Source organism: Treponema denticola, from assembly GCF_024181645.1.
In the GTDB taxonomy this organism is placed as follows: Bacteria; Spirochaetota; Spirochaetia; order Treponematales; family Treponemataceae; genus Treponema_B; species Treponema_B denticola_A.
Genome location: NZ_CP058624.1, coordinates 287,242 through 402,584, shown reverse-complemented (window position 1 = coordinate 402,584; position 115,343 = coordinate 287,242). Strand labels below are relative to the sequence as shown.

At 38.7% G+C, this 115,343-nt stretch carries 106 protein-coding genes, 2 tRNA genes and 2 pseudogenes (2 of these 110 only partly in view); 37 read left to right on the top strand and 73 right to left on the bottom strand.

From position 1 onward, the window contains the following. The 4 genes and pseudogenes from HO345_RS13255 to HO345_RS01865 all read right to left on the bottom strand — a co-directional run. A pseudogene (locus tag HO345_RS13255) lies at nucleotides 1–58 on the bottom strand (Rpn/YhgA-type helix-turn-helix domain-containing protein); its annotated part reaches 38 nt to the left of the window's first position; the annotation flags it as partial. Between the two features lie 15 nt (nucleotides 59–73). Continuing rightward, entirely contained in the window at nucleotides 74–631 is a 558-nt protein-coding gene (locus HO345_RS01875) for a cyclic nucleotide-binding domain-containing protein (RefSeq protein ID WP_253683575.1), read from the bottom strand. After that, nucleotides 621–1,913 (bottom strand): potassium channel family protein, encoded by a 1,293-nt coding sequence (locus HO345_RS01870; RefSeq protein WP_253683574.1) that lies wholly within the window; start codon nucleotides 1,911–1,913, stop codon nucleotides 621–623. Before HO345_RS01870 ends, HO345_RS01875 begins: the two co-directional genes overlap by 11 nt. A gap of 12 nt (nucleotides 1,914–1,925) precedes the next feature. Then, complete coding sequence (locus HO345_RS01865) at nucleotides 1,926–3,017, bottom strand: M42 family metallopeptidase (RefSeq protein WP_253683573.1); 1,092 nt, start codon at nucleotides 3,015–3,017, stop codon at nucleotides 1,926–1,928. Nucleotides 3,018–3,206: 189 nt separating this feature from the next. Here HO345_RS01865 and HO345_RS01860 point away from each other — a divergent pair, with 189 nt between their 5' ends. Continuing rightward, complete coding sequence (locus tag HO345_RS01860; protein WP_253683572.1) at nucleotides 3,207–4,385, top strand: ATP-binding protein; 1,179 nt, start codon at nucleotides 3,207–3,209, stop codon at nucleotides 4,383–4,385. Nucleotides 4,386–4,473: 88 nt separating this feature from the next. Here HO345_RS01860 and HO345_RS01855 read toward each other — a convergent pair whose 3' ends face one another. The 4 genes from HO345_RS01855 to amrA are packed head-to-tail and all read right to left on the bottom strand — an operon-like array spanning nucleotide 4,474 to nucleotide 8,579. Then, nucleotides 4,474–5,970, bottom strand: coding sequence for an NAD(P)-dependent malic enzyme (locus HO345_RS01855; protein ID WP_253683571.1), 1,497 nt, complete (start codon nucleotides 5,968–5,970; stop codon nucleotides 4,474–4,476). A gap of 49 nt (nucleotides 5,971–6,019) precedes the next feature. After that, nucleotides 6,020–6,628 (bottom strand): shikimate kinase, encoded by a 609-nt coding sequence (locus HO345_RS01850; protein ID WP_253684576.1) that lies wholly within the window; start codon nucleotides 6,626–6,628, stop codon nucleotides 6,020–6,022. Nucleotides 6,629–6,676: 48 nt separating this feature from the next. After that, complete coding sequence (locus HO345_RS01845) at nucleotides 6,677–7,183, bottom strand: hypothetical protein (RefSeq protein ID WP_253683570.1); 507 nt, start codon at nucleotides 7,181–7,183, stop codon at nucleotides 6,677–6,679. Next, nucleotides 7,176–8,579, bottom strand: a complete 1,404-nt coding sequence (amrA, locus tag HO345_RS01840; RefSeq protein WP_253683569.1) for an AmmeMemoRadiSam system protein A — start codon at nucleotides 8,577–8,579, stop codon at nucleotides 7,176–7,178. The genes HO345_RS01845 and amrA overlap by 8 nt, the downstream gene beginning before the upstream one ends. Nucleotides 8,580–8,667: 88 nt before the next feature. Here amrA and HO345_RS01835 point away from each other — a divergent pair, with 88 nt between their 5' ends. The 3 genes from HO345_RS01835 to HO345_RS01825 all read left to right on the top strand — a co-directional run bounded on the left by HO345_RS01835 (nucleotide 8,668) and on the right by HO345_RS01825 (nucleotide 11,068). Next, nucleotides 8,668–9,570: an ankyrin repeat domain-containing protein gene (locus HO345_RS01835; protein WP_253683568.1), complete on the top strand. Its 903-nt coding sequence runs from the start codon at nucleotides 8,668–8,670 to the stop codon at nucleotides 9,568–9,570. Nucleotides 9,571–9,594: 24 nt separating this feature from the next. Then, nucleotides 9,595–10,638 (top strand): tRNA preQ1(34) S-adenosylmethionine ribosyltransferase-isomerase QueA, encoded by a 1,044-nt coding sequence (queA, locus tag HO345_RS01830; protein ID WP_253683567.1) that lies wholly within the window; start codon nucleotides 9,595–9,597, stop codon nucleotides 10,636–10,638. Nucleotides 10,639–10,771: 133 nt separating this feature from the next. After that, a complete protein-coding gene (locus HO345_RS01825) occupies nucleotides 10,772–11,068 on the top strand; it encodes a hypothetical protein (RefSeq protein WP_002691286.1) in 297 nt (98 codons plus the stop codon). A gap of 288 nt (nucleotides 11,069–11,356) precedes the next feature. On the opposite strand, the gene HO345_RS01820 is transcribed toward HO345_RS01825, so the two are convergent. Continuing rightward, a complete protein-coding gene (locus HO345_RS01820; protein WP_002673991.1) occupies nucleotides 11,357–12,382 on the bottom strand; it encodes a hypothetical protein in 1,026 nt (341 codons plus the stop codon). 754 nt (nucleotides 12,383–13,136) lie between these two features. On the opposite strand from HO345_RS01820, the gene HO345_RS01815 reads away from it, so the two are divergent. Continuing rightward, nucleotides 13,137–14,303: an aminotransferase class V-fold PLP-dependent enzyme gene (locus HO345_RS01815; RefSeq protein ID WP_253683566.1), complete on the top strand. Its 1,167-nt coding sequence runs from the start codon at nucleotides 13,137–13,139 to the stop codon at nucleotides 14,301–14,303. Here the strand turns inward: HO345_RS01815 and selD are convergent. Then, entirely contained in the window at nucleotides 14,300–15,364 is a 1,065-nt protein-coding gene (selD, locus tag HO345_RS01810; RefSeq protein WP_253683565.1) for a selenide, water dikinase SelD, read from the bottom strand. The genes HO345_RS01815 and selD overlap by 4 nt on opposite strands. A 188-nt stretch (nucleotides 15,365–15,552) precedes the next feature. On the opposite strand from selD, the gene HO345_RS01805 reads away from it, so the two are divergent. Then, entirely contained in the window at nucleotides 15,553–16,176 is a 624-nt protein-coding gene (locus HO345_RS01805) for an FMN-binding protein (RefSeq protein ID WP_366796649.1), read from the top strand. 204 nt (nucleotides 16,177–16,380) lie between these two features. Here the strand turns inward: HO345_RS01805 and HO345_RS01800 are convergent, their stop codons facing one another. The 10 genes from HO345_RS01800 to HO345_RS01755 all read right to left on the bottom strand — a co-directional run bounded on the left by HO345_RS01800 (nucleotide 16,381) and on the right by HO345_RS01755 (nucleotide 25,035). After that, a complete protein-coding gene (locus tag HO345_RS01800; RefSeq protein WP_253683563.1) occupies nucleotides 16,381–16,641 on the bottom strand; it encodes a putative Se/S carrier protein in 261 nt (86 codons plus the stop codon). Then, the gene (locus HO345_RS01795; protein WP_253683562.1) at nucleotides 16,641–16,850 is read right to left on the bottom strand and encodes a sulfurtransferase TusA family protein; all 210 of its coding nucleotides are present in this window, start codon (nucleotides 16,848–16,850) and stop codon (nucleotides 16,641–16,643) included. Before HO345_RS01795 ends, HO345_RS01800 begins: the two co-directional genes overlap by 1 nt. Nucleotides 16,851–16,870: 20 nt before the next feature. Beyond that, the gene (gene yedE, locus HO345_RS01790; protein WP_253683561.1) at nucleotides 16,871–17,920 is read right to left on the bottom strand and encodes a YedE family putative selenium transporter; all 1,050 of its coding nucleotides are present in this window, start codon (nucleotides 17,918–17,920) and stop codon (nucleotides 16,871–16,873) included. A 124-nt stretch (nucleotides 17,921–18,044) separates the two neighbouring features. Further along, on the bottom strand, nucleotides 18,045–19,358 hold the full coding sequence (locus HO345_RS01785; protein ID WP_253683560.1) for a hexokinase family protein: 1,314 nt from the start codon (nucleotides 19,356–19,358) through the stop codon (nucleotides 18,045–18,047). A 49-nt stretch (nucleotides 19,359–19,407) separates the two neighbouring features. Then, a complete protein-coding gene (gene metK, locus HO345_RS01780) occupies nucleotides 19,408–20,577 on the bottom strand; it encodes a methionine adenosyltransferase (RefSeq protein ID WP_253683559.1) in 1,170 nt (389 codons plus the stop codon). 102 nt (nucleotides 20,578–20,679) lie between these two features. Continuing rightward, a complete protein-coding gene (locus HO345_RS01775) occupies nucleotides 20,680–21,417 on the bottom strand; it encodes an amino acid ABC transporter ATP-binding protein (RefSeq protein WP_253683558.1) in 738 nt (245 codons plus the stop codon). A 3-nt stretch (nucleotides 21,418–21,420) separates the two neighbouring features. After that, nucleotides 21,421–22,248, bottom strand: coding sequence for a DUF169 domain-containing protein (locus tag HO345_RS01770; RefSeq protein ID WP_253683557.1), 828 nt, complete (start codon nucleotides 22,246–22,248; stop codon nucleotides 21,421–21,423). Nucleotides 22,249–22,281: 33 nt separating this feature from the next. Beyond that, nucleotides 22,282–22,947 carry an amino acid ABC transporter permease gene (locus HO345_RS01765; protein ID WP_255817118.1) on the bottom strand — a complete coding sequence of 222 codons (666 nt, stop codon included), beginning with the start codon at nucleotides 22,945–22,947 and terminating at the stop codon, nucleotides 22,282–22,284. A 78-nt stretch (nucleotides 22,948–23,025) separates the two neighbouring features. Further along, entirely contained in the window at nucleotides 23,026–23,826 is an 801-nt protein-coding gene (locus HO345_RS01760) for a transporter substrate-binding domain-containing protein (RefSeq protein WP_253683555.1), read from the bottom strand. A gap of 153 nt (nucleotides 23,827–23,979) precedes the next feature. Beyond that, nucleotides 23,980–25,035, bottom strand: coding sequence for a DMT family transporter (locus HO345_RS01755; RefSeq protein ID WP_253683554.1), 1,056 nt, complete (start codon nucleotides 25,033–25,035; stop codon nucleotides 23,980–23,982). Between the two features lie 84 nt (nucleotides 25,036–25,119). Here HO345_RS01755 and rpsU point away from each other — a divergent pair, with 84 nt between their 5' ends. After that, nucleotides 25,120–25,329 (top strand): 30S ribosomal protein S21, encoded by a 210-nt coding sequence (gene rpsU, locus HO345_RS01750; protein ID WP_002673965.1) that lies wholly within the window; start codon nucleotides 25,120–25,122, stop codon nucleotides 25,327–25,329. A 48-nt stretch (nucleotides 25,330–25,377) separates the two neighbouring features. On the opposite strand, the gene HO345_RS01745 is transcribed toward rpsU, so the two are convergent. The 3 genes from HO345_RS01745 to arcC are packed head-to-tail and all read right to left on the bottom strand — an operon-like array spanning nucleotide 25,378 to nucleotide 28,223. Continuing rightward, a complete protein-coding gene (locus tag HO345_RS01745; RefSeq protein WP_253683553.1) occupies nucleotides 25,378–25,869 on the bottom strand; it encodes a GNAT family N-acetyltransferase in 492 nt (163 codons plus the stop codon). Nucleotides 25,870–25,902: 33 nt separating this feature from the next. After that, on the bottom strand, nucleotides 25,903–27,294 hold the full coding sequence (locus HO345_RS01740; RefSeq protein ID WP_253683552.1) for an MATE family efflux transporter: 1,392 nt from the start codon (nucleotides 27,292–27,294) through the stop codon (nucleotides 25,903–25,905). Then, the gene (gene arcC / locus HO345_RS01735) at nucleotides 27,294–28,223 is read right to left on the bottom strand and encodes a carbamate kinase (RefSeq protein WP_044977559.1); all 930 of its coding nucleotides are present in this window, start codon (nucleotides 28,221–28,223) and stop codon (nucleotides 27,294–27,296) included. Before arcC ends, HO345_RS01740 begins: the two co-directional genes overlap by 1 nt. A gap of 104 nt (nucleotides 28,224–28,327) precedes the next feature. Here arcC and selA point away from each other — a divergent pair, with 104 nt between their 5' ends. From selA to HO345_RS01715, 4 genes are all read left to right on the top strand, one after another. Next, nucleotides 28,328–29,674, top strand: a complete 1,347-nt coding sequence (selA, locus tag HO345_RS01730) for an L-seryl-tRNA(Sec) selenium transferase (RefSeq protein WP_253683551.1) — start codon at nucleotides 28,328–28,330, stop codon at nucleotides 29,672–29,674. An 18-nt stretch (nucleotides 29,675–29,692) separates the two neighbouring features. Beyond that, a complete protein-coding gene (locus HO345_RS01725; RefSeq protein WP_253683550.1) occupies nucleotides 29,693–31,321 on the top strand; it encodes an ATP-binding protein in 1,629 nt (542 codons plus the stop codon). A 30-nt stretch (nucleotides 31,322–31,351) separates the two neighbouring features. Further along, the gene (uvrC, locus tag HO345_RS01720; protein WP_253683549.1) at nucleotides 31,352–33,307 is read left to right on the top strand and encodes an excinuclease ABC subunit UvrC; all 1,956 of its coding nucleotides are present in this window, start codon (nucleotides 31,352–31,354) and stop codon (nucleotides 33,305–33,307) included. A gap of 368 nt (nucleotides 33,308–33,675) precedes the next feature. Beyond that, on the top strand, nucleotides 33,676–33,891 hold the full coding sequence (locus tag HO345_RS01715; protein ID WP_044957704.1) for a hypothetical protein: 216 nt from the start codon (nucleotides 33,676–33,678) through the stop codon (nucleotides 33,889–33,891). Between the two features lie 115 nt (nucleotides 33,892–34,006). Here the strand turns inward: HO345_RS01715 and HO345_RS01710 are convergent, their stop codons facing one another. From HO345_RS01710 to HO345_RS01685, 6 genes are all read right to left on the bottom strand, one after another. Then, nucleotides 34,007–35,035, bottom strand: coding sequence for a formylglycine-generating enzyme family protein (locus HO345_RS01710; RefSeq protein WP_253683548.1), 1,029 nt, complete (start codon nucleotides 35,033–35,035; stop codon nucleotides 34,007–34,009). A gap of 170 nt (nucleotides 35,036–35,205) precedes the next feature. Further along, nucleotides 35,206–35,916 (bottom strand): DUF4469 domain-containing protein, encoded by a 711-nt coding sequence (locus HO345_RS01705; RefSeq protein ID WP_436411229.1) that lies wholly within the window; start codon nucleotides 35,914–35,916, stop codon nucleotides 35,206–35,208. A 359-nt stretch (nucleotides 35,917–36,275) separates the two neighbouring features. Further along, nucleotides 36,276–36,491, bottom strand: a complete 216-nt coding sequence (locus HO345_RS01700) for a hypothetical protein (RefSeq protein WP_253683546.1) — start codon at nucleotides 36,489–36,491, stop codon at nucleotides 36,276–36,278. Nucleotides 36,492–36,540: 49 nt separating this feature from the next. Next, nucleotides 36,541–37,929 carry a DNA repair protein RadA gene (radA, locus tag HO345_RS01695; protein WP_253683545.1) on the bottom strand — a complete coding sequence of 463 codons (1,389 nt, stop codon included), beginning with the start codon at nucleotides 37,927–37,929 and terminating at the stop codon, nucleotides 36,541–36,543. 32 nt (nucleotides 37,930–37,961) lie between these two features. Then, the gene (locus HO345_RS01690) at nucleotides 37,962–38,792 is read right to left on the bottom strand and encodes an Mrp/NBP35 family ATP-binding protein (RefSeq protein ID WP_002667387.1); all 831 of its coding nucleotides are present in this window, start codon (nucleotides 38,790–38,792) and stop codon (nucleotides 37,962–37,964) included. A 133-nt stretch (nucleotides 38,793–38,925) separates the two neighbouring features. Further along, on the bottom strand, nucleotides 38,926–40,536 hold the full coding sequence (locus HO345_RS01685; RefSeq protein WP_253683544.1) for an ATP-binding protein: 1,611 nt from the start codon (nucleotides 40,534–40,536) through the stop codon (nucleotides 38,926–38,928). Nucleotides 40,537–40,827: 291 nt separating this feature from the next. Between HO345_RS01685 and HO345_RS01680 the strand changes: the two genes are divergently transcribed. Genes HO345_RS01680 through HO345_RS01670 form a run of 3 tightly spaced genes read left to right on the top strand, consistent with a single transcriptional unit; the run spans nucleotide 40,828 to nucleotide 45,102 of the window. Further along, nucleotides 40,828–42,654, top strand: coding sequence for an ABC transporter ATP-binding protein (locus tag HO345_RS01680; protein WP_253683543.1), 1,827 nt, complete (start codon nucleotides 40,828–40,830; stop codon nucleotides 42,652–42,654). Continuing rightward, nucleotides 42,641–44,470: an ATP-binding cassette domain-containing protein gene (locus tag HO345_RS01675; protein WP_253683542.1), complete on the top strand. Its 1,830-nt coding sequence runs from the start codon at nucleotides 42,641–42,643 to the stop codon at nucleotides 44,468–44,470. Before HO345_RS01680 ends, HO345_RS01675 begins: the two co-directional genes overlap by 14 nt. A 44-nt stretch (nucleotides 44,471–44,514) precedes the next feature. Further along, nucleotides 44,515–45,102 (top strand): J domain-containing protein, encoded by a 588-nt coding sequence (locus HO345_RS01670; RefSeq protein ID WP_253683541.1) that lies wholly within the window; start codon nucleotides 44,515–44,517, stop codon nucleotides 45,100–45,102. On the opposite strand, the gene HO345_RS01665 is transcribed toward HO345_RS01670, so the two are convergent. The 5 genes from HO345_RS01665 to HO345_RS01645 form a co-directional block, all read right to left on the bottom strand. Beyond that, a complete protein-coding gene (locus HO345_RS01665; protein WP_253683540.1) occupies nucleotides 45,099–46,844 on the bottom strand; it encodes a 6-hydroxymethylpterin diphosphokinase MptE-like protein in 1,746 nt (581 codons plus the stop codon). The genes HO345_RS01670 and HO345_RS01665 overlap by 4 nt on opposite strands. A 2-nt stretch (nucleotides 46,845–46,846) precedes the next feature. Next, nucleotides 46,847–48,379 carry a peptidyl-prolyl cis-trans isomerase gene (locus tag HO345_RS01660; protein ID WP_253683539.1) on the bottom strand — a complete coding sequence of 511 codons (1,533 nt, stop codon included), beginning with the start codon at nucleotides 48,377–48,379 and terminating at the stop codon, nucleotides 46,847–46,849. A 120-nt stretch (nucleotides 48,380–48,499) separates the two neighbouring features. Beyond that, nucleotides 48,500–48,572: transfer RNA gene (locus tag HO345_RS01655), tRNA-Lys, on the bottom strand. Nucleotides 48,573–48,706: 134 nt separating this feature from the next. Beyond that, nucleotides 48,707–49,486, bottom strand: coding sequence for a TPM domain-containing protein (locus HO345_RS01650; protein ID WP_253683538.1), 780 nt, complete (start codon nucleotides 49,484–49,486; stop codon nucleotides 48,707–48,709). Beyond that, the gene (locus tag HO345_RS01645; RefSeq protein ID WP_010695080.1) at nucleotides 49,487–50,179 is read right to left on the bottom strand and encodes a TPM domain-containing protein; all 693 of its coding nucleotides are present in this window, start codon (nucleotides 50,177–50,179) and stop codon (nucleotides 49,487–49,489) included. It abuts the gene before it with no gap. Between the two features lie 165 nt (nucleotides 50,180–50,344). On the opposite strand from HO345_RS01645, the gene HO345_RS01640 reads away from it, so the two are divergent. Both HO345_RS01640 and HO345_RS01635 read left to right on the top strand, forming a co-directional pair. Continuing rightward, nucleotides 50,345–51,751: a 3' terminal RNA ribose 2'-O-methyltransferase Hen1 gene (locus tag HO345_RS01640; RefSeq protein WP_010695079.1), complete on the top strand. Its 1,407-nt coding sequence runs from the start codon at nucleotides 50,345–50,347 to the stop codon at nucleotides 51,749–51,751. Next, nucleotides 51,741–54,311: a polynucleotide kinase-phosphatase gene (locus HO345_RS01635; protein WP_253683537.1), complete on the top strand. Its 2,571-nt coding sequence runs from the start codon at nucleotides 51,741–51,743 to the stop codon at nucleotides 54,309–54,311. The genes HO345_RS01640 and HO345_RS01635 overlap by 11 nt, the downstream gene beginning before the upstream one ends. A 27-nt stretch (nucleotides 54,312–54,338) precedes the next feature. Here the strand turns inward: HO345_RS01635 and HO345_RS01630 are convergent, their stop codons facing one another. Next, nucleotides 54,339–54,599: a SemiSWEET family transporter gene (locus tag HO345_RS01630; protein ID WP_002667363.1), complete on the bottom strand. Its 261-nt coding sequence runs from the start codon at nucleotides 54,597–54,599 to the stop codon at nucleotides 54,339–54,341. A 140-nt stretch (nucleotides 54,600–54,739) separates the two neighbouring features. Between HO345_RS01630 and HO345_RS01625 the strand changes: the two genes are divergently transcribed. From HO345_RS01625 to HO345_RS01605, 5 genes are all read left to right on the top strand, one after another. Beyond that, a complete protein-coding gene (locus tag HO345_RS01625; protein WP_253683536.1) occupies nucleotides 54,740–55,936 on the top strand; it encodes an MFS transporter in 1,197 nt (398 codons plus the stop codon). Continuing rightward, complete coding sequence (nth, locus tag HO345_RS01620) at nucleotides 55,920–56,552, top strand: endonuclease III (RefSeq protein WP_253683535.1); 633 nt, start codon at nucleotides 55,920–55,922, stop codon at nucleotides 56,550–56,552. Before HO345_RS01625 ends, nth begins: the two co-directional genes overlap by 17 nt. Nucleotides 56,553–56,669: 117 nt before the next feature. Beyond that, nucleotides 56,670–58,085, top strand: coding sequence for a pyruvate kinase (gene pyk / locus HO345_RS01615; RefSeq protein WP_253683534.1), 1,416 nt, complete (start codon nucleotides 56,670–56,672; stop codon nucleotides 58,083–58,085). Between the two features lie 12 nt (nucleotides 58,086–58,097). After that, entirely contained in the window at nucleotides 58,098–59,036 is a 939-nt protein-coding gene (locus HO345_RS01610; protein ID WP_253683533.1) for an NYN domain-containing protein, read from the top strand. A gap of 15 nt (nucleotides 59,037–59,051) precedes the next feature. Then, nucleotides 59,052–59,567 carry a hypothetical protein gene (locus HO345_RS01605; RefSeq protein ID WP_253683532.1) on the top strand — a complete coding sequence of 172 codons (516 nt, stop codon included), beginning with the start codon at nucleotides 59,052–59,054 and terminating at the stop codon, nucleotides 59,565–59,567. Here the strand turns inward: HO345_RS01605 and amrB are convergent. After that, on the bottom strand, nucleotides 59,564–60,439 hold the full coding sequence (amrB, locus tag HO345_RS01600; protein ID WP_253683531.1) for an AmmeMemoRadiSam system protein B: 876 nt from the start codon (nucleotides 60,437–60,439) through the stop codon (nucleotides 59,564–59,566). The genes HO345_RS01605 and amrB overlap by 4 nt on opposite strands. A gap of 36 nt (nucleotides 60,440–60,475) precedes the next feature. Then, on the bottom strand, nucleotides 60,476–63,265 hold the full coding sequence (locus HO345_RS01595) for a DUF3160 domain-containing protein (protein WP_253683530.1): 2,790 nt from the start codon (nucleotides 63,263–63,265) through the stop codon (nucleotides 60,476–60,478). A gap of 122 nt (nucleotides 63,266–63,387) precedes the next feature. Between HO345_RS01595 and HO345_RS01590 the strand changes: the two genes are divergently transcribed. Next, on the top strand, nucleotides 63,388–64,482 hold the full coding sequence (locus tag HO345_RS01590) for an SAM-dependent methyltransferase (protein WP_253683529.1): 1,095 nt from the start codon (nucleotides 63,388–63,390) through the stop codon (nucleotides 64,480–64,482). Nucleotides 64,483–64,761: 279 nt separating this feature from the next. On the opposite strand, the pseudogene HO345_RS01585 reads toward HO345_RS01590, so the two are convergent. The 13 genes and pseudogenes from HO345_RS01585 to HO345_RS01525 all read right to left on the bottom strand — a co-directional run bounded on the left by HO345_RS01585 (nucleotide 64,762) and on the right by HO345_RS01525 (nucleotide 76,242). Then, nucleotides 64,762–66,198 (bottom strand): annotated as a pseudogene (locus tag HO345_RS01585) (hypothetical protein). A gap of 329 nt (nucleotides 66,199–66,527) precedes the next feature. Continuing rightward, nucleotides 66,528–67,172 (bottom strand): hypothetical protein, encoded by a 645-nt coding sequence (locus HO345_RS01580; RefSeq protein ID WP_253683528.1) that lies wholly within the window; start codon nucleotides 67,170–67,172, stop codon nucleotides 66,528–66,530. 63 nt (nucleotides 67,173–67,235) lie between these two features. Then, on the bottom strand, nucleotides 67,236–68,120 hold the full coding sequence (locus tag HO345_RS01575; protein ID WP_253683527.1) for a YitT family protein: 885 nt from the start codon (nucleotides 68,118–68,120) through the stop codon (nucleotides 67,236–67,238). 239 nt (nucleotides 68,121–68,359) lie between these two features. Next, on the bottom strand, nucleotides 68,360–68,560 hold the full coding sequence (locus HO345_RS01570; protein WP_253683526.1) for a DUF3791 domain-containing protein: 201 nt from the start codon (nucleotides 68,558–68,560) through the stop codon (nucleotides 68,360–68,362). Then, complete coding sequence (locus HO345_RS01565) at nucleotides 68,557–69,030, bottom strand: DUF3990 domain-containing protein (protein WP_253683525.1); 474 nt, start codon at nucleotides 69,028–69,030, stop codon at nucleotides 68,557–68,559. Before HO345_RS01565 ends, HO345_RS01570 begins: the two co-directional genes overlap by 4 nt. Beyond that, the gene (locus tag HO345_RS01560) at nucleotides 69,027–69,257 is read right to left on the bottom strand and encodes a DUF3791 domain-containing protein (RefSeq protein ID WP_253683524.1); all 231 of its coding nucleotides are present in this window, start codon (nucleotides 69,255–69,257) and stop codon (nucleotides 69,027–69,029) included. The genes HO345_RS01565 and HO345_RS01560 overlap by 4 nt, the downstream gene beginning before the upstream one ends. A 48-nt stretch (nucleotides 69,258–69,305) precedes the next feature. After that, nucleotides 69,306–71,288, bottom strand: a complete 1,983-nt coding sequence (priA, locus tag HO345_RS01555) for a replication restart helicase PriA (protein WP_253683523.1) — start codon at nucleotides 71,286–71,288, stop codon at nucleotides 69,306–69,308. A gap of 19 nt (nucleotides 71,289–71,307) precedes the next feature. Next, complete coding sequence (locus tag HO345_RS01550; RefSeq protein WP_253683522.1) at nucleotides 71,308–72,102, bottom strand: uracil-DNA glycosylase; 795 nt, start codon at nucleotides 72,100–72,102, stop codon at nucleotides 71,308–71,310. Nucleotides 72,103–72,111: 9 nt separating this feature from the next. Further along, the gene (locus HO345_RS01545; protein WP_366796647.1) at nucleotides 72,112–73,017 is read right to left on the bottom strand and encodes an SPFH domain-containing protein; all 906 of its coding nucleotides are present in this window, start codon (nucleotides 73,015–73,017) and stop codon (nucleotides 72,112–72,114) included. A 155-nt stretch (nucleotides 73,018–73,172) separates the two neighbouring features. Continuing rightward, nucleotides 73,173–74,027, bottom strand: a complete 855-nt coding sequence (locus tag HO345_RS01540) for a methyl-accepting chemotaxis protein (RefSeq protein ID WP_253683520.1) — start codon at nucleotides 74,025–74,027, stop codon at nucleotides 73,173–73,175. Nucleotides 74,028–74,038: 11 nt separating this feature from the next. Then, nucleotides 74,039–74,806, bottom strand: coding sequence for an oxygen-binding di-iron domain-containing protein (locus HO345_RS01535; protein ID WP_253683519.1), 768 nt, complete (start codon nucleotides 74,804–74,806; stop codon nucleotides 74,039–74,041). A gap of 120 nt (nucleotides 74,807–74,926) precedes the next feature. Continuing rightward, on the bottom strand, nucleotides 74,927–75,688 hold the full coding sequence (locus tag HO345_RS01530; protein ID WP_253683518.1) for a class I SAM-dependent methyltransferase: 762 nt from the start codon (nucleotides 75,686–75,688) through the stop codon (nucleotides 74,927–74,929). Beyond that, nucleotides 75,688–76,242, bottom strand: coding sequence for a DJ-1 family glyoxalase III (locus HO345_RS01525; protein ID WP_253683517.1), 555 nt, complete (start codon nucleotides 76,240–76,242; stop codon nucleotides 75,688–75,690). Before HO345_RS01525 ends, HO345_RS01530 begins: the two co-directional genes overlap by 1 nt. A gap of 74 nt (nucleotides 76,243–76,316) precedes the next feature. On the opposite strand from HO345_RS01525, the gene HO345_RS01520 reads away from it, so the two are divergent. The 11 genes from HO345_RS01520 (at nucleotide 76,317) to rsmG (ending at nucleotide 90,031) form a co-directional block, all read left to right on the top strand. Further along, nucleotides 76,317–77,531 carry a response regulator gene (locus HO345_RS01520; RefSeq protein WP_253683516.1) on the top strand — a complete coding sequence of 405 codons (1,215 nt, stop codon included), beginning with the start codon at nucleotides 76,317–76,319 and terminating at the stop codon, nucleotides 77,529–77,531. Next, nucleotides 77,518–79,548, top strand: a complete 2,031-nt coding sequence (locus HO345_RS01515; RefSeq protein WP_253683515.1) for a response regulator — start codon at nucleotides 77,518–77,520, stop codon at nucleotides 79,546–79,548. The genes HO345_RS01520 and HO345_RS01515 overlap by 14 nt, the downstream gene beginning before the upstream one ends. Nucleotides 79,549–79,611: 63 nt before the next feature. Continuing rightward, a complete protein-coding gene (locus HO345_RS01510; protein WP_253683514.1) occupies nucleotides 79,612–80,826 on the top strand; it encodes a divergent polysaccharide deacetylase family protein in 1,215 nt (404 codons plus the stop codon). 1 nt (nucleotide 80,827) lies between these two features. Beyond that, nucleotides 80,828–81,844 carry a tRNA (adenosine(37)-N6)-threonylcarbamoyltransferase complex transferase subunit TsaD gene (tsaD, locus tag HO345_RS01505; protein ID WP_253683513.1) on the top strand — a complete coding sequence of 339 codons (1,017 nt, stop codon included), beginning with the start codon at nucleotides 80,828–80,830 and terminating at the stop codon, nucleotides 81,842–81,844. A 107-nt stretch (nucleotides 81,845–81,951) separates the two neighbouring features. Beyond that, nucleotides 81,952–82,341 (top strand): hypothetical protein, encoded by a 390-nt coding sequence (locus tag HO345_RS01500; RefSeq protein WP_253683512.1) that lies wholly within the window; start codon nucleotides 81,952–81,954, stop codon nucleotides 82,339–82,341. A gap of 39 nt (nucleotides 82,342–82,380) precedes the next feature. Next, the gene (locus HO345_RS01495) at nucleotides 82,381–83,373 is read left to right on the top strand and encodes a radical SAM protein (RefSeq protein ID WP_253683511.1); all 993 of its coding nucleotides are present in this window, start codon (nucleotides 82,381–82,383) and stop codon (nucleotides 83,371–83,373) included. A 52-nt stretch (nucleotides 83,374–83,425) separates the two neighbouring features. Further along, nucleotides 83,426–84,310, top strand: coding sequence for a helix-turn-helix transcriptional regulator (locus tag HO345_RS01490; protein WP_253683510.1), 885 nt, complete (start codon nucleotides 83,426–83,428; stop codon nucleotides 84,308–84,310). 109 nt (nucleotides 84,311–84,419) lie between these two features. Continuing rightward, nucleotides 84,420–86,162 (top strand): ABC transporter ATP-binding protein, encoded by a 1,743-nt coding sequence (locus tag HO345_RS01485; RefSeq protein WP_253683509.1) that lies wholly within the window; start codon nucleotides 84,420–84,422, stop codon nucleotides 86,160–86,162. Continuing rightward, the gene (locus HO345_RS01480; protein ID WP_253683508.1) at nucleotides 86,155–87,822 is read left to right on the top strand and encodes an ABC transporter ATP-binding protein; all 1,668 of its coding nucleotides are present in this window, start codon (nucleotides 86,155–86,157) and stop codon (nucleotides 87,820–87,822) included. The genes HO345_RS01485 and HO345_RS01480 overlap by 8 nt, the downstream gene beginning before the upstream one ends. Before the next feature lie 68 nt (nucleotides 87,823–87,890). Continuing rightward, entirely contained in the window at nucleotides 87,891–89,264 is a 1,374-nt protein-coding gene (locus tag HO345_RS01475) for an aldehyde dehydrogenase (RefSeq protein WP_253683507.1), read from the top strand. A gap of 17 nt (nucleotides 89,265–89,281) precedes the next feature. Next, on the top strand, nucleotides 89,282–90,031 hold the full coding sequence (rsmG, locus tag HO345_RS01470; protein WP_253683506.1) for a 16S rRNA (guanine(527)-N(7))-methyltransferase RsmG: 750 nt from the start codon (nucleotides 89,282–89,284) through the stop codon (nucleotides 90,029–90,031). Here rsmG and HO345_RS01465 read toward each other — a convergent pair. From HO345_RS01465 to htpG, 18 genes are all read right to left on the bottom strand, one after another. Continuing rightward, on the bottom strand, nucleotides 90,028–90,705 hold the full coding sequence (locus HO345_RS01465) for a metallophosphoesterase family protein (RefSeq protein ID WP_253683505.1): 678 nt from the start codon (nucleotides 90,703–90,705) through the stop codon (nucleotides 90,028–90,030). The two genes, rsmG and HO345_RS01465, sit on opposite strands and share 4 nt — an antisense overlap. A gap of 112 nt (nucleotides 90,706–90,817) precedes the next feature. Next, nucleotides 90,818–91,381, bottom strand: a complete 564-nt coding sequence (locus tag HO345_RS01460) for a hypothetical protein (protein ID WP_253683504.1) — start codon at nucleotides 91,379–91,381, stop codon at nucleotides 90,818–90,820. 264 nt (nucleotides 91,382–91,645) lie between these two features. Beyond that, nucleotides 91,646–92,068 (bottom strand): PIN domain-containing protein, encoded by a 423-nt coding sequence (locus HO345_RS01455; protein ID WP_253683503.1) that lies wholly within the window; start codon nucleotides 92,066–92,068, stop codon nucleotides 91,646–91,648. Continuing rightward, nucleotides 92,052–92,285, bottom strand: a complete 234-nt coding sequence (locus HO345_RS01450) for a hypothetical protein (protein WP_253683502.1) — start codon at nucleotides 92,283–92,285, stop codon at nucleotides 92,052–92,054. The genes HO345_RS01455 and HO345_RS01450 overlap by 17 nt, the downstream gene beginning before the upstream one ends. 91 nt (nucleotides 92,286–92,376) lie before the next feature. After that, nucleotides 92,377–93,081, bottom strand: a complete 705-nt coding sequence (locus HO345_RS01445) for a pseudouridine synthase (RefSeq protein ID WP_253683501.1) — start codon at nucleotides 93,079–93,081, stop codon at nucleotides 92,377–92,379. A 34-nt stretch (nucleotides 93,082–93,115) separates the two neighbouring features. Next, nucleotides 93,116–93,667 (bottom strand): SMC-Scp complex subunit ScpB, encoded by a 552-nt coding sequence (gene scpB / locus HO345_RS01440; protein WP_002672067.1) that lies wholly within the window; start codon nucleotides 93,665–93,667, stop codon nucleotides 93,116–93,118. Next, entirely contained in the window at nucleotides 93,651–94,427 is a 777-nt protein-coding gene (locus HO345_RS01435; protein WP_002692957.1) for a segregation and condensation protein A, read from the bottom strand. Before HO345_RS01435 ends, scpB begins: the two co-directional genes overlap by 17 nt. Nucleotides 94,428–94,484: 57 nt before the next feature. After that, nucleotides 94,485–95,729, bottom strand: a complete 1,245-nt coding sequence (gene recA, locus HO345_RS01430; protein ID WP_253683500.1) for a recombinase RecA — start codon at nucleotides 95,727–95,729, stop codon at nucleotides 94,485–94,487. Between the two features lie 128 nt (nucleotides 95,730–95,857). Further along, nucleotides 95,858–96,802 carry a hypothetical protein gene (locus HO345_RS01425; RefSeq protein ID WP_253683499.1) on the bottom strand — a complete coding sequence of 315 codons (945 nt, stop codon included), beginning with the start codon at nucleotides 96,800–96,802 and terminating at the stop codon, nucleotides 95,858–95,860. A 26-nt stretch (nucleotides 96,803–96,828) separates the two neighbouring features. Beyond that, complete coding sequence (locus HO345_RS01420) at nucleotides 96,829–97,836, bottom strand: NADH:flavin oxidoreductase (protein WP_253683498.1); 1,008 nt, start codon at nucleotides 97,834–97,836, stop codon at nucleotides 96,829–96,831. A gap of 64 nt (nucleotides 97,837–97,900) precedes the next feature. Then, nucleotides 97,901–99,682, bottom strand: a complete 1,782-nt coding sequence (locus tag HO345_RS01415; protein ID WP_253683497.1) for a hypothetical protein — start codon at nucleotides 99,680–99,682, stop codon at nucleotides 97,901–97,903. After that, nucleotides 99,675–100,610, bottom strand: a complete 936-nt coding sequence (locus HO345_RS01410) for a hypothetical protein (RefSeq protein WP_253683496.1) — start codon at nucleotides 100,608–100,610, stop codon at nucleotides 99,675–99,677. Before HO345_RS01410 ends, HO345_RS01415 begins: the two co-directional genes overlap by 8 nt. Nucleotides 100,611–100,704: 94 nt before the next feature. After that, a complete protein-coding gene (locus HO345_RS01405; RefSeq protein ID WP_010698847.1) occupies nucleotides 100,705–101,097 on the bottom strand; it encodes a PUR family DNA/RNA-binding protein in 393 nt (130 codons plus the stop codon). Nucleotides 101,098–101,126: 29 nt separating this feature from the next. Beyond that, nucleotides 101,127–102,980 carry a phosphoglucomutase gene (locus HO345_RS01400; protein WP_253683495.1) on the bottom strand — a complete coding sequence of 618 codons (1,854 nt, stop codon included), beginning with the start codon at nucleotides 102,978–102,980 and terminating at the stop codon, nucleotides 101,127–101,129. Nucleotides 102,981–103,014: 34 nt separating this feature from the next. Beyond that, entirely contained in the window at nucleotides 103,015–103,698 is a 684-nt protein-coding gene (locus HO345_RS01395) for an MgtC/SapB family protein (RefSeq protein WP_253683494.1), read from the bottom strand. A gap of 40 nt (nucleotides 103,699–103,738) precedes the next feature. Next, nucleotides 103,739–103,820: transfer RNA gene (locus tag HO345_RS01390), tRNA-Leu, on the bottom strand. A gap of 104 nt (nucleotides 103,821–103,924) precedes the next feature. Continuing rightward, nucleotides 103,925–104,314 (bottom strand): Hpt domain-containing protein, encoded by a 390-nt coding sequence (locus tag HO345_RS01385; protein WP_253683493.1) that lies wholly within the window; start codon nucleotides 104,312–104,314, stop codon nucleotides 103,925–103,927. A gap of 74 nt (nucleotides 104,315–104,388) precedes the next feature. Next, nucleotides 104,389–106,311, bottom strand: coding sequence for a molecular chaperone HtpG (gene htpG / locus HO345_RS01380; protein WP_253683492.1), 1,923 nt, complete (start codon nucleotides 106,309–106,311; stop codon nucleotides 104,389–104,391). Between the two features lie 464 nt (nucleotides 106,312–106,775). On the opposite strand from htpG, the gene HO345_RS01375 reads away from it, so the two are divergent. Both HO345_RS01375 and HO345_RS01370 read left to right on the top strand, forming a co-directional pair. Beyond that, the gene (locus tag HO345_RS01375) at nucleotides 106,776–106,985 is read left to right on the top strand and encodes a hypothetical protein (protein ID WP_010694919.1); all 210 of its coding nucleotides are present in this window, start codon (nucleotides 106,776–106,778) and stop codon (nucleotides 106,983–106,985) included. A gap of 152 nt (nucleotides 106,986–107,137) precedes the next feature. Further along, nucleotides 107,138–109,288, top strand: coding sequence for a methyl-accepting chemotaxis protein (locus HO345_RS01370; protein ID WP_253683491.1), 2,151 nt, complete (start codon nucleotides 107,138–107,140; stop codon nucleotides 109,286–109,288). Between the two features lie 76 nt (nucleotides 109,289–109,364). On the opposite strand, the gene HO345_RS01365 is transcribed toward HO345_RS01370, so the two are convergent. The 3 genes from HO345_RS01365 to HO345_RS01355 are packed head-to-tail and all read right to left on the bottom strand — an operon-like array spanning nucleotide 109,365 to nucleotide 112,434. Beyond that, nucleotides 109,365–110,144: a TPM domain-containing protein gene (locus HO345_RS01365; protein ID WP_253683490.1), complete on the bottom strand. Its 780-nt coding sequence runs from the start codon at nucleotides 110,142–110,144 to the stop codon at nucleotides 109,365–109,367. Then, nucleotides 110,138–111,205, bottom strand: coding sequence for a TFIIB-type zinc ribbon-containing protein (locus HO345_RS01360; protein WP_253683489.1), 1,068 nt, complete (start codon nucleotides 111,203–111,205; stop codon nucleotides 110,138–110,140). Before HO345_RS01360 ends, HO345_RS01365 begins: the two co-directional genes overlap by 7 nt. A 20-nt stretch (nucleotides 111,206–111,225) precedes the next feature. After that, complete coding sequence (locus HO345_RS01355; RefSeq protein ID WP_253683488.1) at nucleotides 111,226–112,434, bottom strand: SPFH domain-containing protein; 1,209 nt, start codon at nucleotides 112,432–112,434, stop codon at nucleotides 111,226–111,228. 166 nt (nucleotides 112,435–112,600) lie between these two features. Between HO345_RS01355 and HO345_RS01350 the strand changes: the two genes are divergently transcribed. Both HO345_RS01350 and HO345_RS01345 read left to right on the top strand, forming a co-directional pair. Then, entirely contained in the window at nucleotides 112,601–113,155 is a 555-nt protein-coding gene (locus tag HO345_RS01350) for a zinc dependent phospholipase C family protein (RefSeq protein WP_253683487.1), read from the top strand. Nucleotides 113,156–113,168: 13 nt separating this feature from the next. Next, complete coding sequence (locus tag HO345_RS01345) at nucleotides 113,169–113,675, top strand: GNAT family N-acetyltransferase (RefSeq protein WP_253683486.1); 507 nt, start codon at nucleotides 113,169–113,171, stop codon at nucleotides 113,673–113,675. Nucleotides 113,676–113,706: 31 nt separating this feature from the next. On the opposite strand, the gene prmC is transcribed toward HO345_RS01345, so the two are convergent. Continuing rightward, nucleotides 113,707–114,693, bottom strand: a complete 987-nt coding sequence (gene prmC, locus HO345_RS01340; protein WP_253683485.1) for a peptide chain release factor N(5)-glutamine methyltransferase — start codon at nucleotides 114,691–114,693, stop codon at nucleotides 113,707–113,709. A gap of 6 nt (nucleotides 114,694–114,699) precedes the next feature. After that, nucleotides 114,700–115,343: the 3' portion of a peptide chain release factor 1 gene (prfA, locus tag HO345_RS01335; protein ID WP_253683484.1), read on the bottom strand. It continues 442 nt past the right edge of the window; the window shows 644 of its 1,086 coding nt (coding positions 443–1,086); the start codon falls outside the window, past its right edge; the stop codon is at nucleotides 114,700–114,702.

Sequence of the window (115,343 nt, the reverse complement as noted above, 5' to 3'; positions counted from 1 at the left end):
TCTTTGCAATATTTTCTATAGATAACCCTATTTCAATTAAGTTCTTTGCCATTTTTATACCCTCCTCTCTAATTTACGGCATCCCTACCTCATCGAGCAAGGCTTGATAGAGAGTGAGGGAATCCTTGGTCGCTTCTTGGAGGGCTTTTGCAAGGCGGCGGGCAATACGGTAAATAACCTTATAGCCTTGTGTCGGCATTTCATTGCATAGACTTAAAAAATCTTGAGACCTTAGCTCCAAGACGGTGCACTCGTTTAAGGCCTTTACAGAAGAACCGTGAAAATCTTCTCCGAGCAAGGCGGCCTTTCCAAAGCAAACATTTTCTTCAGCCTTTAGATTGCTCAAGGCAAAGGGAGAACCTTCAAGGGTTGTGCGGAGCATTTGTACCTCCCCCTTAACTAAGATAAAAAGGCTTTTTCCCGTGTCGTTTTTATCGAGTATAATTTCGCCGCTAGTAAAATTTTTTACGCTTAAAAAAGAAAAAATCTTTTCTAAAAATATCTTATTTTGATTATCTGCTATATCCGAACCTTTAGACGAATCCAATCCTGCGAGGTCTGAAAATATTTCCAATCTCGATATAAGAGATAGAATTTCATCTTTTTTTTCCATGATTTCTTTATCTGTCATCTGCTCCTCCTTCATTTAAAATTTGGGAGTCGTCAAGAGCTGTTCCGTCAAGGGTAAAGTCGGTACGTTTTCTTCCCGAAACAAAAATACCTCTGGAATTAGGCTTTATTATATATTCATCGGGCGGAGTCAAAATAGGCTCATTGCTTTTAAGCCGTTTTATCTTTTTTAGGTTATTTACTATCTGCTGAATATTGGGATTTTTTTGAGCCTCGTGCAGGGCTTCTTTTCGGCGGCTGTAAAAGTTCCCCGTATTTTCCAAAAGGCCTATTAAAACGCGGCCGCCAGAAAGGCTGCGGCGGTATTCGCGGTAGGTCTTGCCTATAAACTCAAAAGGAATATCGTTTATGATAAGCCCCTCGCCTGATTTTTCCGTGATTAGTTCTCTTAAAACATGGCTAAGCCCCGTACCGCTTGAAGCCGAAACTAAAATGCTCCTTTCATAATCGGTACTTAAAATAATTTCATCACAGTGAGCAAGGGAAAGGTGCTGCCGGAATTTTGAGTCGATGAGCTCGGCGGCCGTATATATATGGGAGTTAAGACTTCCTATTGTGAGAACTGCAAGTACCGTGCGCGAATCTACTTCCATGGGGGAAGCATTTTGCGAATAGTCTGAAAGAATGAGAGCCCGCTCTGCATATCTTACATTTGCACGGAGCAATGTCGCCTCATCGGTATAATCCCCGAATAGATAGATAAGCCCCTTAAAGCGTCTGTCGGTTTTAATTATATCCATATTTTCTGGGCTTGCATTATTTATAAGAACAATATGGTCTATGGGAATATCGGGGTTTGAAGAAATAATCCCTAAAAGAATCCTGTCAAAATTAGGCTTCCAGCCGCATATCAAAAAATGATTTTTTATCTTTTCCAATCTAATAAGCCCCCTATCTTTTTTTACCTGTCTATCAAAAAAGAACGATGCAACTTTTCCGCTCACGCCTGCAAAAGCTACAACTCCAAAAAGAAGAAGAATGATACCGGCCAAGCGGCCCAAAATTGTTGAGGGAGTAATGTCTCCGTAACCGACGGTTGTGATAGTTACAAGAGAATACCAAAAGGCATCGAAAAAATTGTTAATCCTTGAATTACTGTTTGCTTCCGAAACAAAGATAATTACAACCAATACAAGAAAAATAAATGCAAAACCTGCCAGTATTCTAAAAATATCGCTTGCAGGAATATGCTTTATCCAAAGCACAAACCTGACAATCAACGGAGTTTTTTTAGGCTGAGAGAATTCTATATCCGTTTTTTTGTATTTTTTTTTGCCCTTCATTTTAATATCGAGTTATTCCGAAATATACCCCGTCAATAAAAGAAGAGTGTTTTCAAGCCCCTGTTTATGAATTCTTTCATAGCCGTGGGAGGCGGCAACTCCGGTTCCGATAAGGGCATGGCGGTAGTCATAGCCTGCACTTAGGGCAGCGGAAGCATCCGAGCCGTAAAAGGGATAAACATCGACTGCAAAGTTCAGTTCCATCTCCTTGGCTATTTTGATGAGCTCGCTTGTAAACTCATAATTATAGGGCCCGGAAGAATCCTTTGCGCAGATTGAAACTGCATATTCATCGGTATCAAGGTCGCTTCCCACAACGCCCATATCGACTGCAAGCATATCGCTTATGCCTTCGGGGTGTCCTGCAGAAGCTCCATGGCCTATTTCTTCATAATTGGTAAACATAATGTAGGTCTTGCGTTTTAATTTTAATTCTCCCTTTGCAACCTGTTCTGCAAGATAGATGAACATTCCGCAGCTCGCCTTGTCGTCCAAGTGCCGGCTCTTTAAAAAGCCGTTTCCGGCCTTTCGGGCAAGGGATTCAATGGCCACAACATCACCTGCCATGATGCCTAGCTTTTCGACATCTTCACGGGATTTTACAATCTCATCGAGCACTAGCTCCATATTTGAATCATCTCTTTTCAGCTCGTTTATCTCGCGCGAGGCGTGAACGGCAGGTTCCGTGAGCCTCATAGTGCCCTCATATTTTTTCCCCTCTCTTGTGATAACCGTTACGTTGGACTGCTCTACATAATTGTATGGAAAGCCCCCGTCAAGGGATGTACGCAGCCGGCCTGAAGATTTAATGTGCCTAACAAAAAGGCCGAGGGTGTCAATATGGGCTGAAAGCAAAAGAGCCTTATCTCCTTTTTTGCCGGTATTAGGTTCGGCATTTTTATCAAGCTCGCAGACAACAGCACCCTTGTTCGTAAGCCAAGGCTTAAAGCCTAAACCTGAAAGCCTTTTTAGAACATAATCGGCGGCCTCGCAGGTGTAGCCCGTGGGACTGGGTATATTGCAGATAGTGATAATCTCGTCCATTACCTTTTCGGCTGCATTTGAAATTGAAGTTTTAAGCTCGGCAAGTTTATTTTTTTCCATGATAAAGCTCCTTTAAAGCTGGTTTTAATTAAGATTTACAGGATATTATAGATGAGGCGGAATGTCAAGGAGAGGAGAAATAATTCAGCCTCTTGACAAAAACTATGTAAATTATATAATATACTATACGATTTGCATAGTTTTTTACAGAATAAATTGAAAAAAGGCCTGAAAATGGAGGGGGGAGGTATGAAAAAAAAGCTTGTTAAAAGGCATATTATAAAAAAATTAAAGCAATTAGTCTCTTCTTTTCCGATAGTTGCATTAACGGGCTGCCGTCAATGCGGAAAATCGACTCTTTTAAAATATCTCTTTCCCGACTGGAAATATGTTTCTCTTGAGGATTTGGATATGAGGCAGTTAGCCCAAAAAGACCCTCGATATTTTTTGAGCCTTTACCCCGAAAAAGCTATTTTCGATGAGGTGCAGCGTGTTCCCGATTTATTTTCGTATATTCAAACCCATACGGATTCTATCGGCAAAACAGGTATTTATATCCTCTCAGGTTCGCAAAATTTTTTACTTATGCAGTCAATATCCCAAACTTTGGCAGGAAGGTGTGCCGTTTTAAACCTTTCAACCTTTTCGATACGGGAGTTAAAAGCGAGTAATCTTTTGATAGAAAATATCGACGAATGTTTATTTACCGGTTTTTATCCGCGTATTTATGACCAAAAACCTCAACCCCAAGATTTTTACCGTTCTTATATCAAAACCTACATTGAGCGGGATGTACGGGATTTAAAAAACATAAACGATTTATCTTCTTTTCATAAATTTATCCGCTTATGTGCAGGGAGAACCGGACAAATATTGAATCTTACCGAGCTCTCAAATGAGGCAGGGCTCTCGGTCATCACGGCTCGATCTTGGCTTTCCGTGCTTGAAACAAGCGGGCTTATCTTTTTCTTAAAGCCCTACTCAAAAAATTACGGAAAAAGGCTTATTAAATCTCCTAAGCTTTATTTTTATGATACGGGCTTGGTTTGTTCCTTGTTGGGAATAGAAAATCCTGAACAGGTCGGTACCCACTATTTAAGAGGCGGAATTTTTGAAAACCTCATAATAAGCACTTATTATAAAAACGAATTTTTTATGGGAAGGGATGCAGAAGCTTTTTATTGGCGTAATTCCAACGGCCTTGAAATCGACTTGATAATAGAAAAACTCTCAAAAGGAAAGCCGCTTCTTAAAATATACGAAATAAAGTCCTCTGCCACAATGAACGAAAAATTCTTTTCTTCCATAAAAAAATTTTGCTCCATCAGCGGCACCGAAATAAAAAACTCAAATGTAGTGTATGCAGGAAACCTTTCTCTTCCGGCAACTGATGAGCATGGTGCTTATATCTCGTGGAAAGATTGGTAAACAAAAAACCGGCCGATTCTTTTTAAGAGCCGGCCGGTTTTGTACAAAGTACTTCTAAAAATCCAACGGGGTTTTTAGAAATGTCTATTTATTTTCTGTTCTTTTTAATCTGCTCGACAGCGTATTCTAAGGCTTTTTCATAGAACTCTTGCGGGGGCTCTTTGATAAAATCCTTTTCCATTAACATTTTGGTCAAGGAGCGGCTTTCTTCAATATCTTTTTTTGCTTTTTTGTAGGCTTCGTCCCATGTCATGGTTACGCGGGCCAAGCCTTCCTTAATGGCCTGCATTGCAACATCGGCAGCTTCAACTGCAAAGACATCTTCATCCTGCATTGTAACTACGATATTGTCGGGATTGATGCCTTTCTTCTCGGAATAGTCTGCAATCGAGTGAGAACAGCGGATAGCCATTCCGTCGGAAATCTTTTTAGCTCTTACCAAAAGAGCACCCTTTAGGATACCGGGGAAACAAACGGAGTTATTAATCTGGTTCGGGAAGTCTCCTCGTCCTGTTCCGACGATAAAGGCACCGGCAGCCTTAGCTTCGTGGGGCCAGATTTCGGGGATGGGGTTTGCACAGGTAAAGACTATAGCTTTTTCGTTCATCGAGGCAACCTGTTCCTTTGTTACAGTGTTGGGCCCGGGAGTAGAAAGAGCGATTAAAACGTCGGCACCCTTCATTGCTTCATCAAAAGTTTCAATCTTTTTGGGGTTGGTCTGTAAACAGAGCTCCCACTTTCGGTAATAGCGCTTATCTTCTTCTATGTCTTTTCGGCCTGAATGTAATGCTCCTCTTGAATCGCAGATAATCATATTTTCAGGTTTTCCGCCGTCAGCCAAGATAAGACGGGCTATTGTCGTGTTTGAAGCACCGGCTCCCAAAAGAACAATCTTGCAGTCTTCCATCTTTTTACCGGCAAGTTTTATAGCATTTAAAAGACCTGCAAGGGTTATACAGGCGGTGCCTTGAGCGTCATCATGCCAAACGGGAATTTCGCAGACCTCTCTTAAGGTATCCAAAACCTTAAAGCAGTCGGGCTGTTGAATATCTTCGAGGTTTACGGCTCCTACTGAAGGCTCAAGCATTCTGACAAAATCGATAATCTTGTCGGGGTCATGCTTTCCGGCTTTTACGCCCCTTTTTCCTTCTTCGTCAACCCTTACAATAGAATCGATACACAGAGGATATGAGTCAACTCCGCCTAAATACTTCATAAGCATACATTTGCCTTCCATAACTCCCAATCCTCCGGGAGGGGTGCAGTCGCCGTCGCCCAAGACTCGTGTAGAGTCGCTTACAACAGCAACCAAGTTCCCTTTGTTGGAAAGAGCAAAGGATGTTTCATTATCATCGCGAATTGAGGTAGAAATAGCAGAAACGCCCGGTGTGTACCATACATTAAACCAGTTAAACCCGTATAAACCGCATTTGGGAACAGTCTGGAGTTTTCCGCCGTAAAAACTGTGCGTTAAAATAGACAGTTTCTTTAAAAAATGCGTTTTTGCGAGAGCCTTTTCATCATCCGTAAAATCGGATGGGAATAATTCAGTAATGGAGTTCAACTCCTTATTAATGCTTTTCATAGGATAATGATAACATAAGAACAAGATTTTATCAAGCCTTAAATTTTATTTACAAAGATGAAATAATTTTATCTGCCGTTTCTTCGGGCGAGAGGCCTTTCGGGTTTATGGAAAAGGAAGATAGAGCCCTGTAGATTTTTATACGCCTTTTATATATCGAAAAAAAACGGTCTTCCGCCTCTTTTTCATTTTTAATATTTTCTCCTAAAAAGGCAGGGTAAAAGCCTTTTTTATATGCAGACGTTTTTATTCTATAAAAAATCTCGGCCGGAGCGGTATCGATTAAAATTATTCCGGAGAAATCTTTTAGCTTTTTGATAATGGCTTCGTTTTCCGCATAGCCTCCTCCGGTGCTGACAATGGCGTTTACATCATCACAGTGAACAGCATTTTCGCACTCACAATAAATGGCGTTTTTGTCATTGGAACAAGACGAAAATTTTTCGATTATTTTTTCGATTATTTTGTTAAGGCATTCAAATTCTTTTAGACGGAATTTTTTTTCTCCAAAGACTTGATAAAGTTCTCTTATCGTTTTCCCGTAAACTTCCTCCATATAGGAATCCGTATCTACAAAAGAAGCTTTAAGTTTTTTTGAAAGAGCCCTGCCCGTTTCGGTTTTTCCGGCTCGGCTCATTCCGATTAAAAATATAATCATCAAAATATTTCCTTATAACCAGCCATCACGATAACTAGCCATCACAATTTAGTTCTTTTCGATTTTACGCAAAATGAGAAGTTCAGCCAATTCGCCCGAATAAGGTTTTCTTTGAGCATTTAAAAAAGAAAGAGAACCGTCAGCATTTTTTATAAAAAATTCACTCAGGAAATTTTGCTCAAAATACAAAATAATAATCCCGTCCTTTGCTATAAGCCACTTACCATGCGAGATTTCAGGCTCCGTTCTTCCTTCTTTAAAAAGTAAAACCCTAGCAGTTTGATCGGCTTTAAATTCTACCGAGTAACTTGTAATCCCGTTTCGGGATGTCCCGCTTCGAGATGAAGGAAGGTCCATAACATAAACACCCAAAAAAGGATCTTCCGATTCTTTTTCGATTAAAACCTCAGGCTTAGGATGCTCCAAGGGTTCGGCGATTCGGCGGCTCTTACAAGAAAAAAACAACAAGACAACAAAAAGCGGAGTACAGAAAAAAAATGTCAATAATTTAAATCTTCGGTTTTTAATTTTTTTAACCTCGTTTTTTTTATTCATGCCTTATAACTTCAAAGCGGTACATGCGGTAAGGTTCTTCGGGGCTTATTCCGCCTTTTTGAAGAGCTATGGCAACCTGCATACCGGCGGAATCGATACCTTCAAGGTTGGGTAAAAGAAGTCCTGTCCTCGAACCTGATGAGACTATCACACCGAAACGCTTTACATCCAAATCCGAAATCGATTTTATTTCTTCCGGTTCTGCAAGAATATCGACAGAACAGACAATTTCGTCCATTTCGGATAAATCGACGGGCGGAAAACGCGGGTCATTCAAGGCTGCCGATACTGCATTTTTAATTATTTCTTCACTTATGCGGCTTTTGGTAGGAAGTATTGTACCTATACATCCTCGAAGCTCCCCTTTTTTCTTTAAGCATACAAAAACGCCGGCCTTTCCCGATTGAATACCCTCGGTATTCTTAGGTTTTAAAAACTTATTATGCTTTAAATAGTAGATAATACTCCTGCGTGCAAGATTTATATAAGGGTCATTTGTTTGAGAATCGGGCAATATAAATTTCTTCTTTTTGTTAAAAACAATCTCTAAGTCCTCATCTTCCGGCTGCCTTATAGATTCAACATTAAATCGAGCAACACCGTATCCGACTCCGAATGGGCCCTCGTAGGAAAGCAGCTCTTGAGAATGTTTATAGCAGGATAAAAGCCCCGACAAAATTAAAAAAGAATTAAGCCCGCACTCCCCCGCCTTTTCGGTAAGCAAAGGAGGAATATCGGCAAATTCGGAAAGACTTCCCTTTTCTATAATTCTTACAAATTCCTTATCGAATTTGGGTCCTTCAGGAGCAAAACCGTAAGGGCCTGTAGAAAGAAGCCGATGTGAAAGATCTCCGCTCGCAATAAAAACCGATTTGCATTTTTTTTCTTCAATAATATCGGAAAGAATTGACCCGAATTCTTCAAGCATTGCGCTCAACATAATTCCGTAATTTATATGCACAAGAGAAAAATTTGAAAACTCTGAGCTTATAAAATAAAGCGGAACAAAGGAGCCGTGATCAAGATTCATGTCTATGGCCGCACAGGGAAATCCCGTCTTTTTACATTTTTTGATTATTTCTTTTACAATCCGCTCATCGTTTTTTGCCGAAAAACGCAAATCGGGACAACCGAATTGAGCCATAGTTCCTTCGATAACCGGAGCCGTATTTATTGTAACCGCCCCTCGGTGCATTTTTGCATGGGGAGTTATGATTATAATAGTTTCAGGTTCTATTTGCTTTACTTCTTTCGATATGGTTTTAAGAGCCTTAGAAGTTGAGGCTATTTTTTTCTCCTCTCCCCTGCCTATTTCGGGAATTATTATCGGAGGATGCGGGGCGATATATGCAGCCCTTAGATTAGTATCTTTTGCACAAAGCTCTTTTTTGCTCATAGAATTATTATAATATAGTTTTTAAAATTATGCCAGCATAAAATCTCTTCTATTTACTTTTTTTTGATAAGAAGATATAATAAGCCTTATGAATGTCGCTATTTTCTATGATGAAAAGAAAAAAGACGCAGCGATGGCTATTAAAAATATAATCATATCCCACGAATGTGATGTAACTTTATACAATGAAGATGAGATATGGAAAGATGAAAATTTACATACGCCGCGCCATATTATGAAAAATATTACTCATGTTCTTTTTACTTACAGTAAAAGTCCGGCTACTTATTTGGGCTTTATGTTTTTTTCGGGCTATGCCACAGGTTTAAATCTTCCGGTTCTTGTACTTGAAGAAAGCGAAAAGCTCGAACTGCCGAAGAATTTTTTGCGTTCTTTTGTTATGCTGACAATTAAGTCCTTTGAGGCCTATTTTGAGGTAGAAAAAAAACGCTTTACGGAAAATCAGCTTAAAGAGCTGGCCCGTACAAAACTTTTAGAAAACGGTTATTCTCTTTTTATTCCGAATTATGTGCGTGCGGTTAAAAATAACGAAAAAGAAATCGTAGAACTTTTTATCGACGCAGGCTTTGACCCTTCGCAAAAAGATTCCCTAGGAACACCGGTTCTATCCCTTGCCGTAAGAAACAAATGTTTTGAAACACTTGAACTCCTGCTTGAAAAAGGGGCGGCAATAAACCTTTGTGCCGAAGACAGAAACTACTCTGCCCTGATGGATGCGGCTCAAGTCGGATACCTTGAAGCGGTACAAGCCCTCCTCGAAAAAAAAGCCGATACCAATATTCAAAGCAAGGACGGACAAACAGCCTTGATTCTTTCAGTAGGCCGCCGTGAAGCCGATATTGTAGAAATGCTTGTAAAGCACGGAGCCGACTGTAATATCAAGGACGGCCTAGGTATGTCTGCCCTTGGATATGCAAAACTCTTCGGAGATAAAAAAATTTTATCCTTGTTTGGCGAACAAACAAATTAACAACACTTATTTTGATGGAAAACTATGCTTACAAAAGAATTTAACTTTGACTTGCCCGAAGAGCTGATAGCTCAATCTCCCTCCGAAAAAAGAGGCGGCGACAGGCTTTTAATTTTAGACAAACAAAGCGGAAAACTTGAAGACCGGCTTTTTACGGAGCTGCCTGAAATTCTTCCAAAAAATGCCCTGATGATTTTTAATAACTCGAAGGTTCGCCATGCCCGCATTTATGCAAAAAGCAAGACAAATGCAGTATGCGAATTTCTAATGATTAATCCTATGAAGGATTCGGACGGTTCCCTTTGGCAAGTTATGGCAAAAAAAGCAAAACGCCAAAAACCCGGGAAGACCTTTTTATTTGAAGACGGAACTAAGGCCGAAATAATAGAGTCCGAGATACCTCTCGAAAGCGAATTCCGCTGTATGAAATTCAATAGAGTTATCGATGATGAATGGCTCGATAAATACGGGCACATGCCCCTGCCTCCATACATTCACCGGAAAGACACCCAAGAAGATGCAGACCGCTATCAGACCGTCTATGCAGAAATATATGGCTCGATTGCGGCTCCCACTGCAGGCCTCCACTTTACCCAAGAGGTGCTTTCAAAAATAAGGGATAAGGGAATCGATATTGAATATGTAACCCTCCATGTAGGACTCGGCACCTTTCTTCCCGTACGGGCGGAAAAAATAGAAAACCATAAGATGCACACCGAACATTTTTTTATTTCGGAAAAAACGGCTCAGGCTGTTGAAAAAGCCAAGAAGGAAGGAAGGCCTATTATAGCTGTAGGAACGACCACCGTGCGCACCCTCGAATCCGCATGGGATGAAACAAGAAAAGAATTAAAACGGGGCAATCAGTCTACGGATATTTTTATTTACCCCTCATATAAGTTTAAGCTGATAGATAAGCTCTTTACCAATTTTCACACCCCGGAGTCGAGCCTCGTAATGCTGGTCTCCGCCCTCGCAGGAAAAGAAAATATTTTTAAAGCCTACAGCCATGCCGTCGAAGAAAAATATAAATTCTTTTCTTACGGGGATGCAATGCTGATTTTGTAGGGTGAGGGATGAATTTACATAAAGGAACTGTAAAAACATTTCTAAAGTCCGTTTTTAGCGGACAAGTTAATGAATTTCCTTATATTTTGCTCCGATATTTCACGAGGCCGCCTATTACAGGCGTAATGAGGTAATGTTACATCAATATAATTTGCTTTCAAAAGAATTGCAGCAGGAAGTACAACATTATATTGAATATTTATTTCTAAAAAATAAAACGCTGAGTAAAAAAACAGATGAAGAAAGCATTAAAGAAACTCGAGCAGATAAAATATCAGATACTGAATTATTCGGCATAAATACCGAAATGGTTTCGGATAAAAAACTTTTTGAAGTTTCCAATCATCTTATCAAAGAAAAATGCAGTTATGAAAATACTGAAACATTAGAACTTACGGATGTCCAATTTTATGATAATAATTCGCAATGATGATATAAGGTCGTTCAAACAAATAACGGCTAATTGTATCAATAGCATTTGAAACAACATTAAACTGTCTGTAACAGTGCATATCATTACACTATTACAATGTGATGATGGAAAGAATAGAATGAAATACATTTCAAGTGCGAAATCATATTTCTGCTATACATCATAAATGAACATCCTCTTATAGAGGCTATCGTTCAAAAACAAGCAAATGACAATTTGAAATAACAAAAGATAAATTAGGGGAGTATACTTGAAAAGTTTACTCCCCTTTTGTGTTATAAAAATTTACTCCCATTGTACATGTTGTGCTCTTGCACCGTAACGATATGCAGTTCCATCCTCATTAAAATTAGCCTCGATTCTATATCTTTTCCATAGCACATAATCCGTAGTTTGCATCTTAAGAATGAAAAGAGTATCATTTTTTATTTCTTCAGAATCTACGGGATTTAACGAAAAAATATCCTTTATATCCCTTGTTTTAAAATCTTGGATTGTAAGTTGAGATAAGTCAGTATGATTAAAGGTAACCTCGGATAATTGCTTACTATCAGCGTCAATCTCATAGTATGTGATAACGCAATTCTTTAAGCTATCTGAATCCTTCCCTGTAGGCGTAACACTCACAAAACCATAAGACTTACCATCACGAAAAATTTCTAAAAGCTTGCCGTAATAAAAATGATCATTTCGTTCATTGACAATCTCGCTATCAGCAGTTTTTTCATAAAATGTGAACCCTTCGGACAAAAGCTCAGATGCCTTTGTTTCCCCAACAATGACATTCGTTTTATCTACTTGAACTTCGATTGGATCTGACGGAAAACCGGTCAAAGAGAAGAATAACATGAAGGCAAAACATGCAAAAAACATACTCGCAACTATAGCATTTGATGAAGCATAAAAATACATCGGTTTATTCGAGCGATGAGACAATACAATAATCAGTTTTATAACATGACTTAGTATTAGTACTACAATAACAATAGAAAACTCAGCCTTCAAACACATATAAAGCGCTTTTGAAAAGTGATGTGTTCTGTAATATATTGCGCCGAAAACAACAATATTTGCCAAAACAAAATTCAAAATGAATAAGGTAGCCTCTTTCAATGCTGTCGAATCAGTAACATAATCAAATTGCCTGCTACTGAATCTTCCTTTAAGGCTTGATCCAATCAAATAAATCCATCTTGGCAAATCTGTGTCTGTTCCTATAGCTATCACAATTCTCAAATAGATATAGATTGTCAATAAAAAAAGCAGTAATGCAAGAAATCCAAAACTCAAAAGTACTATTGTAAATCCCATGAATACTCTCCTTTTTTTAATAAAATTCACACTTTTGCACACCGAACATTATATCACAGTTGCATATCTTGCGTTTCTCCTACAAATCCTGATTTATCAAACTTTATTATACCAAATAGACCCTCTCCTGTATAGCTATAACAGAAAATATTACAATCTTGTAATCACTGTATTGCCATTCATCTTAGCTTTACCTTTTCGTTTAATATATTCCTCAATATCAAATACATTCCTCTTATCATAGTCTTCAAGGAGCTTATAATTCTTATGTTTTGTAATATCGAATTTGTCTGATAGAAAAGGTTGTCAACCCTATTGACAATTTTTTTTATATTTTTTGAAAATACGGAATAGCAACTAAAAGCCTGTCAAGATACAATAAGGAATTCCAAAAAACTGTAATCTTATTGGCTTGTTCTGTAAAGAGATAATTATCGTATTCACTAACGCAGATCTGCGAATCAGGCTATTAGAGGTTTGCTATAACAAAAATTCCGGCTAAGCCTTTTACAGAATTAGCCGGAAAGTTTTAGCAATTAAAAGACTAAAGCGGAAGCAGCAAAAAGCTTTTCCGCCTTAAGTCAACTGTGTAAGACCGATTTTATGTTCTTCTAAAATATTCATAAGTAACTCCGTAAAAGGCTTAATTGTCTTTAATTATACCACTATTCATCTCAGTTTTCAATTGACTTAAAACATTGACTTAAAAAACTATCCTAAGTATAATAAGTTTTAACGGAGGATAATAAATCTTATGAAAAAGCGTATCTTTTTAGACAACGCGGCCGGAGCTTTTCCTAAGGCTCCCGGGCTAGATCAAGCTCTTGCGATGGCATTAAATATGGGAACGGGAAATATTAACCGCAGCACCTACACCGAAACCGAAGAAGCAGGTCTTGCCGTCATCGAAACAAGGGAACTCTTATGTAAGCTCTTTAATTTTCAGCCGGCAACCCATGTTATTTTTACATCGGGAGTTACGGCAAGTCTAAACTATATTATCAAAGGTTTTCTCAAATCGGGCGACAGAGTTTTAACAAGCTCCTTTGAGCATAATGCCGTAATGCGGCCTCTGGTTCAAATGGAAAAATTAGGTGTAAAGATTGACCGCGTTCCTGCAATCTTAAAAAACGGAGGAGCCTTTGTAGATACTTCCTTAATCGAATCTATGATAAGGCCTGAAACCCGCCTTGCCATTTTTTCACATGCTTCAAATGTAACGGGCTTTATTCAACCTATCGAAGAAATTGCCTCAATCCTAAAAAAGCACAATATTCCTTTAGTAATAGACGGAGCCCAAACTGCCGGCCACATTCCCGTCGACCTTGCACAATTAAAACCGGCAGCCTTTTGCTTTACGGGACATAAGGGCTTACTCGGCCCCCAAGGAACCGGAGGCATCTTATTCGATAAGGATTTTGCAAAAGAGGTTGAGCCCCTCATCACAGGCGGAACAGGAAGTGCATCCGATTCGGAAGAAACGCCCTCCTTTATGCCCGATAAATTCGAAGCCGGAACTCAAAACATAATCGGAATTGCAGGCCTTTACCACAGCTTAAAATGGCTGGATTCTTTCGGGATTCAAAACATTCATAAGCGAGAACAAAAATTGCTTAAACTATTTTTGGACGGAATAAAAAGCCTTCCGATAAAAATTGCGGGAGGAGAATCCGCTGAAAACAGGGTTGGAATTGTTTCGATAGACTTTTCCGAATTTATGGACAATGCGGAAGCCGGCGCAGCTCTCGAAGAAAAATACGGCATCCTTACCCGCTGCGGCCTCCATTGTTCGCCTTCGGCTCATAAGTCCATCGGCACCTTTCCGCAAGGCACGGTAAGATTTTCGACAGGCCCCTTTACAATCGAAGAAGAAATTGAAACGGCAATAAGGGCTGTAAAGGAGCTTTGCTCAAAGGCTTAACTGACCCTAAGAATTTTTTCGTCCCGCTTGGTAACAAGGCCTATAATGGCAGGCTTGCCGCAAGGCGTATTTTCCAAAGCTTGGGACAGTTCCTCGTAAAGAGCTGCAGCATCTTCCTTGTCTACCGAAATCAAAAGCCCGCCCGAAGTTTGAGGATCGAACATCAGGTCTTGGTAAGCAAGAGGAACATTTTCAAATACAATATTATCTCCAACAAAATTTCTATTGGAGTAAACGCCGGCAGGCATCATACCCATTTCGGCACTTTCAATTACGGATTTATAAATAGGAACGGATTTATAATCGACTTCAATGCTCATTCCGCTCCCCTTCCCCATCTCGTAAAGATGACCGAGAAGCCCGAAACCGGTAATGTCGGTACAGGCATTTATCCTGTATTTTACCATGATGTTGCGGGCCTTCGCATTTAAAAAAGCCATAATTTTATAACAGCGGTCAAGTTCTTCCGGCGGCGACATGTCGGCCTTTGAAGCCGTAAGTAAAATGCCCGTGCCGATAGGCTTCGTCAAAATTAAAACATCGCCATCCTTTGCTGTCGAATTTTCTAAAATCTTTTTAGGATGAACAAAGCCGTTTACAGCCAAGCCGTACTTGGGCGAATCATCATAAATAGTATGCCCTCCACAGACAATGGCACCGGCCTCATAAACCTTATCAAACCCGCCGCGTAAAATTTCTTTTATCATATCTTCAGGCATATCCTTGGTAATACAAAAAAGGTTTAGAGCAAGCTTAGGCTCCCCGCCCATCGCATAAATATCGCTTAAAGAATTTGCGGCGGCAACTTGTCCGAATATATAAGGATCACCTGAAACCGGCGGAAAAAAATCTATGGTAGATATAAGAGCCGTTTCATCGTTTATCTTATAGACGGCAGCATCATCTGAAGTATTAAAACCTACGAGTAAATTATCGTCATTCCTTACGGAAAAATTTTTTAAAAGTTTATCGAGTGCACCCGCACTCAGCTTTGCACCTCAGCCGGGATTTTTCGCAGCTTTTAATAAATCAAAATCTTCATTAATAAGTGAACAGCTCATATCAGCCTCCTAAGTAATTAAAAGCCTCTAAAAACATCGGTTTTTAGAGGGGTTCATTAAACTTATTTGCTATAATATCTCATAATTTTAACTTATGGTCAAGACAAAAAAAAGAGCTATTGAACATTTAATTATATAAGAGTATACTATTGCTAACAAAATCTTGTTTACGGAGGAAGATTATGAAAATGAGTAAAAAGATAAAAGCTATAGGATTCTTTGTAACAGCTCTTTTAGTATTTGCTTTTGCTTGCGAACCGGAGATGTTTTACGGTACTGCAAAGGTAGCAGGCTCGACCCCTGCCGGTACTAATTATGAATATGGATATTCAGTATGTATTGATGTAACCGTTGATGATCAAGGTAAAATCATCAAAGTAAGTGATGACGAGAAAAACACGGAGGCATCTATCGCAGCAGATGTTATAGGAGCTGCAGCAAGCAACAAAGCTTACTGGAAAAAATATTTGTCAGGAAAAGGTTTTGAAAAGTATAAAAACCTTACCATAGAAGATGTCAAAAAAATGAATGTCGGTTTCCCCGGAGCTCCGGGAGTCGATGCAGTAGGAGGAGCCACAGCAGCTTCCCTTGCGGTAAAGAATGCGGTTTTACAGGCTTTGGTGCTTGACGCTTCAATTAAAGAACTTGTAAATTACAAAAATCCCGACAATTATAAAAAGGGAGAACAAAAAAAGTTGGAAAAAATCGTTAAAGAAGGAAGAGCTCATCTGGAAACCTTAGAAACCTATGAAGAAATAGAAAAGGCTCTTGCAGAATTAAAACAAAAACTGGATGCATTAAAAACAAAATAGACTCTTAATAAAAAAGCGGCGGCAGTGTTTATGGAAACGCTGCCGCCTTTAATCGCACTATCGGAAGCCTATAAAAACATCAGTTTTTATAGGCTTTCCTTAAATTTAATTTACGATGTTTTTCATAAGTCATTGATATATAAAGACTTATGAAAAACTCGTTGGTCATCTCTAAAACCCAACAAGGTTTTTAGAGATGACCGATCACACTTCAACATACTTACTATCTTCACTTAAAGAATAAAAAGCATCGTAATCAAATTGACTAAAATAATCTTTATCAAAAGCAAGGCCTTCTTTAAAAATTAATTTTAATGCAGTGCCGCAGCTTGAACTTACAGAGCGAGGCACCGGAACCAATTTTGCAGTCAACTCTCCTGTCTTAGCATTATCCGTTTTGTTCACGGCCCTCATGCAGACAAGAGAATCATAATGTGTATGAAAGGTAATTAAATACTCTTTCATTATTTTGATACGGCAATTTTCCAGCCGTCATCGCTGGGTTCAATCTTTGTTTTAGCCTTTGCATTATCGCAAAAGCGTTTTATATTTTCTTTTGATGTTTCGTTATCTACCAACACAACGAAGGCAGAATTTGCTGCAAGAGCTTTCTTGGTTAAAACCACAGGCTCAGGGCAAGCAAGCCCTCTAGCATCTACAATAATATCAGACATAATCTTCTCCTAATAAAAACTTATTTATTTTTCAAAGAATAATAGATACTTACAAAAGCTGTAAGAACCAAACCTACAACAACAGCAATCATTCCGGCACTTGTCGGTCCCTTACCGGAAGAAGCAAGACCGAAGTTATGGGCAAAGGCAGCACCTGCGATAAGCCCTGCAACGGTAATTGCTGAATCGCTGTTTCCTTCACCTGTCAATATGAGCTGCCTTAAAGGACAGCCGCCCAAAAGAACGCTTGCCCAGCCGACTAAAACCATTCCGAGGGCATTCCATAAGCCGTCTGTGTGGGCTACGGGCTGACCGGCAAAACCTAAATTGAACTTGCCTAAAATTAACGAACCTGCTGCAACAGTTACCAAAATAGTAAGGCTTCCCCACAATAGATGGAAATCTTTAAGCATGATTGCATCTCGAATTCCGCCTACAGTACACATTCGGCTTCTTTGAGCAAGACCGCCTACAACAAGACCAATACCCAAGGCCAAGAAAATCGGAGCCTTCATAGAGCCGGGTCCTTTTTCGCTGAAAGCAAGAACTGAGGGGAAGGCAACCAAAAGTACAAAGAAGACGAGCATAAAAATTATAGGAATTACACCTTCTTGTTTTGACTGATTATGAGCCCTGCTAAGAGAAAAGTTTTTATTTAAAAAGAAGATACCGATTACAATTCCGGCAATAAAGCCTACTAACCCGAAAATTGCATTTAAATCACCTGCTCCCAAGCGTAAAAACATTCTTAAAGGACAACCTAAAAATACCAAGGCTCCTATCATAACAAAGAAACCTAGAGTAAATCTGGTAAATGCAGCTGAACCGCCCCTCGGCTTAAATTCTTTTTTTACAAAGGCCAGTACAAAGGCACCGATTATAAGACCGATTACCTCAGGTCTCATATACTGAACAACTCCTGCATTATGCAGTTTTAAGGCACCGGCAATGTCCCGCAAAAAACATGCAATACAAAAACCCATGTTTCCAGGATTTCCGAACCTAACCAATACGAGGGCCGCAATACCGATCACGGCACCTGTAACAATAACCATGAGATGTTTTTTCATAAACTCTCCTTTTAAAATTTAATTGAGCTGAAAATAAAATTTCCAAATAGAAAATCTATCGAAGAAGAGTTTAGCAAAAAGAAAATAAAATGTCAATATATTAAAAAAAATTAAGATTTATTATTTAATTTAAAAAGGCTGCAAGAGCCGTACCCAAGGTAACAGCCTCATCGTTTGTTTTAATAACAAAGTAGATTCCTTTTTTTTCGGTCAAGCAGGTGTGTAAACTCTTAAAGATTCTTTCTTTAATCAAAAAACCTTTTAAAAACATCGAGCCGTCGGCACTTATACAGATCGGCTTATCCGGCGATTTACCTTTACCGGTTTTTATACAGGCGGCAGCAATTACGGCAGCCGAAAGCCTTCCGGCTCTCTCAAAAAAGCATTTACAAATAGAATAGATTTTAACATAGTCTTCCGAAACCGAATGAGCTTCGATTATACCGGAAAAAATATTTTTATCGTGATTTTGTTCCTTTAAAAATAAAGAAATTTCTTCACTTGAAAAATCACAGAAATTTAAAAGCATCTTGTTGACCTGCGGTGAAAAAATTCCCTCGGCAGCACCCGTCCTTAATGCAATTGAACAAAGCTCTCCAAGATAGCGGCCTGAACACATTCTCTCTAAAAAATACTCATTTTTTAAATTGGAATTTTCGGATAAGATTTTATCGAATTTGCTTTGAGGAATCTTATTGCTTTTTCCCGACTCGCATACGATTATCTGAGGTTTATTGTAAAATTCGGTACTTTTGAGTTTTTCAATTTTTTCGTATTCGATATATGCGGAATTTAGACCCGTTCCTAGAACAAAGCCTATATGAGAGTCAAAGATCTGATCGTCGGTTTCAGAAAAAATTCCGGATTGAAGAACTGCAGCGGTATCGTTTACCATTATAATTTTTTTTACTCTTTTCCAACCCTTACGAGATAAGGCTTGAAAAAGCCCCTCATTTATCTTACATTCTCCGATATGAGGCAGTTTTATTTCTTTTGAAAGCTTAATCGCCTGTCCGCCGCCGTCGGGAAAAATCTTTATGGCATAGGAAAAGCAAAAGGAAATCATATCAGACTCATCTTTTAAGGGCTCTAAGTATTCTGCAATGCTGTCAAAAAACTCTTCATTGCTCATTTCCCTGTCAAGGGCAGGCATAGGATGCTTAAAAAAAGAAAGTATTTCGGGCACACCTTTTTTGTCAAAATAGACAAGCCCTGCCCTAAAATTGGTTCCTCCGGCATCTATGATAATTACCTTTTTATCCTTAGGAATATCGGTGGGAAGGTTTTTCCATAAAGGAATCATATCCATAGAAGAAACAGACTCAGCTTCGCCTTCCAAGCCCTTTTTCATATCTTCCAAAAGGATTGAAGTTGCATATTCAATATCAATTTTATAATCAAAATTATTTCTCTTAAAAAAATCGTCTATCTCTTTCATTTAAATAATTCCCTCAAAACTTAAGTGTAAAAGCAAAAATCAAATAAGCTTATTTAATCGCCTTCTTTAGGGCTTCCGCCTTGTCGGTTTTTTCCCATGAGAATTCGGGGCGTCCGAAGTGACCATAGGCTGCCGTTTCTTTATAGATAGGGCGTTTTAAGTCCAATGTCTTTATGATGCCTGCCGGAGACATGTCAAAAACTTCTTTTATTGCCCTTTCTATTTTTTCTTCAGGAACTTCACCTGTACCGAAAGTATCAACTCTTACGGCAACAGGGAATGGAACTCCGATTGCATAGGCCAGCTGAACTTCGCAGCGGCGGGCAAGGTCTGCGGCTACTACATTTTTTGCAATATATCGGGCCATGTAGGCAGCAGAGCGGTCAACCTTTGACGGGTCCTTACCCGAAAAAGCGCCTCCTCCATGTCTTCCCATTCCGCCGTAGGTGTCTACGATTATTTTTCTTCCGGTAAGACCTGTGTCTCCAAAGGGGCCTCCTATAACAAAGCGCCCTGTAGGATTGATAAAATACTTGGTATCATCGGCCAAAAGTCCGGTAGGCTCCAAAACAGGCTTTATAACCTTGTTTATCAGGGAATCCTTTAACTCATCATATTGAACATCGGGATAGTGCTGATGAGAAAGAACAACCGTGTCTATCTTGATAGGTTTAAAGCCCTCATATTTTACGGTAATCTGGGTTTTTGAATCGGGCCTGAGCCACGGAATAACCTTTTCCTTTCTGAGCTTTGCAGCATAGCGTAAAACCGAGTGCGAAAACATAATGGGAGCAGGCATCAGTTCAGGAGTTTCCTTGCAGGCAAAACCGAACATCATACCCTGATCCCCGGCCCCCTGCTGGCCTTTATATTCATCAAGCCCAGTACCGTCAACTCCTTGCGAAATATCGGGGGACTGGGAATGAATCATGTTCATAACAGCCATAGAATGGCAGTCCAACCCGAAATCGGTATTTGTATAGCCTATTTCTTCAGCTATAGTCCGTGCAATCTCTTGAATATCTACATAGGTATTTGTGGTTATCTCTCCGCCGACAAGAACCAAGGCGGTAGAAGCAAAGGTTTCACAGGCTACATGGCTTTCAGGGTCGTCCCTTAAACATGCATCTAAAACTGCATCCGAAATTTGATCGCAGAGCTTATCGGGATGCCCTTCACTTACAGATTCTGATGTAAAATAATTTATATCGTTTTTCATATTAACCTCTCCTAAAAATTGTAAGAATACAACAGGTTATTATATATACAATCATAGAATATTTCAAGATATAGATAGGCAGAATATCAATGATAAATTAGATTACGATCCGAGTTTTTTTATAAATGAAGAAATACGTGAATTTTCTCCTAAAGAAAACATACTTTGAGGAGAAGAATCTTTTATTATAGTTCCATCATCAATAAAAATAATTCTATCAGCCACTTCTTTTGCAAACTGCATTTCATGAGTTACAATAAGCATAGTTGATTGATGATTTTTTGCAAGAGCCAGAATGATTTCCAATACTTCATTAACAAGCTCGGGATCCAAAGAAGATGTCGGTTCATCAAATAAAAGAACACTTGGATTGACAGCCAAAGCTCTTGCTATTCCAACACGCTGTTGTTGGCCTCCCGATAGTTTTGATGGATAAACGTTTTTTTTATCGGATAAACCGATTTGATTCAATAAATCCAGTGCACGTAATTCAGCCTCTTTTTGGGTATTTTTTTTGGCTGATATCATTGGAAGCATAATATTCTGAATTACGGTCTTATTTTTAAAAAGATTATAATTTTGAAAGACCATAGCAGTTTTTGCACGCAGGTCTCTAATAGTCTGATGTTTTTTTTCATCGGCAGTAAATTTTACTCCGTCAATTTCAATACTTCCGGAATCAGGTTCTTCAAGTAAGTTAATACATCTCAAGAGAGTTGATTTTCCCATGCCGGAAGGGCCGATAATTGCAATAACTTCTCCTTTATCTGCAGAAAAACTTATTCCGTTTAAAACTTTCAGAGAACCAAAACTTTTATAAATATTTTCAACTTTCAACATATTTTATTCCGTTTTTATTCCGTATTTCAGTTTATCATATTCTGACGGACGAACATATTCCTTCCCCATCTTACCATAGTGAAGGTTATCATCGATAACTATACCTAATTCATCAGGAGAATTAAGCCTAATACGAATTTCTTTTTTATGTTCAGGATATTCAATATAATTAAGTGTATTTATTACGCCATCAACAAGCGTTGCAAACATCTGTATGGGTACACCGACTCCCATTTCTTCTACACCCCATTTGCACATTTTCCTTGTACCTGCACAAAGAACGGAAAAATTCATATCGTTTTTTTCAAATGGAGCAGCACATAAATCGGCGCAAACCCCTTGATTCCCGGCCATTGTAATATTTTGAGGTGTACCGAATTTGTATGAGTAGCCTTGAACTATGCGCATAAGTTGGTATGCGTTTGTCATAAAAATAACAACATCAGCTTTGTCCATATTTTCCAAGGGACCCAGTACAACTCCGAAAGCATGTTGTTTAATACGGCAGATCATTTTGGTAACTGCCTTTGCAACAGCACGTGATTCGTATAGTCCAATACTAAAATAACGCTGTCCGGATTCTACACATTCCATTTCTTCTTCAATACCTAAGGCTTCTATAGCACATTTACAACCGAAATTATTTGCAGAAGCCTTAAATACATCGCCATCCATAGCCGCTTTTACCATCATACAAAAACTAGTTTTTTTATTATAATCAGGAATATCTAAAGCTTCATACTCCGACTTAAAATATACAAATTGAACACCAATAATATGCCTTTTAAGCCCAAGAGATTTTTCTAATTTACTTACATTTAAGTTTTCCATAAAAATATATTATCCTTATAAATTTCCACATTATCATAAGTATTTGTATACTCGTTTTTCTAATATTTTTTGAAGATGATCAATTACAATAATAATTAACCAATAAACTATACCTGCCGCAACATAAGATTCAAAAAAATTAAAAGATGCTGCCCCCATAATTTTAGCCTGTGATAAAAGCTCAACAACTCCTATGGTAAAACCTACAGCCGTACTTTTTATCATTCCGACAAAAGCATTTCCTAAAGACGGCAGTGAAGCAACAAAAGCCTGAGGTAAAATAATTTCTTTCATCATATCAAAAGAACTCATTCCAATAGACAAAGCAGCTTCTTTTTGTCCTTTATCTACCGATAAAAGGCCGCCTCGGATTGTTTCTGCGATAAAAGCAGAAGAATTCATCGCTATTGTAATAACCAATGCACTTTCTGCAGAAACTGCCCGCAAGGGAATAATTACTTGCGGTAATCCATAATAAAAAATAAACAGCTGAGTAACATATGGTGTTGAGCGAAAAAACGATATATATACCGATGTAAGATGCTTTATTACTTTTATTTTTGAGTTGCGTAATATTTCAAGTAATAAACCTAAGACAAAGGCACACAAAAAAGCAATACACCCCAAAAAAAGAGTAAAGGGTATTTTTAAAAATAGACGAGGGAAACAAAAGAAAAAAAAGTCAAAATCAAACCGCATAATTAATATAACACAAAAAGCGGTAAGCTATAAATTAAATTTTATAGCATAACCGCTTTTAATTAAAAATCGAATCTACTATTCAGCTTTTGTTGCATCACATTTAAAATATTTTTGAGATAATGCGCTTAATGTACCGTCCTTATGCATCTCTTTAATTGTTTTGTTAAAAGCTTCAACCATTTTAGGATCTGCATTTTTTGAAAAAGGATATGCTATTGGGCCTATAACGATCGGCTCTCCAACCATTTTAATATTATATTTTTTTCTTTCCATCAATCTATTAAATGATAACACCGATAAAGGGTAAGCATCAAAGCGGCCCAATTCCAAATTTTCACGAGGAGACCCTTCTATCGTTATAGTTTTAATTTTTTTATCTTCAGGTAAATTTTTATTGTATTCATCAAAGAAAGGCTGATTTATACCTCCCAATTCAACACAAACTTTCTTACCTTGAAAATCATCAATCCCCTTTGCAGGATTATCAGCAAGTGTAACTAAGCGATTTTTATCGTAAAGATAAATTTCCGAAAATGTATATACTTTTTTTCTTGCTTCACTCACAGAAATTGAAAGAGCAATCGTATCGGCTTTTCCTGCATCAATACTTCCGAACATAGCAGCAGGGTCTCCGGCAAATAACCACTTTGTTTTATAACCTGTCCTTCTGGCTATTTCTTCTATAACCTCATATTCAAATCCGGTTAAATTGCCTGTAGAAGTATCTCTATAAATATAGGGATAGAAAGTCTCGGCAGTTATGACACGCAAGATTTTTTCTTGGCTGTCTCCGGATTTCTCAGCACTACCTGCTGCGAAACAGAAAAAAGGAACTGCAAATAGCAGCACCATTACAACGAATACTCGTCTTTTCATACAATAACTCTCCTTAGTTTTAAATCATACAAAAGTATGATTTATTATAATATATTTATATATATTATAATTTTTTAAAAATGTCAATACCCTGTACGGCAACATAAACGGAGAAATTAAATTATCAATTTATTAAAATAATTTTGTTGATTTCTAGGCTTTTTCTTTTTTTAAAAATGAAAGCTTTGTTTCCGAAATTATTATCGCTATAAAGATTAAGATAAAACCGAAAACCGAATAAACATCAAGACTTTCACCTTTAAATATAACCGAAAAGATAATTCCGAAAATTGATTCAAGACCTAGGATAATGGCGGCACTCGAAGCATCGGTGTGCTTTTGTCCTATGTTTTGTAAAAGAAGGGCCAGTCCCGTACAAATCGCAGCAAGATAGAGCACGGAACCTATGGACGAATAAGACCAAACTATTGCACTATTATCTTCAAAAATAAGAGTTACAAGCCATGAAAAAATTGCAGCCGATCCGAATTGGATAATCGTCATAAGAATGGGATCCTTTCTTTTGCTCAATCGTGTAATACTTACAATGTGGCTTGCAAAAAGAAGGCCGCTTAAAAGAGCATAAAAGTCTCCCAAAGTTATTCCTACAGAGGATGAAAGAACCAAGTCCTTAAAAGATACAAGCCCTATTCCCAAAATACATAAAACTGCAGCAGAGGCATTATACCTATCGGGACGGATTTTATTTACAAGCCAACCCAAAAAAGGTACGATTACGCAATAAGAAGCAGATAAAAAGGCGCTTCGTCCGGGGAGTCCGCCGGCAGTCGTAACGCCGAAGGTTTGACTGGAATAAGCAATAAACAGAAAAAAACCTACAATTCCTCCGTTTATAAGATAATCTTTGTCTATGAGTTTTAATTTTTTATAAAACACAAGACAAAGCAAAAAACAGGCAATAGAAAATCTTAAACCCAATAAAAAATTAGGCTTAAAAAAATCGGTAGTTTCGCTTACAACAACAAGAGAACTACCCCACACTATGGCGACAATTAAAAGAGCCAGGCGCGATAAAACATTAATCTTGGTATTAGTCAAAATAAATTCCTTTGCATCGTCAGTAAAACGGCAAATGCAAAATGCCTCAAAAAGTCCGGGAACGAGCTTTCCTTTTTGAAAAGGTGTATTATATGATAAGTCCGCATTATACATGAAAACGAAAAAAAAGACAAGCCGAAATTTACACAAACAAAAAATCGTCCTATTGACATATTCTTATATTTTCTATATAATCGGCTCTTAATCCTAAAGCCGGAGGGGGTGAAAAAAGAAATGGCATATGTAACAATTGACGATTCAGAGCATCTTGAAAAAGCTCTAAAAAGATTTAAGCGTCAAGTCGAAAAAGAAGGTATTATCCGCGAATGGAAAAAGAAGGAATTCTACGAAAAGCCTTCCACTGTTTTAAACAGAAAGAATAAGGCCCTCCGCCGAAAGCTTATGAAAAAAACAAGACGCTCACGCGATTCAAAGAGCTATTAATGCAAAAAGAGCTTGCGGTTTCAAACTTGAACCCAAGCTCTTTTTTTATCAAAGCCCTTTTTCCATATAAATATAACCGTCCTCACCATATTCTTTTAAAATATGCTCAGGTACCTTAGAGGCTGAAAAACCTAATCTTTTATAAAGTTTGATTGCTTTTTCATTTTGAGGGACAGGACTAACCCAAACCTTTTTAGCACCTTTAAGCCTTGCCTGTTCTATAGCAAAACTCAAGGCCTTAGAGGCAATCCCTCTCCCCCGAGCCTTCAAAAACAGCTTAATATCAAGACTTGTAAGATTATCATGAACCGTATCGATGGAATACCAAGTTTCTCCGCAATAAACTTCCCCCTCAAAAATCGAATAATGCATGGATAGAGGACTGTTCTTCAGCACCCAATCATACCAACGGGCCATTTCTTCATCGGTTTGAACCAAACCGTCCGGAAATCCTACAAATTTCATAACATCACCATCAGCCCATAAGGCTTTAACCAATGGAAGGTCCTTTTTTTCGGTCGGCCTAATCAATATTTCCATATAACTACTATCCTCCTTCTATAAATAGAGATTTTACTTTTCAATCCTAGTCAAATTTTTGACCCAGCGTTCTTTTTTTAGCTGGACTTCGGCAAGGACGGCTTTCATTATGCTGGTAAGTTTAGCAATTGCATACATAACGGGTGAAGACCAATCCGTAAAATAATATAACAAAAGCATACAAGGCATAAATAAAAACATATTTACCGTAGTATCTACCCAGACTCCCATGACCGCATCCCCACCGGATCGGGCTATCGCATATTGGGTGTTTTGAAGGGTCCATGCAGGCATATAAAGAGCGATAAAGATTATAAGAAGCCTTGTAACTTCATGAGAAGCAGGACTTAAACTTCGGAAGACAATCGGAACCAGCATAATCGAAAAAAGCTCCAAAAGGGCTGTTCCAAAGCCGAGTACAATAGCACCTCTTTTAATCCAACGGGCCTGTTCCCTTGCCTCCTCAAGCTTATTCCTTCCTAGGGTACCGCCTATTATAACGCCCACCGAAGTACCTATTGCCGGAAAAACCAAAAAGAATAGGTTGGCAATTGTCCAGCCTGCAGACATACCGGCTACAACTTCAGGACCTCCCCTGCTGTTATAAACTGCCGTTGCCACTATCTCGCTCAGAACCCAAGACATATCGGCAACAAAGATGAGGACAGACTTTTTTAAAATCTCATAAAAAAGGTGAAGCTTTATTTTAAGCATTTCTTTTATTTTTACATAGAAAAGAGACTTAACTTTTTTTGCATAAAGAACAAAAATTATAAGTTCTGCACAGCGGGCAATTACCGTAGCATAGGCAGCTCCTGCGACCTCAAGCCTTGGGGCTCCCAGATTTCCGTATATGAGCATGTAGTTTCCGATAGTATTTACAAGGGTTGAAACAAGGGATATATACATGGGAACCTTTACATTTCCTGTTTCACGGAAAGAGGAAGCTATCCCTACCGAAAAGGCTGTGGGAATAAACGATAATAGAATAACATTGCTGTAAATTACGGCCTGCTCTACTATTTCTTTTTTTGCAGTATTACCATTCACCAAGAGGCCTAAAACAAGGTCGGGGATTGTAAGACAGACACCAAGAAGAGCAAGGGCGAAGATAAGGCCTGATAACTGCTTAAAGCGGTAGGCCTGCTGCATTCCTTCTTCATCCTTTGTGCCGTTATACTGCGACATAAACATTCCGCCCGCACTGCAAAGAATATTGAGACCGGTTATGTATACAAAGATAATTTGATTGGCAACATTTACCCCGCTCATTTTTAGGTCGCCTAGGTCGGCAACCATAAAGTTGTCTATAAGAGAAACAAGAGATTGAATAAAAAGCTGTACCATTACAGGTACAGCTAATTTTACGGCATTTTTATAAAAAGAAAAAGGCCCGAAATATTTATGTTTTAAATTTGTAACCACTATTTAATTATTGTTCCCGATTTACCGTCGATGGCATCCTTTGCTTTTTCCAAAAGGGTAATAAGGGCATAGCCTTTTTTATTGGATTCGGCAAACTGGATGGCAGCCTGCACTTTCGGAAGCATAGAACCGGGAGCAAAGTGTCCTTCTTCAATATATTTTTTTGCTTCTGCAACCGAAATTTCTGAAAGCCATTTTTGGTCCGGCTTGTTAAAGTTGATAGCGACCTTTTCTACAGCGGTCAAGATGATAAGGCAGTCTGCATTTAATAGCTGAGCCAGCTTTGCACTTGCAAAGTCCTTATCGATAACGGCCGGAACACCGCAAAGAGCGTTTCCTTTTTTTACGACAGGAATACCGCCGCCTCCGCAGGTTATAACTATTTGGCCCGCATCGCAAAGAGCCCTGATACTTTCGATTTCTGCAATATCTACCGGTTTGGGAGAAGCCACGACCCGCCTGTAACCTCGGCCTGCATCTTCTACAACATTTTCACCCTTAGCGGTCAAAATATCGGCTTCTTCCTTGGTCATAAAACTGCCTATGGGCTTTGTAGGTTTTGAAAAGGCCGGATCCGAAGGATCTACAAGCACCTGAGTTATCAAGGTAGCAACGGGCTTATTGATACCGCGGTTTAAAAGCTCTTCCCTTAAAGCGGCTTCCAAATCGTTCCCTATATAGCCTTGACTCATAGCAACGGAAACGGCAAGTTCGGGTTCCGAAGTTTTAGGATCGATTTTATGATATTCGGACATTGCCAAATGAATCATTCCAACCTGAGGCCCGTTTCCGTGAGAAACGATTACCTGATGCCCCTCTTCGGCTAAATCGGCAATGGCCTTTGCCGTAATTTTAACGGCCTTTCTTTGTTCTTCCAAATTATTTCCCAATGCATTGCCGCCTAAGGCAATAACAATCTTTTTCGGCATAGAATTATCTCCTTAATCCGCCGATTATATAGAATTTTTTTAATTATTTCAAGCACGGTGAAAACTTCCTTGACAAGAGAGGCTTTCTATTCTATACTTCACCCATGGCAAAAGAAAATACCAATCCGCTTGCAAGAATTCCGCAAGTCGAAAAACTTTTAAATGAAGATATATTAAAAAATACGGCAGCTCTTATCGGAAGGCCCTTTGTCGTAAAAAAGGCCTCGGAGTATTTGGAAAACATACGCAAAAAGGCAAGGGCCGGAGGGGATGTCCCTTCGCTTAAGGCCTGTGCCGAAGAGATAAACAAACTATGCAGGCCCATAATCCGCACAAAAATTACGCCCGTAATAAATGCGACGGGGATAATCCTCCATACAAACCTCGGCCGCTCTCCCCTGCCTGAAAATATTTGGGACAGGGCAAAGGAAACGGCTTCTGGCTATTCTTCTATCGAAATGGACTTGCGGGACGGAAACCGCGGAAAGAGGTTCGAGTTTTTAAATGACTGTATGAGTCTTTTGACCGGAGCCGAGGATGCCCTCATATTGAACAACAATGCGGCGGCAGTATTTTTAATGTTAAAGGCACTCGCAGGCGGAAAAGAAGTCATAGTTTCCCGCGGCCAGCAGGTTCAAATAGGCGGAGGCTTCCGTATCCCCGAAATTTTGGAGATGGCAGGCTGTAAACTCATCGAGGTCGGCACAACAAATATCACAAGCCTTAAGGACATTCAAAAAGCAATAAACGAAAACACGGCCATGGTGCTTTGGGTTCATACCTCAAACTATAAGATAAGGGGTTTTACGGAGCAGCCTTCAATTTCAGAAATCAAAGCTATCCTTCCGCAAAACATAATCCTCGCAGTGGATCAGGGCTCGGGAAACCTATCCTTAAACGTTCCTGAAGAGCCTACGGTTTCTTCTATTATAAAGGAAGGAGCGGATTTGGTTTGCTTTTCGGGAGATAAGATTTTGGGCGGACCGCAGGCAGGCTGGATTGCCGGCAAAAAAGATCTCGTTCAAACCGTAGCTAAAAATCAGCTCATGCGCACCTACAGGGTAGGCAGGGCAGTAGCAAGCCTTATGCAGGAATGTCTCATCCTCTATTTAAACGGAGGAGAATCGGCAGCTCAAAGGGCTCTCCTTTTAGATCAAAAGAAAATAAAGAAGCGTGCCGAAAAAATAATTGCTAGTCTAAAAAGCGGAGCCGGCGAATTGGTGCAAAAAAACTTTTCCCTCGGAGGAGGCAGCACCCCGGACACGGGCTTCAGCTCTTGGGCCGTAAAACTAAATACAAAAAAGCCTTGCGAAAAATTAAAAACGAATTTACGCGAAATGCCGATTCCGATAATAGGCTTTATAGAAGAAGACTCTTTTTATATTCATCCTGCAAGTATCGAAGAAAAATATGATGAATATGTAATCGAGGCTCTAAACAAGTGTTTGTAAGTGTAGAAGGAGAGGCTTATGCTTGATTTGTCCAGAAAACTTCCCATAGGTGTTCAAAGTTTTGAGGTTATGCGGAACGATCAATTTATTTATGTCGATAAAACTCAATTTATTTTTAGATTAGTACATTCAAATCGAGTTTACTTTTTAAGCCGTCCCCGCCGTTTTGGAAAGAGTCTTTTTCTTTCTATGCTTAAAGCCTATTTTTTAGGACAAAAAGAGCTTTTCAAAGGATTGTATATCGAAAAGGCGGAAGAAGAAAGAAGTGTAAAAACCGGTGAAGAAAGCTGGCAGGAATATCCTGTTCTTTATTTTGATTTTAACACGAAAAATTATATAAAAACAGCTTCGCTTATAAGTATTATTAATTTACACCTTGATTTAATAGAAGAAACCTATAATATCAAAAAAACATCAGGCGATGTCGAGCTTAGATTTATGCAGATAATTTTATCTCTTCACAAGCAGACAGGTAAACAAGTAGTCATTCTTGTAGATGAGTATGACAAACCTCTTTTACAAACTATGGAAGTAAACAAAAACTTGAATGAAGAATACCGTAACATTCTCAAAGCATTTTATTCTGCGATAAAGACTTGTGACCAATATATAAGATTTGCTTTTTTAACAGGCGTTACAAAATTTAGCAAGGTAAGTATTTTCAGCGATTTAAATAATCTAAAAGATATAAGTATGCTGAACGATTATGCAGAAATTTGCGGAATTACACAAAATGAAATGGAAACATCTTTTAAAGTTGAAATTGAAAAACTTGCAAAAGCAAATAATATGAGCACTGCACAAATACTAAAAGAATTAAAAAACAGCTATGACGGTTATCTTTTTAGCAGCGGAGGACAAGCAGTATACAATCCTTTTAGTATTCTAAATACTTTTGACTCTTGTGAATTTAAAAACTATTGGTTTGCAACAGGTACTCCGACTTTTTTGGTAAACTATATAAAAAAAACTCAATATAACATTCAAGATTTGGATGGAAAGATTGAGCTTGATGAATCCGGCTTAACGGATTATAGAGTTGATTCAGCTTCTCCGATTCCTATTCTTTTTCAGGCAGGATATTTAACTATCAAAAGCTATAATACAAAATACAAACTCTATACACTGGGATTCCCCAACGATGAAGTGAGATATGCTTTCTTAAACAGTCTACTGCCTGCATACTCAAGTCTTGACTCAACTACAACAGCATATTCGATTAAGGAATTTTCAAAAGACATTGAGGAAGGAAATACCGAATCTTTTATGCAAAGATTAAAAGCTATTATATCGGGTATTCCGTATGATAATTTGGGAACTAATTTAAGCGGAGAAAAAACTAAACTGCGCGAGCAAAACTATCAAACGGCGGTCTATCTTGTATTTAAATTAATGGGACAATTTGTTGAAACGGAGGTTCAATGTTCTACAGGCAGGGCTGACTGCGTGGTAACTACAGAAGATAATATATATGTATTTGAATTTAAACTCGATGGCTCCGGTACGGCAGAAACAGCATTAAATCAAATAAAAGAAAAAGCATATACTGAGCCTTACAATACGGGAAACAAGAAAATAATTGCGATAGGCGTAAGTTTTGATCAAACCTCAAAAACAATCAAAGATTGGATTATTGAAAAAATATAAATTATTCTAAAAATGGAACAATCTTCATTTATGGAAAAAAACAGTGTTCGTGAAAAACTGCATACGGTTGCTCTCTCGGCTCCGAAAACGAGCGGGGTTTATCTTTGGAAGGATAAGGCCGGAACGGTTATCTATGTCGGGAAGGCTAAATCTTTAAAGAACCGCCTCAGTTCTTATTTTACATCGAACAGGGATATTAAAACCCGAATCCTAGTTTCCCGTGCCGAGTCAATCGAGTACATTCAAACTGAAAACGAGTATGAAGCCCTCCTCTTGGAAAATACTCTAATCAAAAAACATAAGCCGAGATACAATATAAATCTAAAAGACGGAAAAACCTATCCCGTCTTAAAATTAACCAATGAAGAATTTCCGAAAGTTTACCGCACTCGGAACATTAAAAATGACGGCTCAAAATATTTCGGGCCATTTCCCAATGTTTCGGCCGTCGATATGTTTTTAACTCTTATAAAACATAATTATAGCCTGCGTCAATGTAAGAGATTAAAAAAGCGGGAGACTCCTTGCCTTTATTTCCACATCGGAAGATGCAAAGCTCCATGCTGCGGTAAGATAAGTGCAGAAGAATACGGTAAGGATATAGAAGAAATTACCCTGCTTTTAGAAGGCGAAATGGAAGATGTTTCCGCCACATTAAAAGAAAAGATGAAAGAGGCGGCAGAAAAAAAAGAGTTTGAAAAGGCTGCCCGCCTCCGCGACGGAATACAGGCAGTCTATGCTCTCCGCGGACAAAACATAGTTCAAGACATGGACCCCGAAAGCCGCGATTATATTGCATGGGCCTTTGAAGGAGCCATGGTCAGCATCGCCGTTTTAAAGATGAGAAACGGACGGCTTGTCGGCCGCGACCTTTACCGCTCGCACAGCTTAAAAGAAGAAGGTGAAATTCTATCCGAATTTATATCGGCTTATTACACTTCGGCAAACGAGGTTCCGCCTAAAATATTTATTCCGCAAGCTGCCGAAGGAAACGCCCTCATCGAAAAATGGCTTAACGAGGAGCTTCACGCAAAGACAAGGATAAGCATTATTCCATTAGAAAAAGAAAGTCTTGCAGCAGAAGAAACATCAGCGGCAGACACTCTTACCGAAATCGAAGAAGCGGCTTCCAAAACAATAGGCTACGCCGTTAAAGAGCCGGCATCTTCGGCTGCCCAAGAAGAAAGGCTCAATCTTTCTCCGGCTGAAATTAAACACCACAAGGCAGCATTAAAGATGGCCCGCTTTAATGCAAAAGAAGATGCTATGCGCCGCCTAAGAGAACAGGGAGATTTTGCCGCTGTTGAAGACTTGCAAAAAAGACTTAACCTCCCCTGCCTTCCGCAGCGTATCGAGGGCTTCGACATTGCTCACCTCGGCGGCACATTTACGGTCGCTGCCCTGATTTCTTTTAAAGAAGGAAACCCGGACAAAAAGAATTACAGGATATTCAGGTTAAAAAATACTGACGGCGTAATCGATGACTATGCTTCGATGAGGGAAGTAATAGCCCGCCGCTATACCCGCCTTCTCAACGAGGGTGCAGATCTCCCCGACTTAATTCTTATAGACGGAGGCATTGGGCAGGTAAATGCTGCAAGCAAAATTGTAAACGCCCTAGACCTCGGCATTCCGGTTATCGGCCTTGCCGAAAAAAATGAAGAGGTTTATTTTCCGCATAACTCTGAACCCGTTATCTTGCCTCGAAGAAGCGATGCCCTCCGCCTTCTCCAAAGAATCCGAGATGAGGCACACCGTTTTTCAAACACAAGGAACAATAAGCTCCGCAGGGCAAACAAACTTAAAACCGAATTTGAGAACCTTCCCCACATCGGCAAAAAAAGAGCCCATGTTTTGTTAAAAGCCTTCGGCAACACGGAAAACCTAAAAACGGCAACAGCCCAAGCTATTTCCGAAACCGCAAAGATTTCTTTAAAACAAGCAGAAGAAGTTTTGGAAGCGGTGAGGGGCGAGTGTACGGACTAAGAGAAAAGAAGTACACAGCCGCTGGACAAGCGAAAACAATTTTCATAGGTATTTAGATGTGATATCTCATGATGACTTTAGAGATAAAATCCTTTTTTCATGCTGATACCCTAGTAATACAAATGATCGACTATCCAATCCTTGATTGTTCTCTGTGCAGAACCCTAAAGGTAAGCGAAACTGGCTTTTACAAGTGGAAGCGGAACCGCACAAAGATGAAACACTGGCAACTTCTTCTGGTCGAAATACACAAGATTCTTTCACAAGAGCTGAAGAAGTCCTGATGGGCTTACCAAAGCCGACAGAAAGACTCAAAGACCTGAAAATCTTTTGAAAGGGGACTTTAGCGCAGACGCTCCTAACAAAAAATGGCTGACCGATATAACACTCATTTCCGTGTAAAGATGGAAGGCCTATACCGCATAGATACAACAAAATTGAAAAGGGAAGAAGTAAAGAAAATCGTCTGGAGGTTTATTGTGTACTACAACCGACGAAGGATTACAACAATGAATCCGAAAGGTTATCCTCCTGCGATTTATCGGGAGCTATTTGAAACAGGTTTATTAAAACCGGCAGCTTAAACTACATTTTAGGGAATTTAGGGTCTGCACTATTACTGACTTTTTCAAAACTCGAAACTCAAAATCGGACACAGATGTCCGATTTTGAGTACCTCATAGGCAAAATGTGTGAGCTCTAGGGACGCGAGACCACACGCAAGCCCAGATCGCGGTGGTGCTCGCCCGCGAAGGCGAAGGACCGACAAGCACGAGCGGCGTCACCCGCACCGAAGTCGTAGCTACCACCGCGCAGGACGCGGCTGCTACTACCAAAATCATCGCCCGTAGGATCCTGCCCGCCCATAGGCGTGTTAGTACTATACGTGTCCCAGCACCATTCCAATATGTTCCCGCTCATGTCATAGAGCCCGTACCTGTTCGGCTGCCTATCTTTTACTTTATGCGTTTTATTACCGCCATTTGTATTGTACCACGCATAGTTAACCAGCTCGTTTTCTGTATCCGTTCCCGCCCATTTGTCGTTTGTACCGCCCATTGCGGCCCATTCCCATTCAGCCTCCGTCGGTAAGCGGAAGCCTTTTGCGCTCCATTTTGCATACGGCACCTTATTACTTGCAGCATGTTCCGTCGTATATATGGTATCAAAAGAGGCGTCAATGTAATACACACACTGACTTTCTCCCAATTCCGGCACTTTTTTCGTTAGTTCATTGCAGAACGCTATACAATAATACCAACTTACATTCTCAACAGGATTTTTAGCATCTTTATAATTGCTCGGATTAGTACCCATCACCTTTTTCAACAACTCCTGCGTTACTTCCGTTTCTCCTATCCGGTAGCCAGTAAGACTTACCGTGTGCGGTTCATTATTGCTCTCATTGGCGTGCCCTACGCTTCCTTTCGTCACGGCGGCAATGCCCTTCATCGTAAAGCTTACACCGTCAACCATATAGGTTTTGTCGGTAGGAGGCGGCGTTCCGCCTCCTCCACCTGAGTTACCGCCTCCGCCGGAATTGCCGGAGTTACCTGAGTTGCCTCCTCCGGAGTTACCTCCCGAACTGCTGCCTGACGGTTGGTTACAGCCGGTAAAAAGCAGCGCTGCTGCCAATATTGCGGCTATGATGAGCACCGCCGCTCTTTTCAGTGCACAGAGCCTGCCGCTTGAAGCGGCTGAGCTCTTGTTCAAATTTAATTTTATCATATATTTTCTCCTAAAAAATGATATGCTGTTTATAAAGGAAAAATCCATTAATTCTGAATAAGGTCTTCACCGTACAGTAAACCGGTCATTCCCCGCTCGGGGAAAGGGGACTTCCCTGTACGGGGAATGAACCCTTCCCTTAGCGGGGAAAATGCCTTTCCTAAAACTTCCTATGCCTTTGCCTTGCAAGGATAGCCGTATACTATTTCGCGTATTTGCAAAAGAGTTTTATTGCCTGTGCTGAATTTAGTCCGCACCATTACTTCTACCTTTCCTTCCGGTACTTCTTTAGGTACGCGGGCGATGATTTGGCTAGGGTTATTAACTGAAAGCCGGCGGTTAGTCTTGTATTCGGTGCCGTCTGCGGCTTTAAAAAATACACCTTGAGCCGGATCGGTTTCGTCTACCTTGATTTTACTTCCCTCGATTATAATATCATCGCCGATTGTGAGAGAGCCGTCTTTTAAGCCGGTCGCGGTATCGGTTATTTCGGTAATGCGGGCAGTTTCTTCTTTTGCACCCAGCACTTTAACACCAATTGCATCAAGGGTTGTGCGTAAATCCGCAGTCGGGATTAGGTCGACGGTACGCTTGTGTATTTTTTCATCGTAAGAAGAATTTTCCGTCTCCCATACACCCGATACACGCGGGCTAATTTGTACAAGACCGTCCATAAAACTCAAACCTTCTTGGATAAGGTCTTTTACAGCCTTATCCCTCATGTTGAGAATGTTGATAATTGTTTCCTTGCGGAATTCCGAGCGTTCTTTGGTGATCATTTCTGCAATGTCCTCATTTCTCTGCGTAGCAGCATGTGCATGAACATCCGCTATGCAGTCCCTGTCGTTGTCCTTGGTCAAGGTGTTGGGGCGCAAGTGCACTTCCCAAACAAATTTCTTTTTAGCCATATCTTCCTCCTGTAGTTTAAGGGGGTGCCCCCTTAAAAATCCCCCGGTTAGGGGTGCTTTTTTCTTTTTTCCGACAAAAGAAAGAAGCACCCCTATAACCCCGAAAAAAGAAAAGTGCGGCTTATGGGCTTTGCCCCTAAGAACCCCATTTTTCTGAACAAGATGTTCGGGGATGTTGGCGTGAGTTGAAAGGCCTTAATAGGCTTTTCAACATCCGAATATATAAAAAAAGCCCAAGGACAGAAAGCCGATATTTGACTGACAGGCTGTCTTTGGGCATGATTTGAGTAATTGTCTTTATTGTGAAAATTTCATTTAGGCATGATAAGGCCTTAGCTGTGAAGCTGTGAAGCTGTGAAGCTGTGAAGCTGTGAAGCTGTGAAGCTGTGAAGCTGTGAAGCTGTGAAGCTGTGAAGCTGTGAAGCTGTGAAGCTGTGAAGCTGTGAATTTTGCCCTATGCGGTACTTTATGTCAAGAGCTTTTTCAAAACTTTTTGTAATTTTTTTATGAGAATGATTGTAACTGCTGTCGGGGCCTTTGTCTTTCATTACGGTACAGTATAGCATGTTTCCACACAAATATCAACCGTTTTACGGCTCAGCCGCCAAACACCTTCTTTATTGCCGAGCTTAAATCTTCTGCCTTAAAAAGCTGTGAGGTGTTTATGTCTCCGGCTTCGGAATCGGAAGGAGGAGGCGAGACGACTTTTGTAAAGCCCATGCTTTGGGCTGTTTTGATTCTTTGCTTTAATTTTTTGACGCTTCGGATTTCTCCTGCGAGGCTCAATTCGCCAATGTAGGCTCCTTCTTTTTGGGCAGGTATATTTGCACGGGCGGAATAAAGAGCAAGTGCTATGGCGAGGTCGGCGGCGGGTTCTTTAAGCCTTATGCCTCCTGCAACGTTTACATAAATATCTTGATCCGAAAATTGTAAGCCTATTCTTTTTTCTAAAACGGCGGCGATGCGGCTGACGCGGGCAGAATCTATCTTGTCCGAAAAGACCCTTGTAACCGCACCCTTGGCAGGAACTGTAAGGGCCTGTATTTCTACCATAAAAACACGGCTCCCCTCGCAGACGGGAACGGCAGCGGAGCCCGCAGGCAGGGGCCCGGTCCGATTGGTAATAAATAATGAAGACGGGTCATCTATGGCTTTTAAACCGCTTTCATCCATCGAGAAAATTCCAAGCTCGTCAACCGAACCGAACCTGTTTTTTAGGGCACGCAAAAAACGCACATCGTCCTCTGTTCTCTCAAAGGAAATGACCGTATCCACGAGGTGTTCGAGAACCTTAGGCCCCGCTATGTTTCCGTCCTTTGTTACATGGGCAGTTAAAAATAAAACGCTGTCCCTCTCTTTAACCCAAGATACAAGTTCGTGAGCACATAGCTTTAACTGATTTATAGTTCCCGGAACGGCTCCGGCATCTGCGGAATACATAGTTTGAATTGAATCGATTATGACAAAAACGGGATTTACTTTGTTTAAAACCCTCTCTACATCTTCCAACCTGCAAGTGCATAAAAGTTCAATATTTTTTAAAGGAAGATTCAGCCTATCGGCACGGGAACGGATTTGCCCGCCAGATTCTTCTCCCGAAACATAGAGAACTTTTTTTACGGAACCCGAAGAAGAGGCCGAAGCTGCTTGTAAGAGCAGGGTCGATTTTCCTATACCCGGCTCCCCTCCGATCAAAATTGCCGAACGCTTTACGGCACCTCCGCCCAGCACCCTGTCAAATTCCGCAATCCCCGTAGAAAGGCGGACGGCATCATTTGCTTCAATAGCATCAAGAGGAACGGAATGAGCTTCTTTTACAAATTTTTCTGCAATGCTCCTTTCGGCTGCGGAATAATCTTGATTGATTGTAACTTCTTCAAAAGTGTTCCATTCGCCGCATTCGGGACATCGGCCGAGCCAGCGGGCTTGAGTGTAACCGCATTTGTTGCAGCGGTGTGCAAGGTCTCCGGTTTTCTTTTTTGCCATATGCGTTCCTTAAAATAAACATTCCTATTTAATTAAAGTTTTGCAATACATTCAACAATAGGATTGAACCATGGTGCATCAATGTTTTCTATTTTGCCTTTATCGCAAGCCTTCGCAATTTCAGGATCAATAGGAAGTTTTGCAAGAACCGGAATACCGTATTCTAAGGCTATTTCATCAATGCCGCTTTCTCCGAAAATATGATAATCTTTTCCGTTATCGGGACAAGTAAAGTACGAGAAGTTTTCAACCAAACCGATTATGGGTATGTTCATCTTTTTTGCCATATTGACAGCCTTGGCAACTATCATTGAAACAAGTTCCTGAGGAGAAGTCGCCACAATAATACCGTCTACAGGTATAGATTGGAAAACGGTAAGAGGCACATCGCCGGTTCCGGGAGGCATATCGATAAACATAAAATCAATATCTTTCCAAATAACATCCGTCCAAAATTGTTTTACAGTGCCGGCAATTACAGGTCCTCTCCATATGACAGGATCGGTTTCGTTTTCAAGAAGCAGATTAACCGACATAATATCAATTCCGGTTTTAGTCTTTGCAGGAAAAATCCCCGAATCGTTTCCTACAACAGTTTCGGATATTCCGAAAGCTTTAGGAATAGACGGCCCTGTAATATCGGCATCAAGGATAGCACATTGATAACCTTTTTTTTGGGATTGTACCGCAGATAAGGAAGTAATAAGAGATTTCCCTACTCCGCCCTTACCGCTTATAATTGCGATAACTTTTTTAATGCTGCTGAGTTTATTCGGGCTCTCAATAAAACTATTCGGCGCAGCAGTTCTTTCATCACAGGTTAAATTACAACCTTCACATTCATGATTACAAGTTTGACTCATACTCTCTCTCAAAATAAAAATTTATTGGGAAACATACTCAATATATTAATAATTACTATACATTCAATTTAAAAAGACTTCAAGTAGGCGTAAAAGATTGAGATAAAAATTGAGTATTAAGGCATTACCTCATTTAAACTATAGCCGAGGTCATCCAATCTTTGATAGTCCTTTTTTCTTCGTCAAAACTAGAACCGATTGCTATAATTTTTTTACCGCTGCCTGAGTACCTGTCTGCATAATTTTTCTCTTTGATTTGTTTTACGGCATTCTCCGCCGTTTCGTTTGAGGTAAGCTTAAACTCAAAAATATAAACCTTATCTTTGAATTCTACAACACAATCAGCCCTGCCTGTTGCACAATGAACTTCAGTATGCACAAACTGGTTCATCAATGCAAAGACAAGATAAACCGCTGTCTGATAGTTTTGTTCCCGTAAGGCTAAATCTTTTTCGGTTAAATTGTCGTAGGGTATTCCTGAAATTATTCCCTTCATCTTTTGCATAAAGCCGTCTACATCTCCGGCCTCAATTTGCTCGTAAAATTCCCAAATCGAAAGCCCCGTTTTATCGGTTCTTATTGAAGTGTAAGCCGGAAGCAAATTATCCAAAAATCCGTAACGCACTTCATCATTCGGAAAGCCCAAGCGGTACAATCTTGAAAAATCGTTATAATCTTTAATTGTCAGATACCCCGATTGAAAAAGAATGGGCAAGGGATTTATTGCATCTGCTCGGTAGGATTCTAAACCTGTCTCATTCATCTTTACATTTCCGTCAAGGTCGGGAATATTGTAATAAGCCTTTTTTAAGTATTCGACCAAGAATGTCGGTGTGCCGGTTGCAAACCAATAGCTTGAAAATTCTCGGGAAGCAAAAACATTTAAAAGGCTGAAAGGATTATACATTGCCTTTCCCTTTCTTGCAAAAAGGTAGCCGTCATATCTTTGTTTTAATTTTGCAAGAGCATCTTCATAAGTCAAGCTATTATTTTCTGCGAGGGCTTCAATCTCAGGCTTAAAATCGGCTTCAAGTTCTTCTTGCGAGATACCGCAGATTCCTGAGTAATCCGACAATAGGCTTAAATCCCGTAAGTTGTTTAAATCGCTGAATATGCTTACCTTGCTGAACTTCGTAACTCCGGTTAAAAAGGCAAAGCGGAGGTATTGGTCTGCACTTTTTATAACTCCAAAAAAACCTTTAAGAATTGTGCGGTAGGTTTCATTTAAGGCTTCATCCTTCCACATAGTTTGAAGAAGGGGCTTATCGTACTCGTCGATTAGAATAACAGCCTGCTTACCGGTTTTTTCATAAGAGCGGCGGATAAGACCTGCAAAGCGGCTCGCAAAAGTGGTCTCTGCAGCTTCCCTTCCATAGTCTTTTTCCCATAAGGAAAGATGAGTATTTAAAACGGTTTCAAGGCTCTTTATATCCATATAGCTTTCGGCATTAAAATCCAAATAGAGTACCGGATATTCCTGCCAGATTTCACGTTTTCTTTTTTCGGCTTCTTCAAATTTCTCAATCGCTAAGGCCTTGAAGAGTTCTTTTTGACCGAGGAAGTAGGCTTTTAGAGTGGAAAGCAAAAGGCTTTTCCCAAAGCGGCGCGGACGGCTTAAAAAGTGGACTCGGCTTTCGTTTACTAATCTCCAAATAAGCTCCGTTTTATCTACATAGACAAAACTTTCTTTTCGTAGAACCTCAAAACTTTGAACGCCTATGGGCATTTTTCTAATCGTACTCATAAGAATAGTATAGCAGAAAAAAAAGAAATTTACAACATAAATAAAACATTAAAACCCTTGACCGATTTTCAATACTATGTTAGAATAAACTTACATATTTAAATCTTCCTATTAAAATAAGCAAGCGGAAGAAACATCAGTTTCTGAGCATTGCTTATTTTCCGCCGTTTCGCAACAAAGTGAGAAACGGCATACAATCAAGCGAAGTTTGCCCGCAAGGCAAACTCGCAGTGTTTTTAGACAATGCCGCTTGCATTGTCTAAAATAAACCTTAACTTTAGAGAGGAAATTATGGAAAAAAGCGATACAAAATTAAACCTTTTTAACAATATCTTCTATTACTTAGGAGTTTGGTTAAAAACCTTCCCGGCTGGTATTTTCTTTATACTTATTTCGGTACCTATCCGTATTTTTATGATTTATCAAACCATTCTTATTCCGAAAACCATTATATTGGGTATTGAAACCGGAACGGAGGCTAAGCCGATTTTACTTTCCATATTGACGGCAGGGCTTTTGATAACAGCCTGTAAAATTATCATACAGGTACTTGAAACAAAGCTGATGGCTCTAGGCTCCCGCCCTCTATTCCATATTTATTCGGTACCTGTAAATAAAAAAATGTTTGAGCTTAACTATCAAACCCTTATTTCTCCTGAGGTGCAAACAAAAATAACCAAGGTAAAAAACATAGTCATGACGGGAAGCTCGGGCGGCCCCTTTCATTTTTTCGGACTTAATTTATCCTTTCTTTTAACCGCAATTGCAGGAGCTTTTTTCTTCAGTTCAGGTATTATAAGCATCGACTTAATTCTTCTATTTATTGTCTTGGCTTCAGGAACCGTAAATTTACTGTACGGAATCTATACGGGAAAATACACACAAAAAAACATGGAAGACCGCGGCGATGACGAGAAAAAAGAGAGCTACATTCTTACAACGGCGGAAGACAGACGCTTTGCAAAAGACATCCGCCTTTATAAAATGAAAGATTGGCTGATCGAAAACTTTGAACACTATCACGGACGAGTAAAAAAATTTTTGAGAGCAGAATCGAATGTACAGGCAGGAGGAAAAATTCTAAATGCCTTAATGATTTTTATAAGAGATGTTTTTGCCTATATTTACTTAATTTATCAATTAAACGCCGGAGCCATTGCCGTTTCTCAATTTGTTTTTCTTATCGGCTTGGTTATGGAATTCTCAAAATGGATGGACGCTATAGTTCTTCAGATAAGTAACCTCATTATATTTAACAGCGAATTAAGTCAAATAAGAATTTTTTTGAACACTCCCGATGAAAAAATAGGCGGAGAGCTTACCGTAAATGATACGAGCGAAAAACCTTCAATCGAATTTAAAAATCTTTCCTTTAGATATTCGGAAAACGCAGCATGGATTTTTAAAGACTTTAATTTAAAAATTGATGCAGGAGAAAAGTTAGCTCTTGTCGGTATTAACGGGGCGGGAAAAACAACGCTCATGCACCTTTTAATGGGACTTTTAGAACCCACCGAGGGCTCCGTTTTAATTGACGGAAAAAACAGCACGGACTTTAAAAAGACGGAATACTATAATTTGTTTTCTCCGGTATTTCAGGATATAAATATTTTTCCGGAAACTTTTGCAGCAAATATTGCCGGAACGGAAAATATAAATGAAGAAAAATTAAAAGATGCAATTACTTCGAGCGGTTTAAATGAAATGGTTTCAAGTCTCCCGAATGGCAGCCAAACTATTTTAGTAAAGGAAAGCAATGATGAAGCAATCGATTTATCGGGAGGACAAAATCAAAGGATGCTGCTCGCCAGAGCTCTTTATAAAAATGCAAAAATAAATATTCTGGATGAGCCGACGGCTGCCCTTGACCCGATTGCGGAAAGTAAAATATATGAAGAATATGATGCAATGAGTAAAGAAAAGACTTCTATTTTTATTTCGCACAGACTCGCATCTACAAAATTTTGTGACAGGATTATTTTACTGGAACACGGAAAAATAATAGAAGAAGGCACTCATAATGAACTTATGAATCAAAATAAAACATACAGAAACATGTATGATGTTCAAAGTAAGTATTATAAAGAAAATAAAGGAGATGAAAATGAAGAGGCTTAAAAGATTTTTTAGAATGTTTTTTTATTTTGAAAAAATAGAGAAGGGCTCAATGTGGAGCAGCATCTTTTTTAATATAATAGAGGCCCTGCGGCCTTTCTGCCTTCTCTATTTATCCAAGATAATCATTGAAGCGGTAACATCGCAAAGATTGTTGAGTGAAGTTTTAAGATCGACCCTTATTCTTTTAACGGCATTTATGCTTTTATCGATAATTTCAGGAATATTGGAAAAACGCTTTATGTACCATTTAAAATGTTTTTCTAAAAAGCATACTATGGAAAAAGCTCTTAAAGTATTAAGATTAAATTTTGAACTTACCGAACAAAACGAATTTCAAAACGATTTAAATTCAATCAAACAATTTGAACGCTTTATAGTTTTTTCTCACAGCGATTTTATGAGAAAAACCGGAACCTCTGTAGGAGGATTTATAGGAGCAGGAGCAGCCTTGTATTTTTTTATAGGTCTTTTTAATTCCCAAGGGTTTATGGGGCTTTCAGGAACATTTATAAATTCAGCCTTTTTAATTCTCTTGATAGCCTTTAATATAATTTCTTTTTATTTGGCAAAATATATTTATAAAAAATTCGGAGACCATATTTCGGGAGAAGTCAAAAAAAGCGCTCGTTATATAAAATCTTATATGAATTTAATTTATGATTATAGGACGGGAAAGGATATTAGATTATATGATAAGGCCTTAGCCGAAAAATACACAGGTACCTATCTTGCAATGCAGAAAAGCACCCATGATTTTATGGCAAAGTTTTTTTCCCGTACTATAGGGTCAGCTAAACTCCTCGAAGGCTCTCTTTTGCTTTTAGTTTTTTTATTTGTAGGGCTAAAAGCCGTTTACGGTTCCATTGCCTTAAGTGAAGTCTTTTTTTTCATAGGAGCTATAAACGTTTTTTCGGCTCAAATATCTGAAGCCATGGACGGATTAACTACCCTTGTTGCTTCAGATAAATCCCGTAAAAAATTATTAAACTTCCTCGACATAGACGAAAAAAAATACTCAGGAAAACTTTCCATAAAAAAAGACGAGCCAATCGTATTTGAATTAAAAAATATAAGTTTTAAATATCCAGACCGAGATAAATATGCTCTTAAAAATATAAACCTAAAAATAGATTCAAGTCAAAAACTTGCAATGGTTGGTAAAAACGGATCGGGAAAAACCACTCTTATCAAATTACTTGTAAGACTTTACGAGCCGACTGAAGGAGAAATACTTTTAAACGGAGTAAACATAAAAGAATATGATTATGATGAGTACATAGATGTGTTCTCGGTTGTCTTTCAAGACTTTAAATTACTGTCTCTTAAATTAGGCGAGAATGTTTCCGCCTCAAGTTCTTATGACGAAAAAAAGGTTGCCGATGCTCTTTTAAAAACGGGTATGGAAGATTTTTATAAAAAGCATGGAGGCGAAGCCTATCTATATCAAAACTTTGACATAGGAGGAATTGAAGCATCCGGCGGAGAAGCTCAAAAAATTGCAATGGCACGCGCAATTTATCACGGAGGCAAAATATTTATTTTGGATGAACCTACGGCAGCCCTCGACCCTATTTCGGAAGCAGAGATTTATTCACATTTTGATAATATAACTTCAAAAAATACTGCAATCTATATTTCGCACCGGCTTTCATCTTGTAAATTTTGCGATAAAATTGCCGTTATGGATGAAGGCAGTCTTGTTCAATACGGGAATCATAATGAACTAGTTTCCGATGTAAACGGCAAGTACTATGAACTTTGGAATGCACAAGCAAAATACTATCAAGAGGACGAAACTCAGAACAAAAGTTTTTAAATTTCCAATTGACTATTTACATATCCTCTATTATAATTATTCTTATGACATTACAAGATAATTTTAAGGATGATATAAAAAAATTTATTACAATAGCACAAAGTATTCCAAAAGAAGAAATAAAAAAAGAATATTATACTCTTGTAAAAAAATATCATCCCGATATGTATACAAACAATAAGACTCAATATGATAAATACATGATGATTTTAAACCATGTGTATTCAAATATAAAAACAAACTCCAAGGCAGAATCTACAATAATAAGTGATGAATATGAAAAAATGAAAGTAAATGGGAAATATAAATTTATTAACAGAGATAAAAAAGCCGAACATGTTTCGGATAAGTCTCTTTTTTTATATAAAATGGGATTAGATAAAATTTTTTGGTCACGGGATTATCTTTGCGCACATCCTCTGTCGAAAGGCTTCGGTGATGAAATCGTAGTTGAAATATCTCAAGCTCTTTATCAGGCTATTAAGTATTTAACGGACTCCATCAAAATAGGAAAAAACAATAATTGGATAAATGAAGCAAAAGAAAAAATTCAATGGGCATATGAAATGAATAGCCGCATTACAAAAAATTTATACGATATGAATTTTAGTAAAGCTTTGGCATTTTCTTAATTGGTAAAATTTTCATTTGTCAGATGTATTTTTAAAAAATATTCTATCTCAATTCTTACACGGGATAAAAAATGTTTATCCAAGAGGGTTTCGGATAAGGAATTATAATCCGGGAAATGAAGATATAGATAAGGCATAGATAAAAGAAGAGTTTTAATTTCTGCATCAGAAGAATTTATTTTTCCGATAAAAATACTTTTGAGCCTAAGAAGTTTTTCTTTTTCGGAAATTAAAAAATCTTTTATCGCTTTTTCTTTATCTGCATAATTATAATTTATAAATTTTTTTTTATTATTTTTATTTATAGAACAAGATGCTTCATAGCTCAAATCAACAACCCCTCCGCACGAATAAAAATCGTCTATGATTTTTTTTGCCGTATCAAAGTTTATTTTTTTTGAATTTAGCTCCAAACCTGATTGCCCTATATCAAAAAAGCTTTCTTTAGAAGCAAAAAGTTTTTTATAAAGCTCTCCGTAATTTTTTAAATTGGGAGAAGTAAAAGCAAGTCTGCCGTTTTTACCTTTTTCAAAACTAAGCTTATTCGGAAACAAAGATTCTCCCGTGTAAAGACTTTTTATTTTGGAAATATCCGAAAATATATTTTTAACTTGATAGCTTAATTTTGAATGACTGAATCCCTGCCCCCACGAAAAATCCAAACCTGTATGAAAAATAGGAAGATCGTCAAAAGCCAATCTTTCGGCAAGGGCTAAGGCAGCAAGCCCCACCGAGCCCATAGCTTCAAGTCTTAAAGGTAAAATATTTTTTTCTTTTAAAACGGAAAAAAAAGAACTTGCCAAGGAATCTTGCGCGGAATAATCGGTAAAGAAAAAAGCCTTATTTCCATTTAACTTTACGAGCAAAGAAGGGTTCGATGTCAAATCCGCGATAATGGGAATATCTAAATCCGTAATGCCGATAAAGGCTTTTTGAATCCAATATTGCGACTCAAGCAAAACAACAGCGTCAGGTCTTATTTCGGGATAAAGTCCTGCAAAAGCAGCATCAACCGCAAGAACAAAAAACCTATCCCTGTTTTCTTTTATAAATTCAATGGAAGAATCAAGAGACGGTCCTGCTCCTATTACAACAATAGGTCTATTAACCGATTTTTCAATTAAATAACCGAAATAAGAATTTATATTTAAAGCCGAACTTTTATCAGGGCTCTTTACAATAGAACGTAAAATCGAATAATAGTTTTTAAAAAAATTACGGGCATAATTTCTGCCGAATTGAATTAGCGTTAATCGGTTAATCCATATTTGCGAAATATATTGAGAGATAAAATCAAAGGCTTGAGAATAAAAGGATTGATTTAAAGCCGCTCCTCCCGAAAAATCTATTCTTATAACGCGTCTAATTTTTTTTCCTTTAATAAAATCATCAAACTGCTTTAATAAGATATTTATCGAATCCGTTCCCGTATATAAAAATTTAGAATCTTCTAAAATATTTTTATCGATTTTATTTTTTGAAAGCTTCAACAGTTTTTCATCAGCTTCCAAAGCGAGGGCAAAAGAATCCGCCGGGAGTTTTTCTAAAAGCTCTTTTAATCCGTATCCCAAAACCGGAGATACACAAAGAACCAATGTTTCATTTTGAATTACAATAGAAGAAATTAATTGTAGGATATTTTTTTGCGGTGAGTGTTTTGAATATAAGTACTTGCCTTTGTATAAAACCGAAAAACCTGAGTCAATCGGAATGAGCTCAGGTTTTTCATTATTTGCAGTCATTATTATTTAAACAGGTTCCCAAAATTATCTTGGAATTTGGAATTTGTAAAAATATAATCCATAAAGGTTTTATGAGCAATCGGAAGAGGATAATTCATACCCTGCATACTCATAATAGCCGCTATGTGATAATAGGGAAACCAAGCACCTGCTTGATTTTGATAATCCTTTTTAGTGCGGTCAAGAGTGTACTCATCAACTTCTTTTTCTTCTTCAAGAGTCAGCACCGCAACTTGGGAACCTGCAAGGATGGGCTCTGAAATTTCTCCGCTCTTTAATGCAAAGGCTTTTTTAAAAAAAGATTCATTTTTTTCAAGCGAGGTAAAAATACCTTGAGACGGAAGAGACGGAAGAGAACTTGCATTCCCATAGTTTATACCGAACAAGTTTGAGGTTTCAACGGTTAGAGTTGTTTCTTCAAAATCTTCAGCAGCCGTTTCAAAACCTGCGGTTCTTGCAGCTTCTGCAAATCTATTTGCAGTCTGAAGAACATAATCTTCAAGCATACCCTTTTCATTTCGGTTCATGTAATTTCTAATATTTGAAATAAGAGCTTCACTTTCAAAATCGGGAAGAGAAGGTTCTGCATTACATCTTACAATTCCGAACATTCCGTTTTGCATTGAAACGACCGGACTCAAATCGGAAGGCTTTAAAGTCAAAACAGCTTTAAGGTGTTCGTTATCGGGAAAATATCTATTTATATCCGTTCGATAATTTGAAGTAATTTTCCCGTTATCATCCGTTAAGGTCTTTGTCGCATTTAAAATAACCGCATCCTCAAAACTCACCTCTCCGCTTTTAATCGATGCCAGCATCTTTTTTGCTTCTTCTTCGGTAGGATAACTTAATAAGGATAAATCATAACTTGTAAAAAGATCGCTGTGCTCTTTTCCGTATTTTACGATTTCGGAAGAAGGATAAAGGCTCAAATTAAAAACAACATATTTAAAACTTCTTTCTTTTTTTGCCATATCGACAATAAAGTCTGTTTCCTTGGAAGAGGTTTTAAGCCCATACCCGCTTCCGTTTCCGAACAAGTCTTCTATATATCGGTTGTCCTTAATGTATTTTTCGATTTCTTTTCGATATGTAACACGCGTAGTTTCGGGAGTGTTCTGATATTTGCTTTCGGAATAAACGCCGTTTTCATCCAAATAATAGTTTATTAAATCCTTATTTATACGGAATTGCGGAACTCTATATCCTGCATTTATAACCTCATCCTCCATAGCTACCTGCACAACAGCAGCTCTAAAAGCTAAGTATGAAATCTGGTTCCAAAAATATTCTTTCATTTGGGCATCTTCCGGCTCCATTTTTTGGCGATCGACATAATTAGCCAAAAATTGATATTGGTCAATAAAAGGAGATGAAGGCCCATTATCAATTCTTACATTTCCCCATTTACCGACGACTTTAAAACCTTGAGAAGCCCGATCAGTAATCATAGGAGCCGCAACGAAGGCAATTACTCCCAAAACAAAAACTATAATGCCCCCGATGGAAGCAGCAATCTTTTTTGAACTAGCCATATAAACCTCTAAAAATGTAAATTTAGACTTAAAGCAGAATAGTACCACTTATACAGCCTCTTTGTCAATACATCGGCATCGGGCAAAAAAAAACGGAACCGATATAAACCGATTCCGTTTTGAGCTATTCAGGATTCGAACCTGAGACCCACGCCTTAAAAGGGCGTTGCTCTACCTACTGAGCTAATAGCCCATTTTGCATTTGCAACGGGAGTTATAATATCATAGGTATAAATAAATGTCAATACCAAATAGTCAAAAAAACATATTTTTTAGGAATTTTTAGCCTAAAAAGCAAGCTAAAGCGGATTTCCCCTTCAGATGACGTTACCAGCTTCCCGAAGCTCCGCCGCCTCCAAAGCTGCCCCCTCCTCCGGAATAACCGCCTCCGCCTCCCGAAGAACCTGAAAATTTAAACACGCTTCTTGAAGTAAATAAATTCGTTACCAATTCCTCACCGGTAAATCCCTTCAAAGTTATCAGGCGGTACAAAATCCAGAAAAAGCACGGAATAAGTCTGCAAAAAATAAACCATATTATAAGTAAAGCCGTAAGTCCGATGATGATAGCAAAGCCGTCAGAATCATCATCAGAGGAATTGATTTCGGACAGCATACTTTCATCCTGTAAGGCACATCCTGCAATAGCTTTTACCCCTAGGAATATCCCGTTACCGAAATTCCCTGTTTTAAATTCGGGAGCTATTACATTCCGTATAATACGGCCTGCAGCGGCATCGGTAATACTTGCCTCAAGGCCGTACCCTACTTCAATACGCATTTTTTTATCGTTTACGGCAACAAGGAGCAACACACCCGAATCTTTTTCTTTGGAGCCAAGCTGCCATGTTTCTGCAACACGCAATGAATATTCTTCACAATTTTCTCCTTCGAGAGAAGGTATAGTTAATACGGCTATTTGCACATCCGATTTTTTTTCAATTTCAAAAAGAAAATTCTCTATTTCAGTCTTTTGATCATCCGATAGAATACCGGCTAAGTCGTTTACAGGCCCTGTAAGCTTAGGCACATTAAGCGAAAAAATATCAACAGCCGCAGTAAAAAGGAAGATAGAAAAAATAAGCAATTTTTTAATATTTTTTTTCATTTACCTATCCAAAATAACAAGCCCGTCGGGATATTCATTCGGGTTTCCTGCCGTTTTAGGAAAATGTTCCGCAAGGATTTTTCCGCATTCTTCTATAGCCTTGCAAAAACTCTGTGTTGTATTCTTTGACTTTAAGCCGTCAGTTATTACGTCGCAAATACCGTTCCATGTGTTTTGCTCAACTTTTTCAGCAATACCGGAATCTGCGATAATAAAAACTTTTCTTTCAAGGATAGAAACAAAGATCAAAATACCGGTTCTTTCGGCAGTCTTATAAATTCCGCATTCTACAAAATGTTTTAAAGCTCTTGCATATACCCTTGCTTCCTTTATTTTTTTTGGAATTATTAATCTATCGAGAGCAGGAATATTTATCAGCAAAAAGAAAAGTAGCATTACAACGAAAACACCTGCCCCGATTACGGTCGTAAGAGTCTTAGGTGAAGGATACCAAAGTTTTGTTTCGAGTAATTGCCAAATACCGTTTCCGAAATAAAGCATAACAAAAAAAGAAATAAAGGCTAGGCAGACGGCAGCAAACAATTCTACAAACGAATAAGAATCACTTTGAGGAATAACCGCCAAAGCAATTTCACCATTTGTAGTTTTTTCCGCCTCTGCAACAGCATTTTTAATCAAATTCAAATCTTTATTCGTAATATGTATTTTATTTAATATCCGTTTATTTTCCATAGGTTACCTCTAAGGCTTATTCTATCATTTTTTAATAAAAATCACAAGCCTTGTAATTCTTCTTGCTGTAATTATTGAATTAAAGAACCTTTATCGCTTACTTGTGAAATTATCGGCGATATGTTAAAATACCGACTGTTTATGATAAATTTAAAGGAAGAATAAATGCTTTTAACAATAAGTGCTGAAGGAAATAACTCGAATATTTTAAGTTTTTTGCTGCATAAACATCCCGATAAATTACAGACAGCAGAATTATCGGTAGGAAAGGCTCATGTTTTTTATCCCGAATACTCCCAAGAAAAAACAACGGCTGCTCTGCTTTTAGAAATCGATCCTGTCGGAATGGTGCGCAATGCAAAAAATTTTACGGGAAAGGAATTTTTACTGGGTCAATATGTAAACGACCGCCCCTATGTTGCTTCCTCATTTATGAGTTCTGCAATTTCAAAGGTCTTTTCAAGTGCCTTAAACGGAAACTGCAAAGAGCATCCGGAATATGTTGAAGAAGCTCTTTCCTTAACTGTAAAGATTTCAGTTATTCCCGCTCCCCGCGGCGGCGAGCTTTTAATTAAAAATCTCTTTGAACCTTTAGGCTACAGTATCGAAGCCGAGCGTCATATTCTCGATACAAAATTTACCGACTGGGGTTACGGAAAATATTTTACTCTCATATTAAAAAATAAATTACCTATTAAAGATTTACTTTCTCATCTTTATGTTTTAATTCCCGTATTAGATAACGAAAAGCATTATTTTATTACTCAGGATGAGGTCGATAAATTATTGCAAAAAGGAAAAGGCTGGCTTGAAAATCATCCTTCAAAAGATTTAATAGTTTCGCGCTATTTGATAAACATAAAATCGCTTGTCCGTTCTGCTTTTAATATTCTGGCTGAAGAAGAAAATACGGCTCAATCCGAAACTGAAGAAGAATCGGATTCACCTCTTCAAAAAGAAAAAAAGGAAAGGCTGCATGACCAAAGACTAAATGCCGTTACCGAAAAACTAAAAATGAGCGGAGCAAAAAGCGTTATCGACTTGGGCTGCGGAGACGGCAAACTGATACGGCTTCTTTTAAAAGAAAAACAATTTGAAAAAATTGCAGGCATGGATGTTTCATATTCCGAATTAACAAAATGCAAGGAAAGACTGCATTGGGAGGATATGCCGCCCAAACAAAAAGAAAAGCTTAGTTTATTTCAAAGTTCACTTATGTACAGGGATAAAAGATTTTCAGGCTTTGAAGCTGCCGCCGTTGTTGAAGTAATAGAACACATGGATGAAAACAGATTACCCGCCTTTGAAAAATCCGTTTTTAAATTTGCAAGACCAAGTACCGTAGTTCTTACCACGCCAAACAGCGAGTACAATGTGCAATATGAAAATTTAGCAAGCGGAAAAATGCGGCATACCGATCACCGTTTTGAATGGACACGCAAGGAATTTGAAACATGGGCAAAAAGAGTTGCCGATGAAAATAATTATTCCGTAGAATTTTTTCCGGTAGGCGAAGAAGAAAAAAATATAGGAGCTCCGTCACAGATGGCGGTATTTAAATATGCAGATTAATATACCCAAGACTTCACTGGTTTTACTTGTCGGAGTTTCAGGCTCCGGTAAAAGCAGCTTTGCACAAAAACATTTTGAAAAATATGAAATTGTTTCTTCCGATATTTGCCGAGGTATAGTTTCAAATGATGAAAATAATCAATCAGCTACAAACGATGCTTTTGAAGTTTTTAATTTTATTCTTTCAAAACGGCTTCAAAACAGCTTACTCACGGTTGCAGATGCGACAAATATTCAGCAGGAAGCAAGAAAAAAACTTCTCAACATAGCCCGTTCCTTTCATGTTCTTCCTGTTGCAATTGTTTTTGATTTACCTCAAGAGCTTTGTGAAAAACGAAATGAAGAGAGGACAGACAGAAAAATTTCTTCCGGAGTTTTAAGACATCAGATGCAGGACTTAAAACATTCGTTAAAGAATTTAAAAAAAGAAGGCTTTAAAAAACTTTATATTCTAAGATCGGAAGAAGAAGTAAATTCCGTTACGGAAATTATCCGTGAAAAACTTTATAACGATAAAACCGATATGCACGGCCCATTCGATATTATCGGTGATGTGCACGGCTGCTATGATGAGCTTGTAGAACTTTTGCAAAAACTAAATTACAAAATAGATTCGGTAAACGATGACGGAAAAAATTACGGCTTCAATGTAAGCCATCCCGAAAACCGTACAGCCGTTTTTTTAGGCGATTTGGTAGACAGGGGGCCGGCTTCTCCTCAAGTTTTAAAACTTGTTATGAGCATGGTGCAGAACGGTTCGGCACTCTGTGTTCCCGGCAATCACGATATGAAGCTTCATAAAAAACTTAACGGAAAGGCAGTACAGGAAAAACACGGACTTGCAGAAACCCTTCAGCAGCTCGAAAACGAATCTGAAGAATTTAAAAACGATGTAAAAGAATTTTTATACGGCCTAATCAGTCACTATGTTTTGGATTCGGGAAAACTGGTTGTAGCCCATGCAGGTTTAAAAGAAGAAATGCAGGGACGCGGTTCAGGAGCTGTACGCTCTTTTTGTTTATACGGAGAAACTACCGGCGAAACGGATGAGTTCGGGTTACCGGTAAGATATAATTGGGCATCCGAATACCGCGGCAGGGCAAAGGTTGTTTACGGCCATACTCCCGTTCCGAATCCGCAATGGTTGAATAATACGATTGACATAGACACAGGCTGCGTTTTCGGCGGAGCTCTGACAGCCCTCCGTTATCCCGAAGAGGAGTTTGTATCGGTTAAGGCAAAAAAAGTTTATTCGGAACCTGTGCGGCCTATCGAACCCCAAGTTTCATTTTCATTGCAGCATGAAAACGATGACCTCCTCGATATTGAAGATGTAACAGGCAGAAGAATTATTCAAACTCGATTAAAAAACAATATCCTAATCCGAGAAGAACAGTCCATTGCAGCACTTGAAGCGGTCAGCCGTTTTGCAGTAAACCCTAAATGGCTTATATATCTTCCGCCCACCATGTCTCCTTCGGAAACAAGCAGCCTTGAAAATTTTTTAGAGCATCCAATTGAAGCTATCGATTATTACAAAAGCCGCGGAGTTAAAAAAATTATTTTGGAAGAAAAGCACATGGGCTCCAGAGCTGTGCTTGTTGTTTGCAAAGATACGCAGACTGCGGAAAAAAGATTCGGCATTGAAGATGAAGGTTTCGGTATTTGTTATACACGCACGGGAAGAAATTTTTTTAATGATTCAATAATCGAAAAAGAATTTTTAACAAAGGTTCAAAAGGCCTTAACACTTTCAAACTTTTGGGAAAAACAGAACACCGATTGGGTTTGTCTTGATGCGGAACTTATGCCTTGGTCTGTAAAGGCTCAAAGTCTTATACATGACCAATATGCGGCGACAGGCTCATCTGCAATAAACGCTCTTTCGGGAGCGGAAAAAATTTTAAACCTCACAAAATTGAGAGGAATTGAAGGAGCAGAAAACTTATCAAATATTTTTACTCAAAAAAAAGTTTCGGTTGAAAAATTTATTGAATCTTACCGTAATTATTGTTGGGAAGTAAAAAGCATAGATGATTATAAACTCGCTCCCTTCCATATTTTGGCAACGGAAGGTGCTGTGCATACCGATAAAAATCACGAATGGCATATGGAAAACATAAAAGAAATATGTCTTGCCGATAAAACTCTTTTTAAAATTACACCCTATAAAATAGTTGATGTAGAAAACGAAAATGAAATAAAAGATGCAGTAGATTGGTGGTTATCTCTTACACAAAAAGGAGGAGAAGGCATGGTAATAAAGCCCTTCGATTTTGTTTTCCATGCAGAAAAGTACGGCCTCGTTCAGCCGGCAGTCAAGTGCCGTGGTAAAGAATACTTGCGTATTATTTACGGCCCCGAATATTGCGAAAAAGAAAATTTAGACCGTTTAAAGAAAAGGGGCTTAGCAAAAAAAAGAGCCCTAGCCTTGCAGGAATTTGCCTTAGGCGTAGAGGCTCTTGAACGCTTTGTAAAAAAAGAACCTTTAAGGCGAGTTCATGAAAGTGCCTTTGCAGTTCTTGCCCTCGAAAGCGAAGCTGTAGATCCGCGATTGTAGACATTGCAGCAATGCGGATAATCAGTCTCAAAGTGCAGTAATAAAGGCAACCAAACCGAAAATTATGCCGGGTGAATTTGCAAAGGCAATCGGCCAGTCCCGTTTAGGTTTTTTCATAAGCCCGTATGTTACCCAAAGAGTACAGTTTATTGCAGCAACCAAGGGCTGAAGCCAATTTCCTTTCATTCCGTTTAAATTATTACTTATTTGCGGAATATACGAGACATACATTGCCATAGCGGTTGCGGTTGCAACCCATCCTAAAATCGTAAAAAATTTAGAGTTCATAATCACTTCCTAATAAAATTCCGTTCTTAAAAGAAGAACAGAAATTCTTTCGATAGATTATAAATATTTTTTATTTTTAAGTCTACTGCTGCCCGCCTTGACTATTCTTATAAAAAACAATATCATATCGATAATTCCTTATGAAAGATTTACGAAAAAGAACCTTTAATGTTTCAGGCCTTAGTTTTTTAGTTTATTCTCTTTCTTCTATTGCAATCTCAATATGCCTCGTAAATATTAAAAGAGACTTAAATTTTTCGCTTACGGAAGCGGGATTATTCGGAATGCTTTGTGCTATCGAGCAGATGATAATTCTTTTTATAAGCCCCATCTTTGCCGCCAAATTCGGTAAGATAAAAGTTTTGCGCACAGCTCTTTTGATATTAACCGCAGGGCTTTTTTTCTTTTCAAAAAGCATCAATTTTTTTACGGCTCTTTTAAGCGCTCTTTGTATGGGCTTGGGCGTTGCAAATATGGAAGCCCTGCTGACTCCCATAGTAAACGATTTATATCCGAACGATACCGGAGCAAAGATGAATATGATGCATGCATTTTGGCCCTTGGGAACTTGTTCCGGTCTGATAGGCTTCGGCTATCTTCTTTCGATAGGAATAAACTGGAGATACATTTACATAGGCTTATCGATTTTTGCTCTATTGATTTGTTTTTCCTATCCTTCATCAAAAAAAATAAAACTTCCTCCCTCGGACGGAAGCAAGGCTGCCTTTAAAGAAATATTTTCTATGCCCTCTTTTTGGCTTTTCGGCCTATCCCTTTTCTTTGCAGGAGGAGCCGAAGGAGCTTTTGCCTTTTGGTCGGCTACCTTAATTCAGCTTTATTTAAAAGCCTCTGCCTTTTATGCAGGAATTGTAACAGCTAGCTTTGCCCTCGGAATGTTTATCGGAAGATCCTTAAACAGCAAGGTCTTAAAAAAAGTTTCTATTCAAAAAGCTATAATAGTTTCTTCGATTGCTTCATTTATAGTCAGCCTCTTATTTATTTTTGTAAACTCGCTTTTCGGTTTGGCAGTCTTTTTATTTTGTATGGGACTTTGCCTTGCCTGCCTTTGGCCGACAATCCAGTCCTTTGCCGCAGCCATCCTTCCGGTAGATGCAACAGCTCTTATGATTTTTTTATCCTGCTTCGGCGTTCCCGGTTACAGCACTGCAAGTTTTATCATGGGCATAGTCGGCGATAAATACGATTTATTCATTGCCTTTATTACGGTAATACCGATATTTTTAATTTTAGTTCCGATTCTTTTTATTATAGGATGCAAGCTATCGGGCTCACCTAAACTAAGAAAGATAAGAGGAAAAAATGAATTTATTGGATAAAGATAAAATCGAAGAAGTATACCGCCGCTTAAAAAAAAATAATCCTAACCCAAAAGGAGAATTACATTCTGCAAATATTTTCACCCTTTTGGTAGCAGTGGTATTATCTGCACAAGCAACTGATGTCGGCGTAAATAAAGCAACGGGACCTTTTTTTAAGGCAGCCGATACACCTCAAAAAATGATAGAGCTGGGCGAAGAAGGAATCCGCGAATTCATCAAAACAATAAATTTATATCCGACAAAGGCTAAGCGTATTTTTGAATTAAGCCGCATAATTCAAAACGAGTATGCAGGAAGGGTTCCCGACACAATGGAAGAACTTATAAAACTTCCCGGAGTCGGCCGCAAAACCGCAAACGTGGTTTTAAATATGGGCTTCGGAAAACCTGCAATCGCAGTGGATACCCATATCCTGCGCACAGCCCCGCGTATAGGCCTTTCATCGGGCAAGACACCGATTCAAGTTGAAGAAGATTTACTCAAAGTTACTCCAAAAAAATATTTACTAAATGCCCACCACTGGATTCTCCTCCACGGACGCTATATCTGCAAGGCCAGAAAACCCGAATGTGAAACCTGTTTTTTATCCGATATTTGCATGAAGAATTTGTAAATGCTGGGTTCCATTGAACTTATCTTCTCCGCTTAAAAACAATTTGTTTTTTCTTAGGCATTTGAATTTTTTTGCGATTTATAGTATCATAATAGAATAAAGTTTTGGAGGAATCCCATGAAAAAAACAAAGATAGTATGCACAATAGGGCCTGCTTCCGACTCAGAAAGGGTCTTGGCAGAAATGTTTAAAGCCGGTTTAAATGTCTGCCGCCTTAATTTTTCGCATGGAAGCCATGAAGAACACAAGGTTAAAATAGATAGAATAAAAAAAATAAGAGAAGAGTTAAAAATGCCTGTTGCACTTTTGTTGGACACTAAGGGGCCCGAAATACGTTTGGGGGGTTTTGAAAAGCCTGTAGAAATTGTACAAGGTCAGGAATTTGTTATTACAACCAGAGATGTAATCGGCACAAATCAAATATGCAGTATTTCATATAAGAATATCGCCGCCGAAATTAAACCTAAAAGCAGAATCCTTATAAACGACGGATTGTTGGAGCTACAGGTTATCGATATTTTAAACGATACGGACATAGAATGTGTTGCAGTAAATTCCGGAACCTTAAGCAGCCGAAAAGGTGTAAACATTCCGGGCTTGAGGGTAAACCTTCCTTACATGAGTGAAAAGGATATCTCCGATATCGAATTCGGAATTGAAAACGATGTGGATTTTATTGCCGCATCCTTTACACAAAGAGCCGACGATATTATCCAAATAAGAAAACTTTTGGAAAAACATAAAAGCAAAATCGCCGTTATAGCAAAAATAGAAAATCAAGAAGGCTTGGACAACATAGATGAAATTTTAGCGGAAGCCGACGGAATAATGGTAGCCCGGGGAGATATGGGAGTAGAAATAGAGCCCGAAAAAATCCCTCATCTTCAAAAGCAGCTGATAAAAAAAGCAAATATTGCAGGAAAGCCGGTTATCACCGCAACTCAGATGCTCGAATCTATGACCCACAACCTGCGTCCCACCAGAGCCGAAGTTACCGACGTTGCAAACGCTATTCTCGACGGAACATCAGCTGTAATGCTTTCGGGAGAAACCGCAGCAGGTGAATACCCTGTCGAAACCGTGGCCATGATGACCTCAATTGCAAACTCTATAGAAGAAACATTAGATTATGAAAAACTATTTGATGAAAATGCTTCTCTTCACGAAACTACAATTACAAATGCAATCGCAAGAGCTACCTGCTCTACAGCCCTAGCCCTCGATGCAAATGCAATCATAACGGCATCAGCTTCGGGAATAACGCCCAGGGCCCTTTCAAAATTTAAACCGAAGGTACCTATTATCGCAATAACGGGATCGCCTCAGGTTATGAGAAAGCTTGCCCTCGACTGGGACGTATATCCTGTCTTAGCCGATCCTATAAAATCGACCGACAACATGTTCGATGTTTGTTCACAAATTGCAAAGGACACAGGCCATGTAAAAAAAGGAGACATAGCAATCCTTACGGCAGGTATTCCTATAGGCAAGGCAGGATCTACAAACCTTTTAAAGGTAGAAATAATAGAATAAGGTAATAACAAAATGGAAAAAAAATATGCTATTTTAATTGACGGAGACAACATAGCTCCTTCCTATCTCGACTCGATAATTTCCGAAGTTTCAAAGGAAGGAGAGGTACTGATAAAAAGACTTTACGGGGACTGGACTACTCCCAACATGAACGGCTGGAAACCTTGGCTTGAAAAAGTACCTATCCGCCCTGTCCAGCAATTTAGAAACGGCCCTAATGCAACCGATAACACAATCATAATGGATGCCATAGAACTTGCAAACACCAATCAAGGAATAAATGCGGTCTGCATAGTTTCTACCGATTCCGATTATTACAGCCTTGCCCTCAAATTGCGGGAGTATGGGCTCTATGTTTTGGGCGTCGGAAAGTCCAATGCAAAACCTCTTTGGGTAAATGCCTGCAACGAATTTAAATATCTTGAAAACTTTGATGAAACTGAAGAATACGAAGAAGATGCAAAAAGCGGCAAAAAGTTTAAATCCCTCGAAGACCTTATCTGCCATGCTTATAGAAATTCCCGCATGACCGAAGAAGGCTGGGTAAGCCTTTCCGACCTGGGAAATTCCATACGTAACTTTATGCCGGAATTCGATCCCCGCTCTTACAGCCACAATACATTGAGAGAAATAATCGATGCCCTATCGGATGATTTTGAACTAAGGCCGGACGACAGAATACCGCCAAACTATTGGATAAAGGCAATAGGCCGCAAAAATGAGACGCCAAAAATAAAGGGAAAAATAAAACGGCTTATGAACCGCTACGGAATTATCGAAAACGAAAACGGAGACTTTTTCTTTTCGTTCACAAACATCGATAAAAAATGCAGGGACAAACTTATAAAAGAGGGAACCCCGGTAAAGTTCAGGGTGTTTAAGATGCCAAATCCCAAGGGCGAAGATTCAGCGGACAGGAACGGCAAGGCCGCCGAAATAGAAATACTATAAAACGGAGTAACTTTTATGGAAAACAACCCTCAAAAAGACAAGATAGTAAAATTTTTTGCTTTGAAATTATGGCTCCGCATATCGGCTCTTGTAATCGGAGGTGCAATTTTTTATTTGAATATATCTTCCATGAAAGAAGGAGAGTATTCCATAATTGCCCTTATTTTTGGAACCCTGTTTTTAGCTGCGGGTCTTTTCGAAAATTCGTGGTACTTTAATATCACAAAAGAACAGGCTATTCAAAAAGCAGGGATATTCTTTTTTCCAAAAACAAAAATTATAAATTTTTCGGCCATACACAGCATCGAAATTGAAACCTTCAAAAGGCCGGCCCGCTTCGGCACCTTTACCGAAGTTAAGATGGTATTGCTTGACGGGAAAACAATAGTCATCGACAACGATAAGACGAAGTTTCTTCAAAAGCAACTTGAAGAAATTGCCGAAGTTCAAGATGTAATAAGGCGTCAAAATAATAAAAAAGCCGAAAACTTTTTTAATGCAGCCGCAGCCGATATTTTAAAGGAAGACTAATCTTCTTTTTCCCAAAAGTATGTAAAGAAATAACTTGTTATGTCTTCAGGATCAGTCGCATCGCTTAGTTTATAAGCATTAGTACTTCTTTGAATTGTACATTGCGTTTTTTCTGTAAACAACTTTGAAAGCAAATACATTGCAGGTCTGTTATCGCAGATACCGAGCGTCCAAGCAGAAGGTTTTAGACTTGTCAAAAAATAGCGGGACTTTGCATCCTTTTCGGCAGTTTTTTCTATATCGGATTTATGCGAAAAATCGGAAGAAATTAAAAGGAAGGAATCATTATCTTTGATAGAAAAAACTTTTGTTACCTTCTCATAAAGTTTAGTTGCAAGATTCATATTTACGGGAGGCTCTCCGTAATAAGCGATGGCAACAACCTTTGCATCGGGAAAGTATTTTTTTATGTATGGAATCAAGGTTGAAACGCCGTGCTCATAAACAAAGACCTTATCATCAAAGGGCACATCAAAAAGGCGGGATAAGTGTTCAGCCTTATCCTTTTCGGAGTTGACAAGGCCGTCCTTAGTTTGCCATGATCCGTTTGTTAAAGAAAAATCGTACAGAGAAAGGCCCCAATGAGAAGGGCTTAAAATATAAAAAGTTTTTATCTTTCTTGCTTCGGCAAGTTCGGTAAACCAATCATCTATTAAGGCATCGGTTAGAAGATGATGGCTCACCGTCCCGCCCCAAGGCTTTGCTCCGTCCGGCAAAGAAGCTTCCTTGGGAATAAACCTCGTCTTAGGAGGCCTTTCCCCATCAGAGCTCCATGTTCGGAAAATTTTTTCAGTCTCTTCCGTCACGTCTTTTTTGCCGGTACAAGCCGTCAAACAAAAACAAATAAAAAAAACGATGCTTAGAAATTTCATATTATCTAAAATTCATGTCCGGCAAAAATGCTTTTTTTAAAAAGAAATATTCTGAGCCCAGAAAGGCTTTAAGTCCTCCATATCTTTCTCATCTTCCTCTGCATAGACCTTTTCCTTCCATTCTTCGTTTGTCAGACGGTTAGATATGTCTTGTTCAAATTCATAATAATTAAAACAATAACCGACAGCTATTCTTTTTCCGCCTTGAGCATCGTTCAAGGGCACATAAATTCTATAGGGAATACCGACAGCCGTTTCAAGGGCGAAGCCTTCTTCACCATTTGTAAACACATCGGCAACCAAGGCCATACGAAGCTGCTCAGGTTCAACAACTGCATTTATGGAAGGCATAAGAATACGGGCAAGGAAGCCGGGCATCAAGGATATCCATTTTAGGTCTTTTTCAGAAACGGGCTTATCCGCAATTTCAAGTTTAACGATATCGGCAGCATGTAAGGCAGCATCTTTTAACATTTCAAGCTTTTCTAAATTCTTTTCATCTATGAGCTTATAAGGCTTTAATGCATCTATAAGAACATCCACAGAAGAAGCAGCGTTTTTCCAAAATGCCAAGTTAGGCTCTATATAGTGAACCGGATCGGGAATCTTCTTCACTCTGTAGGTAAGTTCTGCATCGGGGCCGCCTCCAAGCTCTGCTCCGGACTGCTTTGTATATAGAATAGTATCATGTCTTAACTCTGCCCATGTTCCGTGAGCCGACAATAAAGACTTTACACTCCATGCCGGGCTTTCGGTAAAGTAAAAACCGGAACCTTGCTCAAACCGGGCTTGCAAGCCTATCTCGTTTAGGATTTTACCGTAATAAGTTTTTCCCAATATTTTATCGGGAGAAGATACGGCTTCTTTTTCAATTTTATCAAGTAGCGTTTTTAATTCAGGGAAATCGGAGTAATCTTTTTGAAGTAATAAATCGGCAGACTGCGAACCCAGCCCCTTCATAATATCCAACCCCTTAACATGTGCACGGCCATACAGTCTGGGAGAGCTTACCAAGCTGTGAATATAAGAATCAAAAGTAAACCTTTGACCGAAAAGTCTCCAACCCATTGGAGGCTTTCTTTTTTCATCGGTACCTTCGGAAGCTGTGTAAAAAACGGAAGAGCCTGCTATAGCCGGAGGCCTTAGTTTTTCGTGAGCCGATTTCATAAATGCAAACAAGTTGTTTTTATCGCTTGCCCATTTTTCAAAGTCCTTTACATCATAGCTTTTCCAAAGAGGCAATACCTCTTTAAAAGATAGGTCATCGGACAGGCCGATTAAATCCGTTATAGGATCAAAAAGAGCTGACCACTTTTTGTAAAGGGCCTCATCATTTTTTACAAGCTCGGTAATCAAAAGAGCTATGGGTTCCATGTTCAAAGTTAGAGCATAAGCATCGGAAGCGGCCTTGCCATCCTGTTCCAAAACCTCCGGCCCCTTATCTGCAATTAAAAAATGAACATGACCGAACCACATCATTGCTCTAAAATAAGCAGACAAGATACCATTTTTTGTGTAGTGTCCTCTCGGTTTATATTGGGAATAATCTTCTTTTGTAAAAGCATCGTCTTCAAAAGTAAAAAGAGGAGAAACGGCAGCACCTTGAGCCTTATCAATCAAATCTATTTCTTCACTTACCGTTTTGGGATATTTTGAAAGGACTTCATCTTTATTGGGCTCTTTATAAACAGTTTCATCAGAGCCGTATTTATCTTTTTGAATTACAGACTTGGGTGCCAGCTCCAAGAGGGCACGGGCAGTTTGAAAATATAGTTTAGCCTTTTCTAAGGTTTCAGGTCTTGCCGTAGGAAAGCCTTTTTTGTTTACATTATTTAAACTATCGTCAAAGGCTGTTACAAGTTCAAAAAGTCTAGGCGTAAAAAAATTCTCTTCAATATTTTGCAATGTCCTATCAAAAAGAAGATGCTTTGCATGAGCCATCAAATCGGTAGTAATAAAAACCGTAGTGCCGTCATTTCCAAGAAAGCTTGAATCATAACTATCTTCATATGATTCGTAATGAGAACCATAATGATTTCTGTACAAAGCAATCATATCGTCAGCGGACATCATATGCAGATGATATTCATCGGGTTTAACTTTTTCAAAAATTAGCCTATCCCTCTCCAAAACAGCTTGCTGAGCCTTGTTTAAAAAAGCATAACCGAATACCGGATAGAATTCTTTAGGAACACCGTTTGTCAAATAACGCATAGAAATAACTTGATTTATTTTTAAATCATTATTCATACCTGTAAGGTCAGCTCCAAAGACAAGTCCTTTCTCGCCGTTCCATGTTGTGCGGTAAAAATAATTTTGATTTTCTTGAAAATTAAAAACACCGAAATCAAATTCATCTTCGGCATCGGGCGGAAGCCTTACCGGCTCTTTTTCAATATTCAAAACCGTGCCGAACGGAACAGGAATTCCCTTAGGCAGTTTTTTTAAGTCTTCTTGAGATTTTAATTCTGCATTAGGATAGAATAAACAAAGATCGCTTCCGACGACAGCGGTCGTTCCTTCTTGCACCTTATTGAAGGGGAAAGCTTTAAAAACAAGCTTATCTTTTAAATACTTTTGGTGGGCAGAAGGTGCACTCTGTTTTTTTGCAAATTCTACCTGCAAACTGCTGTCATACCTTACCTGTTCAAGAGACTTTTCTGCAAGCAATGATTCTTGCATTCCCATGTTTACATTTTCAGCAAGGTCATTGACTGTTGTTTCATTAGGCGCAGCTGCAGCTTTATCTTTTGCGTTGCAAGAAAAAAGCAATAAAACAGCCAACACCGACACAAAAATAAAACCATTCTTTTTTAATTGAAACATTTTAAAATTCCTCCATAAAACCAATATTACATAATTTATATGCACATAATAGCACAAACCTGCCTGATTGACAAGATACCATAAAAAACAGAAAATACACTTTTAAAAGAATACTAAAGATTATGCTGAATAAAGATGACTCCCGTATAAAATTATTAAAAGGCAGAGCGTGGCTTACCGTTCCTCAATTTGAAAACCATCTTCTCGATGAATTGGGAATTCCTCATGGAGAGGCTCCTATGGAAATTAGAAACCTCCCCAAGGATGCCGCTGTCTACGGTAAAATAGTATACAGAGAAAATTTTCCGAAAGATGTTTTTTGGAGCCGCCTTTGTATGGAAGAACCGTTTATAGCCGAGTTTTCGAGCATAAGCGAGGCTGCCGATATTTTGCGTTCAATCCAAAGAAACTGGGCATTTGTTCCGTTTAACTGCTTTAGACGGGCAGAGCTCATCGAAAAAAAGCTTCCCTTCATCAGCAAAAAAGAAAGGGATTTTCCCTACGATGTTCCCTCCGCCGAAATGGGAATCTGGACCCTCTTAAACGAAAATCAAATTTTCGCTTCGGCAAAAACTTCAAGCCCCTTCCCGCGGGGAGAAATTTTCTTTAAGGAAGACAAGATAAATCCGCCGAGCCGAGCCTACTTAAAAATGTGGGAAGCCTTAAGCCTCTTAAATTTTTACTTAAAAAAATATCAAGAAAAAAACGGCCTTTCTGAAAAGGCTGAAGCTATGCCCGCAGTTTCTTCCGAAAAAAAGAATGCCCTGCCCACAGCTTCTTCCGGGGAAAAAAATTCCCTGCCCACAGCTGATTCTGTCTGCCTCGATGCCGGAGCCTGCCCGGGAGGCTGGAGCTGGGTGCTGGATAGTTTGGGCTGCAAAATTATCGCAATCGACAGATGCCCCTTGAGGCCCGATTTAATGGCAAAGAAAAATATAGAATTTATAAAACATGATGCCTTTACCTTAAAGCCGGAAGACATAGGAAAAATAGATTGGCTTTGCTCCGATGTAATCTGTTATCCTCCGAGGCTTTATGATTGGATTATAAAATGGATTGACTCGGGCCTTTGCGAAAAATTTATATGCACAATAAAGATGCAGGGAGAACCCGATAACGAAACCGTTAAAAAGTTTGCAGCAATTCCAAACTCGAAGATTGTTCATCTGACGGCGAACAAACACGAACTAACCTGGCTAAAAGCCCCATTTATATAACCGTAAGTTGTTCGGTATCTAAACTTAGCAATTACCCATTTTTCACAGGAAGTGTGGTGGTTCTGTAAGTAAAACTCTACCACTTATATCACAACTGTCCATGGCGGGTAAAGGCCTAAAACTCGTGATTAAAAAATATACAAGGAGGTATATTTTTTAATCGAGCTTCAAGATAGTCTCGAATACTGTTTTGACACACTGTCGAATTATGCTCCACGTCTGCCGTAGGTTAGTACTTCGGCCGGCGTAGGTTATAGCCTACGTCCGGCATAGATTAGGTTATCGCCACTCCCTATACCATTTGGCATCGGTGTTTTCGAATGTTAAAGTTCCCGAACGTGTGTCGAGTTTTGCGATGCGGTTTATGTTTGCAATTAGCTTATAATCATTTACTAACTCTAGTGATCTGAATATTGCACCGTCATCAGCGATATACAAGACGCCGTCTTCAAAGCCGATAATGCGCCGAGCCCCATAAAAGCGGTCTTGAGGCTCTCCAGTGAAACGATACACAGCAGTCCCACTGCCACCGGGATATTCTATATAGCTTTCCATACCGCCAAAGCCGTACCTGCCCGACTCGGTCATATGGCCGTCTTCGGTGTAGGTGTACTCAAGAACCCCGCCGTAAAAAATTTTGCTGCCTAAGCCGATGAGATACGGAGCGCCGATCGTAAAAACCATATACACTTTATTCCCGTACGCAAACATATCTTGGCATTGGCCGCTTTGGTGGGCAATGACTGGATCACCTGTTATGGGTATAATATCTTTTAAAGGATCTTGAACTGTTTGGTATATAATACCCCAATCAACCCCTGAACCGCCAGCAATTAGTTTACGCATTCTAAGTCTCTTCACCCCTCCATCAGTCTCATACGCGAACAAATACCCGTTATAGGCGGCAATAGCATGATACGAGCCTCCGGTGCCGCTGTCGGTAAGCAAAACTGCTTTTGGTGTATGGGGAGGAGCAGCATCATCTTTTATTTCGTAGATATTCCCGCCTTCGGTAACATACACCTTTCCCGTTTTTAAGTCGGTTGTAAGGCCTTTAACATCGACAGCAGAACCGATATTAGTAAGGTCGACCTGTTTATCAGAGCTGCCCTCGCTGGTATACCGCTGTATTTCAAAACCGTTGAAACCGTCGTGATATGCTGCATACAGCCGCCCCTTACCGTCCCTCGTACAAAAAAAACTATTACTGGGGGTGTTAGGACCCGGTTGTGTTATCTCAAGCGGAGTCCCGCTCATATTAAGTTTAAACGTGTATGGGTTGGTAGGGTCACTTTATATTGCTGAAAAAAGTACCGGACGCATGGACGCTATTACCTTGTTCAGTTTAACGGCAACCTCGTTATCGCCGCTTTCTACGGTTAGGCCGGTAAAGCCGGCCCACGTTGCCGACGGGGTTATAATAGAGACCTTTATGTGTATCGTTTCGCCTACCGGCAGAAATTGCGAAAAAACTTTCGGTTCGTCTTTTTCAAGCTGTTTTGTAATGGGCACGATAGAATTGCCTGTAATGTCGATTTGCATTGTGCTGTCCGAAAGGTTAGGAAGCCCGTTCGCCCCGATAGACCGCGCCGCACCATTTTCGAAGTCGAGTGTTACTATGCCGTATTCAGGAGCGGTAAGATTACAGGAAGTTTGCAATATCAGCACAGCGGTAAGCAATGCTGCCGCAAACAGTAAAATAACATTTTTTTTCATAAGTTTCCTCCTCGTATCGTAAAAGGTATAACTGCCGGCATTCCGTGCCGGTACATAAAGTTGAAAGCAAGCGGCGCCTTTTTAAGCCGCAAGGTTCAACAACTATACTTACAGTATAAAACAAAGTACCGATAAAATCAATAAGTTTATTCCCGGCGTTTTTGTAGGGGAAAAGAGATGCACTTGTCAGACGCAAGTTTGTTTTTTGTTTTTCAGTGTTCTAAAATTTTTAATACATGCCCCTCTCTCACATTTTTAGCAATGCTACACAGTAATCCGCATATTTTCTACAGGGCAAGACATTTGCAGGTGTATCCCAATCTTATTACTTATTTACCGAAAAAGCTGCGCTGCCCTGCTTTTACCCACCGTCCGGGACTTCGGGACAAGACCGGTGAAGCTATCTGATTGCATAACCAATCGGCAAAGACCTCATCTTCAAAACCTTCTAATTTTACCAAAAGAGTTTGTACGCCGGGAAGCTCGGTCTTTCTTATGGCATCAACCGTTTCTTCTGCAATGCGGGCAAAGGCGGCAGAAGCTGCCGAAATATTAGGATTACCGCAAGGAATATCCGCATCACGGTGAACAAAGATTAGCCGGCCTTGCGCTTTTTTAATATAGTAGTTTTTTAAAACAAGGGAAAGAGCTGCATTCGCAGAAACAAGATCGCTTATCGTCTTGTCTATAGAGAGGGCATCCGTCCCCGGATATATTTTGGAATAAGCAGGAGCATCAAAAATCAAAATCGACGTATCGGCTGCAATATTTATGTTTTTTAATTTAAGAGGAATAGCCTGAAGAGAAAAAAGAGAGGAGCGGTTCCATTCTATTTCGGTAGTAACACCGCTTTCTTTATTATCTTCCTTATACTCCGAACTCAAACAAACCTTTAAGCCCTTATCCCTAAGCTTATTCGCAAGCTCTTGTGAAAACTTTAATCTATTATCCGTAATAAAAATTCCTGAATCCATACTTAACTATACCATAATTAACTATCTGCCGTCAATGACTTATTTAAATCTGTAAGGATGAGTTTACTTTATTTTTTGCTTAAAGCCGAGACCGTAAACTTCCTGCATATCGCAGACCATAATAAAAGCCTTTTCGTCTATTTCGGTTATTATTTCCTTTGCCCTGACAAATTGAGCCCGGCTTACTACGCAGAGCAGAACAGGACGATCCTGCTTTGAATACATACCTTCTCCCTTAAGGAGGGTAACACCTCTTTCCAGCTTACTCATAAGGGCATCTCCGATTTCATCCGGCTTAGAGCTGACAATGAAAAAGCCTTTAAAGTAACTTAAACCGTCAAGAATCATATCCGCTATCTTTGTACAAAAGAAAAGAGCTATTAAAGAATAAAGCGAGGTGTTAGGATTATTATCTACAACACCTGCAAAGGCTACTATTACAAAATCGGCTATAGCCATTCCCTTTGCTATACTTAAACCCGGAAAATGCTTGTTTACAATAGCTCCGGCAAGGTCGGTTCCCCCTGTAGTAGCGCCTCGTTTAAACACAAGTCCCAACCCGACACCTAAGAGAATTCCTCCGAAGGTTGCCTGTAAAAAAAGATCATCGGTAAATACAAAATCTTGTGGTAAAACAGCCAAAACCCCCGAAAGCACCAAAATAGAAAGAAGAGTAAAAACAGCGGATTTTTTACCCAAAAGTTTTGCTCCAAAAATAAATAAAGGAACATTTATAATTAAATTCAATATATAAACTCTTATACCTGTCAGCTTTTCGATTGCAACCGACAAACCGCTGACACCGCCCGGAGCAATTGTTCCCGGAATAAGAAAAAATTGCAATGCAACTGCCGCAAGCACACTTCCAACCGTAACCCAAAAAATATCCAACAAGACACCTATAACAAACCTTGTGGAAAGATGTTTGGCAGATAATATTTTCTTCATAATATACATTCTCCAAATATAGAATTTTTTATACAGAGCAGATACGAATTTACAAACAGGAGTTATATTACACTATTTTCTTAAAAAAATCAACGGTTGATTTTGGAGAATAAAGGAAAAATATTTTACTCCACAAGGAGGGAACTATGACCATATCAAAGATTTTGGGGCTTTAATTCGTTCAGAATATGAAAAATGGCATAACAAGAATTCTTAATACAGCTTAAAGTGCATTTAATCTATTTTTCGCTCAAGAGCTCTTCTACAAGGTAATCATCACTCATACAGTGCATATCAGAAATTCCTTGCGACATCAATTTATATACATTAGAATGATAAAATTTTTTAAGGGCTGAAGCTAGGCTCAAGCCTGTCTTTTCTGCATAAAGGGTTACAATGCGTGCATATTTTTTTTGTAATAAAATAGGATGAGCCGTCATAGAGTTTCACTCCCTGTAAACTTTAAATACTTATCAATGACACACTGCTTTTTTAAGCAAATCTGCCAATTAGGTTTTTCATATTTCAGCCTTTTTATAACTTCCTTTTTATCGATTAAATCGGACAAAAAAAGTTCAATGGTATTAAAAACTTTATCGTTTGCAACACCGCCTTCAATTATATCGTAATCATCTGCCGGTTTACCGCTGCGGCAGCCGACTATAAAATCAAGCCATTTCTCATCATAATAATCAAATCTTAAAACCTTACATTCTTTATATGCAGAAGTATCAAACTCATAGCTTGAAATTACTCCCGTCTTTTTAAGAGTCATAAACTTTCGGCACCATTGTTTGGCCTGTTCATAATGAGGCGTTAAATAAAAACCTTGGCCGAAATCTACACGGCTTCTTGAATGGAGTACATCAGGCTTAATAATTTCAAGGTTTGACCCGTGATATAAAATCATATTTTGATACCTTTTTCTTTTGCAGCCGCAAGAATATCGTTTACAATATAATCCTTATCCTGTGTATGCAGTATATCGTAATTCGGTAAGATATAATCAAACAACAAGCTGCTTTTTTCTGCGAGAGCTGCATATACCTCACTACCGTCTTTTTTTAGTTTAAGGGCAATATTTTCTATACAAAAAATTGCAAATTCAAGGCTGTTTTTATCCGTTATTCTATCCATTCTGAATATATAATAGCATAGTTTTATTTTTTTTTCTATTCCTTTGTTTCACATAAGATTGACCGGATCGGTGTCCACCTCGATGTAGATGCCTGTCATAGGTTTATATTCTTTTACAAAACGGGAGGCGGCGTTTTGGATTAGGGGGAAATTTGAAGAGCGGAGCAAAATCTGCTGGCGGTGATTTCCGGCTATCATCGATAGGACACATTCAGAGGGTCCCATTATTTCGGCTTCGTCTTTGTTTTGTGAAGACAGAATATATTTTAGAATGTTTACGGCACCTTCTGCGGCCAGCTCGGCTTTTTTTAAGTCCTTGCTTCTAAAGACCAAACGAATCAGACGCTTAAAGGGCGGAAAATCCAAGAGCTTTCTTTGCCCGAGTTCATATTCATAAAACTTTTCGTACTCGTGATTTTTTGCACAGACAATCGAAGGATGATTAGGCTTTAGGGTTTGAATAATGACAAGCCCGTCCTCGCTGAACCGCCCTGCCCTTCCTGCCGCCTGAGTGATAAGTGCAAAACTCCTTTCGGCGGCTCTAAAGTCGGGCATTTGAAGCCCCGTGTCCGCAAGGATAATTCCGACCAGCCTTACTTTCGGAAAATTCAAGCCCTTTGCTATCATCTGCGTTCCTAGGAGTATATCTATTCTCCCCTCCTTAAAATCTTTTAAGCGGGTTTCAAGACTGTTCTTTTTGGAAACGGTGTCGGTGTCAATCCTCGCAACCGTGCAATCGGGGAAGGAGCGGGAAACTTCTTCTTCGATAAATTCCGTACCGACACCGGCATAGCCTATATCGAGGGAATTACATTCGGGGCAAAGAGAAGGCGGCCCTGCCTGCATTCCGCAATAGTGGCATTTCATTACATTTTCACTTTTATGAAAGGTCATAGGCACGGAACAGTTTTTGCAAAGCATCTCATAGCCGCAGGAACGGCATCTAAAAATATGGGAAAAGCCCCGCCTGTTCAAAAAAAGAATTGTTTGTTTTCCTTCATTTTTGGTTTTGCGTATTTCGCTTATAAGCCTGCCGCTCAGTGCACCCTTTAAGCCGGAAATATTTTCTATTTCGATTTGAGGGAGGCTGCCACCTGCAAGTCTTTTTGAAAGGGAAAGGAGCTTGATTTTTTTGTTTTGAATCATATTCCACGCTTCAAGCGATGGAGTTGCAGAACCCATTACCACGGGGCAATTATGCTTGACGGCCAAGTACATCGCAGTCTGGCGGGCATGGTAGCGGGGCACGGAGCCCGACTTATAGGAAGCATCATGTTCTTCATCGATTATGATAAGGCCTATGTTCTCAGCAGGAGCAAAGACGGCACTCCTCGCCCCGACAATCATAAGGGCTTCTCCCCGCCTTATCCTCATCCATTGGTTGAGCCTTTCGCTTCCCGTAAGGCCTGAATGCAAAACGGCAGCCTGAGAGCCGAAGCGTTTTACGGCCGCACTTATGACTTGGTGAGTAAGCCCTATTTCGGGAACAAGGTAGATGACGGCCTTGCCTTCCGCGATTATTTTTTCGGCGGCCTTCAAAAAAACTTCCGTCTTCCCTGAACCGGTTAAGCCGTATAAATAAAAGAATTCTTTTTTGTTTGAGTTTACGATTTTTTCGACGGCATCTTTTTGTTCATCGGAAAGAGAAAAATTCTTGTCTTCAAATTCGGCTCCCCATTTTAAGTTTTCAAAAGAAACTTCTCTTTTTCCCGAAGGAAGAATTGCGGAGAGGGCTTCGCCGAAGCTGCATATATAAAAGTGCGAAATCCAAGAGGCAAGTTCTATCTGTGCCTGCCCGAAAATTGTTTCCTTGTCGACCACTCGTTTAATCGGCTTTATTTTATCTTCGCCCACGGGGCTGTCTTTAGGAAACACATCGGATTCTTCTATTATAAAACCTATCAAATTTCTTGAGCCGAGTTGAACCGAAGCCCTTTTTCCGACAAGGCTTCCGCCTGCTTCTTCTATGTTTTTATAGGTAAAGCTTTGGTAGAGAGGAAGATTAAAGGCAAGAGTAAGCCATTTTGCCATAGGTGCCGCCTAGTTTTTCTCACTCAACTTGTTGAGGTAATTCGTTGAGGCGGGAACGGAAGAGTTTTAAGTCTTCCCATGCAGGGCGTTTTAAGTTGACATCTCTTAAAAGGGCACTTGGATGATAGGTCGCCATCAGGGGAATGTTTTGGTATTCAAAAAACTTGCCGTGCATCTTGCCTATTCCTTCTTGGGTTTTCAATAGGTTTTGAAGAGCCACCCTGCCGACCACAAGAATCGCCTTAGGCCTTATCAAGGCAATTTGGGCATTTAAATAATTTCTGCACGCAGCCATTTCATCGGGCAGAGGGTCGCGGTTATTGGGAGGCCTGCACTTTACCACATTTGTGATATAACAATTATGGGTGCGGTATAATTCGATGGCGGCAAGCATCTTATCCAAAAGCTGTCCGGCCTTACCGACAAAGGGGCGGCCTTGCGCATCCTCATCGGCTCCCGGCCCCTCGCCTATGACCATTACTTCTATCTTATTATCAAAATTGGAAAACTCGCAAGGCCCCTCGCCTGCAACCGTGTTATGCCGCCTCTCGCATAGACGGCAGGCCTTACAGGACGCAATTTGAGCATAGACCTTTTCAAGACTTTCAAAACCGCTTTCCGAATCTGCATTGTTTAAAGGAATTGTTAGGCCGGCCGCTTCGTCCGTTTCCGGTAGAGCGGTATCGGGGATAGCCGTCTCCGGGAGAACGGTATCGGCAAAATCTGGATATTCTTCATCGGTTTTAAAACCCGATAGATATTCCGAGGCTGTGCGGAAAAATGTATATAATGTTTTTTTTTCTTCGGCTTTCATCGGTAAAAACTATTGCCCGCCGCCTTGAGTACTGCTGACCTGAGCGCCGCTCATCTTAGCTTTAAGCTCACGCAAAGCCTTGAGGGTTTCGCTCGCATCGCTTCTAGCTACGGCCAAAAAGTCGATAAGCTGGGGATATTGCTTTAAAAGCTCGCCCCATTCTTTTAGATCATTCATTCGGAATTTTGAAGAGGCTGCGGATTTTCCTTCTTCAATCATAAGGTCGGTAAAGACCTTGCTCCTTGCTTTTTCATACTCCGAATAAACATCCCTTATTGTTGTATAAAGTTTTAAATCGGGAATTACAAAATCGGAAGAAAGCTCAACCGAAACAATTTCAATTTCGGTATTCTCCTTGCCTTTTAGATCCGAAGTGATTTTATCGTTAAAGGCCGCATATTGAAATTTCAGCTTTTCATATTCTTCAGGATTGGATAAAAAATACTCGATAAATTCGTTTGCGGATTTTTGAGCGGCTTCTTCAACTCTTGTTCTAATAAAATCGTCCAAATCGCCTTGGGTTTTTATCGAAGCGTTTTTTACAAGGTTTATTAAACTTTCAGGTTTTACGGAAGCCGAAATCTTTAGAGCAAACTTCCAGCGGAAATCGTTTTTTTGTTCCATCACTAAACCGAATTTATCCGCAGAAGGAAGGGCTCCTTCACTTTTATACTCAATGTCTTGGGCTTTTAAATTAAAGGTAAGAATTTTTGAATTAGTCGGAACAAGCCTCTCCCATCGCCACATAAATTCGCCCGGAATAATGAGCCTGTCGTGATAGCCCCCCGACTTTGAAAGCATCACACCGTAAGATCCGGCAGGAACTGAAAACTGCACCCACCCGAAAAAAAAGGCCGTGCCGCCTAAGGCAATCAAAACAAAAAGCCAAATTAAAAATGAAGTTCTTTTTTTCATGATATAAGAATAATAACACAAAAAACTCAAGGTTTCAAGAGGCCGATGAACAATGTACATCCATGTACATTGTTCATCTTCAAGTTTTAGCCTGCGGCTAAAACTTGCGAGCGTGGAACCACCGCCGTCCATGGCGGTTGGGAAATGTGTGTATCCTAGTTTTGCTGCAGCAAGGTTCCCAGATGTTCATGGCTTGTTTGGACTGCATCAAGAATAGTCGAGGTATCATGTAAAAAGCTATCGATCTTCTTTAATGACAAAAAGCCTTCCCTTATGGTAATATCCTGTTCCTTTATGGAGGCAGTTATCTCGGCCAGTGAAAAACCCGCTTCTTTAAGAGTTGCCGAGTTTTCATCAAAATTAGCCAATACGCCGTTGAATGATTTTCTGAATTTTGAAAAAAGTTCTATAAAACCGGTCATACTGTTGTTTATTTCATCAACCGATTTATTTAATTCTTCCAGTTTTGATTCGATTTTTTTTGCAAAATCGCCGGTTTGGGTTGCAAGAGAACGAACCTCATTGGCGATAATTCTAAAACCGTTTCCAACACTTCCGGCCCGGGCGGCTTCTATTGAAGCATTGATTGCAAGAATGCCGGTTTTTACGGAAACATCCTTAATACCAGACAACATATCCTCAACTTCCGCAGTCCTGTCCTTTAGCACCTCAAAAGCGGAAGCTGCATTTTCCGCATTTTCTGCAGTGACCTCAATTTCGTCAACACGCTCATGAATTTCTTCTTGAATTACGGTTCTTCTTTTTAAAACATTAGAAAGAATTTCATCTACATAATTGGCATTAGATGCAGAAGAACTACTTTCCTTTTGTATTTCTTCAAAGGCGGAAAGGATGGTATCAAACTTCTCCTGCAAATTATCCATAGCTTCTTCAATAATTTTAAACGAGTGAGAGGTTACAAAATCAAGAATAACGCCTTTATTATATTGTACAACAATCTTATCGATTAGATCACTAAAATTATCGGCAATGTTCTGTTCATCAGCCATAGAATCCCCCATTAAAATAGGTTTTCGATATAATCCGTACCGCATTTTAAACCGGAAAGCCAAGTTAAAAAATTATTTACCTGCTCATCCTTATATATTGCGCCATGCTGTGGAGCTATCATCAGCGGATTTAAACGGCGTATCGTTTCTACCCATTTGCTGACAATCTTATTGGAAGCCATATATCTGACGTGAAAACCCTCGATCAAAGGAATATGCTTTTCGAAATCTTCTACAAAGGAAGGCTCATCGTCATCATCAAAAACTGCGGCTCCTATATCTCCGCTAAAAAGAATACGGGAGCGTTCATCGTATAAACCGAATTGCCCCGGAGAATGCATAAAGTGCGAAGGAATACACTTCATATTTGAGCCTGAGAGAAGCGATATATTCATCCCTTTATCCGGTATCGGAACTATTCTTGAAAGATCGACTATACCGAAGTGAGGCATAAATCGAACCCAAAGCGAAGAAATATATATTTTAGCCTTTGTGATGCCCAGCCATAAAGCTATACCCGAAGAAACATCGGGATCTTGATGTGAGAAAAAGATTGTATCGATTTTATCAACGGAAATAAAGCGGCTTACGGCAGTAACAACTCTGGAAAAAAGATGTACTCCGCCCGGATCAAGAAGAACTCCTCTGCCCCTGTCTATAATAAGGTACTGCATTGTCTGTACAGCACCCTTTCTCTGTTTACTTTCCGAGCCAAGCCATATAAATTTATGATCTCCATCTTCATATAAAACAATACCGTCAATATCGTTATTTTCCATAATAAAACTCCTTATTGCGAGTCAACTCAAATTTACAAAATACAATATATCAACAATTTAGGTAATTTACAAGCATTTTATAAAAAGAAATAACAGTATTTTTATAGAAAAAAAATTAAGCTACTTTCTCGCTATGAGCACCATCGTTCTCGCCTTTTCGTTATAGGGCGAAAAATCAAAATCACCGTATATTTCTACCGAAGAAAAACCGGCTGCTAACATAAGCCTTTTTAACTCCACGGCGGAATAAAGACGCTGAACATAGGTGTGGTCGGCCTTCCTGCCCTGCTCATCATAAAGAATCCAGCGGGAGCGTAAACCTTCCCAAGCTCCTTCAACGGAATATTCGGTTAAGACCGTAAAACCGCCCCGCTCAAACCATTCGCCTTCGGTAAAATCCCGTACGGCAATTTCACGGCCCGTCATCTCGAGAATGAACCAGCCGTTCGGCTTTATGGATTGGGCTATATTTTTTAAGATTTGCATGTCTTCTTCGATTGTGCTGCAATACCCGAAGCTGGTATACATGCTTATCGCGGCATCAAAACCTTCAGGCCGGACAAATTTACGCAAGTCCCCCTGAATCAGCTCTATGTCGACACCTTCATCTTGAGCCGAATCCATAGCCGCATTTAAAAAGGGTCGGATTAAGTCGATGCCTGTAACCTTGGCCTTTCTTATTGCAAGCTCGATGGCAATCCTTCCCGGCCCGCAGCCTGCGTCCAAGATTGAGATTCCTGCATTATCCACAGGAACACCTATTATCCTTAAAATAGATTCCGCAACAGCAGGAGCCTCAGCCCATCTTTGCGTATCAAACATAATCGGAGCATACTCCGCCCAAAAAGTTTCGTTTTCAAACCAATCTGCAAGTTTTCCCATTATCGTGCTACCACCTCGGTTTTAAGTTTATTTAATGCGGTTTTTCCGCAAACAGCTTCTACAATTGCAAAGGCAAATTCTTCTGCCGCCCCTGCTGCACAGGCCGTTATTATGTTTCCGTCTCTTATAACACGCTCCCCTGCCTTGGGTTTTGTCTTCAAATCCTGTCCCATACCGGGATAGCAGGTATAGTTTTTTCCTTCTAAAAGGCCCCAAGAGCCCAGGGCAAGGGCCGGAGCCGCACAGATTGCAGCGACGATTCCCCCGCTTGTAAGGGTCTTTTTTACAAAATCTTTAACGGCTTCCGTTCCGGCCAAAGTGCTGCTGTTAGGAAGACCGCCGGGAAGAATAGCAGCAATCAGGTCTTCTTCAATTTGCACGGCTTCTTCCAACACAATATCGCAGGTTATAGGAACCTTGTGAGAAGAAACTATAGTTTTCCCTCCGACGCCGACAGTAATTAAATCTATACCGGCTCTTCTCAAATAATCTATGGGTGTAAGGGCTTCAACATCTTCAAATCCGTTTGCCAAAAATAAAAAAGCTTTTTTCATCCGTTCCTCCGATTTACAAAACAATCAAGTTGTACCAACTAGATAAGATTATTCTAATATGTTATAATCATAACATGAAACAAGTTTTATTGATAGGGATAGCCCCTACTTTACGCTATTATATTACAAAAAAATTACAAGATGTAGGCATTTATGTAATTTATGCCGAAACAGTTATAGAAGCCATTAATATTATGAAGCAGCAACCTGTAATGCTCATAATAATAGACTATAGTTTTAGCAGAGATGCCTTGTTCAATTTCTTTGCCGAAAAACAAAAAACACCGACCTTTGCTCCAATTCCTTCAATAGTATTGGGAAGAAAAATAGCCAAAGTCGACATAAGTCTGTTGGTCTCATACGGAGTAAAAAAAGTAATTTCAAAGCCTGTAAAAGTTGATGAACTTTTATCCACAATAGGCATAATTTTAGAGACGACATTTCCCATAGATCCCACACCCTGTATTTTGGAAACACGGGTAAATGAAGATGTTATATTTATAGAATTGGCACAAGGTTTAAACAGAGATAAACTTGAGCTTCTTCAATTTAGAATTATAGAACTCATCGAGTCTTATAAACTTGTCGAAGCTAAAATTTTAATTATATTGACCGACTTAAATTTAACCTATGCCGATACGGCTAATTTGGAATATTTGATAGATAACATCCTAGCCGTAAAAGTAGTGTCTCCTAAAAATGTAAAACTTCTTACCCTAAATCAATTTGTAACAGACTTCTTTTCGCAAAACCCCGACTATAAGATGATTGAAGTTGTAGGAAGTCTGGGGCAAGCCCTTTCGGCTCTTTTACAAACAACCGAAGATAAGAGAGCTGTGGCTCAAACAATGCTGAATGCCGACAATGAGCGCAATGAAAACACATGCAACCTTGAAACCCGATTTAAACTGGACATGGCCGAAAAGCTATCTATAGCTGTAGTGGATGATGATTTAGTGATCCGCAAAATGATGACCGCTATTTTTTCGGGATTAAATGCCGAAGTAACTCTATTTGAAAACGGAGAAGACTTTTTAAACAAAGTAGAAAATGATGTTTATGATGTTATTTTTTTGGACATGATTATGCCGGGCATGAGCGGCATAGATGTTTTAAATGTAGCAAAAAAGAAGGGAATCACAACTCCATTTGTTATTTTATCTTCTGTCACTCAAAGAGATTCAGTTATCAAAGCCCTGGAAAAGGGTGCTAAAAGATACATATTAAAACCCATAAAAAAAGAAACTGTTTTGCGCAAAATGGAGGAAGTTCTGGGTGCCTCTCTTTAATAAAAATATTTCAAATTTTAAACTGGGAAAATACTTAAACTCATCAAATGTAGCATACATAATCTTTTCGTCTGACTATATTCCTCTGTTTTGGAGTCCTGAAGCGGAAAGACTTTTACCGGAATACTTGGTTAAAAATACAAAAGAACGGATACACGACTATTTAAAAAAAGTCTTATCTGAAGAAGAGTATATTAGGCTTTCCGTATTTATAAAAAACAATCCCAAAACGGCAGTCTTTGAAGCCAAATTCGATAAGGCCCCAAATCTTTCAGATAAGACCACTTTAAAATTCTGTTATACTCAACAAAATGACGGCACTTTTTTTGTAACCATCGATGACATTACCAAACAAAAACTAAAAGAAGAATTTTTGATAATTGCAAAACAAGATGCCGAAAAAGCAAACAGTATGAGGAGTCTTTTTTTAGCTAATGTAAGCCATGAAATAAGAACGCCTATTCAAACCATAATAGGCATGATGGAACTTATAAAAGATACAAACTTGGATGAAGAGCAGAGCGAATACACCCGCCAAGTTAATTTTAGCGCCGAAGTTTTGCTTGCACTTGTAAACGACGTTTTGGATTTTTCAAAACTCGAAAGCGGAAATATGACAATGGAAAGAACGGTTTTTAACCTGACTGATTCAGTTGAGCAGACCGTAGATTTAATTTCGATGGAAGCTCATAAAAAAGGATTGGAAATTGTTGTAGATATAAGCGATAAGATACCCGATTTTATATACGGCGATCCTGCAAGACTGCAACAGGTTCTTTTAAACTTTGTAAAAAATGCAGTTAAATTTACTGAAAAAGGTTATGTTTCGGTTTCGGTAAAGGTGGTTCTTGAAGGTAATCCTAATAATATCGATACGGAAAAACGGTTCTCCATTCTTTTTGAAGTCGCCGATACGGGAATAGGAGTAAACACAGAACAAAAATCAAAAATATTCAATTCGTTTTATCAAGGAAGTGCCTCTATCAATAGAAAGTACGGCGGTACGGGATTAGGCTTGGCAATTTCTAAAAATATTATAACGATGATGAGGGGCAAAATAGGAATAAAAGATAATATTCCCGCCGGCTCAGTCTTTTGGTTTAAGATTCCCTTAGTTCCTTCAAAGAAAAAAGATCCCCATGAAAATATATTACTTGATAAGAGTACCAGATTTTTAATCGTCGATGATAATATGCAAACCAGAACTATTTTAAAGAGAATGCTTTTAAAATTCGGTTTTGAAGACATAGCCTTGGTTAGTTCCGGAGAGCAGGCACTCGAAATTATAAAAACTGCAGCCGAGCATAAAAACCCCTTCAATGTGGTATTCATAGATATGGTTATGCCTAAGATGGACGGATGGCGCCTGGGAGCGGAAATTCACAATGACGAACATCTTTCAGGCTCAAAACTTTTTTTGATGATTCCTGAAGGCAGCCTAGGACAGGATGCAAAGATGAAACTTTTAGAATGGTTTGACGGTTATCTTTACAAACCTGTAAAAGCAAGGATTGTTTTTCATCTGCTAAACAACCTCTACCGTAAATTAGCAATAACCTTAGGAAAAGACGACATTTCGGAACTTGAACCCCTGGAAGCAGGAGAGCAAAGTAAGCAAACGGAAACCGTACATACTTCCGACGAAGAGAACTTTTTCGGCTGTAAGGTTTTGGTTGTAGATGACCATCCCGTAAACCAAAAATTATTAAAAATTATTTTGGAAAAAACTAACTGTACTGTAAGCACGGCAAATGACGGAGAAAATGCCATTAAAGAGGCTGCAAAAGAAGAATTTGATATTATATTTATGGACATACAGATGCCCGGTATAAACGGATACGAGGCTACACAAATTTTGAGGGAAAAGGGATATTCAAAACCCATTATTGCTTGTACCGCAGGTTCTCAAGACAACGAACGAAAATTATGCGAATCTATGGGATTAAACGATATAATAAAAAAACCCTTTAACAAAAAACAGCTTTTTGAAATGGTAAAAAAACATTATAAAAAGTAGACCGAATGTGTCTCAAATTCTCCCCGATTGACAAAAGCCCCCTTAATGCTTATCTTCATACCTATGGCAAAAAAGAGCACTAAAACAGGAAAAACAACTAAACCGGCAAAAAAAACCGGAAGAAAGAGAAGAAAAAAGTCAAAAATTAACTATACCGGAACTATAGCCGGTTTTTTAGCGGTATGTGTAATAATGCTCGCCGTATTTTTGTTTATAATTCCTTCGGTAAAAAATAAAGATGAAACAGTGAATAAAACGCAAATTGCCAAGGAACAAGAAAAAATAAAAGAGGAAAAGCCTAAAACTGCCGAAAAGCCGCCTGCAGAAAGCAAGGCTAAAAATAAACATACCGAAAAAAGCAAAGAAGCTGAAACGCAGACCGCAAAAAATCTGCCTAAAGAAGCTGCAAAAAAGGCCGTACCCGATAAACTTAAAGAAAGTGAAACACAGACAGCAAAAGATCAGCCTAAAGAAATTGAAAAACCGAACAAAGAAACCAAGGCAAAAAAGCCTGAAAGTCCTATAATTACGGACAAGCCTAAACCTCAAGAACAAGAAAAAAAGCCCGACGTTTCGGCCTACCCTATTCAGGACCTGCCTGAGCTTCCTTCAAAGGGAAAACTTATTTTTGTGTTTGACGATGCGGGACACAACTTAGAACAGTTACAGTATTTTTTGGATTTACCTTTTCCCTGTACCATAGCCGTTTTGCCTAAGCTGCCTAATTCAAGGGAAACGGCAAAAAGAATAAGGGCTGCCGGAAAGGAACTCATCCTTCATCAGCCGATGCAAGCCGTAAACCCGAATATAGATCCGGGAGAAGGGGCCGTTAAACCCGGCATGAACCATGAAGAGATAAAAAAAATAGTAGCTTCAAATGTGGAAGAAATCGGGCCCATAGCCGGAATGAATAACCATGAGGGCTCTCTTATTACATCGGATGAAAAAGCTATGGAGGCAGTGCTTGAATTGTGCAGGGAAAAAAACATATACTTTTTGGATTCCCGCACCAGCTCAAAAAGCGTTGTCCCTCAAGTTGCAAAAAAGCTGAATATGAGCATTTGGGAAAGAGCCGTATTCCTTGATAATAAACGGGATAAGGCCTATATGAAAAAACAAATTATAGAAGGCTTGGAAATTGCCTCACAAAGAGGAGAAGCGATTATGATAGGCCACGTGGTTACCGTAGATCTTGCAATCCTTCTAAAAGAAATGTACTCCGATTTAACACAAGAAGGATATACATTTTCTACAATTTCAAAATCAAAAGGGAAATAAAATGAAGATATTAGGAATAGAAAGTTCTTGCGATGAAACTGCTGCAGCAGTCGTCGAGGACGGAAATAAAATTTTAAGCAATATTGTTGCAACACAAATTCCGTTTCATAAAATGTATAACGGCGTCGTTCCCGAAATAGCAAGCAGAAAACATACCGAATGGATTTTGCCCGTTGTTAAACAGGCCTTAGCAGAAGCCGGTCTGAGCCTTGAAGAAATAGACGGCATCGCCGCCACCGGAAGGCCGGGCCTCATGGGTTCCCTTTTAGTGGGGCTTACCTTTGCAAAAACCCTTGCATGGTCTTCAAATAAACCCTTTATTGCCGTAAATCACATGCTGGGACATCTATATGCAAGCCATCTGGAAAATGATATTCCCTACCCATATCTGGGGCTTTTAGTTTCAGGCGGGCACTCGATTATCTGCAAGGTAAATAACTTTGACGATATTGAAGTCCTCGGCACTACAATCGACGATGCTCCGGGAGAAGCCTTTGACAAGGTCGCCAAGTTTTATAATTTGGGATACCCGGGAGGAGCCGTAATCGACAAACTCGCCAAAAACGGAAATCCCAAGGCGGCTAACTTCCCCATGCCTATAATCCACAAGGAAGGGCATAAGTACGATGTTTCTTATTCGGGATTAAAAACTGCCGTTATAAATCAGATAGACCAATTTTGGAATAAGGACTTTGAAAAAACACCCGAGAACATTGCAGCCGCCTTCCAGACAAGGGCGGTAAAAATTTTGCTCAGGCCTCTTTTGGATGCTTCGATAGATACGGGCTTAAAAACGATAGTAGCAGGCGGAGGAGTTGCGGCAAATTCTCTCCTGAGGGAAAAACTTGCCGAGCACAAAGAATTAAAGTGCATATTCCCCTCGCTTAAATTCTGTACGGATAATGCGGCGATGATTGCAGGCCTCGGCTATCATTACCTAAAACGCGGAGACAGAACGCCCTTTACAGTCGAAGCCTCCGCCCGAGTTGAAGGCTTCAGCAAAAAAGGCAGGCAATAGGTAATTGATAAAAATCCTATTAGATTTTTATCAATTACCGACGAGTTTTTCATAAGTATTTCAATACTTATGAAAAACATCGCAAAGTTAATAGTAAGGAAGATATTATGGATACAATGGAAAAATTTTATTCGGATGCGAGCCGGCTTGTAGAAAAGCTAAATAAGGACGGAGACACAGCAGCCTTTGACGCCCGTCTGACGGAAATCTTTTGCAAAGCGGTTTCGCTTTACGATAAGCAGGCTCAAGTTTTGGCAAACGATTTTGCCGACTATTGGCTTTCGGCCTATTCGGAGGGCAGACAAAAAAAAGAAGATGCAGTCGAATGGTTCTATCAAATATTTTCTCTTATTGCAGGCAATTTTGAAAAAGACATGGACTTTCCGCAAGAAGACTGGGAGCAGATAAATTTAATTATTTCTTCCGAGGCTGAAAGTTTGGACATGGACCTTTTAAATTCGATAATGACGGTAATTGTCGAGCGCAAAAAAATATAAGAAAATCCGTAAAAAAACAGCCCAATGGACGCCTAATAAATGCTTTCTTTTGAAGATTTTAGTTTTAAAGAATACGATTCATGCACTCTCTGCCCGAAAAATTGCAAGGTAAACCGCAATAAGGGAGAAAAAGGCTTTTGCCGAGAAACAAGAGAGCTGCGCCTTGCATGGGCAGGACTCCACTTTGGGGAAGAGCCTCCAATCACGGGAGCCGGAGGTTCAGGCACAATCTTTGTTACGGGCTGCAACCTTCGCTGTTCCTTTTGCCAAAACTATCAGATATCCCAAGAAGGCATGGGAAGGGCTGTAAGCCTTGAAGAATTCGTAAACTTGTGTTTTATGCTCGAAAAAGAAGGAGCCGAAAACATAAACATCGTTACAGGCAGCCATGCAATCCCTGCAATAGCCCTCGGCCTAAAAGAGGCAAAAGGCCGAGGCTTAAAAATTCCTGTTGTCTGGAATTCTTCCGCCTATGAAGCCGAAGAAGCTATAAGCCTCCTTTCGGACTGTGTTGACGGCTGGCTTCCCGACTTAAAAACCTTAAACCCGCAAATTTCTTCTCAAGTTTTTTACGCACCCGATTATCCTGAAACGGCAACAAGGGCAATCCTAAAAATGGCCGGCCTTTCTCCCTTAAAAATCGGCACGGAAAACAAAGAAAAATATCCTTTAGGAAAACTTTACTCAGGCGTCATAGTCCGCCACCTTGCCCTCCCCTCCCGCATTGCGGACTCGAAGGCTGTCCTAAGATGGTTTGCAAAAAACTTAAGAGGCAGGGCTCTTATTTCGGTGATGACCCAATACACTCCGGTTAAAAGAACGGCCGGCATAAAAAACTATTCTCTCTTTGAAAACCGAATGTTAAGCCTAAAGGAAGACGAAACCTTAAAAGACCTCCTTTCAAGCTTAAAAATAGATGAAGGCTTTTACCAAGAGCTTGCCGCCTCCGATGACTGGCTCCCCGATTTTAACCGCGTACAAACCTTTTCATCGGAACTTTCAAAACCTTTGTGGCATTGGAAGTTAAACTAAACTTACAAAAAAGACTAGACAAGCTGAATAGAAAATATTAAACTCATTTTATATGAAAGAAAAAACAAAAGACGAGACCATTATAATAAAGTTATATGAGGGGATACATCTGGAAATATACGACACTTATACCGAGAAATCATATAGCTTAAAAGGAGAACCTAGGAATGTTTTTAGAATCGATTTCTGCTTTCAAGGGATTCTGGAAGGTCAATTTGAAAATCAAACTTTTTCGTATTTAGGAGAAAAAGAAACAGCTATAAATTATGAAAAACTTGCATTATCAAAAAGCTTTTTTCCACTGAAGTTTTATAAGGGTATAAGTATACTATTCTTTCTTGATAAAATAAATTCGAATTTCAAAAATACTGCACAATTATTTAATATAGATGTTGAAAAAATATGCAAAAATTTAGATTTGCAGGACGGATGGTATAAAATAAAAATTAATTCCGAGATATCTTATATAATGAATACACTGTATAAAAAACAAAGCTTGAAACATATAGAGTACTTTCAAATTAAATTATTCGAAATTCTATATCTTTTAAGTGTAATCAATACGGAAGAATACCAAAAAGAAGAATTTTATTCGGGTTATCACATCAATAAGGTAAAAAAAATTCATGAATATGCCGTTAATAATATAGATAAAAATATATCTTTTAAAAAGATGGTTAAAAATGAAAATTTAAGCTACACCATTTTTCAAAAATTATTTAAGCAAATTTACGGAGAAAGCCCTTACTCATATTTAAAAAAATATCGATTAAAAATTGCAGCATTTTATATTTCCTCTACCGATAGAAAAATTACCGATATAGCTATAAATTGCGGATACTTAAATGCAAGTAAATTTTCTGATGCATTTAAATCCGTTTACGGCATCAACCCAATCCAATACAGAAATGGAGAAAAACCTACAATAACTAAATAAAAATATCATTTTGGATTATTTTCAATTAAAATAGAGTAGAAAAATTTATCATAATTCAGTATAGTTAGCTAGTACTAGCTTTATAAAACGAAAGTGGAGATAAACAATTATGATGCTTAACAGAAGAGTTATCGAATTGACAAAAGGTATTAAATGCAGCATTTTGCTTAAAGCCCTATTGGGTGTTGCCGTATCGGGAACTTATGTAGCTCAGGCCGTCTTGCTGGGTAAAATAGTGGGACAGCTTTATTCCAAAGAAGAATTATCCGTGGTAATACAAAGTATCTTATACGTATCGGCAGTCATAGCATCCCGCCTTATTTTAATATATTACAATTCGGTTTACGGCAAAAAAATTATCGGCAAAGTAAAAAACATTTTAAGGCGCCGCATTTACGATAAACTGTTAAAACTGGGACCTGCATTTTTAGATGATGAAAGAACAGGTAAATTAGGCTCAACAATGGTAAGCGGAGTAGACTATTTAGAAGGGTATTTAACGCTATACATTCCGCAAATACTTGTGTGTGTAATTGCATGCGGTGCAATGCTCATTTATGTTTTTTCGCTGCATTATGTTTTAGGCATAATATCGACGGCAGCCTTAATCGCCGTATTGATTTCTCCCGTTGCTTTCGGGAAGATACTATCGGAATCTTCCAATGCACATTGGACGGCTTATAGAAATTTAACTGCAGAAATTTTAGACGGTATTCAAGGAATTACAACGGCAAAGGCGTATAATGCACAAGAGAGACTCGGAAAATTATTAAAAGAAAAAATGAGAACACTTTTTTCTGAAACTATGCGCAACTTAAAAGTAAACCTAGCCGAAATAGGTATTTCCAATTTTGCTTCCGGTATAGGTACAAGTTTTACCCTTGCCGTAGCAGCACTATTAACTTCTGTGCATATAATTCCCGCATCCTCATTACTTATTTTACTTTTTATGACCAACGAAGTTTTTAGACCAGCAAACGAATTGGCAGCATACTTTCATCAAGGCTTTATGGGCATAACCTCTATGGGAGGAATTTTTGCCTTACTTGATGAAGAAGAAAAAATAAAAGATGAGGGGACTAAAACCATTGACATAAAATCTGCGGATGGTTTTGAAATAAGATATGAAAATATTGAATTCGCTTACAGCGAAAAAAAGAATACGGTTTTTAAGAATTTAAATTTCACTGTTGCAAAAAATGAAAAACTTGCAGTTGCAGGAGAATCGGGAAGCGGAAAAACTACCATTGTAAATTTATTGTTAAGATTTTATGAACCTACAAGCGGAAGTATTTATATCAACGGTACCGATATAAAAGACTTGACATTAAAATCTTTGCGCAGTTTAATTACGGTAGTTTCGCAAGAAACCTATTTGTTTAACGGAACAATAAAAGAAAATCTTTTACATGCAAATGAAGATGCAGATGAGGAGAAGCTTATAGATGCGTGTAAAGCAGCAAACATTCATTCCTTTATTCAAAGTTTACCGGACGGCTACAATACAAAAGTCGGAGAAAGAGGACTTAACTTTTCGGGAGGGCAACGACAAAGAATTGCAATTGCAAGAGCCGTTTTAAAAAACTCACCGATTGTAGTTCTTGATGAAGCTACTTCCAGCGTGGATACCGAAAATGAAAATGAAATTAAACAAAGTCTTAATCACTTGTTAAGAAACAGAACAAGTATTACGATTGCGCACCGTTTAAATACAATAGAAAACAGTGATAGAATTTTGGTTTTGCACAGAGGAGAAATAGTAGAAGAAGGTTCTTACAAGGAACTTATTTTAAAAGACGGATATTACAAAAAACTTGTAGAAGCGCAACAAGGAGAAAATCAATATGTTTAAAGAAAAATATAAACCGCTTATAAAAATGACCAAATACATAAGCTTTTATAAAAAAGAATTTATCATTTCGATTATTTACGGAATATTTAACAGTGTTTTTGCTTTACTCACCGTTTTAACGGGCGCATATATAGCTTCAGCGGCTCTGTTTAAAATGAGCACAGGAAAAATACTTTATCTTTTTATACCGCTGATTATTTTTATTATCGGCAAAGGACTTTTTGCCTTTTTGGAAATGTACGAATGTCATTTGGTCTCATACGGTGTAATCGAAAAAATAAGAAACCTTTTATATGATTCGATTTCTAAAACGGCACCGCAATCCACAAGCAAAAAAAGAAGCGGAAGTATTACCTCTGTGTTTGTCGAAGATGTTGAAGCCACTGAAGTTTTTTATGCTCATACCGCAGGCTCTTACATAATTGCATTTGTCTGCACCGTTCTTTATCTTATTACATTAAGTTTTCTTTCATTTAAAATAAGTGCAGCCGTTTTTGCCGCCTGTATTCTTGTTGCAGCCGTTCCGTATTTTTTTAATCCTATTACAAAAAAAATCGGAGAAGAGATACGTGACGGTTTGGCTGAGGTAAATGCCGAAGCTGTAGATACGGTTCAAGGTTTACGTGAGATTTTAATTTTCGGCAAAGAAAAAAAATACATTGAAAAGGTTGCCGCCGACACCTTACGCTTAAATAAAAAAGAAATACGGGACGGGAGATTTAAGGGCTTACACAGTTTGGTAATAAACTTAATTACCTCCGCCGTTTTAATTTCAACAATATTACTTGCTCATTCGGAAGTAATTGCAGGCTCGTTAAAACCCGAAATGGTTTCGGTTGTTATAATATTTTCTCTTTTTGCCTTTGTGCCGATAATGAGCGTTTCGGTTACGGCAGGATCTATGAATATTTCAAATGGAGCGGCAAAAAGAATTTTGGATATATTAGAAGAAGAACCGGCCGTTAAAGACAGAGTGCCATATATTCCGCAAAACAAATATTCGGTTAAGGGAAACATAGAATTCAAAGATGTAAAATTTTCTTACGAAAAAAATACCGAAGTTTTGCACGAAGTTAATTTTACGGTTAAGGCCGGTGAAAGCATTGCTCTTACGGGTGAATCGGGAGCGGGAAAATCTACAATAGCGAATTTACTTATGCGCTTTTACGAACCTGACAGCGGAGCAATTTATATTGACGGAAAAAACATAAAAGACATACACCAAAATTCCCTGAGGGATATAATCGCCTATGTACCGCAGGATGTTTATCTTTTTAATAAAACCATAAAAGAAAACATTTCCCTTGCCTGTCCCGATGCAAGCGATGAAGAAATTAAACAATCTGCTAAGGTTGCGATGGCTGACGGCTTTATTAAAAGGCTGGAACAAGGCTACGATACCAATGTCGGTGAGCGGGGTGTTCAGCTCTCAGGCGGAGAAAAGCAAAGAATTGCTATAGCGCGTGCCGTCTTAAAAAATTCTCCTATATTACTGATGGACGAAGCCGTTTCCAATCTGGATAGTGAAAGCGAAGTACTATTCCGGCAAGCCCTAAATAATATCCGCAAAAATAAAACTATAATAACGATTGCCCATCGTCCTTCTACAATAAAAGAGGCTGACAGGGTTATAAAAATCGAAAACGGAAAAATAGCTTAAAATTTCAGCCTTGAATTTTATTCGGTTTATATGTATAATGCTTCGGCAAAATATTGCCGGAGCACATAATGAATCAAGATATAGAAACAATCGTAAAAAATTGCAGGATTTTTTTTGAAACAAATAAAACAAAAAGCTATGAGTTTAGGATTTCTCAATTATTAAAATTGCAGGAAGTCTTAAACCAAAACAAAAAAGAACTTTTAAATGCCCTTTATTCCGACTTACACAAAACCGAAATGGAAGGCTTCTTTTCGGAATTTGCTATCGTGCGCGGAGAACTTAAATTTGCAATCAAGCACTTAAAAAAATGGATTAAACCTAAAAGGGTTCCGACCTCGATTGCTCATTTTAAAAGCTCAAGCAAAATAATGTATGAGCCCTTCGGCACCGTACTCATCATGTCGCCATGGAACTATCCTTTAAATTTAACCCTTGCTCCCTTGGTCGGTGCCATTGCTGCAGGGAACTGTGCCGTTGTAAAGCCCTCAAATTATTCGCCTGCAACATCGGAGGTTATAAAAAAAATAATCTCCGAAAACTTTCCGCCGGAATATATATCGGTAATTACCGGAGGGCGGGAAGAAAACTCAAAACTTTTGGAGCAGCGCTTTGACTACATCTTTTTTACGGGCGGAACAACTGTCGGCAAACTCGTAATGGAAGCGGCGGCCAAATATGTAACCCCCGTAACCTTGGAGCTCGGCGGAAAATCTCCCTGCGTAGTCGAAAAATCGGCAAACTTAAAAGTTGCAGCCCGCCGAATAGCTTTTGGAAAATACCTTAACGCCGGACAAACCTGCGTAGCCCCAGATTATCTTTTAATTCAAGATGAGGTAAAAGAAAAATTTATCGAAGAATTAAAAGAGGCTTTAAAAGAATTTTTCCCCACGGAAACCTATTTGGACATGCACCTTCCACACATCGTAAACGAAAAACATTTTGACCGCCTCATGGGTTTAATTGAAGGAGAAAAAATAATCACGGGCAGCAATGGAGAAAAAAACAGAAAATTTATTGAGCCCACGGTTTTGGATAATATCACCTTTGATTCCAAAATAATGCAGGAAGAAATTTTCGGGCCCATACTTCCCGTAATAAGTTTTAAGACAATAGAGGAAGCAATTAAACTGATTAAATCCCGCGAAAAACCCCTAGCCTCTTATCTTTTTACAACCGACTCAAATATAGAAAAGAAATTCCTCAATGAAGTTTCTTTCGGGGGCGGCTGTATCAACGATACGATAGTCCACTTGGCAAGCGATTACCTTCCCTTCGGAGGAGTCGGCTTTAGCGGCATAGGAAAATACCATGGAGACGAAAGCTTTAAAGTTTTCAGCAATGCAAAAAGCATCCTAAAAAAATCAAACCTCATCGACATTAAACTCCGCTATCATCCTTATTCCGAAAAAAAATTAAACATAATAAACAAGATGATGTAGGAAACAGGCTTTAAGAAATGGACACCGATAAACTTTTATCAAAGAGCCTTTTATCAGATGGTCTTCTACTAAAGGGCTTAAAAGAATTAGGCATAAACGAAAAGGCTCATAATAAGCTCTCTGAACTTTTAAACATTTATATGCGGGAACTTAAAATGTTTAACGCCTCATTTAACTTGGTGAAGGTTAAGGACGATGAAGAATTAATCGTATCCCATGTTTTAGATTCCCTTTCGGCTTGGCATTTTTTTTATAACGAAATCAAAAATACCGAAAACAAAGCCGCAAGTAAAAATGATAATGAAGCCCCCATTACAAAAGAGACTTTTTACATTGCCGATGCCGGAACCGGAGCGGGCTTTCCCGGAGTCCCCCTTGCGGCTCTCTTTCTTTCTTTAGGCAATTTAGATGTAAAACTTTCTTTAATCGAAAGAATGCAAAAGCGATGCACATTTTTAGAAAACGTCAAGGCTGTTCTCCAATTAAATAACACCGAGATCATCGAAAGCGAAGCTGAAAAAGCCCCTCAAAATAAATTTGACATTGTAACCTGCAGAGCCTTCCGCACCTTGGATAAGCACATTCTAAACACCCTTTTAAATCTTGCAAAGCCTAAGGGTAAATTATTTTTATACAAGGCCATGGAAGAAAAAATAAACGAAGAAACGGAGCTTATCAAAAAAGAAGGTCTAAATTATAAAATAGAAAAACTTGATGTTCCTTTTTTAAAAAAAGAGAGACACCTTCTCATAATCGAAAAACCTTAATCTAAGGTTTTTAATTCTACCGAAACTTCAAAGCCCTTTTCGGTTTTTGTAATCTCGGCAAGAGCATAGCGGCCTTCCATCAGGGCACCGGGATTTACCAAAACAGTTTCCCCGATTTTATCTACCGCAAAGGACTCGTGAATATGCCCCGACACAACCAAAAGCGGCTTATGTTTTTCGATAAAGGCAGTGATACCCTTTGAGCCCACATGAACCATGGGAGCCACCTTATCGACCTTAGCCCCATGCGGAGGATTATGACAAACCAAAACCAAGTTACCGGCTTCGGTAATATTTGCTTTTTCAAAGGCATCAGTCAAGTCTTTTACAAGCTCTTCATCGGTTCTTTCGTAGGGCGTAGTGCCTGTAAATTTGCTTCCGCCCCCTGAACCAGCAAAGATAAGCCCTTCAAAATTTTTTACCTCGCCCGTAATCGAAACACCGGCATCTTTTAATTTTTTTTCAAACTCCGGTTCATCGCAATTCCCCAACACGGCAAAAATGTTTTTATGAAGCTTTAAAAGTTCGTTTAAAAAAGGAGCCCCCGTTTCAATCTTTTTAAAAGCAGCAAAGTCCCCTCCGAAAATAATGGCATCAACCCCATCGGCAACAGGTTTTATTTTTTTTAGTTTTTCAATATCCCCATGCCCATCAGAAATAATCAATAACTTCATAAGTATTAAACCCTCCTAAATCTGTTTGCGATGTTTTTCATAAGTCTTTAAGACTTATGAAAAACTCGACGGTCTAGCCTAAAAATCAAATTAGATTTTTATATTATGCCCATTATACATTATTTTTGGGAAATGGTATATGGGAGAGAAAAGACGGTTTAGGATGCAAGCTGCTATCTATACATTGATTCGATAACTTAGTATGACAGTACCTGCATACAAAGGACTGTAAAATATGCTCTATTACGGCTGTAATTTTCACCCTTTGCAATTTTGACAGTCTCTGGTGTATATTTTTAATGTAAAAATTTACAGCAGTGTTAATTCGGATGTTTTCGTTTTTAATCGGGGCTTTGATCGAAACGACTCGGCTTGTGTCTTCTTTTTTTGCCAATACAATATACTTGCAGGGTGTGCCGTTATATGGGTCGGTCTTAGGGTAATTTTTTTTAAATTCCCGCAGCCGCTCTATTACTTCTTCCCGTTTACCCATGCAGGTCTTGACACCGGCTTGATCAAGTGCTGCATCGTCGTTTAGTATCAGGCTCTCTACAAAACCGATAATTTCGGGAAAAAGGGGCTGAATACTCTGCTCCGCATAAAAACCCATATACCGGGTCTGCATAAAATATCTGTTTTCGGCGTTATGATATGTTGAAAAAATAGATTTGTTCATAGTATAAAATCCTTGCAGCACACAGCCGCTATGCGCAAGTAAACGAGTGTGTGTATGCGCCAGTGAATAGTGAATGCCCCAAAATAAAACTTATTTTCCCCGAAGTAAAATTATAAGAAAGTTCTTCCAAAACAATTTGCTTTTCACCCCCCCCGCAGAATAGCTTTTAGAAATTGATTTTAATTTTATATCGTGCATACTTATATTTTAAATGCAATAATTTGAGGTGTCAAGTTGATTTTGGAGAATAAAAGGAAAAATATTTTATAGGTTTTTATTGTTAAAACTACCTACAAAATCTTTAGGGGAAATTATTGGTATAGAGGATCCTTTAAAATCAGATATATTTCTGGTAATAATTGCATCAAACCTATGAGATTCAGCCACTGCATTCTGTACCGAATCCTCAAAATCATCCCAACCTGAGTCAATAGCTAAAATAATTTCTTGTTCGGAAACATCTGCAATATGAACAATTTTTAAAAGTCTTTTTATCAAATCTCTAACTATTTCCTTGTCTCGTAATTCTTTATAAGCAATATAATAAATATCCGTAATAGTTGCTGCTGAAACATATTTTTTTACATCCTTATCCGAAATATTTAATACGTCAACAGCATCCTGTACAAACAAAACTCTGTTTAATAATACATCCAGCAAAACATTTGTATCAATCAGCACTCGCATATTTTTTAAGTCTTTCCTCTCTGTATTCAGCAAGAGACTTACCTGCATCAGGAATTGCCCCAATAAGAGATTCAACTATATCAAGTTGAAATTCTTTAATTGGAGCTGACTGAGCAACCGTATAAGTTACGATAACTTCCTGACCTTGCCGAAGTTGAACAGGAGAATCCAATACTATCCGAGTGCCTTTATAATAGCCTTTTACAGTAGCCAACATCTCTCACCTCCATACTATTTAATTATACAATATTTTAATAAAAAATTAAAGGCTCTTAAGATTTTCTTGTACACAAATATTAAAAATACCCTTACCCCAACAACCCTTTAATCTCTTCATAAGTTAAGGGGCGGTGTTTGCCGGAGGGGAGGTCTGATAGGCGTACGCAGCCTATTCTGACCCGCGTCAGTTTTTTTATTTTGATATTAAAGAATTTTAAGACTCGGCGGATTTCGCGGTTTTTGCCTTCAATTAAAACTATGCGCATTTTGTTTTTAGATATGCGTTCTGCCGAAAGAGCCTTATAAAAAACACCTTCGATACGCACTCCTCTTAAAAATTTTTGAAGAACCTCATCGGGGTATTCAAAGACGGTTATTACCTCATATTCTTTTTCAATTTCGGAAGAAGGATGCTCAACCTTTGCAGAAAAATCTCCGTCATTTGTGAAAAGAATGGCTCCGCCGGAAAGCATATCCAAGCGGCCTATATTGTAAAGCCTTTCGGTATAGGCATCTTTTAAAAGAGAGGCGGCGATGAGCCTATCTTTTTCATCGGCCAATGAACAAACGTAGCCTTCAGGTTTATTCAATAGAATATACCGTTTTTCGGTCTCGGGGAAAATTTGTTTTCCGTCAAGACAAATTTTTTCTTTACCCGAAACTTTTGTGCCGAGTTCGGTTATTATTTTGCCGTCAACGCTTACCCTTCCGTTTAAGATGAGATTTTCAGAAGCCCTTCTTGAAGCTACTCCGCAGCGGGCTAAATAAACTTGAAGTCTTATTTCGTCTATCATAAAAATTAAAAGATTCTCTTAATCGAAGGTTCTCTTATCGAGCAAGCTCAAACCGTTCTCTTTCGGTTTCATCGAGTTTAGGCAGGTCGGCAATGCTGTTAAGCCTGAAGATTTTTAAAAATTCCTTTGTGGTGCCGAACATTGCAGGCTTCCCGGGAACATCCTTTTTGCCGACTTCTTTTATAAGGTCCTTTTCAATAAGGAGGCGGATCATATTGTCGGCGGAAACTCCGCGGATAGCTTCGATTTCGGCCCTTGTTACCGGCTGGGAATAAGCGATTATAGAAAGTGTTTCCATGGCGGCACGGGAAAGGCGGCCTTCATTTTTTTTACCGTAGCGGTCTTTTAAATGTTCCCACAAATCTTTTTTCGGCATTATCACCCAGCCGCCCATCATTTTGGCAAGTTCGATTCCGCTTTGGGGAGAAGCATAGGATTCCTGCAAGGCCTTGATGGCATCGCTCACGATTTCGGGCGAAAGCCCTGAAATTTTACAAAGAGCTTCATCGGTTAAAGGGTCGCCTTCCAAATAGAGGATAGCTTCAACCAAGGAGATTTCTTTTTCCAAATTATAATTCTGAACCATTATCTTGCTCCCACGGACGTATTTTTATATCGCCGAACATTCTGTTTTGCCAGATACTTGCCATCTTAAATTTAACGGCTTCTAAAATTGCCATAAAGGCACAGACCACATCCATTAAATTACCTTTGCGCACAATCAAGTCGGTAAACATACACTCACCCTTCTTTTCCAAAAATTCGTTCATAAGGGTAATCTTCTCGTTTACCGAAACTTCTTCATAAAGGTCTAAGATGTGTTCGGCCTTATAATTGGACATTAGCTGAGAAAAGGTTTTTAAAAGATCCCAAGTATCGACCCGCTCCCAAAGTTCTTCTTCTCCAAAAGGCAGGGCATGCTGAATCTTTTTTCTTTCAAAAAACCATTCCGCTTCGCTTTCTTTTTCTTCCATCAACTCGGAAAGTTTTTTGTACTTTTGATATTCGATGAGCTTATCGACCAGCTCGGAACGCGGGTCTTCGATGTCTTCATCATCAACCGAAACCTCAACCGGTAAAAGCATTCTGCTTTTTATATAAATTAAATTCGCGGCCATCGAATAAAAATCGACAAGGTTATCCAAATCGGGTTCAATTGCATAATCAAGGTATTCCAGATATTGCTCGGTTATTTCTGCAATCGGAATATCGTAGATATTTACCTCGTTTTTATTTATCAAAAAAAGAAGAAGATCCAATGGGCCTTCAAAATTATGCACCTTAAATTCCGTATTGGAATAACTTACTTCCTGCGTATCAATCTGACTTAAAGCTTGTGTACTCATTATGCCGCTCCTCTTTTATTGTTCGGCATTTTTTTAAAAAACTCAAATTTTTAAAACTTAAAAAAGACTGTCGTCAGCCGAAAGGCCTACAGTTTCAGTTTTTTTTGTCTTTGAAGCAGAGGATTTTTCTTCGGCAGCATCATCCGCTTCTTCTTTTTTAGCTTTGGAAGCTGCGTCCTTTGAGACGTCTTCTTTTTTAAGAGCTTCTACAGCCTTTTCTTGGGCTTCTTTTTGTTCTTTTGTTTTTTCGACAAAACTTGAAACATAAGGTCTGCCCGGGAAAAGTTTTTCTCTCAATTCTTTTTCAATCTTTTGAGCTATGTCGATGTTTTCTTCCAAGAATTTTACGGCATTGGGTCTGCCTTGCCCGATTTTGTCGTCCCCGTAAGAATACCATGAGCCGCTCTTGCCTATTATCTCTTGTTTGACGGCAGAATCCAAAAGGCTTCCGTATGGACAAACACCTTTCCCGAAAAGGATTTCCATTTCAACCTTTCTAAAAGGAGGAGCGACCTTGTTTTTTACAACCTTTACACGAATCTTATTTCCCCATGCTTCATCCTCGTCCTTGCCGAGAGTTTCAATTTTCCGTACATCCAATCGGACGGAGGCATAAAATTTAAGGGCATTTCCTCCCGTGGTTGTTTCGGGGCTTCCGAACATAACACCTATCTTCATTCGGATTTGGTTGATAAAGATTATCATACAGTTGGACTTACCTATAATGGCAGTAAGTTTTCTCAAGGCTTGGCTCATCAAGCGGGCCTGTAAGCCCATGTGAGAATCTCCCATTTCTCCGGCAATTTCTGCCTGAGGCGTTAGGGCTGCAACCGAGTCAATTACTATTATGTCAACTGCTCCGGAGCGTACAAGGCTTTCTGCTATTTCAAGAGCCTGTTCTCCGGTATCTGGTTGGGAAACCCAAAGTTCATCAATGTTTACTCCCAAGGCTTTTGCATATTGGGGATCCAAGGCATGTTCGGCATCGATAAAGGCGGCTATGCCTCCCTGCTTTTGTGCCTCTGCGACGGCATGAAGAGCTATCGTAGTCTTACCCGAAGATTCTGGGCCGAATATTTCGATAATTCTGCCGCGGGGATAACCGCCGATTCCCAGAGCTTCATCCAAAAGAATGCTTCCCGAAGGAATAATTTCTATGTTTCCGATAGCGGAATTATTCCCTAACTTCATCAAGGAGCCTTGCCCGAATTGTTTTTCGATTTGAAGACGGGCAGCCTCCAGAGCCTTTAACTTATCATCCGGGTTTGCAACTGCCGGTGTTTCATTTTTTGCTTTTGCCACAATATTCTCCTATAAAAAATTTTTGTAGGAAGCCTCAGCTTCCGAAAAAAGTTTTCTTGTTCTACTAATATTGTATAAATAAAAAAGATTCTTTCTCCTTTTTTTAAAAAAAAGTTTTAATTTTTTTATTATACCCATTCCAGCTTTTTAAATCTAATCTCAGCCTTATAAGACGAAACAAACATCATAATGGTACAAAATATTAAAATACCGCCGTTAATTCCCAAATCTTTTAATAAACTTGCTTTTAAATCGGGTTCTTCAAAAATTAAAGAGCCGAGTTCTTTAAAAGCTTCAGAAAAAGCTACATCAAATTTGACCCGCACCATATCATAAAGACGCCAAGCATATTCCAAATATGTTCCGGCAATCAAACCTGCCGCTAAAATTATAAACATAAAGACAAGGGCCTTTATTGTTAATTTTCCGGCTAACTTTTTGTATAAATTTGAAGCACCAATGGATAATAAAGCCGGAACCAGCCAAACATAATAACCGGCTCGCCCTACCAAAGCATATAAACCTATGCCTACAATGGCAACTCCAATAATACCTAAAATTCCTAATAAGAAATTTTCGCTTTTTTCCTTGTCTGCTTCTTTTTTAAATTTTAAATCCATCCCGAGGTCTTGGAATTCGTTTTCGGTTAAAAATAAATATTCGCTTCCAAACTTTGCAAGTTTTACGGAACCGTCATCTTTACCGCTGACAAAACCTCCGCTTTGATAATTATTTTCTTTTAAGATAGGAATAAGAATACCTGTAATCCGTTCGAAGAACTCTTTATTCTTTTCGTTCTCTTTTGATGCCGTCAGGGCACTGAGCATCTTATAATTGATAATAATCCTAGCCTTTTCAACATTGAATTTTACATTCTTTAAAGCGTTAAGAGGTTCCAATAACTGAGCCAAAGCAGCTTCATCACCATCTTTATAAGCTCCAAAAGAAAGTTTACATTCTCTTGCAGATAAATCTACATCACAGACGCAATAAAATCCTTGGTATCGTCCGGAATATCCTTTTTTATGGCTTTTAAATCCATACACTTCTTCTAAAAAGGAAAAAATTTTCATCTCTATATCTCCAAATCTTTTTAATTTTAGCCTTCCAATTTTTGTTTTGCCTTTTTAGGCCAGCCGGAATCATTTAGAAGAGCCCGTCCTACACCGATTAGATCGGTTTTTCCTTCCTGCAGAATTTTTTCGGCAGCTTCGGGGCTTACAATTCCTCCGGTGAGAATTACAGGTACCCCCACTTTTTCTTTTACGGCCTGAGTTATGCGGCTGAACCATCCTTCTTCTTCAAGTTCGGGATTGGTATATCCGCAAAAACCTCCCGAAATATCAAGTAAGTCAACACCAGATTTTTTAAAAAGAAGGCAGGCCTCTACGGAATCTTCAAGGGAACTGCCTCCCGAAATATAATCGCAAGCCCCTAAACGGACTGCAATTAAAAAATCGGGCCCGGTTATTTTCCGAATGGCCTCTATAATTTCTATATGAAGTCTTGTTCTGCCTTCGATAGAAGAGCCGTTGTATTTGTCTGTTCGTTTATTCATAATAGGCGAAAAAAACTGGTTCAATAAATAGCCGTGGGCCGAATGTATTTCCACACCGTCAAGGCCGGCTTCTTTTGCACGCCTTGCAGCCTGAACAAAATCGTTTATAACCTTATCTATATCTTCCTGTGTCATCGCACGAGGCAGCTCATAATCAGAAGCCTTACGCGGAATCCTAACAGAACTTGAACTTAACACATCATATCCGGTTATTTCATGATGAGCTGCAGCACCTGCATGGGAAATCTGAGCTATTACCTTCGCTCCGTTTTTATGCAAAACGGAGGCCAGTTTTTTAAAACCTTCTATTGTAGAATCATCTGAAATAGAAAGCTGACCGGCACTAGCCTTTCCTTGGGGACTTACATAAGAGTGTTCTATTATTACAAGCCCCACATAAGAGTCTTTCGTTTTTTCATCATAATAATTGCAAAGAGCCTGGCTCACAATTCCGCCTTCGTCTGCCTTTTCGGAAGCCATAGGAGGCATTACCAATTTTGTGTTAAGCTCTATATTTTTAATTTTAAAACCGGAAAATAATAAAGACATTTTAAAGCCTCCCTAAAATCATATTCGGTATTCTATCATAGTTTTCAAAGAATTGTAAGGCCTTTTATTCCGAACGCTGATAAAGAAGCATAATAATCAGAAAAATAAGAGCTATGACAGGCAAACTAAAAATTATAAGAGATACATATCTAGGCGTCAGACAAACAAAAAACGCAATTTGCAGTTTGAAGATATATCTAAGAGTTTCCATCAAGATGTAAGATAAAAACGGACAAAGGGGTGAAAATAAAAATAAGCGTTTATTTAACCGCCTGCCCGGCGAAACTCTAAAGCGCCAAGCCAATATAAGCACAAGTAAAGAAACTATCAATAATAAAAGAGGTTCAGTCAAACGGTATAGCACCTCGCTCAAATAGGCTTCTTTTTTTAAACCGTACTTTTCGGCTATCAAACTAAAATAGTACAAATCGGATATCGTCATAGCCGAAGGTCCGCTCACAGACTTTTCAATTAAAATAAAATCAGCCATGGTCATGGGAAGTAAAATATTATGAACATTTTCCCTTGGAAGTTCTCCGGTCAAAACCTTGGGGTAAACGGTATTTTCTTCAGAATATCTATCAACCGAACAAATCTGAAGCATTAACCTGTTTTTTCCTTCACCGTCTACAAATTCTATAAGTTTTGCATAAGGAATAATTATAGACCATTTTTCGGTATTGGATATTCCTAAACGTGTATATAAAACATTCATAAGATATATTTCATTACGTAAAGAGGAACTTCCATGAGATATTCCATGTATTTTTATTACGGCAGATTCATGGCTATGCTCTCCGACGGTAAAACTTATGTCTCCCCTCATTATAAAGTTAGGAATATTTTCAAGCTCATCGGTAAAAAATACATTTTTTTCAAGCTCAATCCGAGACAGCTTTAAAAACCGTTCAACCTCAGGGTCTTTTTGATCGGGATTTGAAGTCCGCATAGACGAATCACTTTGTAAGAAGGAATAATAAGCCCTTATATAATCTCCTCGCTGTAAAGCTTCATAGGCTGCCTTTTTACTTTTATATAAGGCAATAGAGGGAGCATCTTTATATGAAGTCAAGCCTTTTTCAACTTCGGCCCAAGCCCGCACCGCAAGATTTTCTGCATCAATTTTTAAAGGATTCCCATCCTGAAAAGTTTGCATAGCAAGTTTTGCATAATAATGAGCCGTATAAAAATCGAATGCTAAAGCTGCTCTTTCCGCTCTTTTTAAGGCCGCTTCGGCAGTCATATTGCTCACATTATCTTCAACCGAAAGGGTTTTCCTTAAACCGGAATCGGTGTTAGCGATGGAAAGTTTTTCTTTAGCAATCTTAATCTTTTCATTCAGCTTCATAGCTTCTTCCGACTGGGGCCATATGCTTAAAGCCCGCCCGATATGATCTCCGGCTTGACTATAGTCATTTCTATCATAGGCTTCTTTTGCAAGTTTAGTATATTCTTTATGTGTAAGAGCTTGATAAACGGATCGCGATTGGTATTCCATTAAAATAGGCTTAACAACCTCGGCCAAAACTACATAGAAAGATAAAACGGCAAGAGAAAAAATAAAAAAATGCTGAATAAAGCGAATCATAGCGGATGACCGCCTCTGCATTTTTGCAGGTCCGAATTTCCCGAAGATAATAGGATAAGCAAAGATTAATGCAGCCGTATAGATAACGGGAAAATAAAAAATAAACAATAATATCGATTCACGAATTTTCCATGAAAATAAAGATACCGGCAGAACGGTTTCTTTTATGGGCATAAAAAAAACATAAGCAAAGGAAGCAACCAGACCAAGTAAAAAGTGAACAAAAAGGTAAGGAAAAAATCTCGAAATTCTATGCATCAATATCCCCCTCGCTAAAGTCCCCTAAGCTATCGGGAATGAAAGTATCAAATTCTCCGTTTGTTTTATCGCCTTTTTTAGGCTTAACCGGTTTCGGCATTTTAATTTTAGGAGCTTTAGGTTTCTTCACTTTAGGGGCCTTTATTTTTTGTTTTTTAATCCTTTGTTTTTTCGGCAATTTTTTTGCACGCCTTACAAGCAGCAATATCGATGTATAAATAAAAAACACTAAGGCTGAAAGACAAAACAAAATAGGCCTTATCCAAAACCTCAGGATTTCAAAAGGAAGTATATCCTCTATGCTCAGCATAAAGTCATCAGTCCGTATATAACTATAAGCATAAAGTATTAAGATTAATAAAAGCGGTAAAAAAGTAAAATTGACTATTTTCCATTCAGTTATTGTTGTAAATATCCAAAGAGAAAATATAAGCAAAAAAATCGATCCCGAAAAAATAAGATAGGATGTGTAAGAAGCTTTATACTGCCCATATATATCATGCACAAATGGGCGGACTATGCTGCCGGCAGCCTGAACAAAGGCAGGCTGTTCTATAAAAGTTTCCAGATGCTTATCATCAATTAACACCTTCTCTTTTGAGTTAAAGGCCTGATTTATTTTTTCTCCCTGAGAATATACAAGAGGAATAATTAAAGCAAAAAATAAAGCAAATGTTATAATCAAGGTTAAAAAAGAAAGGCCGTAGTGTTCGGAATGTCTCATCATAAAAACATAGACTGCGAATATCGAAATAATACAGGCTATGGGAAGTATCAGATAAAGGCAATGTAAAAAGGCAGAGAAAAATATGCCCGATACATCTCCATACATCAGCGACTGCCAAATTCCAACCGATATAGAAAATGCTAAAACAGCTAAAACAAAATTTGAGATAAACACTAAAGGTACAAGCAGCCAATTTTTCATATAACGTTTATTTTATCATAAAACAGGCGATATAACAAGGTACAAGCAACTCAAATACAAAATTACAGACCAACTTTCTGTTATCTTAACAGCCTCAGCGGGTTTTCTTTTTTATTACTTTTTTTACCCTTGATTTTTCCCCGTCCTTCTTTTCGGTACTTTGTCCCTTGGAAGCACGTGGCTTTGCAGGCTTATCGCTTTTTTCGGCAGCCTTTTTTGCATCGATAACCTTCTTCGCCTTAGCCTTTGCTTTTTCCTTTCTGTTTTTTTCGATAAATTCTATACATTTATCCAAGCCCTGCAAAAAAGGCCTCATTTCATCTTCAAAAACGACAACGGCATGGCGGTCAAAGCCAAGCCCCTCAGAAACCTTGCTTTCGACAACCTGTAAAAAAACATCGCCTTTTGTATTTTCTTTAACATTAAAAAAATAAGTCCGGTTTTCTGCCGAAACCTGAGTTGTAAAAAGTTCACCTCTAATTCCCATAATTCTCTCCAATAATAATTCTTTTTAAACTATGCGCCTAAATCGGCATGTCTTACCATTTCACCCTGCCATTCAACCAAGTATTTTTCATCTTCAACGGACAAACCTCTTATATCGGCCATTATTCTGAATATAGGCTCCGTTCCGGAACCCCTCATCCAGATAAATGCTACAGGTTCATCTTTTGAATTATAAAACTGAATTTTAAGACCGCCCTTACCCGAAACCGAAAAGTCTTTAAGGTCTTCTGTCTGCTTTGTTCCGTTATTTGAAAAACTGCGGTACCTTACAATACCGAACCTGTTTTGAAGTTCATCTTTCTTTTTAGCCCATTCTTCTTCAAATATCTTTTGATACCTGCCCTTTAGAAGAGCATGATCCTCAGTACGAATTTTTAAAATAGCTCTTTTTTCTCCGGTGGGAGTTGTTGTATATTGAGGCAGAGTTTTTAAAATATCGGTCAAGGTAAAATCGGGTTTATATTTATCCATTTGCTTTGACTTTTCGCACCAAATATGGAAAAGCCCTTTTTTCATAAATTCCGTTTTTATTAAAAGGAGTTTTAAAATTGCAAAAATGGTATTTATCGGATCCCTTACATTGGCAGGGTGGGTAATGTTTCCTCCATTTGAACCTTCTCCTAAAATTCTAACATTATAATTTTTTTCACGCAATTCGGCGGCTAGATTAACCACATTGGCCTCACCTACTTCAGCCCTAAAAACTTCAGCACCAAAACAGGCTGCAGCTTCTTCAATCCTCAAGGATGTAGGACCGTTTACAACAATTGCAGGCTTTTTATTACCTCTTTTACAATAGAAAGAATAAGCCGTTTCTGCAATCACCGAAAGAGCAAATACTTCTTGGGCTTCAAGAGGAACAGCCTTATTAAGCTCCTCATTCCAATAGATAATATTTCCGCGGTCTCCATCACAATCAGGCATATAACCTAAAAAGCAATTTTTATCCAACGGGCTTGCATCCTGATCCAAGTGAAGATGTTCCATTTTTTTTGCACAAAAATCCAGATTAGCTCCTTCAGGCAATATCCCGTGTACGATATTTCCGGGTACTTCGTTTATACCGATTAATGCTATTTCATTGTCCGTAAAAAACTGCCTGTCAATGGATGCAGCTCTTGCACTTCCATTAAAATCGGCAACTATAGAAATAGGATGACCTTCTTTTTTTGCAGCAGTAACCGCTTTTTTTAGTTTATCAAAAAATTTGTTTTGTATTTTGGGGTCAGCCGAATTTGTAATTACAGCCTTAGAATAATTATAATAAGCATCCAATGCTTCTTTTTTTACATAGACTGTCTGCATTTTTATATCTTGCAATCTTTTTAAATTATAATCATGCAGAAATTTTAAAGCAGTATCTTCGGCATCATCGGCTTTAAGTCTTTCTTTAAACATGTTGATTAAAATTTTCGCTTGATCTCCGTCAAGAACGCCCCCTGAGTCCAAGCCGAATTTAAGGCCGTTATGTCCTATCGGGTTATGACTGGCAGAAATATAAGCGAAGGCTGCACCTATCGATCTTGAATAAGCCATGATTTCGGGAGCAGCTGTACAGCCTACAACCTTTAAATCATAAGAAGTTGAAATAAGAGTTTTTATAAAAACTTCTTTGATAGCAGAACCTGTAGGGCGGCTGTCCCTGCCGATTACTATCGTCCTTATTTTAGGAAAATTTGTCTTTAAAAATTCAGCGAAGGCCAAGGCTGCATGGCATACCAGTATGGAATCTTCATATTTTATATCGGGGCTTTCGTCTTCTTCTTTTCCTGAGTCGGCAAAAACCTTCCTCCATCCTGAGGCGGATAATATCATTTTAGATAATTCGGCATTTATACTTATGCTGTTGTTTGTATCTTTCAATTAACAATACCTCTTGTTTTACCTTAAGAATTTTTTAAGTTATTTTTTCTCGCAGTACTATTGTATCTACTTCTTCGATTTTTTGAAAGTCTTCGGTCATCTTGGAAATATCCAGCTTCTTAGGAACATTTATAAAAAGGACAACCTTAGAATGTTCCTTGGGCGATTTTGACGAGCGGACATTTGTGGATACAATGGATGCAGAGTAATCCGATAAAACATTTATTATCTCCGTCATTGGAGGTTTATTTCCGTGAAAATATATTTCTAAAAATTTGTTTTGCCTTACAGGAAAAATTTTAAGTTCAAGTCTGTTTACAAGGGAAAGGGTCAGCAGGGAAATAACCGTCATCACTATTCCGGCAGTATATAGCCCGCTTCCTATAGCCAAGCCTATTCCTGCAATTACCCATATTGAAGCCGCTGTTGTGAGTCCTTTTACATTGGCTCCTATCTTTAAAATAGCTCCGGCACCTAAAAAACCCATACCTGAAACAACCTGAGCAGCTATTCTGGCCGTATCTCCATTACCGCTCATTTTGGGAAGCCAGATGGATATTATCATCATCCCGCATGCGCCCACGCAAATTAAGATATGAGTACGTAAGCCCGCCACCTGTCTTTTACCGGAACGCTCCATCCCTATACAACAACCGGCTAAAAAACTTAAAAGTAAACGAATAATAATTATTTTGTCTGTTAAAGCTCCGGCATCCATAAAAAATCCTTATGACGGTTCATTGTAGGTTTTGAAGTTTTGCCCTGAGGGGGACTTGAACCCCCATGCCGTTAAGCACTAGTACCTGAAACTAGCGTGTCTACCAATTCCACCATCGGGGCAAACAAAGGCTCATTATAGCAAAAAAAGCGGAGAGTGTCAATTATGCGGAAAATAGCTTTGTCAAACAATACGGTAAATTGATTAACAGCAATCCCTCAAAGCTTTACGCAATAACCGCTTTCATTTCTTTTAAAGTATTAGCATAATTTTCTTTAAACTTTGCAAGAAAACCGTCAAGCAATTTAATGTTCGCAGGGCTTTTAATATTTGAAGGTTCAACCAAAAACTTTTCTATATTTTTTGCAGAGTCGCCCAAGATGTTTGCACCGACCGTATAGGAACTTCCCTTTATCTTGTGAGCCGTTTTCCGTACATTTTCACGCAAAACATCATCACTTAAAACAGCTTCGGCACTTGCATTTAATAGAACTTTCAAACGATCTATCTCTGCTTCATCTTTTTCATAGGCTTCGATAAAGGTTTCAAGTAAACTCATGTAGATTTCCATGTCCCCGTCTACAAGCTCCATCGCCGCCGCTTTATCTAAATACATATCTCCTCCCCCAATAATACGAAGATAAACAGCCCTGCAGAATTTCTGCCGAGCTGTTTACCGTATATAAAAATCTATTTTAAGTTTGTCATCAGCCTGTTAAGCCTTTTTACAAAGTCGACCGGGGCCTTTAGCTCTCCGCTTTCGACCAAGAGGGCTTGTTCCAAAAGGAGGTTGGACATATCTTCTACAAATTCTTTATCTTCCGAATCCTTTAATTTTTGAACCAAGGGATGATCGGCATTTACTTCCAAAATCGGTTTTACGGCACTTGTATTAAACTGCCCCATAGCCCTCATCATTCTTTCCATCTGCAAGCTGGGATCGGTTTCGTCCACGACTATACATGAAGGAGAATCAGAAAGGCGTTTTGAAAAGCGTACTTCTTTTACCTTATCGCCAAGCACCTCTTTAATCTTTTCGAGTACGGGCTTAAAGTCCTTTTCTTTTTTTTCGGCTTCCTTAGTTTCTTCTTCGGTATTAAGTTCCTTGTCGGAGCCGGCTCTGTTTGCCGCCTTTAATTCCCATTCCTTGTATTTTCCCAATGAAGGAATAATTATATCGTCAACCTCATCGGGCATAATTAAAACTTCAAAGCCCTTTTGTTTGTAAACTTCAAGATGAGGAGATTGACGCAATGTCTTTTCATCTTCACCCGTAATGTAATAGATAGCCTTTTGATCGCTTTTCATTCTTGAAACATAATCGGCAAAGCTGGTCCACTCATCTTCTTTTACTTCGGGCGAAGTTGTCTTAAAGCGTACCAAATCGGCAAGCTCTTCCCTGTGTTCATAGTCGCCGTACAAACCCTCTTTTAAAGGGCGGTTAAATTCGGCGATGAATTTATTGTATTTTTCTTTGTCATTTTCGGCGAGCTTTTTAAACTCTCCTAAAAGTTTTTTAACCGAAGCATTTTTAATGCTTGAAAGAATTCTATTTTGCTGTAAAATTTCGCGGCTTACGTTTAGGGGCAAATCTTCGCTGTCTATAACGCCGCGTACAAAGCGGAGGTATGTAGGCAAAAGTTCTTTTTCATCATCGGTAATAAAGACCCTCTTTACAAAGAGCTTAACGCCGGGCTTATAATCCGCATGGAACATATCGAAGGGAGCTTTCGACGGCACATAAAAGAGGGTTGTGTATTCTTGAGTTCCTTCCGCCTTTGTGTGCACATAGAGTAGAGGCTCTTGAGAATCGTGCGAAAGGGATTTATAAAAGTTAAAATAATCTTCTTCTTTTAATTCCGATTTAGGTTTTTGCCAAAGAGCTCCGGCATCGTTTATCTGTTCGGTTTTAAAGGCTTCCGATTTTACCTTTCCTTTATCGTCATATTGCTTTTCGGTAAAATGAAGATAGATTGGGAATGCAATGTGATCGGAATAGGTTTTAATTATTTCTTCGATACGCCAGCGGGTAGCATACTCCGAGTCCTCATTATTTAAGTGAAGAATAACACAGGTTCCGTTTGCTCCTTCGGGTACATCATCTATTATGGGGAAGGCCGTATCGTCAACCTTTTCCAAGTCATAGGCACCCTTTCCGTCCGAAGTCCATTTCCAAACATCGTTTTCTCCGGCTTTTTTGGAAATAACGTCGATGGTAGAGGCCGCCATAAAGGCCGAATAAAAGCCTACACCGAACTGGCCGATAAGGTTTGAATCTTTTTTATCGGCTGCGGCAAGCTGATCTAAAAAAGCCTTTGTTCCGGATCTTGCTATCGTTCCCAAATTATTTTTTAGATCTTCCTCGTTCATACCTAATCCTGTATCCCGCACGGTAAGCGTATTGGCCGTATCGTCAAAACAGATGTCGATTCTGGGCTCGAATTTAATCTGCTTATAAGCCTCATCGGAAAGGGTCAAATACTTTAACTTGTCTAATGCATCCGAAGCATTGGAGACAAGCTCCCTCAAAAAGATTTCCTTGTTTGAATAAAGCGAATGAATAATGAGTGACAAAAGCTGGTTCACTTCAGTTTCAAACTTGTACTGTGCCATATCAACCTCCAAAAAAATAAGCGCAGGGATTTTCAAATCCCGAGCATTGTTTTTTTACGCACTTTCGCAATGAAATGAGAAAGTGCATATTATATCAAAAGTTTTGCCTCGTGCAAAACTTTAAAGTCAACCCAAGCGACGCCAATCTCAGGAGCTTGGGTTGACCAAACCTCCAAAATAAACCGCAAAGACGCAAAGAGCGCAAAGGGGTATTTAAAAATGTAATATTAAATAAATATATTAAAGGATAATAAATTATCGGTAAAAAGGCAAGGGGAGGAAATTTTATCCGAAAATTCAAATAATTTAAAAAAACACTAAAAAAATCTTTATTTATGCCGATACTTTAAAATATTAAAAGTAAGTGTATTTAAATGTGTACCGCAAAAGCCTTTCTATCCGAATAATTATGCAAAATCTCCAAGCTTATTAGTGTACATAATACAAAAAGTTGTAGGTCAAGCATGTATAATAAAATTCAATCTAACCAAGGGTCTAGTGTGGATGAAAATTTGTGTAAGGATAAAACTCCGGAACAGATTTTAATCGAAAAACGGGCAGAATTATTTTTAAACGCAGCAAATAAAAATCCCAAAAAGTTTATATATAGACTAAAAAGGTTTAACCCTAAATTAAAATATATCAAAACTAATTTTTATCAAAATAATAAATAAATACATATTTTTTTATAATTTTCTTCACAAAAACAGTAACTTTAGTATAAATCATACATTTTATAGCATATAATTGCAAACCTTTGAGCTTTACACTGAATTTTATTATAAATAAAAACCTCAAACCGGGTTTTTATTTGAGGGAGAATAAAATGATAAAGAATGATTCAAGGGCTATAATAAATACAAATAGACCTTATTCGGAAAAACGTAAATTTTCAATCAAAATGAAGTTATTGATAAGCGTTTTTGCCCTACTTCTATTACAGTACACAGCTTTAACCTACAAGGATTGGCTTAGTCTAAAAAGATTTTCAAAAACACAAATAGAATCAATCGCAAATATTAAATACTTGGCATTTATGGATGCAATAAACAGTTATTCCTTAACGGGAAATGCAGTTCTCGACAGTTTATCTACGAATGAAGCTGTAATTAAAGCCTTTGAAGAAAGAGACCGCCAAACTCTTTTAAAAGTCATGGAGCCAATCTATAAAAATCTAAAAGAAAAATATAACGCAAAGCAAGTTCACTTCCATACACCTGAAAGCGTTTCATTCCTAAGAGTACAAAAGCCTGAAAAATTCGGAGATGATCTTTCTTCTTTTAGAAAAACGGTTGTAAAGGCAAATGCAGAGAAAAAAATAATATCCGGTTTAGAAACGGGTGTAAGCGACTTGGGTTTCCGCGTAATTTTTCCTCTAAAAAATGAAGCCGGAAAACATTTAGGCACGGTAGAATATGGAGGAGCCGTAAATAATGAATTTATCAATAAATTCACGGAAACTTGCTCACCTAAGGTTGCAGATTACGGACTTGATATAAGCGTTTATGCCAAAACATTAAACGGCGATTATAAACTAATGGGCTCAAATTTTGAAAAGGACATAGATGAAAATCCGGAAGAAATCTTAAACAAACTAAATAATGAATTTCTTATAAAAAAATTAAACAATAAGGCAATAGCTTATTACACACTTAGAGACTTTTCGGATAATCTAATAGGTTATGTCAAATTCAGTTATAGTATTGAACAACTTATAACCGAAACAAAGATATTTTTTATCAGAACCTTGCTTATCTCAATAACAATCCTGATAATATTTATTATAATGCTTGTTATATTTATAAATAAATTTATAAATCATCCCATAAAAAACACGGCACTTATACTTAAAAATATTTCTGAAGGAGACGGAGATTTAACTGCAAGCCTTCCGATAAGAGGGAATGATGAAATTACCTCCTTATCTCATTACTTTAATTTAACGATAGAAAAAATTGCAAATTCCGTAAAAACGGTTACTCAAGATACCGAAAACATGCAGGAAGTCGGAAACGATTTAGCCGTCAATATGAACGAGACAGCGAGTGCAATATACCAAATAAATGAAAACATCTCAAGCATAAAAAAACAGATGATGACCCATGCAGGAAGTGTTATAGAAATAGGTTCTTCACTCCAAGCGATGATGAGAACTCTTGAAAATCTTGATAGTTCAATAGATACTCAAACTTCCACGGTAGATGTTTCAAGTGCATCAATCAAACAAATGGTTGAAAACATAAAAGAAGTTTTCGGCATTATTGAAGAAAATATTAAAACTCTTGAAGAACTTAAAAGTGCAACAGTAAACGGAAAAACATTGATTGCAGAAACGGTTGAATTAAGTAAGGCTGTAGATTCCAGTTCCGATATTCTTTTGGAAACAAGTGCAATCATTCAAAATATTTCGGCACAAACAAATTTGCTATCAATGAATGCAGGAATTGAAGCCGCTCATGCAGGAGAAGCAGGAAAAGGCTTTGCAGTCGTTGCAGGCGAAATCAGAAAACTTGCCGAACAATCCGGCAGTCAAGGAAAAAAAATAAACATCATGCTCAAGGATTTAAAAGAAAAGATAGATAAGGTAAATAATTCTGCCAACAGTATAGAAAAACACTTTGATAATATCTTTGCTCTTGTAGAAAAAACAAAGCAGCAAGAACATGTTATCATGAATGCAATCGATGCACAAAATGAAGGAAACAAAAATATCTTAAACACAATGAGCACGATTGATGATATAACTCATAAAATAAGAAATGTATCGCATGAGATGCTCAAGGGCAGCACATTGGTTTCCAATGAAATGAACACCCTTTCTGCAATGTCTGACCAAATAGCTAATAGCATGAATGAAATGTCGGAGGGAACAACCGAAATAAATAAGGCCGTACAAGAGGTAAATGAAATTACTCAAAAAAACAAACAGAGCATTGAAAGCCTCTCATCGGAGGTAAAGAAATTCAAGGTAAACTAGACCGACAAAAAGGATAAAAATAAACCCGATTAGAACATAAAAAGTTTTAATCGGGTTTTATAATTTTAAGTAAAACTTAAAAACTTCTTCCTCCGCCGCCGTGAGTTCTTCCGCTTGAGGATGTATGTGTAGAACTACCTCCAGAGTCTCCTCCGCTATTCGATTTAATGACGTGTGATACCGTATTGGTAGAAAGAAACACATCATCAACGGTTTCAAAAGAAACAAGACTGTTCTTTTTAATATCATAGAAGGGAGCAAAGGCAAAGGCTTCTTTGTTTTTATATTTTCTTTGTGTGCCTAAAAATTTAAAAGCAAAGCTAATAACTGCAATACCTAAACTGATTAAAATTTCCATAAACGAAAGACTGTTGTAAAACTTCCGAGCAAGAGCCTTAAGATAAGACTCTATTCCCTTGGCATAATTATTTTCTTTTAATCCTCCGTATATTAAAGAGTCTAAAAGTTTTTCAATGCTACTGTCGGTAAGAGTGCTTATCGTTTTTTCCCCATGGGTTGAAATATGCGCATATCGGCTGCCTTGAGTACCATCCCCGGTTACAATGAGTAAAAGACTTCCTTCACTTTCAGTTCCTTGACCGTAACCGTTATAGTCAAAATAATCATCGGCATAGTCTTGAGGACTTTTTTCTCCTGTAGATGAAACAATTACAATTACGGTTTCAGACCCGCTCTTTCGGGAAACTGTTTTAAGCTGTTTTTCTATTTTTTCAAAAACTTCCGGCTGTAAAACCCCGGCTTCATCTATCAAAAGTTTTTTTTCAATTTCTGCATACGAACTTAACCCTATGCAGAAAAAAATTATCAATGAGCAAATAATTTTTTTTACTACCATATAAACCTCCCGCCCAAAAGTAAGAGAGCTGCAAGGATTCCAGATATCAAACCTGAAACAAGGGCAAGTTTAGATTTGTTTAGCGGAAGCTCCCCTGAAGATTTTCCGGTTTGCCCATTTACGGCAAAGACATAGGTTTTCCCCTTATAAAGATAGGTAAGTATCCATGATGGAAGCAAAACGTAATTATAATTTTTTACGGTGTAGGAAGTATTATCCTCTTCATCTTCAAAACCTCCGCCGTAATCGGTAGAGTCTTTAATAAGGGCTTTAGTATAATCCTCTGCTCTGCCTTTTATTATAGGCTCAACATCTTCTTTTTTAATGTCGTATTGCTCCGAAAAAAAGCCGGCAAGATAGCCTTGAGAAAAATCTTTTTGGTTCTCTAACTCATATGGACTTATTCCGTTTATAAGATTTTTATCTATCTTTGTAAAAGCCAGCTCTTGAAATTTATCCAACTCAATTTTCCCCGTGCGCTCAATCTTATACTTATCCGTTTTTGTATATTCAGTATTCCCGCTTTTCCACGATGAAACCTTTAAACCTACTGCGTGATAATCAAGATCTGCAACAACATCAGCCTGCCAGTGGGGAAGATAAACGCCGGTCATTTTTTCTTGTGTACTCGTATTTTTAAAATCTGCGGGTACATATTTTTTTCCTTCTACCCAAGAAGCAAAACATTTTAAGGCATCTTTTTTATCAAGCTTAAAGGGAATAATCTTATCGGGCTTAAATTCACCTCTGAGTCTTTCGGATAAGACTACAGGGCTATGACAATAATAACAAAAAGCCGCACTTGAAGTTTCTCCTGCCACGACTTCCGCTCCGCAGTTGTTGCAGTGATACTGTTTTACGGATCCATTATTTCCGCTTTTACTTTCGGAAGAAGAGGAACCTTCAGAACCTCCCTTTTTTGCTTTTAGCCCTTCCATGTAGCGGGTAATTTCTTCTTCTGTATAACTTGAAAAACAATAATCACACTTAAAACCTCCGGCCGCCGGTTTAAAACTTATAGGCGCACCGCAACCCGGACATTTATAATTTTCAACACTCATATCTTTCTCCAATATGTTGGCTATAGTTTTGTTCCGCACTCAGGACAAAATTTTGCTCCAGCCTTTACTTCCGCACCGCATGAAGGGCAGCCGCTTCCTTGAGGTTTAGGAGTTCCGCATTCGGCACAAAACTTTCCGATATTTTTATGACCGCACTCGGTGCAAAACCATTCTCCTGCTGCCTTAACTCCGGCACCTTGTTGTTGCCCTGCTCCTTGAGCGGCTTGATTCATTTGCATCTGCTGCATATTGGTTTGACTTGCCTGTCCCATAAAACCGCCTGCCGCATTCATGCCCATACCCATGCCCATAAAGGCCATTCCGGCTCCTGCCTGATTTGAACCTGCCGCTTCCATACCGCGGGCAATAGCGCCTTGCACATAGCCTTCACGTACACCGGGATCGCCGAGCATAGCTCCCTTATTGCGCATATTGATAAGTTCTTTAGATTCATCATCGTAGGAGATACTTGCAATACCGACTGAAAGCACCTCCATTCCGCGTAATTCCTTCCATGAATCATCCAGAATCTCGGACATGTGTTTGCTTAAAACCGTTCCCTTTGAAGGAATAAAGGAAATGCGCTCGCCTTCCATAGACATTTGGCTTATGGCAGCCTGTAAGGCTTCTAAGAATTCGCTCAAGTATTGTTCGTTTATTTCATCAATGTGAACATTTTCGGCATCCCGAGGACAAGCTTCTTTAAAAAACTTTATCGGATCGGTTATTTTAATCGAATAATTTCCGAAGGTACGCAAAAACAATTCCGCATTATAGAAGTTGTCAAAGTATTGCAGAGGGTTGGGAGTGCCGAACTTAATGCCCTTGATCTCCTGTAAATTAACATAAAATACTTCCTGCTTCATCGGGGTTGTACCGCCGAATTTAAAACGGCTGAAGGTTTCTTTTAGGGCATCTCCGAATTGACCGCCGAATAGGGAGGGTGACGCCGAATTTTCAACCTTAAAATATCCCGGCTCCGCCGTATAATCGACAATCTTTCCCCCGTCCACCAACATCATAAACTGGTTTTGATTTACATGAATAATAGAACCGTTTGAAACAATATCGCTTGAACCCTTTTTGTTTGTGTTCCGTTTGTCCGTGCGGACGGCAACTCCTTTTGCAAGGACAACGCCCTCACCCATATCTCCTGCTTCAATAACTTCGAGCCATTGATCGGCCAAACCGCCGCCCACGGCTCCAACTGCTGCTGCTATAAGCCCCATAATTATCTCCTTTAAATTTAAACTTATATAATTATGATATAACAAAAAAGTCAAAATATCAATATTAAAATAATATTTATTGACAATAGCAGCCTTGCCGTATTCGTCTACTTGTTTTTATGCACAAAATCGGCTAGTATTTAGATTATACAAGAGGCCTAAAACAATGCCGGATAAAATTTCGCATATACTTATTTCAAAAAAATATCTCGAAAAAATAAACGACATTAAGGGGAAAGAATATTTTTATTACGGTGCAATATATCCTGATCTATATGACTTAAGCAAAAAAGAAGAATACTATAAAAGCCATTTTATTCAGAAAGGAAGCGGATATAACTCAAAGTTACTTGAAAACTTTATTAAAAAACATAGTTATGCCCCGCCCTCATTTTTAAAGGGTGTAGACTTTCATATATTTACGGATCATTTTGTTTCTAAAAATTTAAATAAATATTATTCCTTTTACACAGAAATTAAAAACAAAACCGATGTAGAATTATCAAAAATCTTATCGGACTACGCTTTGCATCATTGCCGAAATGAAAAAATTATACCGATAATTTTAAAGGAGGAGAACGATGAGCAAATTCAAAATTCTTTTTATGAATTCGAAAAATATAGAAAAATGGATATTGGAGATATTTCATCGGTAAACAACAACTATCTAGAATTTATCGATGAAATAATTGATAAATACTTAAAACAAAATCTTAATTAATCAAGGAAAAACAATGGTCAGGCTTGCAGAATTAAAGGACTTATCAAGAGTTGCAGAAATAAATGTTTACGGTTGGAGAAATACTTATAGGGGTATCGTCGACGATAATTTTTTGTTTTGTGAGTTGTCGGTTGAAAAATCTATCGAGCGTTTAAAGGAAAAAATTAATACTCAAAACAGTACATCAAAATTATATGTTTATGAAGATGACAAAGACGGTATAATAAAGGGAATGATGCGTACGGGAATGTGCCGAGATAGCGATAAGCCTGATAGTTTTGAACTCATGGCTATTTATGTAGAAAAGGCTTTTGAAAGGTCGGGAGTAGGTTCAAAATTAATTACTCATTTTCAAAAAGAAGCAAAGAAAGCCGGCATACATGAATTATGCATCTGGGTGTTTCAAGAAAACCGGATTGCAAGAAGTTTTTATGAGCATCACGGCTTTAAGCCGGATGGCAAAACACAAGTCCATGAAGCTTTGAAGGCCCCCGAAATTAGATATGTAAAAACAGTTTAAGAAATCTGCTCAGATTAAAAAAACAATTGCTTTAAGGGCTAAACTTTGTACACTCTATGACTCGGTCGCTGCCTGCAAGGTCTTTATGAATTTGAACTTGAGAAAAACCTGTACTTCTAAAAATCTCGGCAGCCTGAGCTGCGTTGTATTCCCCTACTTCAACAAAAAGTTTTCCGCCGGGGTTTAAGCTTAAATAAGAGTTTTCTGCCAAGGGCGGAATTAAATCCAGCCCTTCAATGCCGCCGTCAAGGGCAAGGCGGGGTTCAGAGCGGCCGTCTTCTAAAAGGCTTTCCGTAAGCTTTGACGGAACGTATGGCGGATTTGCAGTTATCAAATCGTAGCTTCGTTTTGACTCCGGTACGCAGGGAAAAGAAAGGCGAAGATCTGCTTTTACTGCAAGAACCCTCTTATAAAGAGATTGAGGCAAAAGAGAATCCATATTCTTTTTACAAACTTTTAAAGCCTCTTCCGAAATATCCGCAAGAATCAAAAAAAAACTTTTATCAAAATAACTTTGCGAGCTTTGCGGCCTCTGCGGTTCATTAAGAGTATTCTGCATAAAAGCACTTTCATAAAGCTCAGCCGCAAGGGATAGACCTATACAGCCTGTCCCTGTGCAAATATCCAAAACAAAGAGAGGCTCATTTTTTTTTAACTTCTCCATTGCAAAATTTAAGGCGTGCTCTACCAAGGTTTCGGTGTCGGGCTTGGGGATAAGCACGTTTTCATTTACATAAAAAGTTCTCCCGAAAAAATCTTTTGTTCCGGTTAAATAGGCAATGGGGAGACCTGAACTTCTTTTTTTTACAAAAGCTTCAAACTCATTCTTGTAGGGTAAAAAATTAAAATCGGAATGAGACAAAAGCCATGAGCGTTCTTTTTTTAAAAGATGAGCTATTAAAATATCGGCATCAAAGAGAGCCTCATTCCTTCCGTATCCGTTCCTAGTTAAAAGGTGCGAAGAAAGAAAGGAATGAGCTGCAAAAAGACGGGCATCCTTTACGGTAAAAAAAAGCATTGAGCCTTATTTATGCTCCAAGTGATGGTCTGCTGCCTTCATCATTTCTTCGCGGGCAGCGATACAGAGAGCATCGATTAACTCGTCGAGAGCGCCCTGCATAACTGCATCCAATTTGTAAAGGGTTAAGTTGATGCGGTGATCGGTTACGCGGTTTTGCGGAAAGTTATAGGTGCGGATACGCTCGGAGCGGTCGCCTGAGCCGACCTGACTTTTTCTGTTTTGAGCCCGTTCTGCCTGTTTTTTACTTTCTTCCAAATCATAAAGGCGGCTTCGCAAAACACGCATAGCCTTTGCCTTATTTTTAATCTGGCTTTTTTCGTCCTGACAAATAACAACAAGGCCGGTGGGTATGTGGGTAATGCGGACAGCCGAGTCTGTGGTATTAACGCACTGACCGCCCGGGCCTCCTGCACGCATAACATCAATACGCAAATCTTCTTGATTGATTTCAATTTCGGTTTCTTCGGCTTCGGGCAAAACCGCAACGGTTACGGCACTTGTGTGAATGCGGCCTGAGCCCTCCGTTTCGGGAACACGCTGAACGCGGTGAACGCCCGACTCATAGCGGAGACTTCCGTAAACATATTTTCCTGAAATGGAAAAGGTAATTTCCTTGTAGCCGCCGAGCTCGGTTTCGTTTAAGGACA

Excerpts from the sequence above, each read along its gene's own strand:
- HO345_RS01875 (WP_253683575.1), bottom strand. The coding sequence starts at position 631 with ATGACAGATAAAGAAATCATGGAAAAAAAAGATGAAATTCTATCTCTT.
- HO345_RS01870 (WP_253683574.1), bottom strand. The coding sequence starts at position 1,913 with ATGAAGGGCAAAAAAAAATACAAAAAAACGGATATAGAATTCTCTCAG.
- HO345_RS01865 (WP_253683573.1), bottom strand. The coding sequence starts at position 3,017 with ATGGAAAAAAATAAACTTGCCGAGCTTAAAACTTCAATTTCAAATGCA.
- HO345_RS01860 (WP_253683572.1), top strand. The coding sequence starts at position 3,207 with ATGAAAAAAAAGCTTGTTAAAAGGCATATTATAAAAAAATTAAAGCAA.
- HO345_RS01855 (WP_253683571.1), bottom strand. The coding sequence starts at position 5,970 with ATGAAAAGCATTAATAAGGAGTTGAACTCCATTACTGAATTATTCCCA.
- HO345_RS01850 (WP_253684576.1), bottom strand. The coding sequence starts at position 6,628 with ATGATTATATTTTTAATCGGAATGAGCCGAGCCGGAAAAACCGAAACG.
- HO345_RS01845 (WP_253683570.1), bottom strand. The coding sequence starts at position 7,183 with ATGAATAAAAAAAACGAGGTTAAAAAAATTAAAAACCGAAGATTTAAA.
- amrA (WP_253683569.1), bottom strand. The coding sequence starts at position 8,579 with ATGAGCAAAAAAGAGCTTTGTGCAAAAGATACTAATCTAAGGGCTGCA.
- HO345_RS01835 (WP_253683568.1), top strand. The coding sequence starts at position 8,668 with ATGAATGTCGCTATTTTCTATGATGAAAAGAAAAAAGACGCAGCGATG.
- queA (WP_253683567.1), top strand. The coding sequence starts at position 9,595 with ATGCTTACAAAAGAATTTAACTTTGACTTGCCCGAAGAGCTGATAGCT.
- HO345_RS01825 (WP_002691286.1), top strand. The coding sequence starts at position 10,772 with ATGTTACATCAATATAATTTGCTTTCAAAAGAATTGCAGCAGGAAGTA.
- HO345_RS01820 (WP_002673991.1), bottom strand. The coding sequence starts at position 12,382 with ATGGGATTTACAATAGTACTTTTGAGTTTTGGATTTCTTGCATTACTG.
- HO345_RS01815 (WP_253683566.1), top strand. The coding sequence starts at position 13,137 with ATGAAAAAGCGTATCTTTTTAGACAACGCGGCCGGAGCTTTTCCTAAG.
- HO345_RS01805 (WP_366796649.1), top strand. The coding sequence starts at position 15,553 with ATGAGTAAAAAGATAAAAGCTATAGGATTCTTTGTAACAGCTCTTTTA.
- HO345_RS01800 (WP_253683563.1), bottom strand. The coding sequence starts at position 16,641 with ATGAAAGAGTATTTAATTACCTTTCATACACATTATGATTCTCTTGTC.
- HO345_RS01795 (WP_253683562.1), bottom strand. The coding sequence starts at position 16,850 with ATGTCTGATATTATTGTAGATGCTAGAGGGCTTGCTTGCCCTGAGCCT.
- yedE (WP_253683561.1), bottom strand. The coding sequence starts at position 17,920 with ATGAAAAAACATCTCATGGTTATTGTTACAGGTGCCGTGATCGGTATT.
- HO345_RS01785 (WP_253683560.1), bottom strand. The coding sequence starts at position 19,358 with ATGAAAGAGATAGACGATTTTTTTAAGAGAAATAATTTTGATTATAAA.
- metK (WP_253683559.1), bottom strand. The coding sequence starts at position 20,577 with ATGAAAAACGATATAAATTATTTTACATCAGAATCTGTAAGTGAAGGG.
- HO345_RS01775 (WP_253683558.1), bottom strand. The coding sequence starts at position 21,417 with ATGTTGAAAGTTGAAAATATTTATAAAAGTTTTGGTTCTCTGAAAGTT.
- HO345_RS01770 (WP_253683557.1), bottom strand. The coding sequence starts at position 22,248 with ATGGAAAACTTAAATGTAAGTAAATTAGAAAAATCTCTTGGGCTTAAA.
- HO345_RS01765 (WP_255817118.1), bottom strand. The coding sequence starts at position 22,947 with ATGCGGTTTGATTTTGACTTTTTTTTCTTTTGTTTCCCTCGTCTATTT.
- HO345_RS01760 (WP_253683555.1), bottom strand. The coding sequence starts at position 23,826 with ATGAAAAGACGAGTATTCGTTGTAATGGTGCTGCTATTTGCAGTTCCT.
- rpsU (WP_002673965.1), top strand. The coding sequence starts at position 25,120 with ATGGCATATGTAACAATTGACGATTCAGAGCATCTTGAAAAAGCTCTA.
- HO345_RS01745 (WP_253683553.1), bottom strand. The coding sequence starts at position 25,869 with ATGGAAATATTGATTAGGCCGACCGAAAAAAAGGACCTTCCATTGGTT.
- arcC (WP_044977559.1), bottom strand. The coding sequence starts at position 28,223 with ATGCCGAAAAAGATTGTTATTGCCTTAGGCGGCAATGCATTGGGAAAT.
- selA (WP_253683551.1), top strand. The coding sequence starts at position 28,328 with ATGGCAAAAGAAAATACCAATCCGCTTGCAAGAATTCCGCAAGTCGAA.
- HO345_RS01725 (WP_253683550.1), top strand. The coding sequence starts at position 29,693 with ATGCTTGATTTGTCCAGAAAACTTCCCATAGGTGTTCAAAGTTTTGAG.
- uvrC (WP_253683549.1), top strand. The coding sequence starts at position 31,352 with ATGGAAAAAAACAGTGTTCGTGAAAAACTGCATACGGTTGCTCTCTCG.
- HO345_RS01715 (WP_044957704.1), top strand. The coding sequence starts at position 33,676 with ATGGCTGACCGATATAACACTCATTTCCGTGTAAAGATGGAAGGCCTA.
- HO345_RS01710 (WP_253683548.1), bottom strand. The coding sequence starts at position 35,035 with ATGATAAAATTAAATTTGAACAAGAGCTCAGCCGCTTCAAGCGGCAGG.
- HO345_RS01700 (WP_253683546.1), bottom strand. The coding sequence starts at position 36,491 with ATGAAAGACAAAGGCCCCGACAGCAGTTACAATCATTCTCATAAAAAA.
- radA (WP_253683545.1), bottom strand. The coding sequence starts at position 37,929 with ATGGCAAAAAAGAAAACCGGAGACCTTGCACACCGCTGCAACAAATGC.
- HO345_RS01690 (WP_002667387.1), bottom strand. The coding sequence starts at position 38,792 with ATGAGTCAAACTTGTAATCATGAATGTGAAGGTTGTAATTTAACCTGT.
- HO345_RS01685 (WP_253683544.1), bottom strand. The coding sequence starts at position 40,536 with ATGAGTACGATTAGAAAAATGCCCATAGGCGTTCAAAGTTTTGAGGTT.
- HO345_RS01680 (WP_253683543.1), top strand. The coding sequence starts at position 40,828 with ATGGAAAAAAGCGATACAAAATTAAACCTTTTTAACAATATCTTCTAT.
- HO345_RS01675 (WP_253683542.1), top strand. The coding sequence starts at position 42,641 with ATGAAGAGGCTTAAAAGATTTTTTAGAATGTTTTTTTATTTTGAAAAA.
- HO345_RS01670 (WP_253683541.1), top strand. The coding sequence starts at position 44,515 with ATGACATTACAAGATAATTTTAAGGATGATATAAAAAAATTTATTACA.
- HO345_RS01665 (WP_253683540.1), bottom strand. The coding sequence starts at position 46,844 with ATGACTGCAAATAATGAAAAACCTGAGCTCATTCCGATTGACTCAGGT.
- HO345_RS01660 (WP_253683539.1), bottom strand. The coding sequence starts at position 48,379 with ATGGCTAGTTCAAAAAAGATTGCTGCTTCCATCGGGGGCATTATAGTT.
- HO345_RS01650 (WP_253683538.1), bottom strand. The coding sequence starts at position 49,486 with ATGAAAAAAAATATTAAAAAATTGCTTATTTTTTCTATCTTCCTTTTT.
- HO345_RS01645 (WP_010695080.1), bottom strand. The coding sequence starts at position 50,179 with ATGGAAAATAAACGGATATTAAATAAAATACATATTACGAATAAAGAT.
- HO345_RS01640 (WP_010695079.1), top strand. The coding sequence starts at position 50,345 with ATGCTTTTAACAATAAGTGCTGAAGGAAATAACTCGAATATTTTAAGT.
- HO345_RS01635 (WP_253683537.1), top strand. The coding sequence starts at position 51,741 with ATGCAGATTAATATACCCAAGACTTCACTGGTTTTACTTGTCGGAGTT.
- HO345_RS01630 (WP_002667363.1), bottom strand. The coding sequence starts at position 54,599 with ATGAACTCTAAATTTTTTACGATTTTAGGATGGGTTGCAACCGCAACC.
- HO345_RS01625 (WP_253683536.1), top strand. The coding sequence starts at position 54,740 with ATGAAAGATTTACGAAAAAGAACCTTTAATGTTTCAGGCCTTAGTTTT.
- nth (WP_253683535.1), top strand. The coding sequence starts at position 55,920 with ATGAATTTATTGGATAAAGATAAAATCGAAGAAGTATACCGCCGCTTA.
- pyk (WP_253683534.1), top strand. The coding sequence starts at position 56,670 with ATGAAAAAAACAAAGATAGTATGCACAATAGGGCCTGCTTCCGACTCA.
- HO345_RS01610 (WP_253683533.1), top strand. The coding sequence starts at position 58,098 with ATGGAAAAAAAATATGCTATTTTAATTGACGGAGACAACATAGCTCCT.
- HO345_RS01605 (WP_253683532.1), top strand. The coding sequence starts at position 59,052 with ATGGAAAACAACCCTCAAAAAGACAAGATAGTAAAATTTTTTGCTTTG.
- amrB (WP_253683531.1), bottom strand. The coding sequence starts at position 60,439 with ATGAAATTTCTAAGCATCGTTTTTTTTATTTGTTTTTGTTTGACGGCT.
- HO345_RS01595 (WP_253683530.1), bottom strand. The coding sequence starts at position 63,265 with ATGTTTCAATTAAAAAAGAATGGTTTTATTTTTGTGTCGGTGTTGGCT.
- HO345_RS01590 (WP_253683529.1), top strand. The coding sequence starts at position 63,388 with ATGCTGAATAAAGATGACTCCCGTATAAAATTATTAAAAGGCAGAGCG.
- HO345_RS01580 (WP_253683528.1), bottom strand. The coding sequence starts at position 67,172 with ATGGATTCAGGAATTTTTATTACGGATAATAGATTAAAGTTTTCACAA.
- HO345_RS01575 (WP_253683527.1), bottom strand. The coding sequence starts at position 68,120 with ATGAAGAAAATATTATCTGCCAAACATCTTTCCACAAGGTTTGTTATA.
- HO345_RS01570 (WP_253683526.1), bottom strand. The coding sequence starts at position 68,560 with ATGACGGCTCATCCTATTTTATTACAAAAAAAATATGCACGCATTGTA.
- HO345_RS01565 (WP_253683525.1), bottom strand. The coding sequence starts at position 69,030 with ATGATTTTATATCACGGGTCAAACCTTGAAATTATTAAGCCTGATGTA.
- HO345_RS01560 (WP_253683524.1), bottom strand. The coding sequence starts at position 69,257 with ATGGATAGAATAACGGATAAAAACAGCCTTGAATTTGCAATTTTTTGT.
- priA (WP_253683523.1), bottom strand. The coding sequence starts at position 71,288 with ATGGCAAAATGGCTTACTCTTGCCTTTAATCTTCCTCTCTACCAAAGC.
- HO345_RS01550 (WP_253683522.1), bottom strand. The coding sequence starts at position 72,102 with ATGAAAGCCGAAGAAAAAAAAACATTATATACATTTTTCCGCACAGCC.
- HO345_RS01545 (WP_366796647.1), bottom strand. The coding sequence starts at position 73,017 with ATGAAAAAAAGAACTTCATTTTTAATTTGGCTTTTTGTTTTGATTGCC.
- HO345_RS01540 (WP_253683520.1), bottom strand. The coding sequence starts at position 74,027 with ATGGCTGATGAACAGAACATTGCCGATAATTTTAGTGATCTAATCGAT.
- HO345_RS01535 (WP_253683519.1), bottom strand. The coding sequence starts at position 74,806 with ATGGAAAATAACGATATTGACGGTATTGTTTTATATGAAGATGGAGAT.
- HO345_RS01530 (WP_253683518.1), bottom strand. The coding sequence starts at position 75,688 with ATGGGAAAACTTGCAGATTGGTTTGAAAACGAAACTTTTTGGGCGGAG.
- HO345_RS01525 (WP_253683517.1), bottom strand. The coding sequence starts at position 76,242 with ATGAAAAAAGCTTTTTTATTTTTGGCAAACGGATTTGAAGATGTTGAA.
- HO345_RS01520 (WP_253683516.1), top strand. The coding sequence starts at position 76,317 with ATGAAACAAGTTTTATTGATAGGGATAGCCCCTACTTTACGCTATTAT.
- HO345_RS01510 (WP_253683514.1), top strand. The coding sequence starts at position 79,612 with ATGGCAAAAAAGAGCACTAAAACAGGAAAAACAACTAAACCGGCAAAA.
- tsaD (WP_253683513.1), top strand. The coding sequence starts at position 80,828 with ATGAAGATATTAGGAATAGAAAGTTCTTGCGATGAAACTGCTGCAGCA.
- HO345_RS01500 (WP_253683512.1), top strand. The coding sequence starts at position 81,952 with ATGGATACAATGGAAAAATTTTATTCGGATGCGAGCCGGCTTGTAGAA.
- HO345_RS01495 (WP_253683511.1), top strand. The coding sequence starts at position 82,381 with ATGCTTTCTTTTGAAGATTTTAGTTTTAAAGAATACGATTCATGCACT.
- HO345_RS01490 (WP_253683510.1), top strand. The coding sequence starts at position 83,426 with ATGAAAGAAAAAACAAAAGACGAGACCATTATAATAAAGTTATATGAG.
- HO345_RS01485 (WP_253683509.1), top strand. The coding sequence starts at position 84,420 with ATGATGCTTAACAGAAGAGTTATCGAATTGACAAAAGGTATTAAATGC.
- HO345_RS01480 (WP_253683508.1), top strand. The coding sequence starts at position 86,155 with ATGTTTAAAGAAAAATATAAACCGCTTATAAAAATGACCAAATACATA.
- HO345_RS01475 (WP_253683507.1), top strand. The coding sequence starts at position 87,891 with ATGAATCAAGATATAGAAACAATCGTAAAAAATTGCAGGATTTTTTTT.
- rsmG (WP_253683506.1), top strand. The coding sequence starts at position 89,282 with ATGGACACCGATAAACTTTTATCAAAGAGCCTTTTATCAGATGGTCTT.
- HO345_RS01465 (WP_253683505.1), bottom strand. The coding sequence starts at position 90,705 with ATGAAGTTATTGATTATTTCTGATGGGCATGGGGATATTGAAAAACTA.
- HO345_RS01460 (WP_253683504.1), bottom strand. The coding sequence starts at position 91,381 with ATGAACAAATCTATTTTTTCAACATATCATAACGCCGAAAACAGATAT.
- HO345_RS01455 (WP_253683503.1), bottom strand. The coding sequence starts at position 92,068 with ATGCGAGTGCTGATTGATACAAATGTTTTGCTGGATGTATTATTAAAC.
- HO345_RS01450 (WP_253683502.1), bottom strand. The coding sequence starts at position 92,285 with ATGTTGGCTACTGTAAAAGGCTATTATAAAGGCACTCGGATAGTATTG.
- HO345_RS01445 (WP_253683501.1), bottom strand. The coding sequence starts at position 93,081 with ATGATAGACGAAATAAGACTTCAAGTTTATTTAGCCCGCTGCGGAGTA.
- scpB (WP_002672067.1), bottom strand. The coding sequence starts at position 93,667 with ATGGTTCAGAATTATAATTTGGAAAAAGAAATCTCCTTGGTTGAAGCT.
- HO345_RS01435 (WP_002692957.1), bottom strand. The coding sequence starts at position 94,427 with ATGAGTACACAAGCTTTAAGTCAGATTGATACGCAGGAAGTAAGTTAT.
- HO345_RS01425 (WP_253683499.1), bottom strand. The coding sequence starts at position 96,802 with ATGAAAATTTTTTCCTTTTTAGAAGAAGTGTATGGATTTAAAAGCCAT.
- HO345_RS01420 (WP_253683498.1), bottom strand. The coding sequence starts at position 97,836 with ATGTCTTTATTATTTTCCGGTTTTAAAATTAAAAATATAGAGCTTAAC.
- HO345_RS01415 (WP_253683497.1), bottom strand. The coding sequence starts at position 99,682 with ATGCATAGAATTTCGAGATTTTTTCCTTACCTTTTTGTTCACTTTTTA.
- HO345_RS01410 (WP_253683496.1), bottom strand. The coding sequence starts at position 100,610 with ATGAAAAATTGGCTGCTTGTACCTTTAGTGTTTATCTCAAATTTTGTT.
- HO345_RS01405 (WP_010698847.1), bottom strand. The coding sequence starts at position 101,097 with ATGGGAATTAGAGGTGAACTTTTTACAACTCAGGTTTCGGCAGAAAAC.
- HO345_RS01395 (WP_253683494.1), bottom strand. The coding sequence starts at position 103,698 with ATGGATGCCGGAGCTTTAACAGACAAAATAATTATTATTCGTTTACTT.
- HO345_RS01385 (WP_253683493.1), bottom strand. The coding sequence starts at position 104,314 with ATGTATTTAGATAAAGCGGCGGCGATGGAGCTTGTAGACGGGGACATG.
- htpG (WP_253683492.1), bottom strand. The coding sequence starts at position 106,311 with ATGGCACAGTACAAGTTTGAAACTGAAGTGAACCAGCTTTTGTCACTC.
- HO345_RS01375 (WP_010694919.1), top strand. The coding sequence starts at position 106,776 with ATGTATAATAAAATTCAATCTAACCAAGGGTCTAGTGTGGATGAAAAT.
- HO345_RS01370 (WP_253683491.1), top strand. The coding sequence starts at position 107,138 with ATGATAAAGAATGATTCAAGGGCTATAATAAATACAAATAGACCTTAT.
- HO345_RS01365 (WP_253683490.1), bottom strand. The coding sequence starts at position 110,144 with ATGGTAGTAAAAAAAATTATTTGCTCATTGATAATTTTTTTCTGCATA.
- HO345_RS01360 (WP_253683489.1), bottom strand. The coding sequence starts at position 111,205 with ATGAGTGTTGAAAATTATAAATGTCCGGGTTGCGGTGCGCCTATAAGT.
- HO345_RS01355 (WP_253683488.1), bottom strand. The coding sequence starts at position 112,434 with ATGGGGCTTATAGCAGCAGCAGTTGGAGCCGTGGGCGGCGGTTTGGCC.
- HO345_RS01350 (WP_253683487.1), top strand. The coding sequence starts at position 112,601 with ATGCCGGATAAAATTTCGCATATACTTATTTCAAAAAAATATCTCGAA.
- HO345_RS01345 (WP_253683486.1), top strand. The coding sequence starts at position 113,169 with ATGGTCAGGCTTGCAGAATTAAAGGACTTATCAAGAGTTGCAGAAATA.
- prmC (WP_253683485.1), bottom strand. The coding sequence starts at position 114,693 with ATGCTTTTTTTTACCGTAAAGGATGCCCGTCTTTTTGCAGCTCATTCC.